The organism is Streptomyces sp. NPDC045899, from assembly GCF_056431485.1.
The window spans coordinates 260960-372853 of sequence record NZ_JBWKKP010000002.1; the positions used below are offsets into that span (position 1 = coordinate 260960).

The following is a 111894-nucleotide window of genomic DNA, read 5'->3' on the forward strand; positions in this document are numbered from 1 at the left end:
CCGCGTCGCGTGCAACGACGTCACCGCCCTGAAGGCGGCCATCAACAGCGCGAACACCAGCGGCAGCGGCAGCGGCAGCATCCTTCTCGCCCCCCGGTGCGTCTACACCCTGAGGTCCGCCGACAACCCGGGTGACGGCCTGCCCGAGATCACCGGCAATGTGCGGATCACCGGGGACGACACCACGGTCGAGCGCAATTCCGGTGACCTCTTCCGCATCTTCCACGTACGGCAGGGCGGCAGCCTCAGCCTGAAGTCGATCACCGCGCGCTACGGCGAGCTGGGCACGACGGACTCCGACGGCGGCGGGATCCTCAACGCCGGCGGCACCCTCACCCTGACCGACTCGACGGTCCGGAGCAACAAGGCCAGCACCGGCGGCGGGATCTGGAACCAGCTGGGCACGCTCGTCCTGAAGAACAGCACGGTCAGCTACAACCGGGCCACCTTCGGCGGCGGAGTGGCCACCAACGGCACGATGACGATGGACGGCGGCAGCCTCCACGACAACAGCGGCGCGTTCTGGGGCGGCGGTCTCGCCAACGCGGGGGACACCAAGCTCAACAACGTCGCGGTCGAGCACAACGACTCCGGTGACCTCGGGGGCGGCATCGTCACCCTGGCCATCAACTTCGAGACCGGGCCGCTGCGTCTGAACTCCACCAAGGTCACGGGCAACATCGCCCGGAACGACGGCGGCGGCATCCGCACCGGCGCGGACGAGCCGCTGTCGCTCTACCGCAGCACCGTCGCCCACAACACCTCCAACGGTGGCCCCACCACCGGCGGCGGTATCTCGAACCCCGGAAGCGCGCTGGGCCTGCACATCGGCACCAGCACGCGCAAGGAGGTCAAGGGGAACTCGACCAAGGTGACGCCCTTCGAGGTGACCCTCATCCGCAGCGCCGTCGTCAAGAACCACCCGACCAACTGCGCCCCGCCCAACAGCGTTCCCGGCTGCGACAACGGCGCCCCCAGCGGGAGCTGACCACTCCGTCCGATCGGGAACGGGCGTCTCGCCCCCGGCCGACGACATCGGCCGGGGGCCGCAGCACATGGCCGGCCACCCGGGAGTACGCTCGACGGGCAAGGTGAACTCGTCCTACGGGGGGACAGGCCATGCCCGCATCGACCGTGAGCGACCGGACCGACCCGACCGACACACCCGCCGTCGCGCTCGGCCCCTCCGCGCTGGTTCTCGGCGCCCTCTCCACCCTCGGCGCGTGGGTGCCCGCTCTCTTCTTCCTCGCCTTCCCCTGGACGGCCCTCACCGGTGGCCTCGCGATCTGCCTCGGGGCGATGGGTGTGCATCACGCCCGCCGGGGCGCCGGCCGGCTGTGGACTTCCGTCGCCGGGACGGCGCTCGGCGCCGCCGGGCTCGGCGGGGTCGTCTTCTTCCTCTGCGCGTACGGCGGTTGAGCCCGGGGGTCACACCTCCGCGTAGACGACCAGGGTCTGGTCCGGCCGCTCCGCCAGGTGGAACGCGGTGTACGCGTACTCGACCACGCCGCGCTCCGGCCGTCGCAGCCGTTTGCGGCCGCCGTGGCGCACCTGGACGTCGTACCGCGGCCACCAGGACCGCACCTCCGGGCTCGCCGCCGTCAACTCCTCGATCAGACGGGTGTACCGGGGCTCGCCGGGATGGCGTCCGGCCAGGGTGCGCAGGCGGGCCAGGAGACCGCGGGCCTCGGGCTCCCAGTCGACGAGGACGTCGCGGGCCGCGGGTTCGAGGAACACCCAGCGCAGGAAGTTGGGCGGGCGGTCCGCGGTGTCGATGAGGTGGGGGAAGAGGTCTTCGGCCGCCTGGTTGTGGCTGAGCACGTCATAGGTGCCGCCGATGACGTACGCCGGGTGCGGCTGGAGCAGCAGGGGTACGGCCGCCGCCTCGGGGGCGAGCGGTTCGGGTTCCCCGGGGGCGTCCACGAGCGGCTGCCCGGCGAGCCGGAAGAGGTGGCCGCGCTCCTGGGGGTCCAGCCGCAGCGCGGTGGCGAGGGCGCCGAGCACCTGGTCCGAGGCGCGGATGTCCCGGCCCTGTTCGAGGTAGGTGTACCAGGTGGCGCTGATCCCGGCGAGCAGCGCCAGCTCCTCGCGGCGCAGGCCCGGGGTCCGGCGCCGGGCGGACAGCGGCAGGCCGACCTGGTCGGGGGTGATCCGCTCTCTGCGGCTGCGGAGGAAGGCGCCCAGCTCACGGCGCTGGGCCCGTTGCTCGGACCGGGGGTCGGGCGTGGGGTCGGACATGGGCGCTGGCACCTCTGGTTCCAGGATAAGAGGATTCTGTATACCAGCTTCAGCTCCTCACAGACTGATGTCCGACAGGCACGAGGAGGACATCATGACGGGAATCGACGGCAAGGTCGTGGCGATCACGGGCGCGGGCAGCGGGATCGGCGAGGCGACCGCCCTGCTGCTCGCCGAGCGGGGCGCGCGCCTCGTCCTGGGCGGGCGGCGGACCGAACGCCTCACGGAGCTGGTGGCACGGATCGAGGAGGCGGGCGGCACGGCCGTACGGCTGCGCACCGATGTCACCCGGCGGGACGATGTGCGGGCCCTGGTCGCCCTGGCCGGTGAGCGGTACGGGCGGCTGGACGTTCTGGTGAGCAACGCGGGCGTCGGGACGATCTCGCCGCTGGACGATCTGCGCGTCGACGAGTGGGACACCATGGTCGACGTCAACATCAAGGGCGTACTGCACGGCATCGGTGCCGCGCTGCCGGTGTTCCGGGCGCAGGGCTCGGGCCACTTCATCACCACCGCCTCCACGGCCGCGTTCCGCGTCGTGCCGACGATGGCGGTCTACGCCGGTACCAAGTTCGCGGTGCGCGCCCTCTGCGAAGGACTGCGCCAGGAGGCCGGTGACGCCCTGCGCGTGACCACCGTCTCGCCGGGCATGGTGGCCACCGGCTTCGTCGACGCGTCCACGAACGAGCGCGCCAGACGGCGGGTCGCGGAGGTCCGCGACCGCATTGCGATCCCGCCGGAGGCGATCGCCGAGGCCATCGCGTACGCGATCGCGCAGCCCGCCACGGTCGATGTGAACGAGATCGTCATCCGGCCGACGGCACAGGACTGACGCCGCTCCGGGGGCTGTCCGGCTTCAGCCGGTGAGCGGTGCCGTCACCGTCACGGTCGTGTAGGGCATCGTGAAGCCGCCGCCCAGGGTGTCGAGGGCGGTGGCGACGCCGGAGAGGATCTCCTGGAGCTGTTCCGGGCGGAGTTGGGTGAAGAGACCCTGGGTGGGGAGCTGGTCGAGCCAGGCGTCGCGGGTGTAGGTCCACTCCCAGGTGTCGGCCCACTGCTCGGGGTCGCCGAAGCCGCCCACCGCCCGGATCCCCTCGGCGACCTTGGTGAGCAGGGGCTGGTAGGCGTCCCGTCCCTGGCTCTGGCCCGCCGTGAGGCGGGCGGTGAGCGGGGAGTCGGGCAGTACACGGCGGTAGACCGCGGTGAAGGCGTCCGCCACCTCGGGCGGGAGCCGGAAGACGTTCCAGAACGCGGCCAGCCGTCCGCCGGGGCGGAGGACACGGGCGGCCTTGGCGGCGCCCGCGACGGGGTCGATCCAGTGCCAGGACTGGCCCGCGACGACCGCGTCGAAGGTGCGTCCGGCGGGGTCCCAGGACTCGAAGGCGGCCACATCGGCGTCGATACCGCCGCGGCGGGTCAGGCCGGCCATGCGGGCGTCGGGTTCGACCCCGAGCACCGTGCATCCGGCGGCCCGGAACTGCCGGGCGTCGATTCCGGTGCCGCAGCCGACGCAGAGGACGTCGGGGCCGGGGGCGGCGGCGGTGATGCGGTGGATCAGATCCTGGGGGTAGCGGGGGCGGGCCCGGTCGTAGCGTTCGGCGTCCGCGCCGAACGACTCGGCCATACGCCGGTGTCGGTGAGGTTCGTCCACGGTGGGCCGGTGCTCCGGCGAGGGTACAGTGGGCATGCGCCCACTATGAGTGGGCACACGCCCACTCGTCAACCGGACGGAGGAGGAACACACGGTGCCGACCGGTGTGGCCCTACGTGATGTGCGCGAGCAGTTGTTCGGCGCGGCCGAGCGGATCCTGCTCCGGGACGGGCCGAGCGCGCTGACCAGCCGCGCGGTCACCACGGAGGCGGGATGCGCCAAGGGTGTACTGCACCGGCACTTCGCCGACTTCGACGCCTTCCTGGCCGAACTCGTCCGGGACCGCGTCGCCCGGCTGGACCGCCGGGGGGCCGCCCTGCACGACTCCGCCGGGACCGGCACGGTGGCGGACAACCTCACCGGCGCGCTGACGGATCTCTTCGAGTCGGTCGCCGTGGCCGTCGTCGGACTCGTCACCTCACGGGACGAACTCCGCGCCCGGCTGCGGGAGTCCACACCGACGGGTGTCCCGCTGCTGACCGAGGCCACGGCCGTGCTCGCCGCCTACCTCACCGCCGAACGCGGCCTCGGCCGTCTCGCGGCGGACGCCGACGTCGCCACGCTCGCCCCCACGCTGATCGGCGCCGGGCATCTGCTCTTCGCCGACCGCGAGGCCGCCCCGCCGGACGCGGAAGCGGTCCGCAAGGTCGTGACCACGGTCATCGGCGGTGCCGTGCGGTAGCCGCGGGGGCGGGCGGTCAGCCCCCGGCCGCCTCCGCGCGGGTGAGGGCGACGTCGAGGACGACCAGGAGGGCGTCGCGGACGGAACCGGTCTCGCGTGCGTCGAAGACGACGAGGGGCGTGTGCCCGGAGATGTCGAGGGCCCAGCGGACCTCGTCCAGGGTGTGCTGGACCTCGCCGTCGAAGGCGTTCACCGCGACGGCGAACGGGATGTCCTTGTGCTCGAAGTAGTCGACCGCCGCGTAGCAGTCGTCCAGACGGCGGGTGTCCACGATCACCAGGCCGCCGAGGGCGCCCTCGACCACGTCGTCCCACATGAAGCCGAACCGCTCCTGGCCCGGGGTGCCGAACAGGTACAGCTTCAGGGTCGGGTCGATGGTGATGCAGCCGAAGTCCATCGCGACCGTGGTGGTGGTCTTGTCGGGGGTGTGGGTGAGGTCGTCCACGCCCGCCGCGACCTCCGTGATGGCCGCCTCGGTGGTCAGCGGACGGATCTCGGAGATCGAGGCCACGGCCGTGGTCTTGCCGACCCCGAACCCCCCGGCGATCACCAACTTGACCGGCAGGGGCGGTTGTTCAGCCGCTGTCACGGAGTGCGCCCCGTGAGTCGGGGACGGCACGGAGACCATCGATCACCCTTCGCAGTACGGAGATGTCCTGGACTGTCCTGGCGTTCGGCACATGGACCGCCAGCTGGCCGGCGGCGCACAGGTCCTCCGCCAGGACCCGGACCACGTTGAGGTGGAGACGCAGCCGGGCGGCCAGCTCCGCCACCGACTGCGGCCGGCGGCAGGCCGCGACGATGGCGTGGCGTTCGAAGGTGAGCGACGGCAGGGCCGTCAGCCCGTCCGGTGTCGCCACGATCTGGGTCTCGACCGGGAGGGGTGTCGCGGAGCCGCTCCCCGCCACCCTCCCCGCGGTCAGCAGGAAAGGACGGATCGCGGACGCCCGGCCCACCGGATCCGTCACCCGGCCCACCGGGTTCTCCGGCCCGTCCGGTGGTGGATGCGCCGGTCCCGCCTTCTCCGCCTCATGCGGTGCCGGTTCACCGACGGCCATCTCCGCCCCCTCCTCGAATGCCTCTGCCGCTGCCGCCGCGCCCGGCGGGTCAGCCGCCGGCGCCCGCGCTCTTCTTGAGCTCCAGGACGAGCTGGGGGGTGAGCGCGGCACCCGCCCGGTTGGCGAACAGGGTCATCTCGTAGGCGATGTTGCCCAGCTTCGCCTCCTTCGAGGTCACCACGCCGAGCACGGCACCGCAGCCGATGGAAGACACCAGTACGTGGCCGCCCTCCAGATCGATGATGACCTTGTTGAGGCCACCCAGGCCGTAGTTGCCGGACGCACCGGCGGCGAGGCTCGTCACACCGGACACGATCGCGGCGAGCCGCTCGGAGTCGGCCTGTTCGCGCAGCCGGGAGACGGCGATCAGCAGACCGTCGGAGGACACCGCGATGGCGTCGACCACTCCCGCGGTCTCCGTCGCGAACCGGTCGAGCAGCCAGGTGAAGTCGGCCGCGGCGGCACGCAGATCGGTGGGTTCGTCCGTCGTGGACCCGACCGGACCGCTGTTATCAGTCGGCGTGTTCACTGCCCGACTCCTTACGGGATCGCTGATGTGTCGAGGGGGTGAGGGCGGGGGCGGACCGGTCCGCCGGGCGGCCGTCCTCTTCCGCGTCCCGCTCCGCCCGGCGGACGGCCGCCTCGAACTCGTCGAGTTCGGAGCGGACCGCGTCGGCGTCGGCGGCCGGGCGGACGGCCGGGGCGGCCCGGCCGTCCGGGGCGGCGGTGGTCCGGTCGAGGGTCGCGCCCCTCACCCGCCGTCGCAGCGGACGGGAGCCGGGGGCCCGGGACTCCCCGGACGAGGATTCCGCTTCCCTTTCCGGTTCTGGTTCCGTCTCCGGTACGGACTCCCGGTCCGGCTGCTCGGTACGCGCCGCCGGGACCCGCTTCGGCAGCCCCGCCCCGGTCGTCGCCGTGGGAGCCGCCGAGGCCGGGGACGGCACCGGGGCGCGCCGCGGCACGGGCTCCGGCGTCCGCTCCGGCGCCGTCCCCTCCCCCGGCGCTTCCCGCAGCAGCAGCGCGGACGGCACCCACACCGTGCCCGTCACCCCGCCGCCGGGTGTACGGCTCAGGGTGACCCGGATACCCGAGCGGCGGGCCAGGCCGCCGACCACGAACAGGCCGAGCACCTTGGTCGGTACGAGGTCCAGCCGCTCCCGGCGCACCAGCCGGGCGTTCTCCTCGGCGAGCCGTTCCGCGCTCATCCCGAGGCCGTGGTCGATCACCTCGACCAGCGCCCCGCCGTCGGACGTCACATCGGTGCCGGGCCGGACGGCCACCTCGATGGGGGTGTCCGAGGGGGAGAACGCGACCGCGTTCTCCAGCAGTTCGGCGAGCATCAGCGTCAGGTCGCCGATGATGTCGGGGACGACGGTGACCTCGGTCTCGGACCGCAGGGACACCCGCTGGTAGCCCTCGATCCGGCCGAGCGAGGCGCGGATGACATCGGCCAGCGCGGTCGGCCGGGCGTCCAGTTCGGATTCGCGGATGCCCGCGAGCAGCATCAGGCTGTCGGCGTTGCGCTGGAGGCGTACGGCGATGTGGTCGATGCGGTAGAGCCGCTCCAGGACCTCGGGGGCGGTCTCCTCGCGTTCGACGGCGTCGATCAGCGTCAGCTGGCGGGTGGTGAGGTTGCTGACCCGGCGGCCGACGTTGCCGAACATCTCGCCGACGTTGCGGCGGCTGACCACCTGGCGTTCCAGCAGCGCCGCCGCGGTGACCTGCACCTGGTTGAACGCCTCGGCCAGATCGCCGATCTCGTCGCGCACCGGGACCGGGATGGGCCGGGGGCGCAGCGGGGTGCTGTCCGCGGAGTCGTCGTCCTCGACCTTGGCGAGTTCCTCGCCCGCGACCTCGACCACCTGGTGAGCGGCGCCGGTCAGGGCCGCCAGGGGGCGGACCACCGAGCGGCGGACGAGGAAGGAGAAGCCCAGCCACGCGGCGAAGCCGAGGACGGCGAGGGCGAGAAGGGCCAGCGCCCGGTAGAGGGCGGCGTCGGAGAGGCCGTCCGCGCGGCCCGCGATATCGCCGATCAGCGTCCGGGTGACGGCGAGCCGGGCCTCGGCCTGCCGGGTCTCCGCGGCCATCGTGGTGCGCAGCTGGGCGGACGACTGGCCCTGGAGGGAGCCCGGGTCGATCTGGAGCTCGGCGAACCGGTCCTCGATCCCGTTCTGCTCGGCGTTCCGCTCGATGCCGTCGAGCCGCAGCACCTGGTACGGATCGGCGATCCTGGCGAAGCGCTCCGACTGCTCCTCGAAGATCCGGTGGGCGCCGACCGCCCGGGTGTACTCGGTGACGGCGTTGGCGTCCCGGGTCTGGGCGGAGAACACCCCGCCCTCGAAGGCCGCGTGGGCGGCGTCGGCGCGCAGCACCGCGTCCAGCAGCGCGATGACCGGGGCGGAGGAGGAGCCGGTGTAGCGGTCGAGGCCGAGGCCGTCGATCAGGTAGCCGACGGCCGCGGCGTACGCGGGGTCGATCCCGGCGGCCGGGACCGAGCCCCGCTCGACCTTGTCCCGCAGCACGCTGAGGCGCCGGACGTAGCCGAGGGCGCGCGACTCCTCCTCGGGCAGCCCCGAGCCGAAGGCCGAACGCACGGCGTCGGCCTGGTCGTCGGTGACCCGCTGGGCGCGGTCGTAGTCCGTGGTGGACGGCAGGGCGGTGCCGGGGCGGGCGGCCTCCTGCCGGACGGCCAGCAGCAGGGCCTGCCGGTGCTCGGCCTGGACGTCGTTGATCAGCCGGGTGACCTGGCCGCTGTCACGCACCAGTTGTGCGACCCGGTCGGCGTCCCGGGCCCGTTCCACCTGGCCGTAGACGCCCACCCCGAGGAGGACGCCGACGACGGTGACCGGTACGAGCACCAGGACGTTGAGCTTCCGGCGGAACGGCCACCGGTCGAGGAGGGCGCCCGTCCGCGGCCGGGACCGCGGTCCTTGTGCGTCGCCTCCGGGCCGGTCCGGGGCGGACGGATGAGGGGCCGACGAGCCGGGGGCCGGTGTGTCCGGCGCCGACGGGTCCGGTGCGGGTGGGTGATCCGGTGTGTCCACAGACACCCAGGTCCTCCTTCGATGTGCTCCTGAGCGGTGACCGAGGTGTTGCTGCGCTGCCGAGGTGTGGTGTGAGGGGGTGGTGCATGAGGTGTGGTGTCGACCGCCGAGGGCCGGGAACATAACGCGCCGACACGGTGCGCGGCATGGACCACGACCGTCGGAATCACGCCAGATGCCCGACCGGCCGTGAACACTACCGTCTGCGCGTGACCGTGCAAGACGGCCCGGGCCAACCGCTACCGAATGTCCCTGGATTATTGGGTTTGACCTGGCCTCCTGTTCATTCCTGTCTCAAGGGCCGGCCCACCGGCAACGGCCGGGTGTCCGTAGGGTGGCGGTCGGACGGCGCCCGAGGACACCCTGTGGACTGGCTTGTTCGTTACCATGCGCGGGCCCTCCGTCCTTCCGTGCCCTGCGAGGAGATCCGTGCACCCCACCCGCAAGGCGGCCCTGATGTCCGTCGTGTTCCTGGCCGTGGTCGCCACCGGCTGTGAACCCGGTGGCTCCGGCTCGTCCCACCGGACTTCCGCCGAGCCCGGCTGCCCCACCGCGCTGGCACGGGCCGAGCGGGCGGTCCAGAAGGCGCAGGACGTCGACGCCCCCTGGAAGGGCCCCACCACCGGGCCCTCGGCGGTGCGCGGCAAGAGCGTGGTCTACCTGGCCCAGACGCTGAGCAACCCCGGTGCCGCGGGTGTCGCGCAGGGCGTCCAGGAGGCCGCGTCGATCCTCGGCTGGCATGCGCGCACCATCAACGGCGAGGGCACGCCCGCCGGGATCCGCACCGCCTTCGAGCGGGCCCTCGACCTCGAGCCGGACGGCATCGTCATCGGCGGCTTCGACCCCGGGAGCGTGGCGGACGAGGTGGCGCGGGCCGAGGCGGCGGGCATCGAGGTGATCGGCTGGCACGCCACCGCCGCCCCCGGGCCCAGCGCGAAGCCCGAGCTGTTCACCAACGTCACCTCCCGGGTGGAGGACGTGGCGAGGATCAGCGCCGACTGGATCATCGCGCGGTCCCATGGCCGGGCCGGGGTGGTGCTGTTCACCGACGCCACCGTCCCGTTCGCCGAGCACAAGTCCGACCTCATCAAGAAGCGGCTCGCCACCTGCCCGGACGTGAAGCTGCTGAGCTACCGCAACGTCCCGATCCCCGAGGCGGGCAAGCGCACCATCGGGGAGGTCCGCGCCCTGCTCTCACGCTTCGGCGACAAGTGGACCGACTCGGCCGCCATCAACGACCTGTACTTCCGGCACAGCGCCGCCGCGCTGCGCGCCGCGGGCAAGGACGGCGCGGGCGCCCCGTACAACATCGGCGCGGGGGACGGCGATCCCTCGGCCTTCCAGCGCGTCAACGGTCAGCGGTACCAGGCCGCCACCGTGCCCGAACCGCTCTCCGAGCAGGGCTGGCAGATCGTGGACGAGTTCAACCGGGCCTTCGCGGGCCGGTCGCCCAGCGGCTATGTGGCCCCGGTCCACGTCACCACGGCCGCCAACAGCGGTGGTGCGCTGTCCTGGGACTCCGAGGGCTATCGTCAGGCATACCGCAAGATCTGGAACAAGTAACCCTTCGTCGGGGCGAGTTGAGCGCCAAGGGGAGGGTGATGGCGACGCGTACGACGAGGTACCGGATGGTCAGGGCCGCCCGCGGCATCGCCATCGACCTCACGGCCGACGCCGTGCTCACCAGCGGACCCCCGCCGCGGGGCGAGGGGGTCACGCCGCGGGTGTGGCTGGACACGTCGCCGGTGCGCACCCACCCGCCGGGAGACCGTTCGAGGCTGCGGCTTTCGGCGGAGGAGGCGGCCTGGCTCCGGCCGGGACTCGCCCTCGCCGCACCAGCGATCGAGGCGCGGACCGCCGGGCGGTACGCCCTGGTCACGGTGGAGCGGGTGTGGTTCCCCGAGGCCGACTTCCAGCCGGAGGGGCTGGCGGCGGCCCTTCTCGGCTGGGCGGAGGAAGAGTTCGGGCTGCCCGCCCGGCCGGTCGGGGCCTCCTTCGACCGCGCCGCCAACCGCTTCGTCTTCCACTGGCCCGAGCCCCGCGACCGCCTCTGACACGGCGGGCGGCACGGGCCTACAGTCGCTGCCATGGACTGGGTCGAGCGGGTGCGCTCCTTGCGGCAGTGGTCGGGCAACGGGACACGGGCGCCGCACAAGCCGCTGCTGATGCTGTACGCCCTGGGGCGGTTCCAGCGGGCGCCCGGACAGGACCTTCCGTACACGGAGGTCGAGGGGGACCTCAAGGAACTGCTCCGCGACTTCGGACCACCACGGCAGACCTCGCCCTCCTACCCGTTCCACCACCTGGAGAGCGACGGGGTGTGGGAGGTACGCACCGACGAGGGCCGGGGCAGCCCGGGTTCAGGCGTCACGGTGCTGCGGGAGAGCGGGGCGCGCGGCCGGCTGGCACCGGGTCTGCGGTCCGCTCTGGACACCGATCCGGCGCTGCTGGAACGGCTGGCGCAACTGCTGCTGGACACGCACTTCGCGCCCTCGCTGCACGCCGACATCACTGCCGCCGTGGGCCTGGACCTGGACGCCGTGGACGAGGCGAGGCGGGTGATGGTCCCGGTACGCGACCGGCGGCGGGCGGCGGAGCTGCGGCGCGAGGTGCTGAGCGCCTACGCCTTCCGGTGCGCCTTCTGCGGGTTCGACGGGGCGGTCGGCCGGGTGCCGGTCGGCCTGGAAGCCGCCCATGTGCGCTGGTGGGCGTTCCGCGGCGCGGACGCACTGCACAACGCGCTGTGTCTGTGCTCATTGCACCACCGGCTCTTCGACCGCGGGGTGCTGGGCCTGGCCCCCGGCCGGCGGATCACGGTCTCCGACGCCTTCACCGGGCACGGCTCGGCCGCGCGCGACCAGGTGTTCGCACTGGCCGACCGCAGGGTGGAGGATCCGCCGGACGGCGGTGAGCCGGTCGCCCCGGAGAACATCGCCTGGCACACCGGGCAGGTCTTCCGCGGCACGTCCCTGCCGGCCGGGGCGGCGGAGCCCGTCACTGCCCGCTGAGGGCCCGGGTGGCCCCGGCGTCACCGCGGTGGCGAGGCCACCCGCAACGCACGGTCGTCGAGGAGCAGTTCACGGAGCCGGGCGCCCTGGAGCAGGGGCGGGTACTGGAAGCGGCAGCCGGTGAACAGCAGCGGTGCCATCGGTTCCGTGAAGCGGAGGCCGGGCGTGCCGGTGATCCGCGCGCCGGTCAGCCGGAGTCCTGGGCGGTCGCCCGGCGACCGATCCGCGGCTCCGAGCAGCAGCGCGCGATTCACTCGCGGCCCGGGGTGCTCAGCCGTCGAAGGCGTAACTGCGCACCGGGTCGACCCGCAGTTCGTACGGGCCGAGGCAGTCGGCCGCGAGGGTGGCCAGGCGGACGCCGCAGGGGCAGGCACGGTTGGGGCCCTCGCGGCCGGTGGGGCCGCGGGCGTCCCCGTCCCCGGGGGCGACGGCGTAGTGGCCCCGCGGCACCGTGGACGGCGCCCGCCAGGTCTTCCGGTCCCGGTCGCGGTCATCCGTCGACGCCTCACCCGCACGGGCTCGGGCACGGACATCCGAACGAACGCGCTGGTCGCGGGCGGCTCTGCCGTGGGCGAATCTGCTCGGGGCCGAGAACGCTGTCCGGGGGCCGCCCGGCGGCCGACAGTGGTGACACCGCGGCACGCTCCGCCGCGGCCGACCACGGGAGGTCCGATGTCACCACTGATCACCGGCTGGGATCCGGCCCTGAGCCCCCGGGCCACGGAGGGCGAGACGCCCCCGTCACGGTTCGACGACCACCTGGCCGCGCAACTCCTCACCCAGCGCATCGTCGTTCTCAGCACCCAGGTGGACGATGTCTCCGCGCACCGGGTCTGCGCCCAGCTGCTGCTGCTCTCGGCGGAGGACCCGCGGACCGACATCAGCCTGTACATCAACAGTCCGGGCGGTTCGGTGACGGCCGGGCTGGCCATCTACGACACCATGCAGCTGATCCCCAACGATGTGTCGACGCTCGCCATGGGATTCGCCGCGAGCATGGGGCAGTTCCTGCTCTGTGTCGGGACGGCGGGCAAGCGCTTCGCACTGCCGAACGCGCGGATCATGATGCACCAGCCGTCGGCCGGGATCGGCGGGACGGCCGCCGACATCGCGATCCAGGCCGAGAACCTGGAGTTCACCAAGAAGGCCATCGAGCGGATCACCGCGGCGCACACCGGTCAGACCGAGGAGACCATCTCCCGCGACGGCGACCGCGACCGGTGGTTCACGGCCGGACAGGCCAAGGAGTACGGCATGGTCGACCGGATCGTCGAGTCGCTCGACGACGTGCGTCCGGGCGGATCGCGACGGCGGACGGGGATCTGAGATGAGCCAGTACACGATTCCGACAGTGGTCGAGCGCACCACCCAGGGCGAGCGGGCGTACGACATCTACAGCCGGCTGCTGTCCGAGCGGATCATCTTCCTCGGCACCGAGATCGACGACGGGGTGGCCAACGTCGTCATCGCGCAACTGCTCCATCTGGAGTCCAGCAGCCCGGAGCAGGAGATCGCGATCTACATCAACTCCCCCGGCGGCTCGTACACCTCGCTCATGGCGATCTACGACACGATGACCTTCATCTCGGCGCCGATCTCGACGTTCTGTGTCGGCCAGGCGGCCTCGACCGCGGCGGTGCTGCTGGCCGGAGGGGATCCCGGACGGCGGTTCATCCTGGAGCATGCACGGGTGCTGCTGGGGCAGCCCGCGAGCGGTGGCCGGCAGGGCACCGTCTCCGATCTCAGCCTCCAGGCCAAGGAGATGCTCCGGATCCGCGCGCAGGTGGAGGAGGTGCTGGCCCGGCACACCCCGCACGACATCGCCACCCTGCGCGAGGACATGGACCGCGACAAGGTGTTCACGGCGCAGGAGGCGGTGACGTACGGGCTGGCCGACCAGGTGCTCAGCCGCCGGAGGGCGGGCGCGGCGTTCGCCGCCTGACGGTGCGGTCGCCCTCTGCTTCAGGCGGCGAGGCGCACCTCGCCCCGGTAGGAGGAAGTGCGCGTGGTGGTGCTGGTGGTGGTGTGCGGGTGGCGCGGTCCGGCCAGGGCCGTCGTACCGGTCGCCGCGCCCCCGTCGCGCCGCGTGTGCTCCTCCGCCGCCCCCAGGGAGCGCCTGCGGGTGCGCGGGGCGAGGGCGCGGGCCAGCTCCTCGTGGGAGAGCGCGAGCAGATCGGCGAGACCGAGGCCGAGGGCGTGCGCGGCGGCGGCGAGCACCTCGGACGACGCCTCCTTGCGGCCCCGCTCCAGCTCCGAGAGGTACGGCATCGAGATCCGGGCCGCGTCGGCCACGTCCTTGAGCGTGCGCTGCTGGGCCCGGCGCTCGCGGCGCAGCACCCCGCCGACCACATGGCGCCACAGGGGTTCCCTGGGCGCGGAGTCGGGGGGCGCGGCCTCCCGCGGCGGGGCGGCCGGCGGCGCGACGGCCGGACGCAGCGGGATGACGCGGGCTGGGTTCGTCGCGTGGCTGCTCACCCCTTCAGGGTAGGAGCGTCCGGCCCGGGAGGAAGGGCATGGCGTTCCGCCCCCCGCGAAATCGGCGGGGCCGGGCCGGCCTCACGGCGCTCGGAAGCGGTACGGGGTGAGGTAATCGGGCACCAGGACGCGGGTCCGGGGCGCGGCCGCCTCGATCCGCCGGACGAACGCGTCCAGGTCCACGTTCGGATCGCGCTGGACGCCCTCGTCCAGGGGGAGTTCGAAGTTGTCCCAGTGGACGGGGACCACGGTGCCGGGGTGGCCGAGGGCCTTCATCAGCCGTGGCACATAGGCGTGGGTGGCGGTGCTGGACGTGGCCGCCACCATGGCGACGTCCGGGCGCAGTCCGGCCGCGTCACGCTCGCTGAAGTCGCTGGCACCCATCAGGAACGCCGACGGGCCTCCGTCCGGTGTGAGTTGGAAGGCCAGGGTGTCGCCCTCCGGCAGATCGGAGATGGTCCGCGGTCTCCCGGCGGGCGGGCGGCCGTGGAGGGTTCCGGGGGCGAAGTAGCCGAAGGAGGCGTTGCGGCTGTGCCGGCTGGAGACCACCTCGACCACCAGGCCGTCGAAGTCCAGCACCTCACCGCCCTTGACCACCGAGATCCGGCCCTTGTCCACCCCGAACGCCTGGAGCAGGTGGTACGAGGTCTCGGTGGCGACGATCCGCGCTTCCGGGGCGATATGGGCGATGTACGGGACGTCGGCGATGTGGTCCCAGTGGCTGTGGCTGACCAGGATCAGCTCCGGGTCGCCGATATGCCGCCGGACCACCTGCTCATCGGTCGTCAGCGCGGTCCCGGGGTCGAAGTCACCGGTGAACAGGCCGGTGGGGAAGCGGGTGAGGTACGGGTCGAACAGGACCGTGCGGCCACCGGTGTCGATCCGCCAGCCGCAGGTGCCCAGCCACCGGAAGGTGGCGTCCGAGGTGCGGGACGCGGCCCGGGGCACGGTCGCCTCGGCGGAGGCGTGGGCGGCGGCCGGGAGGACGGGTACGGCCGCCCCGGCGGCGGCTCCCCGCATCAGCACACGGCGGTCGAACCGCCGCGCTCGTATGTCGCTCATGGCCACAGCAGAGCAGCAGCAGCGCACCGGCGTCCAAGACCGGATGGACGGGTGAGTCATATCCGATCGGGTATGACCGCGGCTCAGACCGGGTGGACCGGTGGTGTGGACGGGCTGTTCACGAGGCTGTCCACGGCCAGCCGCGCGGCCCGTCCGATGGCCCGGTCCACCGCCGAGCTCCGCCACGCCGGTCCGGCCGTCCGCGCGAAGACGGCCACCGCGTACCGCCGGCCGTCGGGCCGGTGCACGACCCCGGCCTCGTTGTGCAGACCGGGCAGGGTGCCGGTCTTCGCGGCGATCAGCACCTCGTCGGGGAAGCCGCGGGCCAGCCGCTGCCGGAAGATCTGCTGGGACATCAGCTCGCGCACCCGGGCGCAGGCGGCCGGGGAACCCGCCCGGTCCTGCCAGATCAGCCGCAGCAGGGTGGTGATGTCACGGGCGGTGGCCGAGGTGGTGTGTCGCGGGTCCAGGGCACGGAAGCGGCTGAGCCGTCCGGCGTCCAGCGCCGGGTAACGGGCCGCGAACTCCGCCGCGTCCGCCGCGCCCGCGTCCTCGATCATCGTCTCCAGCTGCCACCGGGGGCCGCCGGTGATCCGGGTGCGTTCCAGGCCCAGTTCGGCGGCGAGCAGCCGCACGGTGTCCAGGCCCATACGGCGCAGCAGCGCCTCGGCGGCCGCGTTGTCGCTCACCGTCATGGTGAAGTACGCCAGGTCGCGCAGGGACATCTCGACATCGTCGGAACAGCCCGCTGTGCCCCATCCGCCGAGCTGGTCGGCGGCGGTGACCCGGACGCGTTCCCGGGGGTCGAGCTGGCCCGCGTCGGCCTGCCGGGTGAACTCCAGGACGAGCAGGATCTTGAACACCGAGGCGAGGACGACCTGTTCATCCGCGCCGACGGTCAACTCCCGCCGGGTGTCGTCCAGGTCGACCGCGTGCAGCCGGACCTCGGCGTCCACCGCCGCGAAGAGCTCGGTGATCCGCCGCTCGGCCGGTGTGCCCACCGTCGTACCCATAGGTGTTCCTCCGCTCCCCGGCGGCCGTCGCATAAGGTCGGCCGGTGGATCTCATACGCCACCTGCGTCTGTTCATTGTCGTCGCCGAGGAGCTGCACTTCAGCCGCGCCGCCGATCTCCTCGGCATGGCGCAGCCGCCCCTGAGCCAGGCCGTCCGGCGGCTGGAGCGTGAGGTGGGGGTGGAGCTGTTCGACCGCTCGGCGCGTCAGGTGCGGCTCACCGCCGCGGGGGCGCTGCTGGTGGAGGAGGCCCGTGAACTGCTGGCCCGCGAGGAGCGGTTGCGGGCGGTGATGGGCCGGGTCCGGGACGGGGAGCTGGGCACCCTGCGGGCAGGGGTGCCGCCGCAGACCCCGGCCCGTACGCTGCACGCTCTGTTGTCGGCATGCGCGGAGGAGTTCCCGGGACTGCGGATCGACCTCCACGAGGTGGACCCGGCGGAACAGGTGCGGCTGCTGGGGTCCGGCGGACTGGACGTCGGACTGGTGCACCATCCGGTGGACGACGCCGACGGGCTGGTTCTCGGGCCGTCCGCCGACACCGCGTTGGGCGTGGTGCTGCCGCGTGCCTCCCGGCTCGCCCGGCTGCCCGAGGTCGCGCTCCACGACCTCGCGGGCCACGACCTGTTCCTCTTCCCGCGGGCGACGGCGCCGGGCTGGTACGACCGGACGCTGGAGATCTGCCGGGCCGGCGGATTCGTCCCGGCCTCCGTGCGGCACGCCCGCAATCCGGAATTCCTGCTGGGGCTGGTGGCGTCCGGCCGGGGCGTCGCCTTCGACGACGGCCGGGTGGCGGGAAAGGAACCGCGCGCCGCATGGCGACCGCTGACCGGTCGCCCGCTCATTCTCCGGATATCAGCGGTATGGCCGGACCATTCGACCCACCCGGCCGTGCACCATTTCGCCCGGATAGCGGTCCGGGCCATCATGGACGACCTTCCGGACCGCTCCGGCGGGCCCGGCGCGCCGGCCGTGGATGACCGGACCAGGCCGTGGTCGGTGGTCTACCCGCCGGGCGGCCCCACCGCGCCGTAGCCGGGCCGCGGCGCCGAACCCCTTTCCCGGCGCGGAAAGCGGGGAAAACATCCGCGGTACAGCGGCAATGTTCTGGAGATTCATTCCGGAAACGATGGAATACCGGTGAACGGGACTGCCAGGATCACTTCCTCATCCCTCTTTCCCGGCATCACAGGAATTCTCCGTGCAGAAGAAGAACGCGTTCGCCGCAACCGCTGTCGCGGTGCTGGCATTCACCCTGACCGGCTGCGGCGACGGCGAGGACTCGGCGTCACCGGCCCGCAAGGGCGGGGCGTCCGCCACCCGGACCGCGGGCGGGGACCGCACCGGTTCCTCACCCTCCGCCGGGTCGTCGCCCACGGCGCGCGAGGACGCGGGCGGCGGACGGCACCGCGGGGCCGGCAAGAGCCCCGCCACCAGCGCCGCGCCACGTCCCACCCGTACCTCCGCCGCCCCGGCGCCCGCACCGAGCCGCACCCGGACCGCGACGGCCGCGCCGACCCGGCCGGCGTCCCCCTCCGGCGTCCAGGGCATGTGGTACGTCCCCGTGCGCGGCGGCAGGGGCCTGGCGACCCTGAACGTCAGCGGGACGTCATTCACCCTCGCGTACGGCGGCAAGTCCTGCTCCGGGGCCATCAGTTCAGGGATGGCCATCTCCAGCACCTGCGCCGGGGAGACCTCGAACGGCACCGCCGTGGTGAGCAACGGCGGTGAGAACCTGACCTTCAACTGGACCACCGGCGAACCCGACCGCTTCGTCCGCACGAAGCCCGCGGGCTGACCGCACACCCCTCCCGAGGCTCCGCTCCATGGACCGGTGATCGGTGGCTGCGTCATGCTGGCCGGGCACGGCGGCACCGCACCACCGCGTGCCGCACCCGGACCAGGGAGCCCCATGTTCACCACCCGGCCCACCCTCCAGGGCACCCACGGCATGGTGTCCTCCACCCACTGGCTGGCCTCGCAGTCCGCCATGGCCGTCCTGGAGGACGGCGGCAACGCCTTCGACGCCGCCGTGGCCGCCGGTTTCGTCCTGCACGTGGTGGAGCCGCACCTCAACGGGCCCGCCGGAGAGGTGCCGATCCTGCTCGCCCCGGCGGGCGGCGAACCCATCGTGCTGTGCGGCCAGGGCCCGGCGCCCGCCGGGGCCACCATCGGCCACTACACCGCGCTCGGCCTCGACCTGGTGCCCGGCACCGGACCGCTCGCGGCCGCCGTCCCCGGCGCGTTCGACGCGTGGATGGTGCTGCTGCGCGACCACGGCACCCGGCACCTCGCCGAGGTGCTGCGGTACGCGATCGGCTACGCCGAGCACGGCCACCCCGCGGTCGAGCGGATCGGCGAGACCGTGGAGACGGTGCGGGAACTGTTCACCCGGGAGTGGACCGACTCGGCCGCGCTCTACCTGCCCGGCGGCCGGTCCCCCGCCGCCGGGCGGCTGCTCACCAACCCGGCGCTGGCCGCCACCTGGCGGCGGCTGGTCGCCGAGGCGGAGGCGGCGGGGCCGGGCCGGGAGAGCCAGATCGAGGCGGCGCGGCGGGTCTGGCGGGAGGGGTTCATCGCCGGGGAGCTGGCCGCCGCCGCGGCCCGGCCCGCCATGGACTCCTCCGGAGAGCGCCACGCGGGGACGCTCACCGGTGACGACCTGGCCGCCTTCGAGGCCGGCTACGAGCCCCCGGTCCGGTACACCTGGAACGGCTGGACGGTGTGCAAGGCGGGTCCCTGGAGCCAGGGTCCGGTGCTGCTCCAGCAACTCGCCCTGCTGCCCGACGGGTTGACCGGGGAGGATCTGGGCACCCCCGAACTGCTGCACACCCTGGTCGAGGGCGGCAAGCTGGCCATGGCGGACCGTGAGGCCTGGTACGGGGACGCCGCCGAGGTACCGCTCCCGGAGCTGCTCTCCGCCCCGTACAACGACGAGCGGCGCAAGCTGATCGGCGAGCGCGCCTCGTACGACCTGCGTCCGGGCCGGCCCGGCGGCCGCACCCCGCGGCTGAGCGCGCAGGCGCTGGCCGCCGTCGCCCGCGCGGCGGACCGCGACGCCGGTCCGGTGGCCGGACCGGGCGGCGGTGAGCCCACGGTCGGCGGGCCCGGGGCGCGGGCGGACGGCGGTACCCGGGGCGACACCTGCCACCTCGATGTGGTGGACCGCTGGGGCAACATGGTCGCCGCCACCCCCAGCGGCGGCTGGCTCCAGTCCAACCCGGTCATCCCCGCGCTCGGCTTCCCGCTGGGCACCCGGCTCCAGATGGCCTGGCTGGACCCCGGACTGCCCAACTCCCTGACCCCCGGCCGCCGTCCCCGCACCACGCTGACCCCCTCGCTCGTGCTGCGCGGCCACACCCCCGTGATGGCCTTCGGCACGCCTGGCGGCGATCAGCAGGACCAGTGGTCCCTGCACTTCCTGCTCGGAGTCGCACTGCGCTCCCCGGTGCGTGCGGGGCTGGACCTCCAGGGCGCGATCGACGCGCCCAACTGGCACCAGGAGAGCTTCCCCGGCTCCTTCCACCCGCGCACGATGGCCGCGGGGAAGGTGGTGGTCGAATCGCGGATCGGTGAGCACGCGATCCGCGGACTGCGGCGCCGGGGGCACGACGTCACGGTCGGACCCGCCTGGTCGGAGGGGCGGCTGTGCGCGGTGGCCCGTGACCCGGAGACGGGTGTCCTGCTGGCGGCGGCCAATCCGCGGGGCGCACAGGGCTACGCGGTGGGCCGCTGACCCGCGGCGGACACCACCGGATCAGCCGCTGACGGCCCGCTCCCGCATCGCCGCGGCGGTCCCCGCCGCGTCGTAGTCCGGGCCGACCCCGTCCACGAGGATCACGTCCCCGGGGATGTGGTCGGTCCGCAGCGGCAGGATCTCCTGGTACGCGGGCGACGCGTACCAGGCGCGCGCCGCGGCCAGGTCGGGGAAGCCGATCATCACCACATGCCCCGGCCAGCTGCCCTCCAGGACCTGCACCTCGGCCCCGTGGGTCAGAAAGCGACCGCCGAAGGGAGCCATGGTGCCCTGGATCCGCTCGATGTACGCGAAGACATCGGGGTGCGAACTGCCGCTGCGCAGATGCGCGATGGCGTAGGCGGTCATGGCTCCTCCAGGGGCGTCGGCCGGGCCCCGGGGCATCCCCGGGCTGATGTGCACCACCCTGCCGCGCCCCCGGGAGCCGGTCGATTACCCGTGACGTAAAGGCGCGACCGCCCTCAGTCGGCGACCCCCAGGTCCTCCCGCATGATCCGGCGCATCTCCGCGAGCCGGGGCTCGGCGTCCTTCAGCGTGAGCAGCGCCGTGGCGGCGGTCTCGCCCTCCCGCGCCAGTCCCCGGTCGATCCTCTTGGCCGTGGCGTCGACACCGGCGAGCACCGTGTTGAGCGCGCGGGAGGCGGCCAGCACCCGTTCGGGGACGATCATCTGCGCCTCGGCGTAGCGGTCCCGGTAGTCGCGCCGGACCTCCTCGACCCGGACCCGGTCCTCGTCGGTGTAGACACCGTCCCGGATCCGGTGCAGCGCGTCCTTGAGGAGGGTGTGGAACTGCCGGGAGGCCCGGTTCATCCCCGTGTACGCGACCCGTCGCTCCTCGTACCGCCGCCGCTCCTCCCCGGCCCGCGCCTCCTCCGCGCGCTGACGCGCGGTGAGGCGCTGGTGGAGCAGGGGGGCGAAGAGGGTGCCGAGCACACCCACCATGGCGGTGATCATCGCTGCTATGACGGCTGACATCCGCCGGATCCTAGCCCCTGTCCTGCCGGTCGTCGTGGGCCCGCGACGCCTGGCACCGCGCCTCGCCGCGTTGTCGGGATCGTCCGAGTACGCCCGGTACGAGGACGACCCTCCGCCGTGCGACCCGCCCCCGGCTACCGCTGGGAGGTGCCCCCTGCACCAGACGCCGCGGCCTGATCCACGAAGACCGACAGGACAGGGCCTGGCCGTTGCCCCACCATCGGCCCCCGGTACTACTCTGCGCCTCATGCCGCTCTCGCCGTCCGCCGCGCGCGCCGATCGCGCCGACGACGTCCTCGCCCTCGCCCGGCTCTCCGCCAAGCGCGGTGCGGTCCGGGCGATCCTGGTGTGGCTCACCCGGCGCACCGGGGGTCTCGCCGTGCTGGTCGGGGCCGACGGGGCGGTGCTGGCCACACCCGAGCCCGGCACCCCGCCGCCCGAGGCCGGAGCCGCGGCCACCGCCGCCGTCGAACTGCACCGGCGGGGTGCGCCGTCCGCCGTGCTGGGCGGGGACGGGACGGCTCCGGTCCATCTGGTGACGCTCGGCCCCGGGGCGGCGGAGGCGGGGCCGGACCCGGCGGCGGGGACGGTGTACCTGGCCGTCGTCCGGCCCGGCGACCCGCGCTGCGGGGTGCTGCTGGCCGACGCCTCGCGCACCCTCGCCCTGTGCTGGCGGCTGGAGGAGGCGGAGCGGATACGCCGCCGGGTGGAGTCGGCCGAGGTGCACAGCCGGGAGGCGGTGCTGCATCTGCTGATGGTCGGCAGCGTGCCCGCGGCGCAGCGGATCGCCGGGGCGCTGCGCCCGGCGCTGCCCGCCGTGACGCGGGTGTACGTGATCGAGTGCCCCAGCGAACGGCGGCGCGAGATAGCCGTCCGGATCGACCGCACGGCGCGGGGGCGGGCCTGGATCGTGCCGTGTCCGGTGCGCCCCAACCACCTGATCGCGCTGGTGCCCGGCGGGGAATGCGCCGGGCCGCGGCCGGAGGCGGAGCCCGGCACCGGCCCCGAGCGGCTGGACCGGCGGATCGCCCGGGAGGTACCGGAGTGCCGGGTCGGGGTGAGCGCGGAGGTCGCGCTGCGCGACACCCCGGTCGGCTACGAGCAGGCGTTCCACGCCCTGGCGGTGGCGCGGGACGCACCCGAGCGGTGCGCCGGTTTCGGCGGCCACACCGATGTCACGGTGCTGGCCGGTCCCGAAGGCCGTGTCTGGGCGGGTGAGCTGCTGGGGCCATGTCTGCGGTACGCGCCCACCCGGCGGGCCGACCCGGGGCCGCGGGAACTGCTGGACACCCTCGGCTCCTGGCTGAGCTTCGGCGGAGCCGCCACCCGCCATCTGAAGATCCACCGCAATACGCTCGCCGCCCGGGTGCGCCATCTCGACGGGCTGCTCGGACTGGACGTCAGCCGCTGTCTGGCCGGCCAGTCGGCGGCCTGGCTGGCCCTGCGGCTGCACACCGCGCCGTGGACGGCGGGCGCGGTGACCGCGGGCACCGCGGACCGCGCCGCCACCCTGGACGCGCTGCTGGCCACACCCGCCGCGGAGATCTGGGCGCGGTCCCAGCTGAGCCCGTTGGAGCAGGCCCGGATGACGGCCGGACCGGAGACCGTACGGGCGTGGCTGCGGGCCGACGCCCGGCTGCCCGCCACCGCCTCCGCGCTCGGGATCTCACTCCCCGGTACGCGCAAGAGGCTGACGAAGGCCGAGGACGCGCTGGGCCGGTCGCTGCTGCGCGCGCCGAGCGCGAAGTACGAACTGTGGTTGGCGATGCGGGCGTTGGGCACACTGTGAGGGGCGGCCGGCCGGACCCGGCGCGCGGTCACCGTTCGATGCGGAACCGGCCGCCGCGATCACTGTGCAGTTCGTTCCTCGCCGCCCGCTCCGCCCGCCCCTAGTGTCCTGACCACGACCCGGCGGGCCGCTCCGAGGCCACCTCGAACCTCCCTGAGGGTCGTACGGACGAGCCCCCCTCGTCCGTACGGCGCCGCGACTCGGTACGGACCGCCGGGCGCCACCGGACCCACTTCCGCCGCGCACCGCGCGGCCCGGGGCCCCTTCCGGGCGTCCCGACCGGACCGGGGCGGCCGACGGCGCGGCCACGGGGGTGTCGCGCGGCGGCGGTCCCTGTCCGTCCGGGCCCAGGGCACGGCACATCGTCATCCGCCCCCGCCGGCCCGGGTCCGGACGGCTTCCCCGGCGCCGCCGCACCACGGTGTGGTGCGGCGGCCGGTGCTCAGCGACCCACGACGGCGCTCAGGAACCCAGGATCGTCGTCAGGAACTCTCCGGTCCACGCCAGCAACTCCCGCCCCACCAGCGGCTTTCCACCGATCCTCGCCGTGGCGGGCCGGGGCACCAGCACCTGCTTGGTGGCGGGCTTGATCACCGTGCGCGGATGCAGCCGCTTGAGCCGCAGCTCCTGCGACTCGCGCAGCTCCACCGGACCGAAGCGGATGTTGGAGCCCTGGAGCGTGATGTCGGAGACCCCGCAGGCGCGCGCCAGCAGTCGCAGCCCGGCGACCAGCAGCAGGTTCTCCACCGGTTCCGGCAGCTTGCCGTAGCGGTCGGTGAGCTCCTCGCGCACCGCGCGGATGTCGTCCTCGCTGGAGGCGGCGGCGATGGCGCGGTACGCCTGGAGCCGCAGCCGCTCGCCGGGTGCGTAGTCGTGCGGGACGTGGGCGTCCACCGGCAGCTCGATCTTGACCTCGAGCGGGGCCTCCTCGACCTCGCCGCCGCCCGCCTCCAGCGCCGCGCGGTAGTCGGCGACGGCCTCGCCGACCATCCGTACGTACAGGTCGAAGCCGACGCCCGCGATATGGCCGGACTGCTCACCGCCGAGCAGATTGCCCGCGCCGCGGATCTCCAGGTCCTTCATCGCCACGTACATACCGGCGCCCATCTCGGTGTGCTGGGCGATGGTGGCCAGCCGCTCGTGGGCGGTCTCGGTGAGCGGCTTCTCCGGCGGGTAGAGGAAGTAGGCGTAGCCGCGCTCCCGGCCACGGCCGACCCGGCCGCGCAGCTGGTGCAGCTGGGAGAGGCCGAAGTTGTCACCGCGCTCGACGATGAGGGTGTTGGCGTTGGAGATGTCGATACCGGACTCGACGATGGTGGTGGAGACCAGGACGTCGAACTTCTTCTCCCAGAAGTCGACGACCACCTGCTCCAGCACGTTCTCCGACATCTGGCCGTGGGCGGTGGCGATCCGCGCCTCGGGGACGATCTCGCGGAGCCTGGCCGCGGCCCGGTCGATGGACTCCACCCGGTTGTGGATATAGAAGACCTGGCCCTCGCGCAGCAGTTCACGGCGGATGGCCGCGCCGATCTGCTTCTGCTCGTAGGGGCCGACGAAGGTCAGCACCGGGTGGCGCTCCTCCGGCGGAGTGGTGATCGTGGACATCTCGCGGATGCCGGTGACCGCCATCTCCAGGGTGCGCGGGATGGGGGTGGCGGACATGGTCAGCACGTCCACGTTGGCCCGCAGCTTCTTCAGCTGCTCCTTGTGCTCGACGCCGAAGCGCTGCTCCTCGTCGACGATGACCAGGCCCAGGTCCTTGAACTTGGTTTCGGAGGAGAAGAGCCGGTGCGTGCCGATGACGAGGTCGACCGAGCCCTCCCGCAGCCCCTCCAGGACCGCCTTGGCCTCGGTGTCGGTCTGGAAGCGGGAGAGCGCCTTGACGGCCACCGGGAACTGGCCGTAGCGCTCGCTGAAGGTGCCGAAGTGCTGCTGGACGAGGAGGGTGGTGGGCACCAGCACGGCGACCTGCTTGCCGTCCTGCACCGCCTTGAACGCCGCGCGCACCGCGATCTCGGTCTTGCCGTAGCCGACGTCGCCGCAGATCAGCCGGTCCATCGGAACCGACTTCTCCATGTCCTCCTTGACCTCGCCGATGGTGGTCAGCTGGTCGGGGGTCTCGGCGTACGGGAAGGCGTCCTCCAGCTCCCGCTGCCAGGGGGTGTCCGCGCCGAACGCGTGGCCGGGGGCGGCCATCCGCGCCGAGTAGAGCTTGATGAGGTCGGCGGCGATCTCCTTGACCGCCTTCTTGGCGCGCGCCTTGGTCTTGGTCCAGTCGGCGCCGCCGAGCCGGTGCAGGGTGGGGGCCTCGCCGCCCACGTACTTGGTGATCTGCTCCAGCTGGTCGGTGGGGATGTAGAGCCGGTCGCCGGGCTGGCCGCGCTTGGCCGGGGCGTACTCAACGACCAGGTACTCCCGGGTGGCGCCCTGGACGGTGCGCTGCACCATCTCGATGTAGCGGCCGACGCCGTGCTGTTCGTGGACGATGAAGTCGCCCGCCTCGAGGGTGAGCGGGTCGATGGTCTTGCGCCGCCGGGCGGGCATCCGGGCGCCGTCCTTGCCCGCGGCCTTCTGCCCGGACAGATCGGTCTCGGTGAGCACCGCCAGCTTCAGCCCGGGGTCGACGAAGCCGTAGTCGATCGAACCGCAGGCCACATGGACCACGGATGGGGAGATCCCGTCGAGGTCCGCCTCCAGCCGGGCCGCGATGCCCTCCCCGCCGAGCACCTCGACGGTGCGGGAGGCCGGGCCGTGGCCCTCGGTGACGTACACCGCGCGCCAGCCCTCGGCGAGCCAGCCCTTGGTGTCGGCGAGCGCGCGGGCGGTGTCGCCGCGGTAGGTCTCGGGGGCGTGCATGCCCAGTTTGAGGGTGTCATCGTCCAGTTCGTCGTCGGCCGCGAAGGGGCTGACCGACCACCACATCATGCCCAGTTCACGGGCCCGGTCCCGGACGTCCGCGAGCCCCCACAGGGAGGCGGCGCCGACGTCGATCGGGGCCTCACCGCCACCGGCGGTCGCCGCCCAGGACGCCTGGAGGAACTCCTGGCTGGTGGCGACCAGGTCGGCCGCGCGGGTGCGCACCCGCTCCGGGTCGCAGACGACGGTCATGCTGCCCGCCGGGAGGACGTCCAGCAGCAGCTCCATCTCGTCCACCAGGACCGGGGCCAGCGACTCCATGCCCTCGACCGCGATCCCCTCGGCGATCTTGCCGAGCAGTTCGCCCAGCTCGGGGTGGTCCTCGGCGAGCGCCGCGGCCCGCCGCCGCACCTCGTCGGTGAGCAGCAGCTCACGGCAGGGCGGGGCCCACAGTCCGTGCTCGGCGACCTCCAGGGACCGCTGGTCGGCCACCTTGAAGTAGCGGATCTCCTCGACGTCGTCGCCCCAGAACTCCACCCGGAGCGGATGCTCCTCGGTGGGCGGGAAGACATCCAGGATGCCGCCGCGCACGGCGAACTCACCACGCTTCTCGACCAGTTCGACCCGGGAGTAGGCGGCGGCCGCGAGCCCGTCCACCGCCTCCCCCAGATCGGCGGTCCGGCCGGCCCGCAGACTGACCGGCTCCAGCTCGCCGAGCCCCTGGACCTGCGGCTGGAGGACCGAGCGGACGGGGGCGACGACGACGGAGACCGGACCGGCCGCCGGATCGTCCTCGCTGGGGTGGGCGAGCCTGCGCAGCACGGCGAGGCGGCGGCCGACGGTGTCCGAGCGCGGGGAGAGCCGCTCATGCGGCAGCGTCTCCCAGGACGGGTACTCCGCCACGCGGTCCGGCGGCAGCAGGGAGCGCAGCGCGGCCGCGAGGTCCTCGGCCTCGCGGCCGGTGGCGGTCACCGCCAGCACCGGGCGGCCGGTCTCGCGCGCCAGCGCGGCGACGGCGAAGGGCCGGGCGGCGGGCGGGCCGACCAGATCGACATGGGGCCGGTTCCCGTCGGTGGCACCGCGGACCGCCTCGGCGAGCGCGGGGTCCCGTACGACGGCGTCGAGCAGACCGGTGAGGCTCATAAAGGGGTATTCCATCCCGGAGACGGACAACGCGAATCACCCGACACGTGACACGGGCCGGGGGTCTTCCAGAGTACGGCCACCCACGGACACCGGGAGCCGGGACCGGCCCGGCCCCGGCCCGGCGGGTCCCGGTGCGCGCGTACGGCCCAGTCCAGCGCGCGCCCGGGCACGGTGTGTGACCAGACTGTTGCCCATGGCAGAGCGAGAGCGCCGGACGTCCACCAAAGAGCCGGACCGACGGGCGTCGACCCACCGCCGCTCCCGGGAGACGGGCCCGGAGCAGGCGGCGGAGAACGCCTGCGAACGGCTGGCCTCGTTGATCTCCCACCCGACCGAGGGGGTCTCCGCCGTGTGCCGGGAGGAGGACGGCTGGCGGGTGAGCGTGGACGTCCTGGAGGTACCGCGGATCCCCGACACCACCAGCCTGCTGGCCACCTACGAGGTGAACCTCGACGGCCACGGGGAGCTCCGCGAGTACCGGAGGGTCCGCCGCTACCGGCGCGGCGCGGCCGACGACTGACCGCAGCGCGCAGGGCAACCGAAGGGACGTTCCGATCATGGTCGCCACCTACACCGACGAGGTCGTCTGCGTCCCGCGGGCGGGTTCGCTCTACGACGTCCTGGAACTGATCCTCGACCGCGGCATGGTGATCGACGTCTTCGTCCGGGTCTCCCTGGTCGGTATCGAGATCCTGAAGGTCGACGTCCGGATCGTGGTCGCGAGCGTGGACACCTATCTGCGCTTCGCCGAGGCGTGCAACCGGCTGGACCTGGAGAACGACCGCAGCAAGACGGTGCCCGAGCTGTTCGGCGGCGGAGGGGGCGGCGGGAGCATGGCTGCGGGCATCGGCAAGCGGAAGGCCAAGAAGGCGGTCGGGTCGGTGGGCGAGAAGGTCAAGCGGGCCGTCGGCGCCGGTGATGACGACGATGACGATGACGATGATCACGAGGAGGAGTACGCGGAGTCCCGTCCCCGCAAGCGCTCCCCGAGCCGTACCCGCCGCCGTTCCGAGGAGGACTGACCGATGGCCGCCGCACCGCAGCCCACGTCCACGGCCGCGCCGGGAGGTGTGTACGTCTACGGCGTCGTCCGCGCGGGTCATCCGGTGCCGCCGGGCCGCGCCGGAGTCGGTGAGCGGCCCGGCCCGGTCCGTACGCTGCCCGCCGGGGAGCTGGCCGCCGTCGTCGGCGACGCCCCGGGGCGGCTGCGCGCCAGGCGCCGTGACCTGCTGGCCCACCAGGACCTGGCGCTGGCCCTGGGGAAGGACGGCCCGGTGCTGCCGATGCGCTTCGGGATGGTCGCCCCCGACGAGGAGTCGGTGCTGCGGCAGCTCCGGTCCTCCCAGGACGACTGTCTGGCCGCGCTGGAGCGGGTCGAGGGCCGGGTCGAGATGAACGTCAAGGTGATTCCGGCCCAGGGGGATCTGGAGTCGCTGGTGCGCGAGGACCCGGAGGTGGGCCGGGCCCGCGCCGCGGCCCGCGCCACCCCCGGCTACGAGGCCAGCGTCCGGCTCGGCGAGGCCGTGGCGCATGGGCTGACCCGGCGGGCCGCGGCCGTGGCGACCACGGTGGCGGCCGAACTGTCCGCGCTGGCGGAGGCGCGGGTGGCCGGGCCCGAGGTGCCCGGCTGTGTGCTCAACGCCTCCTTCCTCCTCGCCCGCGGCGCCACCGGGCATTTCGGCACGGCCGTGGAGCGGCTGGCGGCCCGGTACGGCACCCGCGTCGAACTGCGGCTGACCGGCCCGCTGCCCTGCTACAGCTTCGTGGAGGACGTATGGGGCTCCTGACCGAGGTCGCGCTGCTGCCGCTGGCGCCGGTACGGGGTGTGGTGTGGGTCGCCGGGCAGCTGCGGGACGCCGCGGAGCGCCAGATCAACGACCCGGCGGTGGTGCGGGCCCGGCTCGCGGCGCTCAACGAGGCGCTGGAGGACGGCGAGATCGGCCCCGAGGAGTTCGAACGCGAGGAGGACCGGCTGCTGGATCTGCTGGAGCCGCCGGAGTCCGCCGGTCCGTCGGCGGGGAGGCGGCCGTGACCGAGCTCGACACCCGGTGGGACCGCCCCGAGCCGGCCGGCCCGGCCACCTCCAACCTCGCCGACATCCTGGAACGCGTCCTGGACAAGGGCATCGTGATCGCCGGGGACATCAAGATCGACCTGCTGGACATCGAACTCCTCACCATCCGGCTGCGGTTGTTCGTCTCCTCCGTCGACACCGCCCGCAAGGCGGGGATCGACTGGTGGGAGACCGACCCCGCGCTCTCCTCCCGCGCCGCGCACAACGCGCTCGCCGCGGAGAACGCCGAACTGCGCGAACAGCTGCGGGCGATCGGGTCCGGTAGCGAAGAGGCCGACGGCGGGAGAGGCGGGGCCGGGACATGACGGCACATCAGTCCACCCTCACCTATGTCTTCGCCGTCTGCGGACCTCCCGGACCGGAAGCGGAGGCGCTCGGCGGACGGGCCGGGGTCGCCCCGCCCGCCCCCGTCCGCACCCTCGCGGCGGGTCCGCTGACCGCCGTGGTCCAGGACGTCCCGGCCGCCGACTACGCCGAAGAGGCCCTGCGGGAGCGGCTGTCCGACCGCGCCGAACTGGAACGCTGCGCCCGCGCCCACCATGAGGTGATCACCGCGGCCATGGCCGCGGCCCCGACCGTTCCGCTGCCGCTGGCCACCCTCTACCGCGGGGAGGAACGGGCCCGGGAGGCCCTGCGCGCACGGGAGGAATCCCTGCTCACCGCACTCGACCGGATCACCGGCCGGGTCGAATGGGGCGTGAAGGTCTACGCCCTGGCCGGGCAGCCCGCCACCGCCGCGTCCTCCCCGGACGCCGCGGCGGCCAGTGGCCGCGACTATCTGGAGCAGCTCCGCAGCCGGCAGCGCGGCCGCGAGGAGCGCCAGGGCGCGGCGCTCCGGGCCGCCGACCGGGTGGACACCGTCGTCCGCGGACTGGCCGTGGCCGGGCGGCGGCTGCGCCCGCACGGCGCCGAGGTGACCGGCCCGCGCCGCACCCATGTGCTCAACGCGGCGTATCTCGTGGACCGCGGCCGGGAGCGGCAGTTGCGCGCCGCCCTCGCCTCGCTGCGCCGGGACGACGCGTCCGTGGAGATCGAGCTGTCCGGGCCCTGGGCCCCGTACTCCTTCGCCGACGGAGGTACCGCGCCATGACCGTCGCCGCCTGGGGATCGGCCCCCGCGGAGGCCCACGGCCCCATCGGGGTGCCGCTGGTGGATCTGCTCGACCGGGTGCTCGCCACCGGGGTGGTGGTCAGCGGGGACCTGGTCATCGCGATCGCCGAAGTGCCCCTGGTGAGGCTCTCCCTGCACGCCCTGCTGTCCTCGGTCAACGAGCGCGTGGCCGCGCCGTGGACCGATTCGGGCCCGCTGTGACCGGCACCCGGGTCGATATCGACCGGGAGGCGATGGGCCGTGATCTGGTGGCCCTCGTCCTCACCATCGTGGAACTGCTGCGCCAGCTGATGGAACGCCAGGCGCTGCGCCGGATCGACGCGGGCGGTCTCACCGATGAGCAGGTGGAGCGGATCGGCACCACGCTGATGATGCTGGACCGGCGGATGGCGGAACTGCGCGACCAGCACGGTCTGACGCCGGAGGACCTCAATCTCGACCTGGGCCCGCTCGGCACCCTGCTCCCCCGGGACTGACGTCCGGCCCCCGGCGCCCGCGCCGGTCCGCTCCCCCGTCGGCGGACCGGCACGGGCCGGTCAGGGTCGGTTCCCGCCGGTCAGCTCGGTTTCCCCGCGCTCACTCCCCCTCGCTGACGACCATGATCGCGTTCCCGTCGGGGTCGCGGAAGGAGAACATCGGCGGTACGGGAGCCCCGTACCGCATGACCTCCGGATCGGTGTCCACCCCGGCCCCGCGCAGCGTGGCGTGGTCGGCGTCGATGTCCTGGGACGTGAGGATGATGCCGGTCTCGGTGCCGGGCCCGGAGCCGGAACCGCCGGCGTCCTCGCAGTTCCGCGGGAGCACCAGCGCGATCCCGGCCCCGCCGCCGGACGGTCCGACCTCGATCCAGCGGTGTCCCTCCCCGAAGGGGATGTCGGCCCGCTTGTCGAAGCCGAGGGTGCCCACGTAGAAGTCCAGCGCCCGGTCCTGGTCGGTGACGGTGACGGCCACCCGGCCCACCTCGCTGAGCCGGGTGCCCTTGGTCGTCTCGGTCATGGGAAACCTCCCTGGTATCGGCCTTTCCCTGTAGACCGCGGGGCGCCGGAAAACTCATCGCCCGTTCGGGGGAATCCCTCAGCGGTCGACGAACCGCAGGGCGCTCTCGTCGTAGCGGTTCCCGGCGATCTCCCGGGCCGGTGCGGCGGCGTCGATCGCGGCGAGCTCCGCGGCGGACAGCTCGATGTCGAGCGCGCCCAGGTTCTCCCGCAGATTGCTCTCCCGGCGGGTCCCCGGGATCGGCACCACGTCGTCGCCGCGGTGCTGCACCCAGGCCAGGGCGAGCTGACCGGCGGTGACGCCCCTGTCGGCGGCCAGTTCCCGCAGCCGCTCGACGATGGCCAGGTTCCGGTCCAGATTGCCGTCGGCGAACCGGGGCTGGCTGCGCCGCATGTCGTCCTTCTCCAGCGTGTCCACCGAGGTGATCCGGCCGGTCAGGAAGCCGCGCCCGAGCGGTGAGAACGGCACCAGACCGATGCCCAGTTCACGGCAGACCGGGGCGATCTCCTCCTCCAGGTCCCGGGTCCACAGCGACCACTCGCTCTGGAGCGCGGAGACCGGGTGGACGGCGTGGGCGCGGCGGATGGTCGCCCCGCTCGCCTCGGAGAGCCCGAGGAAGCGCACCTTGCCCGCCGCCACCAGCTCGGCCATGGCGCCCACGGTCTCCTCGATGGGCACCTCGGGGTCGACGCGGTGCAGGTAGTAGAGGTCGATGTGGTCCACGCCGAGCCGGCGCAGCGAGGCGTCGCACGCCTGCCGTACGTAGGCCGCGTCGCCCCGGATCCGGGTCTGCTCGCCCAGCTGGTTGGCGAAGCCGAACTTGGTGGCGATCACCGCCTCGTCCCGGCGACCGCTCAGCGCCCGGCCGACCAGTTCCTCGTTGTGTCCGGCGCCGTAGAAGTCGGAGGTGTCCAGGAGGGTGACACCGAGGTCGAGGGCGCGGTGGATGGTGACGATCGACTCCTCGTCGTCGGTCGCGCCGTAGGCGTGGCTCATCCCCATGCAGCCGAGCCCCTGGGCGGAGACGGTGAGCTGGCCGAGCCTGCGGACGGGAAGCCGGGACATGGGAGTACCTCCTGGAAGCGGTGGATCTCGCGGTCGTGCCGTCCACGCTAGGAGCTGGAGCGCACTCCAGGTCAAAAGTCCGTCGCGGCGGGCCGGGAAAGGCCGCGGCCCGGCGCGGTGTGCACCCCCGAGAGCACACCGTGCCGGGCCGCCGTCGCCCCTCGGTCCCCGTATCGCCGAGGGGCGGGTCCTGGCCTTCCGTGATGCCGCGTCCTACTCCGTGGCGATGGCGTTCAGGACGTTCATCCGGGCCGCGCGGAAGGCCGGGATCAGCGCCGCGACCAGACCCACCACGGCGGAGCCGATGAAGACGGTGGTGATGGTCGGCCACGGGATCTCCAGGGTCTTCAGACCCTCGAGCGCCAGCAGCTTCTGCGCCGTCGCGCCCCAGCACATACCGAGCCCGAGGCCCAGCAGGGCGCCGAAGAGCGCGATGACCACGGACTCCAGCCGGATCATCCGGCGCATCTGGCGGCGGGAGAGGCCGATGGCGCGCATCAGACCGATCTCGCGGGTCCGTTCGACGACCGACAGCGCCAGGGTGTTCACCACACCGAGGATGGCGACGATGATCGCCAGGGCGAGCAGACCGTAGACCAGGTTGAGCAGCTGGCCGATCTGGTCCTTCATCATCTTCTTGTAGTCGGTCTGGTCACGGACCTGGATCTGCGGGTAGTCCACCAGCTGCTTCTTCAGCGAGGCGTACGCCTGCTCCTCCTGACCGTCCTTGGCCGTGCCAAGGACCATCAGATCCGTCGGGATCCGGTCGGCGGGCACATGGGCCTGGACGGTCGCGATGCTGGTGTACAGCGCCCCCTTGTCCAGCGAGGTGTCGTCGGAGGTGATCGCGGCCACGGTGAGCTTCGCCGTACGGCCCTGCGGGAAGGCGACGGTCACGGTGTCGCCCTTCTTCACCTTGTGGTCCTCGGCGAAGCCCTCGGGCAGCGAGATCGCGTCCTTGCGGTAGGCGTCGGCGAGCGAGCCCTGGACCACCGGGGTCCGCAGATCGCCCGCGTAGCTCGGGGTGGCGGCGGACAGGTCCTTGCTGACCGTCTTGCCGTCCGGGAGCGTCAGCCGGACATCGGTGAGCTGCTTGTAGTGGCTGATGTGGTCCAGGCCCCTGGCCTGCGCGATCTTCTTCTCGATGTCCTGGGTGACGAGCTTGCCCGGCTTGGGCTGCATGATGAAGTCCGCGCCGACGGACTTGTCCAGCTCATCGCTGGCCGAGGCGACCATCGAGGAGCCGACCACCGACAGACAGGCCACCAGGGCCAGACCGATCATCAGGGCCGCGCCGGTGGCGCCGGTGCGCCGCGGGTTGCGCAGCGCGTTGCGCTCGGCCATCCGGCCGACCGGGCCGAAGATCCGCAGGATCACGGCGGCGAGCACCCGGATCACCACACCGGCCAGCAGCGGGCCGATCACGATGAAGCCGATGAGGGTCAGCAGTACGCCCAGGCCCAGGAACATCGAGCCGTCGGTCGCGCTGTCCGCGTTCGCCGCGGCGAACAGCCCTGCCGCACCGGCCGCGGTGAGCACGGTGCCGATCACCGCGCGGATGCGTCCGGCCTTGGCGTCCGCCGGAGTACCGGCGTCGCGCAGCGCCGCCATCGGGGAGATCCTCGACGCCCGGCGGGCCGGGATGTACGCGGCGATGACGGTGACGACGATGCCGATGGTGAGACCGATGATGGGCGTCGCGGGCTTGACCGTCAGCTGGTCGGTGCTCAGGTTCAGACCGGCGCTGCCCATGATCTTCATCAGCCCGACCGCGAGGCCGACACCGGCGAACACCCCGAGGATCGAGCCGATGATCCCCAGCAGCAGCGCCTCGATCAGCACCGAGCGGTTGATCTGCTTGCGGCTGGACCCGATGGCCCGCATCAGGCCGATCTCCCGGGTGCGCTGGGTGACCAGCATGGAGAAGGTGTTGACGATCAGGAAGATGCCCACCAGGACGGCGATCCCGGCGAAGCCGAGCATCGCGTACTTCATGATGTCCAGGAACGAGCCGATGTCGTCCTGGGCCTCATCGCTGGCCTCGGCCTTCGTCTGCACCTTGTAGTCCGGGCCGAGGTCGGCCAGCACGTTCTTCTTGAGCTGCTCGTTGCTGACGCCCGGCCGGGCGGTGAGCGCGAAGCTGGTGAACGCCTCGGAGCGGCCCAGCAGCAGCCGCTGGGCCGAGGGGGTGTCCATGTAGAGGACGGTGGAGCCGGGATTGGTCACCTGGAAGGTGGCGAGCCCGACGACCTTGGCGCGGAACTCACCGGGGACGGTGATCACCCGCAGCTCGTCGCCGATCTTCACCTTCTTGTTCTCGGCGGTGTCGGCGTCGAGCATCACCTCGGTGGGTCCGCGCGGCGCGCGTCCGGAGGTGAGCTTGACCGAGCGGTGCTCGGTCGGGTCCCAGTTGGTGCCGATGGTCGGGGCACCGGAGTCGGGGCCGATGTCCTTCTTCTTGCTGTTGACGACGGTGATCGACATGCTGGTGGCGTCGCCGGTCACCTTCTTGACGCCCTTGACGCCCTCGAGCTGCTGGGCCCGGGAGTCGGGCAGCGTCTCGATCCGGCGGCTGTTCTGCGCGTCGTCGCCGTTCTTCGCGTTCTTCGGGCTGACCGTCACATCGGAGGACGTGGCCGTGAAGAGCTTGTCGAACGTGGCGTTGGTGGTGTCCGTGAAGACGAGCGTGCCGGAGACGAAGGCCACCGACAGCAGGACCGCGATGGCGGAGAGCGCCATCCGCCCCTTGTGCGCCATGAAGTTGCGCAGCGAGGTCTTGAGGACGGTCATGACACCCGCCCGCGCGCGTCGAAGTGCTTCATGCGCTCCAGGACCAGTTCGGCGGTCGGGTTCTGCATCTCGTCCACGATCCGGCCGTCGGCCAGGTACAGCACCCGGTTGGCGTAGGAAGCGGCGACCGGGTCGTGCGTGACCATCACGATGGTCTGGCCCAGTTCGTCGACCGAGCGCCGCAGGAAGCCCAGCACCTCGGCCCCGGCCCGGGAGTCCAGGTTTCCGGTCGGCTCGTCACCGAAGATGATCTCGGGGCGGGCGGCGAGGGCACGGGCCACGGCGACACGCTGCTGCTGGCCGCCGGAGAGCTGGTTCGGCCGGTGCTTGAGCCGCCCGGCGAGGCCGACGGTCTCCACCACCTGGTCCAGCCAGGCGCGGTCCGGCTTACGGCCGGCTATGTCCATCGGCAGCGTGATGTTCTCGATCGCGTTGAGCGTCGGCAGCAGGTTGAACGCCTGGAAGATGAAGCCGATGCGGTCCCGGCGCAGCTTGGTGAGCTTCTTGTCCTTGAGCCCGGTGATCTCGGTCTCGTCGATGAAGATCTGCCCCGAGGAGACGGTGTCGAGACCGGCCAGGCAGTGCATCAGGGTGGACTTGCCGGAGCCCGAGGGACCCATGATCGCGGTGAACTGACCACGGGCGATGTCCACGTCCACGTGGTCCAGCGCGACGACCCGGGTCTCCCCCGAGCCGTACGCCTTGACCACCTGTCGTGCGCGGGCGGCGACGGCCGTATGTCCTCCGCTGCCCCCGGTCCTGGGAATCGATACAGCCGTTGTCACGGTGACTCTCCTCGATCGTGAAAGGCGATTCCGGTCCCGGTCCGCCCGCGGCATCCAGCCTGCCGGGGTCCGGGGACCGCCGCGATGGTGCCTGGCTCAGTCTTCGCGGTGGGGGCAGCCCCACCCCCTCGGTCGCGCTGCCCGTAGCAAGACTAAGAGAGGAGGTGCCCGCCCCTCCTCCTCCGCCGGAACGAACCACGGGTAGGAGGAACGGGTGGACATCCCCTAGGGGTCTAGGACCTGAGGGGGAGCCGCGCTCCGGGCCGATCCTGCACCCTCACCCTGGGTGAGGCTCAATGCCGGGGGCCCAGCAGCCCGTATGCCAGCTTCCCTCCTCCGGGTCCGGCAGGGAAGGGTGGGTCGTACAACAATTGCGGGTGTCCACCGGAGGCCGCATCTCGGCGGGACACGCGGCGCGCTGCTCCGGGCGCCGTCCGGACGTCCTCCGGACCTCATCCGGGCAGGGAACGCACGCGCGGCGGACGCGGCCGTCTGCCGCATCCGCCGCGCGTGGTTCCGCGTCCGTCCGGCCGGGCCGGAAGGCCCGCCGGGTCAGGACTCGGAGCTCAGCTCCGGGCGGGAGCCGGGGCCCGGGTCCTCCACCACCGGCTTGCCCGTCAGGGCCGTCAGGCTGCCGCGTACATGCTCCAGATGGGCCTTCAGCTCCTCGCGGCGCTCATGGTGGTCGCGCAGGGTGCGCTCCGTTTCCCGGCCGAGGCGCTCCTCCCGGGCGCGGGCCTGGGCGACGATCTCCGCCGCCTGCGCCTGGGCGTCCTCCTGGCGCAGCCGTGCGGCCTGCTCGGCCATCGCGTACTCACGCTTGGCGTCGGCCAGTCTGGCCTGGGTGAACTCCTCCAGCTGGGCCAGCCGGGCGGTCATCGCGCTGTCGCGCTCGGCCAGCTCGCGGCCCGCCGACTCCCAGCGCTCCCCGTGCTCGCGCTCCTGACCGGACAGCACATCGGCGGTGCGCTGCCGCATGTCCTTGAGGGCGGCCAGCGCCTCGCTCCGCCACTCCTTCACATCCTGGCGGGAGACCGTCCGCACCTCCTCGACCTCGGCCTGGGCCGCCTCCAGGGTGCTGCGCGCCGACGCCTCGGCGGCCTCGCGCACCCGCTCGGCCTCGTCCCGCGCCGCGTCGCGCACCCTGCGGGCGTCGGCCTGCGCGGCCTCCCACTGCTCCCGCCCCCAGGCTTCGGCCTGGGACCGGAGGTGGGTGTCCTCCTCCTCGGCCGCCATCAGGATCAGCTGGGCACGGTCGCCCAGCGATTCGTACGTCTGGGGGGCCAGCTGGGAGACCGTCTCGCGCAGCTGCTCCGCGTCGGCGGACAGCTCATTGGCGAGCACGGTGAGGCGCGCGGCTCGCTCCCACGCCGCGTCACGCGCCTGGGACAGCTCCGCCAGATAGCGGTCGACCTGCGCGGGACGATAGCCCCGGCCCCGTCCGACGGTGGTGAAGCCCTGTGGTGACACCGATGCGCCCATCCTTGGAACCCCTTTTGTCCGGCATGCAACGCGCTTCGGCGCACATCTTGATGGATCACCCCTAATCGCCCATAACGCGACACTCCGCCCATCCGCCCCCTCGGCCGGCGTCCGGATCCCGCCGGAAATCCGCTGACAACAACGACGAGGCGCCCGCCCCCGTCACGGGGGTCGGGCGCCTCGGCGCTCGCGCTCGGTCGGACCGGTCAGCTCAGAGCAGGCCGTCCCACATCTGCTCCAGCAGCACCGCCCACCAGTTGTCCGGTGCGGACAGCGCCGCCGGGTCCAGGGCGGCGAGCTGTGCCTGGAAGTCGACCGTCCAGCGGCCCGCCTGCTCGGGCGTCAGCCCGTACCGCAGCCGCCACATCCGGCCCAGCAGGGCCATACAGCGCACGAACTCCGGCAGACCGGTGTTCACGAACTGCGGCGGCACCGGCTGCGCCGCGGCCTCCAGCGGGATGGCCACGATATGCGCGGTGCCGTACTGCACACACAGCTGCCGGCCGAAGTCATTGCCCATGACCAGGTACGAACCCGCGTCGGCGGCGGGCTGCACCCCGCGCTCGGCGGCCAGCTCGGCCAGCGTCGGCACCGGACGGCCCGGCTGGGCCTGCGCCCAGAAGAACGGTCCGAAGTCCACCGGGAGGCCCGCCCAGACCAGCGTCTGCGCGACCACGTCCGGTACGCCCATCCGCGAGACCGCGCGCTGGTCGAAGCGGAAGATGCCGGGACCGAACGCCTGGCCCAGCTCATGTGCGAGACCCTCGGGCGGAACCGGCGGCACCGGCTGCACCTGGCTGGGGTGCGGAAGCGGTACCCGGTTCGGTGCCGGACGGGCCGGTCCGTCCGCCACCTGGTGCAGTTCGCCCTGGTGTTCCAGCAGGTGACGGACGCCCTGCTGACGAGTGGCGTGGTCACGGCCGTACGGGGCGGTGTGGCTGATCCGCACCTGCGGCCAGGTCTCGCGGATCATCCGGGCGCAGTAGCCGCCGGGCAGATCGCAGGACTCCAGCTCGGTGTGGAGCTCCAGCACCTGCTGCGGCGGGACGTTCATCGACCGCAGCTCGTGCAGGATCTGCCACTCCGGATGCGGGGTGCCCGGTGCGGAACGGCGGATGAGCTGCTGCTCGGAGCCGTCCTGGGCGCGGTAGCGCAGGACCGCCATATAGCCGGGGCCCACGGTCGGCTGACCGGGCGGCGGCTGCGGATACGCGTATCCGGGCGGGGCCATACCGGGCGCGGCGGCACCACCGGGCGGCGGCGCCATCCCGGGCGCCGGAGGACCGCTGGGCGGGGCCATACCGGGGCCGCCCGGGGCACCGGGTGCGCCGGGGCCACCGGCCAGCATCGTGGCGGCGGCGTGCATCCCGTCACCGGGAGCGCCGGGAGCACCGGGGAACGGAGCGGGCGGCGGCGTCGCGGAACCACCCACACCGGGGACCCCGGGTGGGCCGGGCGGGTGCGGGCCGGATGGGGCAGCCTGGCCGGGAGCGCCCGGAGCACCGGGCGGCGCCGGGAAACCCGGACCGCCGGGACCGGGCGGCTGGGTCTGACCGGGAGCGCCGGGCTGACCGGGGCCACCGGCGAGCATCGTCGCGGCGGCGTGCACACCACCGGGCGCGCCGGGGACACCGGGCGCACCGGGTGCCTGGGGCGGCTGCGGAGCGCCGGGCGGCGGGGTCTGCCCGGGGGCACCGGGCGCACCCGGCTGACCAGGCGCACCGGGCTGGCCGGGACCACCGGCGAGCATCGTGGCGGCGGCGTGCACGGGGCCGCCGCCGGGACCGCCCGGACCGCCGGGCGGCGGCGTCGGCCCGCCGGGCCCCGCGTCGGGGTCGAGCTGCGAGACCAGCTGGGTCGGTACGTAACCCCCGGCCGGAGCGCCCGGGGCACCCGGCCCGGACGGGGCGGGCGGCGGAGGCGGGGGCGGCGGGGTCTGCGCACCCGGCCCCGGCCGGGCGCCGGGCGCGCCCGGGGCACCGGGCGGCGGCGGAGGCGTCGGCCCGCCGGGGGACGCCTTGCGGGTGGCCTCGTTCGCGATGTCGGCCGCGCCGGGAGCGGCACCGGCGGCCGGTCCGGCACCGGGCACGGCGCCCGGACCCCCGGGGAGTTCGACCTGGGGGGCGATGGCCGTGGGCGGCAGCGCGCTGCCGGCGGACAGCAGCTCGGTCTTGGCGTCCGGCCGCACGCCCGGCACCGGGGTGTCCTCGTCGTCGGAACCCGCCAGCGCCGGGGCGAAGACCGTCGCGGGCGGCGCGACCGAACGGTCGCCGTCGTCGCCGCCGGAGTTGGTGTCGGCCCACGGCGTCCCGCCGGAGGGCGCCGACGCGGCGGAGGAGCCGGACGAGGCGGCAGCCGCTGCGGGCGGAGGGGGAGGAGCCGCCGGTGTGGACGGCGCGGACGGCGTACCCGGCACCGGCGGCGCGCCCCGCGACGGCTCCCCGGCCCCGGCCGTACCGGATCCCGGACCGGCCCCGGCGTCCGACCGCTGGTCGGGAATGTCCAGCCGCTGGTCCGGCAGGCTCATCGCGTCCGCCGCCTCCTGCAACCACTCCGGCGGAGTGAGCAGGAAGGACGTGGCGTTGAGGTCGATGCGCTGCTGGCGGCCGCCGGTGGTGTCCGCGGGGGCGGCCTCGGCCGTCGCCCCGTAGCACTCCTCGTACCGGCGGATGACCTCGCCGACCGGCAGTCCGGGCCACAGCGTGGTCTCCCCGCTGTCGCGGGCGATCACCATCCGCGCGCCGTCGGCGGCCGAGTCCGAGACCGGACCGTCGGCCCGGTCCTCGGCCCAGACCACGAAGCCGAGGTCGAACTCCCGGACCCGCGCCTCGCGCTGCTGGTACGCGGGCACATCACCGTTGATCCAGAGTTCCGCGCGCTCCTGCGCCTGTGCGAAGGTCACCATCGCGCTCACTCCTCCACCGGGACGGCGTACGCGAATCCGCCGTCCACCATCAGGTTCGCCACGGTCTCCAGCTCCGGCGGATTGCCCGCCAGCCGCAGCAGGAAGGCGTCGAAGTCATCGCCGCACGGCAGCATGAGCTCCGTCACCCGCTCCTGGACCGTCCAGCCGTCGCGGTCGCGCGCGTCGTCGTACGCGCAGAACCACACCGAGCCGATCGCGTCGCCCTTCACCTTCACGGCGATCACTCCGCCCTGGACGAGGCCGACGCCGAGGTAGTCCTTGGTGAAGTGGTCGCGCAGACACTTGTTCATATAGACGAGGTCGTTGACCGCGGCCTCGTCGCGCACCGTGAAGAAGGGCTGGTCTATCAGCAGCCCCAGCTCCGGGTCGAGGGCCGCGCCGATCGGGGCGCAGCCACCCGCCGCCTTGAGGAACGAGCGGTACGCGCCGGGCAGCCGGTAGCCGAGGTCCTCCTCGACGCCGAGCATCTGCTCCTCGGTGACCGACAGACCGCGGACCGGCAGCCCGAAGTGGATCGGCCGGGTCTCCTGGAGCGGCCGGGTGCCGCGCTTGTCCTGGTCGACCTGGGCGGTGGCCAGTCCGCCGTGGTGCCGCAGCAGCGCCTTCACCTCGGCCGGGATCAGCTCCATCCGGCGGGTGCCCGCGACGTGGTGCCAGGTCCAGCCGTGCGGGGTGGCGACCGGCGCGGAGTCCTTCCACAGCTCATGACCGGCGGCGAACTGTGCCGCGTTCGCCGAGACGTAGTCCGTCAGCCGCAGCTCGTCGACGCCGAAGCCCTCGGGGGGTTCGGCGATTTCGGCCGCCGCGCGGGCATAGGGCGAGAAGTCCGGAAAGCCGTTTTCATCCATCCGGACGCCCTTGGGGTGGCGAGCGGCCCGGACCGGGTCCGGGAAGTGCACGACCTGCCCGGCGTAGGCCGTGTTCGGTGGCGCGGCTTGCTGCCCGAGCCGACCTGTCGTCATGGCGGTTGCCCCCTGCTGATGCTGTCTACTGCACACAGCCTATGCGTTGGCGCAACGGGCGGAACCGGTCGGTGGCCCCGGCCGCCGCCACCCCGGGGCGGTCGCGCGGGGGGCGCCGCGCCGCGTCACCTGGCGGTACAAGCCCGGACTACCGCACCACCCGGCACATTTGGCAATCTGATCACTGCAACCGGGGGATTGCGGTAGGGAGGGAACCACCACATGCAGACCACGCGGAGCGACGGGAGCGGCATTGACGCCGCCCCCGCGGCCAGTGACCCCCGGCTGGGCTGGAGCAGCGTCGACCCCGATGCCGGACCGCCCGCGGTGCACCACCGGCGTGACGGCATCCTGCCCGCCGTGGCCGCCGCGCTCTCCGTCCGCGGCGAGACCCTCACCTGCACCGGCGTCAAGGGTGATCAGCCGCCCACACTGCACCCCCTGGTCCAGGAGTTCCTGGACGCGCTCCCGACCGGCCAGCGGGAACGCTTCACCGGGCGCTGCGCCGAGGCGATCCTGCTCTCCCGCCATCTGACGGCCTTCGAGGCGAACCGCTCCAAGCGCGCCTCCCGCAAACCGCTCGGGCAGGGCGAGGCCCGCCGCTCCTTGAAGCAGGCCAAGCTCACCACCCGCCGCATCCGCGAGGCCGGCGACCCGCGGCACGGCAGCTACGCCCCGCCCTGTCTGTCCTGCACGGCGCTGCTGGCCCACTTCGGCGTACGGGTCGTGGGTGAGACCGGGTGAAACAGGCATACGACCGCATGGACGTCACCCGCTTCCCGATCGCCGTGGACGCCGCGCTGCGCGAGGCGGGCTGGCAGCCCGGCCGCTGGGACATCCGGCGCGCCGAGGTCTGGGCCGACACCCTGCGCGCCCACACCTCCCCCGCCGGACACCAGCACGCGGTCTTCCCGGCGGCCGTCGAGGCGTGGGCGGAGTTCGGCGAACTGGAGGTGCGGCCGCCCGCGACGGGGCGGCAGATCGCCCCGACCCCGTTCCGGATCGACCCCCTGCCCGGCCTCCACCTGGCCCGCACCCTGAGCGACCTGGGCCGGGCACTGGAGACGGAGGTCTGCCCGCTGGGCGAAGAGGCGGACGGCCAGGCCCTGCTGACGATCGACGCGGAGGGGCGGGTGTACAGCATGGACCACTGCGGTGACTGGTACCTGGGGGCGAGCGTGGACGCGGCGCTGGCCACGCTGGTCTCCGGCACGCTCCCGCCACGGCTCCCCCGCGCCTGACCCCTCCCCGGGGCCTGAGCCCCGCCCCCGTCCCGGGGCAGGCGGCCCGCCCCCGGCACCGGCAGGCGCGGACGAACCGACCGGCGCCTGTCCGGCGGCCCACCCGAAGACCCGCCGGTCATCCGGTGCGCCGCCCCGCTCCCGGCCTCCGCCCCGGCCCGATGGTCCGGACGCGCGTCCGGACCGCTCCGGGCAGGGACACCGCCGTGCCGTGACCGAGCTGGTCGACCGCGGCGAAAGCCGCGCCCCGCTAGGCGCTCCTGGCGCGTTCCACGTCTTCGAACTCCTCGGCGGGAGCCTCCACAGGACCCGCCGCCTCCTCGCCCGTACGGTCCGGGATGACCGCCGAGACGCGGAAGCCGCCCGCCTCCGTCGGGCCCGAGACGAAGCCTCCGCCCAGTGTGGAGACCCGCTCGCGCATACCGACCAGACCGTTGCCCCCACTGGGCAGCCCGGCGTCCGCCGCACCGCGCTCACCCGGGCCGTTCTCCACCAGTACGGCGATCTCGTCCGGGCGGTGGGCGACCCGCACCCGGGCGCTGGCGCCCGGGGCGTGCTTGTGGACGTTGGTGAGCGCTTCCTGCACCACCCGGTACGCGGTCCGCTCGACCCGTGCGGCGTAGCGCCGCTCCTCGCCCTCCACCGAGAGCTCCACCGTCATCCCGGCCGTGCGCGACTGCCCGACCAGCGCCTCCAGCTCCGCCAGACAGGGCCCGCCCAGGTCATCCGACTCCCGCTCGGCCGCCGATGCCTGTGCGGCGGCCGTCGCGGCCACCGCCACCGCGGCCAGCGGCACCCGGCGCTCCTCGGGGGCGGCCGGAGCGGCCGCCGCGGTGCCGGGCCGCTGGCCGTCCTCGGAGCGCAGCACCCCCAGCATCTGCCGCAGCTCGGTGAGGGCCTGCCGTCCCATGTCGCCGACCAGCGCGGCGTTCTTCGACGCCTTCTCCGGGTCCTTCAGCGCCACCGCCTGGAGGGCTGCCGCGTGCACCACCATCAGGCTCACGCGGTGCGCCACCACGTCGTGCATCTCGCGGGCGATCCGGGTGCGCTCCTCGTTGCGGGCCCACTCGGCCCGTTCCTCCGCGCGGTCCGCGAGCAGCGACAGCTCCCGTTCGAGTCCGTCGGCCCGCTCCCGCAGGCTCTCCACCAGCCGCCGCCGGGCCCTGACGTAGAGGCCGAGCAGCACCGGCGGGGCGGTCATCCCCAGCGCCATCACCACCGAGACCAGCGGCACGACCCAGAGCCCGGGCTCCCAGCCGTCCTTCTTGATGTCCTCCTGGAACCGGATCATGGTGATGATGAGCGTCCCCGAGCCCGCCATCCCGGCGAGCACGGCCGTGATCCGCCGCGGCACCTCGGAGGCGGCCAGGGTGTAGAGACCGACCACACCGAGGAGCAGCCCCATCTCGGCCGGGGTGACCGCGATCGATATCAGGACGACGGCGATCGCCCACCGGCGGCGCAGCACCAGCGTCGAGCCGACGACGACCCCGAGCACCACCCCGAGCAGGGTGGGAATGCGGGCGTCCTGCGCGAAACCGACGCCCTCCGCGGCGCACTCCACCGACGACGCGACGGCGAGCCCCACGTCGAGCAGCATGCTCCGCCGCCGCGACCACCACCACGGACCAGCGGGCGCGCCCCGCGCACTCGCTGCCTCGACTACCCCCGTAGCACTCATAGCGACCAGACTACGGCCGGACCGCAAGGCTTTTCCCAGGGACACGACGGGGTGCGGGTCACTCGAACGGCGCACGGCGCCGCGCTCCGGAAACGGGGCAACGACGCTGATCCATACCGTCGCACGGAGGGCTGGTGGTACGGCATAGTGGTGGGGGCCGGATCGACACCCTGACAGGATGTCCGATTTGATGGCTTTTCTATCCCCTGTGGTGTAATAGGCAACACTACCGGTTTTGGTCCGGTTGTTCCGGGTTCGAGTCCTGGCAGGGGAGCTCTTCTTCTCCGTCCGCACGGGTCCTGATCACCCCGATCGGGACCCGCACACGTTTCCGTCCGGAAACCTCTCGGTATCCTGCGGGTGTCCACCCCCGAAGCCGAAGGGCACACCCGTGAGCGCCAACCGCCCGGCAGCCGTCGTCGTCCTCGCAGCGGGTGAGGGCACCCGTATGAAGTCGGCGACCCCCAAGGTCCTCCACGCGATCTGCGGCCGATCCCTCGTCGGACATGTCGTCGCCGCCTCCCGCGAGCTCTCCCCCGAGCACCTGGTGGTCGTCGTCGGACACGCCCGCGAACAGGTCACCGCACATCTCGCCGAGATCGACGCCGAGGTGCGCACCGCCGTCCAGCACGAGCAGAACGGCACCGGCCACGCCGTCCGCATGGGGCTGGAGGAGCTGTCCGGCAGCGGGGTCGCCCTCGACGGCACCGTGATCGTCGTCTGCGGGGACACACCGCTGCTGACCGGCGCCACCCTGGAGCGGCTGGCCTCGGCGCACACCGCCGACGGGAACGCGGTGACGGTGCTCACCGCCGAGGTGCCGGACTCCACCGGCTACGGCCGGATCGTGCGGGACGCGGCCAGCGGCGCCGTCACCGCGATCGTCGAGCACAAGGACGCCACCGACGCCCAGCGCGCGATCCGCGAGATCAACTCCGGTGTCTTCGCCTTCGACGCCCAGCTGCTCACCGACGCGCTGGGCAAGGTCCGCACCGACAACAGCCAGGGCGAGGAGTACCTCACCGATGTGCTCGGCATCCTGCGCGAGGCCGGCCACCGGGTGGGCGCCGCCGTGGCCGGTGACCACCGCGAGATCCTCGGCATCAACAACCGCGTCCAGCTGGCCGAGGCCCGCCGGCTGCTCAACGAGCGGCTGCTGGAGCGCGCCATGCTCAGCGGGGTGACCGTGGTCGACCCGGGCACCACCTGGATCGACGCGACCGTGACCTTCGAGCCGGACGCGCTGGTCCATCCCGGCACCCAGCTGCTGGGCGCCACCCACCTCGCCGCGCACAGCGAGGTCGGCCCGAACTCCCGGCTCACCGACACCACCGTGGGCGAGGGCGCCGTCGTCTCGTTCACCGTCGCCGACCGCGCCGAGGTCGGCGCCGGCGCCGGAGTGGGGCCCTACGCGTATCTGCGCCCCGGCTCCCGGCTGGGCGCCAAGTCCAAGGCCGGCACCTACGTGGAGATGAAGAACGCCTCGCTCGGCGAGGGCAGCAAGGTGCCGCATCTGTCCTACGTGGGCGACGCCACGATCGGCGACCACACCAACATCGGTGCCGCGAGCGTCTTCGTGAACTACGACGGCGTCAGCAAGCACCACACCACCATCGGCAGCCACTGCCGCACCGGAGCCGACAACATGCTTGTGGCTCCCGTCACGATCGGGGACGGCGCGTACACCGCCGCCGGCTCGGTCATCACCAAGGATGTGCCCCCCGGCTCGCTGGCCGTCGCCCGCGGACAGCAGCGGAATATCGAGGGCTGGGTGGCCCGCAAGCGCCCCGGAAGCGCCGCGGCGCGGGCCGCGGAAAACGCTCATCAGGACAACCAGAGCGATCAGTGACCCATGCACGGGTATGCCGTGCGGGGCGTACCGTGTGAAGCGCACCAAAGTGACATCCAAGGAGACTTGCTGTGACCGGGATCAAGACGACCGGCGAGAAGAAGCTGATGCTCTTCTCCGGCCGCGCCCACCCCGAGCTGGCCGAGGAGGTCGCCCACGAGCTGGGCGTCAGCTTGGTCCCGACCAAGGCTTTCGACTTCGCCAATGGCGAGATCTACGTCCGTTTCCAGGAGTCCGCGCGGGGCGCCGACTGCTTCCTGATCCAGAGCCACACCGCTCCGATCAATAAGTGGATCATGGAGCAGCTCATCATGATCGACGCGCTGAAGCGGGCTTCCGCGCGGTCCATCACGGTGATCGTCCCCTTCTACGGCTATGCCCGCCAGGACAAGAAGCACCGCGGCCGCGAGCCCATCTCGGCCCGTCTGATCGCGGATCTGCTGAAGACCTCCGGCGCCGACCGCATCCTCACCGTCGATCTGCACACCGACCAGATCCAGGGCTTCTTCGACGGTCCGGTGGACCACCTCTTCGCCCTTCCGGTGCTCGCCGACTACGTGGGCGCCAAGGTGGACCGCACCAAGCTCACCGTGGTCTCCCCGGACGCCGGCCGGGTGCGCGTCGCCGACCGCTGGTGCGACCGGCTGGGCGCCCCGCTGGCGATCGTGCACAAGCGGCGCGACCCGGACGTGGCCAACCGGGTCACCGTGCACGAGGTCGTCGGTGATGTACAGGGCCGGGTCTGCGTCCTGGTCGACGACATGATCGACACCGGTGGCACCATCTGCGCCGCGGCCGACGCGCTGTTCGCCAACGGCGCCGAGGACGTGATCGTGACCGCCACCCACGGTGTGCTGTCCGGTCCGGCCGCCGACCGGCTGAAGAACTCGAAGGTCAGCGAGTTCATCTTCACCAACACGCTGCCCACCCCGAGCGAGGTCGAGCTCGACAAGGTCACCGTGCTGTCGATGGCGCCCACCATCGCCCGCGCGGTCCAGGAGGTCTTCGAGGACGGCTCGGTGACCAGCCTCTTCGAGGAGCAGGGCTGATGGGCTTAGCCGCTGAGCGCACCGGTTGAGGCCACCCCGCCACGGGGTGGCCTCAGCCATGTTCCGGCCCTTGGTAGACTCCCAGGGTTGCTCGGCGAGGGAGGCTGTGCTCGGCACAGCTGTCCGTTATCGACGCGCTCTTCGTAGCAGGTCTGTCGTGGGCCGGGTGACGCCCACATATCAGGACCCGATCTACGAGGAGTGCCCCATGGCCGAGGTCAAGATCTCCGCTCAGCCCCGTACCGAGTTCGGCAAGGGTGCGGCCCGCCGTACCCGCGTTGCCGGCCGCGTCCCCGGTGTCATCTACGGCCACGGCGCCGAGCCGGTGCACGTGACCCTCCCGGGCCACGACCTGCTGATGGCGCTGAAGACCGCGAACGTGCTGATCCGCCTGGACATCGAGGGCGGCAAGAGCGAGCTGGTCATCCCCAAGGCCGTGCAGCGCCACCCCATCAAGATCGGTGTCCTTGAGCACATCGACCTGCTGCTGGTGAAGAAGGGCGAGAAGGTCACCGTCGAGGTGCCGATCAACACCGAGGGCGAGCTCGCCCCCGGCGGCAACCTGCTCGAGCACGTGCTGAACGCCCTGCCGGTCGAGACCGAGGCCACCCACATCCCCGAGGGTGTCACCATCTCCATCGAGGGCCTGGACGCGGGTGCCACCATCCACGCCAAGGACATCAAGCTGCCCTCCGGCACCACCCTCGCCGTCGAGGACGACGCCCCGGTGCTGCACGTGGTCGCCGCCCAGGCCGAGGCTCCGGCCGAGGAGGCCGCCGAGGGCGAGGAAGAGGCCGAGGAGGCGTAAGCTCCGGCTCCCTTCTTCCCTTTCTCCGGCCGCCGTTCCGTCCCGCCGCCCCCGCTCACGGGTGTGGCGGGGCGGGGCGGCGGCCGTCCCTCCAGGAGAGACACAGGCATGACGACGGACGACACGAGCCCCTGGCTGGTGGTGGGTCTCGGCAACCCCGGGGGCGAGTACGCCGCCAACCGCCACAACGTCGGCTTCATGGTGGCCGATCTGCTGGCCGAACGGATGGGCGCCCGGTTCAAGGCGCACAAGTCGCGGGCCCAGGTCGTCGAGGGGCGGATCGGCCCGCCCGGCCCGGGAAGCCGCCGGGTCGTCATCGCCAAGCCGATGTCGTTCATGAACCTCTCGGGCGGACCGACCACCGCGCTGCGCGACTTCTACAAGGTGCCGGTGGGCCATGTCGTGGCGGTCCATGACGAATTGGACATCGACTACGGGGCGCTCCGGCTGAAGGTCGGCGGTGGTGACAATGGCCACAACGGACTGAAGTCGATCACCAAGTCGCTGGGGCCGGACTACGCCCGGGTGCGCTTCGGGATCGGCCGTCCGCCCGGCCGGATGGATGTCGCGGCGTTCGTCCTGAAGGACTTCTCCTCTGCTGAGCGGCGGGAGTTGGACTACTTCGTGGACCGCGCGGCCGATGCGGTGGAGACACTGATCGTGGACGGTCTGGAGCGCGCGCAGACCACGTACAACTCCTGACAAACGCCTGTTCGCCCGTTTCTTCACCCGAGGTTGACCCCGGGTCCCGTCATGGCCAGTATCCCGCCATGGCTTCCCCCGGTGTGACCACTGTGACCTCCAAGCGCAGCCGCACCCGGCGTGCGAGCGAGAGCGCGTACGGACTGCTGCTGCTCGCGAAGAACGCGGTGGTGGCGCTGATCGCGCTGTTCCTGCTGGCCGCCGGTGTGTGGTCGTCCTGGAGCGACGCCCGTCCGGCCATGCTCACCAAGGGACTTGACCGGGGTGTGGTCACGGTCCGCGCATGCGGTGACGACTGGTGCACCGGCTCCTTCACCCCGGCCCGCGAAGGCGGGGAGGACCCCGAACGGGTCCGGATCGACAAGGCCGTCACCGACGGGACCGGCGACCGGCTGGCGGTGGCGCTCAAACCGGGGACCGACGAGGGCGTCCGCACCGGCCCGGCCGGAGTGCTGCACGCCTGGGTGCCGTTGGGCGGCTCGCTGCTGCTGGCCGCGCTGCTGGTGGCGGGCGGTCTGCGGATGCGGCGGACGGCCTGGGTGACCGGGCTGCTGGGCGCGGCCCTGCTCGGCGCCTCGTTCGCCGCGCTCACCTTCTGACGCGCCTCCCGGCGCGGCCCTCCTGACGACGACACCGGGCGGTGGCCCTCTGGATGAGGGGGCCACCGCCCGGTGTCATGGGGTGCGTGACCGGGGTCAGCCGGTGTTGCGCAGACCCGCCGCGACCCCGTTGACGGTGAGCAGCAGGGCGCGGGCGAGCACCGGATCGGCCTCCTCGCCGTTCTCCCGGGCGGTGCGCTGCCGGTGCAGCAGCGAGACCTGGAGGTAGGAGATCGGGTCGAGATAGGCGTCCCGGACATGGAAGGTCTGCTTCAGCACCGGGTTGGAGTCCAGCAGCTCGGTCCCGCCGGTGATCCGCAGCACCTCGCGGACGGTCAGCTCGTGTTCGGCCACGATGGTGTCGAAGACGTGCCTCAGCTCATCGGGCACCAGGGTGTCGACGTAGTGGCGGGCGATCCGCAGATCCGTCTTGGCGAGCGTCATCTCCACGTTGGACAGGAAGTTGCGGAAGAAGTGCCAGTGCTGGTGCATCTCGTCCAGCACACCGTCGAGACCGGCCTCCCGGGCGGCCTTCAGACCGGAGCCCACTCCGAACCAGCCGGGCACGATCTGCCGGGACTGGGTCCAGCCGAACACCCACGGGATGGCCCGCAGCCCGTCCAGTCCGGCACCCGAGTCGGGACGGCGGGAGGGCCGGGAGCCCAGGTGGAGTTCGGCGAGCTGGTCGACCGGGGTGGAGGCGAAGAAGTAGGCGGGCAGATCGGGGTCCTCGACCAGCCTGCGGTACGCGGAGTGGGCGGCTTCGGAGACGGTCTCCATCGCCGAGTCCCAGCGGGTGAGCGCCTCGTCCGACTGGCGGGGCGCGGTGTGCAGGGCGGACGCCTGGAGGGTGGCCGCCACGGTCAGCTCCAGGTTCTCCCGGGCGAGCGCCGGGACGAGGTACTTGTCGGAGATGACCTCGCCCTGTTCGGTCACCTTGATCTCGCCCTCCAGGGTGCCCCAGGGCTGGGCGAGGATCGCGTCGTGGGTGGGGCCGCCACCGCGGCCGACGGTGCCGCCGCGGCCGTGGAAGAGCCGCAGCCGTACACCGTGCCGGTGGGCGACGTCGCGCAGCAGCCGCTGGGCGCGGTGGATCTCCCACTGGGAGGTGGTGATACCGCCGAACTTGGAGGAGTCGGAGTAGCCGAGCATGACCTCCTGGACATCGCCGCGGAGGGCGACGAGCCGCCGGTAGGAGGGGTCGGCCAGCATCTCGTCGAGCAGCTTGTCGGCGATCTTCAGCTCATCGGTGGTCTCCAGCAGCGGCACGATGCCGATCTTGGCCCAGCCCGCGTGCAGATCGATCAGCCCGGCCTCACGGGCGAGGACGGCCGCGGCGAACACGTCGTCGGAGCCCTGGCACATGGAGATGATGTAGGACTCGACGATCTCCGGGCCGAACCGCTCGAAGGAGTCCCGGATGGTGCGGAAGACACCGAGGGTCTTGGTCCCGGCGGCGTCCAGCGGGGCCGGGGACGGAGCGAGCGGACGGCGTGAGCGCAGCTCCTTGGCCAGCAGCTTGCGGCGGTAGTCGCGCGGCATGTCGGCGTAGCGCCAGGACTCCTCGCCGAGCCGGTCGAAGAGCTGGCCGAGCGCGTGGTGGTGGGCGTCGGCGTGTTCCCGGACGTCCATGGTGGCGAGCTGGAGGCCGAACGCGGCCAGGGTGCGCAGGGCGCGCTCCAGCCGGCCGTCGGCGATCAGCCGTCCGCGGTGGGCGCGCAGCGAGTCCTGGATGAGGTGCAGGTCGGCGAGGAGCTCAGCGGTGCCGAGGTAGTCGCGGCCGGGCTGGTGGGGGGTGTCCGAGGCGAGCCGCTCCCGGGTGTTGATCAGCTTCTGCCGCATACAGGTGGCCTTGAGCCGGTAGGGCTCCTCGGCGTTGAGCCGCTTGTAGCGGGGGCTGATCTCCGGGAGGAGTTCCAGGTCGCGCTGGAGGGAGTCGAGCAGTTCCTCGGACGCCTCGGAGTTGCGGATGGAGCTGGAGAGGGCCGCGCGCAGATCGTCGATGATCTCCAGCGCGTCGGTGATGCCGTGCTCGTGCTGGAGGATCAGCACCTCACGGGTGACCTCGGGGGTGACGTTGGGGTTGCCGTCGCGGTCGCCGCCGATCCAGGTGCCGAAGGTGAGCGGGCGGGTGGTGGCGGGCAGCTCCAGGCCGACCCGGTCGAGCTCGGCGGAGAGGTCCTCCAGGACGTCCCCGACGGCGTGGGCGTGTAGCTCGTCCAGGTAGTAGATGGCGTTACGGGCCTCGTCGGCGGGCTCGGGGCGGGCCACCCGCAGTTCATCGGTCTGCCAGAGCAGGTCGATGTTCTCGGCGAGGCGCAGATCGGTGCGGCGCTCCTCGCCCCCGGCGGCGAGTGCGTCGAGCAGCTCGGCGATCCGGCGGAGCTTGTTGAGGACGGTGCGGCGGGCGGCCTCGGTGGGGTGCGCGGTGAAGACCGGGCGCACATTGAGCCGCTCGACGGTCTGCCGGACGTGCTCGGGGTCGGCGTCCTTGAGCTGGTCGGCGGTGCGGGTGAGGATGCTGCCCTCGGCGTCCCGGCGGGCGCGCAGCTCACGGCCGCGGTGCACCTGCTCGGTGACATTCGCCAGATGGAAGTAGGTGGAGAACGCCCGCACCAGCTTGGCAGCGGTCGCGAGGTCGGTCGAGCCCAGCAGCTCCGCCGCGGCCTCGCCGTCACTGCGGGTGAGGGCGCGCACGCGCTCGACGAGGTCGAGGAGGTCGGGGCCCTCCTGGCGGACGAGTGTCTCGCCGAGCAGATCGCCCAGACGGCGGATATCGGCGCGCAGGGCGGCATTGGTGTGGTCGGCACTGCTCACAGGTGCGGGCTCCTTGCAGTGAACGGGGTTCGTCAAGCGGGGCGAAGCGCCTGCGCGGCGGGTACCGCGCGCCATGGCCCCCATGCTTTCGGCCAGGTGCGGACCGCGCTGTCCGACGCACCCAGGATAGGCGGCGCGTCCCTGAGAGGGACCAGAGCCCTCTTGCCCCGCTTCGAGGCCCTGCCATACTTACGTCGCCGTAGGTTACGGATCCGTAGCCCAGCCCCCGAGCCCCACGAGGGATCCCATGACTGCAAGCCCCGACGTGGTAGACGACGCGCCGAAGGCCCAGGAAAACCCCATTCCCTCCGCCACGCTCGGCGGGGACAGCAAGCGTTCCATCGAGCAGCTCACCCTGCTGCTGTTCATCACCGTCCCGTTCCTCGCCCTGCTCGCCGCCATCCCCCTGGCCTGGGGCTGGGGGGTGAGCTGGCTGGACCTGGGACTGATGGTGGCCATGTACTACATCGGCTGCCACGGCATCACCATCGGCTTCCACCGCTACTTCACCCATGGCTCCTTCAAGGCCAAGCGCCCGCTGCGGATCGCGCTGGCCATCGCCGGGTCACTGGCGGTGGAGGGCCCGCTGGTGCGCTGGGTGGCCGACCACCGCAAGCACCACAAGTTCTCCGACGCCGAAGGCGACCCTCACTCTCCGTGGCGGTACGGGGAGACCGTCCCGGCTCTGCTGAAGGGGTTGTGGTGGGCACATATCGCATGGATGTTCGACGAGGAGCAGACCTCGCAGCAGAAGTACGCACCGGACCTGGTCAAGGACAGCGCCCTGCGCGCGATCTCCCGGCAGTTCGCGCTGTGGACCGTGGTCTCGCTGATGCTGCCCGCGCTGATCGGCGGTCTGGTGACCTGGTCGTGGCAGGGCGCGGCGACCGCGTTCTTCTGGGGGTCGCTCGTCCGGGTGGCATTGCTGCACCACGTCACCTGGTCGATCAACTCGATCTGCCACGCGGTGGGCAAGCGCCCCTTCAAATCGCGTGACCGCTCCGGCAACGTCTGGTGGCTCGCCGTGCTCTCGTGCGGTGAGTCGTGGCACAACCTGCACCACGCGGACCCGACCTCGGCCCGGCACGGTGTGATGCGGGGACAGCTGGACTCCAGCGCCCGGATCATCCGCTGGTTCGAGAAGGCGGGCTGGGCCTATGACGTCCGGTGGCCGAACGAGGCCCGTATCGACGCCCGGCGTAAAGAGGAGTCCGTCGGAGCGGCATGATGGAGCCTGTGGCGACCGATAGTAATACCAGCGGCAACAGGGACCGGCCCGCCAGGGCCGCCCGGCACTCAGGTTCCGGGACCCGGCGTACCCGCCGGGTCCGGATGACGGGCAAGGAACGCCGGGAGCAGTTGCTGGACATCGGTCGCACGCTCTTCGCCGAGCGGGGCTTCGGGGGCACCTCGGTGGAGGAGATCGCGGCCAAGGCCGGGGTCTCCAAGCCGGTGGTCTACGAGCACTTCGGCGGCAAGGAGGGTCTCTACGCGGTCGTGGTGGACCGCGAGATGCGCCAGCTGCTGGACATGGTGACCGGAGCTCTGACCGCGGGCCACCCCCGCGAACTGCTGGAGCAGGCCGCGTTCGCACTCCTCGACTACATCGAGGCGTACACCGACGGCTTCCGGATCCTGGTCCGTGACTCGCCGGTGGCCCAGTCGACGGGCACCTTCGCCTCGCTGATCAGCGATATCGCCACCCAGGTGGAGGACATCCTCGGCCTGGAGTTCAAGGCGCGCGGATTCGACGCCAAGCTGGCCCCGCTCTACGCCCAGGCGCTGGTGGGCATGGTGGCGCTGACCGGCCAGTGGTGGCTGGATGTCCGCAAGCCCAAGAAGGCCGAGGTCGCGGCCCATCTGGTGAATCTGGCCTGGCACGGTCTGGACGGCCTGGAGCCCAAGCCGCGGCTGATCGGCCACCGCAAGAACTAGGCCCTGTCCCGGCCGTGTCGTCGGGATCTCCGCTGGTGCGCGGAGATCCCGACGGCACGGCGTCACCCCTTCGGCCAGACCCCCGTCCCGGCCGAAGGGGTCATCCGAGGGGCTCCAGGAACTCCAGCCGGTTGCCCACCGGGTCCTCGGAGGTGAAGCGACGGTGGCCGGGGAGGTCACCATCCCAGGTGACCGGGGCGCCCCGCTCGGTGAGCCGGGCCGCGAACTCCTCGATACCGGTGACCCGCAGCCCCGGATGGGCCTTGCGGGCGGGCCGGAAGTCCTGCTCGATGCCCAGGTGGAGCTGGACCGGACCGGTCTGGAACCACACCCCGCCGCGCGCGGCGAGCACGGGCGGCTTGGGGATCTCGGTCATACCGAGCACCTCGCCGTAGTAGGCGCGCAGCGCGGCTTCGCTGCCCGGCGGGGCCGCGAGCTGGACGTGGTCGAGGGCGGCGATCACTTCGTCCCCTTCCGGGCGACCACGAAGATGCGGCGGAACGGGAAGGGCGTGCCGTACGGCCGGGGCGGGTACGCCTCGCGCAGCAGCTCGCGGTACTCGGCGGTGAACCCCTCGGCCGCCTGCGGATCGTCCGCGAGGGCGGTCAGCACCGGGCGCAGCCCGGTCCCCTTGACCCAGTCGAGCACGGGATCGGGGCCGCTGAGGACCTGTACATAGGTGGTCTCCCAGACGTCGGCCTCGCAGCCGAGCGCGGCCAGCCGGTCCTGGTAGCCGACCGGGTCCAGTACCGCGCCGCGGTGCCGGAGCGTTTCACCGAGCCGGTCGCGCCAGCGGGGTGACGCGCACAGCTCGCGCAGCAGGCGGTGGCTGGGGGCGCCGAAGTTGCCGGGGATCTGGAAGGCGAGGGAGCCGCCGGGGCGCAGCGCGTCCAGCCAGGTGGGGAAGGCCTCGACATGGCCGGGCACCCATTGCAGGGCCGCGTTGGAGGCGATCAGGTCGTAGGTCTCATCGGGGGCCCAGCGCAGGATGTCGGCGGAGCGGAAGTCCAGATGGCCGCCGCCGGTGGTCGGGCCCGCCAGCGGCTTGGCGGACTCCAGCATCTCGGCCGAGTTGTCCAGACCGGTGACCCGGGCGTCGGGCCAGCGGTCGAAGAGCAGCGTGGTGACATTGCCGGGGCCGCAGCCGAGGTCGGCGATCCGGGGGCCGTGGCCGGCCTCGGCGGGCAGCCGGGGGACCCGGGCCAGCAGGTCGAGGAAGGGCCGGGTGCGGTAGCCGGAGTGACGCAGGTACTGCTGTGGATCCCAGTGCGGTGCGGTGGTCATGGTCGTCAAGCCCCCTGCGGGTACGGTCGGGACGTCGTGATCGCGTTTCCAGGCTCCCTCACGGTGCTCCACGATATCTCTTGATGTCAAGAGACTTCATGTCGACAGACCTATTACACTGATCGCCATGGAGGACGAGGTCGATCGGCTGGTCGCGGCGTGGCGGCGGGAGCGCCCCGATCTCGATGTGGAACCGCTCGAAGTGCTCAGCCGGGTCAGCCGGCTCGCCCGCCATCTGGACCGGGCGCGGCGGATCGCCTTCTCCGAGCACCAGCTGGAGCCCTGGGAGTTCGACGTCCTGACCTCACTGCGCCGGGCCGGGCCTCCGTACCAGCTCTCCCCCGGGCAGCTGCTCACCCAGACCCTGGTGACCTCCGGCACCATGACCAACCGGATCGACCGGCTCGCCAAGAAGGGCCTGGTGCAGCGGGAGCCCGACCCCAGCGACCGGCGCGGGGTGCTGGTCCGGCTGACCACCGAGGGACGGGACCGCGCGGACCAGGCACTGGCCGGACTGCTGGATCAGGAGCACGCGATCCTCGCCGAGCTCTCGCAGGCCCAGCGCGCGCAACTGGCGGCGCTGCTACGCCAGCTGACCGCCCCGTTCGACAATTTCCCCGGCTAGGTCGACCGGACCGACCCCGGCCCGCCGGGCCAGCGCCACGGCCGCCAGGGTGGAGTGCACCCCCAGCTTGCCCAGCACGTTCTGCATATGGGTGCGGACGGTGTGCGGGGAGAGGAACAGCCGCTCGGCCACCGCCTTGCGGCCGAGCCCGGCCACCATGCAGCGCAGCACCTCACGCTCCCTCGGGGTCAGCGACTCCACCAGCCGCTCGCTCTCGGTGCGGTGCTTGCGCGCGGCGGTCAACTCCCGCAGGACGCCGGTGAGCAGAGCGGGCGGCAGATGCGTCTCGTCCCGCAGCACCCCCCGGATCACCGCGAGCAGCCGGACCAGTGAGCAGTCCTTGGCGACCCAGCCGCAGGCTCCGGCCTGGAGGGCCGCGGCCGCCCGGCGCGGATCGTCCCGCTCGGCCAGCACCACGGTACGCACCCCCGGCTGGGCGGTGCGGACCCCGCCGACCAGTGATATCCCGTCCGCCACACGGCCGTTGACCGGGCGGGCGGGCACGGCGGACCCCGGCGGGCGGGCCCCACCGTAGGCCGCGTCCGGCTGGGTGGGCAGCGGTACCGGCGCGTTGTCACCGGCCGCGGTACCCAGATCGGCGTCGACCAACAGGACGTCGAACCGGCGCCCCTCGGCGGCGCCCCGCTCCAGACAGCGCAGCGCCGCCGGACCGCTCCCCGCCGCCGCCACGTCCACGTCCTGCTCCGCCGCGAGGGCGGCTGCCAGTGACTCGGCGAAAATGCGATGGTCGTCGACCACGAGAACCCGAATACGTGCCACGGACACCCCCCACGTCACCGGAACTTCCCGGACTGCTCCGAGCATCAGTGCGGGTACGGCGCCCGGCAAGAGGTCAGCACGATCCGCGCGGCCGCCGCCGCGCCGTCATCGCTACCCCGCCCCGGGCGTCGTACCTGACTGTCTCGCCCCCTGATGAAGCACCGGCCCCCACCGGTGCTGTACTCAGCGTAAGGCCGGGACCCACAATCCGGAGCCGTTTCGCGAAACTGTCCGTCCTCACCCGTTTACTGTGAGTTTTGTGTTCGGTCTTGGGGAGTATGTCGGCCCAGAACGGCGAAAACCGATCGCGGAGTGGCCGAGGGTCCGGGGCTAGAGCCGCCGTGCCCCCGCACTCGGCACCGCGGTGAAGATCCGCGGCGCCCGGTACCCCGCCCCGGCGAACGCCTCAGTGACCGCCTTGCCCACCGCGTCCGCGGCGGCCTCCTCGACCAGGACGATGGCCGAGCCGCCGAAGCCGCCACCGGTCATCCGCGCCCCCAGCGCGCCCGCGGCGTTCGCGGACTCCACGACCAGGTCCAGTTCCGGGCAGGAGATCTCGAAATCGTCGCGGCAGGAAGCGTGTCCGTCGGTCAGCACCGGTCCGATCGCCCGGACATCGCCCGCGTCGAGCCGTGCGACGACCTTCTCCACCCGGCGGTTCTCGGTCACCACATGCCGGACCCGCCGCAGCACGGTAGCGTCCTGGCCCGCCGTCGTGAGCCGCGCCAGCGCCGCGTCCAGCCCCTCGGGGGACACCTCGCGCAGCGCCCGCACCCCGAGCTCCCGCGCCGCGGCCTCGCACGCGGCCCGCCGCTCGGCGTAGGCGCCGTCGCCCAGCTCATGGGTGACCCGGGTGTCCACCACCAGCAGGCGCAGCCCCTCCGCCGCCAGGTCGAACGGCACCTGACGGCCGGCCAGGTCCCGGGCGTCGAGGAAGAGCGCGTGGCCCTCGGTACAGCAGGCGGACGCGGTCTGGTCCATGATCCCGCAGGGCACGCCCACGAACTCGTTCTCCGCGCGCTGGCACAGCCGGGCGATCTCCCCGGGCGTGAGGCCCAGTCGGTAGAGGTCGTTCAGCGCGGTCGCGGTGACCACCTCCAGCGCCGCGGAGGAGGAGAGCCCGGCACCGGTGGGCACGGTGGACGTGAAGTACAGGTCCGCGCCGGCCGGGCCCGCGGCGTCGTCCGGAAGCAGCCCGGCCGCCCTCATCGCCCAGACCACACCCGCCGGATAGGCCGCCCAGCCGCCCTGGTCGCCGCCCGCCCCGCCGGTCCCGGCCGGGGCCAGATCGGCGACGCGCAGGGCGACGGTGCCGCCCGGCGCCTCCCCGGAGTGCACCCGCAGCACACCGTCACGGCGCGGGGCCGCGGCCGCCAGACAGGTGTGCGGCAGGGCGAGCGGCATGACGAAACCGTCGTTGTAGTCGGTGTGCTCACCGATCAGATTGACCCGCCCGGGGGCCGCCCACACCCCGGCCGGATCGGTTCCGTGGACCTCGCGGAACCGGTCCGCCGCCCGCCGCGCCCGGTCGCCGTCGCTGTCGGTCACTCGCTCTCCCTCCGCCGTGCGAACTCCCATGCGTCCGCCACGATTCCGGCCAGGTCGGCACGGCTCGGGCGCCAGCCCAGCCGCTCCTTGGCGCGCTCGGCCGAGGCCACCAGCACGGCCGGGTCACCGCCGCGGCGGGGGGCCGCGGTCTCCGGGACGGGATGGCCGGTGACCCGGCGCACGGTCTCGATGACCTCACGGACGGAGAAGCCGTTCCCGTTGCCGAGGTTGCAGATCAGGTGTTCGCCGGAGACGGCCGCGTCCAGCGCCAGCAGATGCGCCTCGGCCAGGTCGGCGACATGGATGTAGTCACGCACGCACGTGCCGTCGGGGGTCGGATAGTCATCGCCGTAGACGGAGATCGTCTCGCGGCGGCCCTGGGCGACCTGGAGCACCAGCGGGATCAGATGGGACTCGGGCTCATGGCGCTCGCCGTACGCCCCGTACGCGCCCGCGACGTTGAAGTACCGCAGGGAGACGGCGGCCAGGCCGTGGGCCGCGCACTCGTCGCCGATCATGTGGTCGACGGCCAGCTTGGTGGCGCCGTAGGGGTTGGTGGGCGCGGTGGCGGCGTCCTCGGTGATCGGGACCTCGTCGGGTTCGCCGTAGGTGGCGGCGGTGGAGGAGAAGACCAGGGTGCGCACCCCCGCGTCGCGCATCGCGGCGAGCAGGTCGGTGGTGCCGCCGACGTTGTTGTCCCAGTACTTCTCCGGGCGCACCACGGACTCGCCGACCTGTGAGGAGGCGGCGAAGTGCAGCACCGCGTCGAAGGAGGGGTCGAGCCACTTGCCCGCGTCCTGGACGCGGCCCTCGATGAACTCCGCGCCCGCGGGGACGCCCGCGCGGTGCCCGGTGGACAGGTCGTCCAGGACGGTCACCTGGTGACCGGCCTCCAGCAGATGCGCCGCGACCACGCTGCCGACATAGCCCGCACCGCCGGTGACCAGGTACTTCTTCTGCTGCGCATTGCTCACTTGCTCGCTACCTCTCGCAGTCGCTCGGCCGCGGCCTCAGGCGGCACATCATTGATGAACACGTTCATGCCGGATTCGGAACCCGCGAGAAACTTCAGCTTGCCGGAAGTGCGGCGAATGGTGAAAAGCTCGAGGTGCAGAGCGAAATCCCGCCGGTTCACCACGGTGAACGGCGCCTGGTGCCAGGCGGCGATGTACGGCGTGGGCGACTCCCCCTCCCCGAAGATCCGGTCGAAGCGCTGCAAGAGTTCCAGATAGACCTGTGGGAATTCTTTGCGTGCGGCGTCCTCCAGCTCGGTGAGGTCCGCGACCCGCCGCTTCGGGTAGAGGTGGACCTCGTACGGCCAGTGGGCGGCGTAGGGGACGAAAGCGGTCCAGTGCTCTCCGTCGATCACCACCCGCTCTCCGCCGGCCAGCTCCCCGGCCACCACATCGTCGAACAGATTCCGACCGGTCCGCTCATGGTGGGCGGCGACCGAGTCCAGCATCCGGCGCGTCCGCGGGGTCACGAAGGGATAGCCGTAGATCTGGCCGTGCGGATGGCCGAGGGTGACGCCGATCTCCCGGCCGCGGTTCTCGAAGCAGAAGACCTGTTCGACGGCGGGGAGCCGGGACAGCTCCGCGGTGCGGTCCGCCCACACGTCGAGCACCAGACCGGCGCGCTCGAGGGACAGCTCGGCGAACGAGGCGTCGTGGTCCGAGGTGAAGCAGACCACCTCGCACCGGCCCGACTCCCCCGCGAGCGACGGAAAGCGGTTCTCGAAGACGGCGACGTCGTAGTCGGCCGCGGGGATCTCGGTGTGCCGCCCGTCCCGGGAGGGGCACAGCGGGCATTCGTCGGCGGGCGGGTGGTAGGTACGCCCCTGACGGTGTGAGGCGACGGCCACGTCATCACCGAGCAGCGGGTCGTGACGGATACCGGAGCGGGTGGTGATGGGGTCGAGCGGCCGCTGGTCGACGGCGTCGCGCACCGCGTCACCGTGCGCGTCGTAGTAGATGAGCTCGCGTCCGTCCGCGAGCCGCGTCGCCGTCTTCTTCACTCCGCCGGCTCCTTACTTGCCATCCTCACTCAACACAACTAAACATAATGAACCACAAGCGCACAGCGCCGTCAATGGACAGTGAAGGGACCGGACAAAGATGGAGAATTCGGATACCTTCACCGCACGTTTGTGGTGCATTCCGTTCACGCAATGAAGCGAGTCACCTATGCACTATCTGGCCGAAGGGCTACGGCTCCCCACCAACGCGCTCGACTACTCGATCCTGATCCTCTACTTCGCCGTGGTGCTCGGCGTCGGGTTCGCCGCCAGACGGAGCGTGCAGACCAGCCTCGACTTCTTCCTCTCCGGGCGGTCGCTGCCCGCGTGGGTCACCGGACTCGCCTTCGTCGCGGCCAACCTCGGCGCCCTGGAGATCCTGGGCATGGCGGCCAACGGCGCGCAGTACGGGGTGTACACCGTGCACTGGTACTGGGTGGGCGCGATCCCGGCCATGGTCTTCCTCGGCCTGGTGATGATGCCCTTCTACTACGGGTCGAAGGTGCGGTCCGTGCCCGAGTTCCTGCTGCACCGCTACGGGCCGTCCTCGCATCTGCTCAGCTCGGTGATCTTCTCCGTGGCGTCCGTGCTGATCGCGGGCGTCAACCTGTACGCGATGGCGATCGTGGTGGAGGCGCTGCTCGGCTGGCCGCAGTGGGTGGCCATCGTGGTCGCGGGCTTCTTCGTGCTGGCATACATCACCCTGGGCGGTCTGTCCTCGGCGATCTACAACGAGGTGCTCCAGTTCTTCGTCATCCTCGCCGCCCTGATCCCGCTGACCGTCGTCGGCCTCAAGCGGGTCGGCGGCTTCGGCGGGCTGAAGGACTCCCTCGAGAGCTCCCACGGCGCCGACTTCACCTCGGCGTGGGGCGGCACCGGTATCGGCTCCGGCAACCCGCTGGGCGCCAACTGGCTGACCATCGTGCTGGGCCTGGGCTTCTGTCTGAGCTTCGGCTACTGGACGACCAACTTCGCCGAGGTGCAGCGCGCCCTGTCGGCCAAGAACCTCTCGGCCGCCCAGCGCACCCCGCTGATCGCGGCCTTCCCCAAGATGTTCATCCCGCTGATCGTGGTGGTCCCCGGGCTGATCGCGCTGGTCCTCGAACCGGGTATCGGCACCGAGAAGAGCGGTACGCAGTACAACGACGCGATCCCGCTGCTCATGCGGGACCTGCTGCCCAACGGGGTGCTGGGACTGGCGGTGACGGGTCTGCTGGCCGCCTTCATGGCGGGCATGGCGGCCAATGTCTCCTCGTTCAACACGGTGTTCACCAACGACATCTGGGGCGCCTACATCCGCAAGGGCCGCCCGGATGAGTACTACCTGCTCACCGGGCGGGTGGTCACCGCCGTCGGGGTGGTGTGCGGTATGGGGACGGCGTTCATCGCCTCCTCGTTCAGCAACATCATGAACTACCTCCAGACCCTGTTCTCCTTCTTCAACGTGCCGCTGTTCTGCGTCTTCATCATCGGGATGTTCTGGAAGCGCGCCACCGCCGCGGCCGGGTTCTGGGGACTGCTCAGCGGCACCGTGGCCGCGATGATCAACTACTTCTGGTTCTACCAGGAGGGCGTGATCTCGATCCCCAGCGACCAGGGCGCCAACTTCGTCTCCGCGATCGTGGCGTTCGTCGTCGGCGGTGTGGTGATGGTGGGCGTCTCGCTGTTCACCCGGCCCAAGCCGGTGGAGTCGCTGGCCGGGCTGGTCTACGGCACCACCTCGCCCGGGATGGCCGAACCCCCGGCCGCGGGCGACGAGGCGTGGTACCGCAAGCCCGCCCTGCTGGGCTGGGGCGCGATCATCCTCGCCGCCCTGTGCTACGTCCCGTTCTCCCTGTGACCCCGGCCGGAAAGGAGATCGCGCCATGAGTGACGAGTACGAGTACCAGCACCAGGTCGAGGAACTCGCGGAGAAGTCGGCGACCGCGGCCCGGCTGTTCGACGTCCGGCGGCTCATCGGCGGACTGTTCGTGGTCTACGGGATCATCGTGACGATCGCCGGGATCACCGCCTCCGACGCGGACCTGAAGAAGGCCCAGAACATCAACATCAACCTGTGGACGGGGCTGGCGATGCTCATCGTCGGGGTGCTGTTCCTGGTCTGGATGTGGCTGCGGCCCGCGACCACCCCGGAGCCCGCCCCCGGACCGTCGTCGGGTCCGGCCCGGCCCGGGGACGAGACGGTCTGACGGACAGGGCCTAGGCGGGCGGCGACGCGCGGTGCGCCGCCGCCCGCTCCAGCAGTCCGGTGCGCGCCGCGAGCGCGGCGGCCTCCAGCCGCGACCCGACGCCCAGCTTCATCAGCACCCGCTGCACATGGGTGCGGGCGGTGCTGGGCGCGATCCCCATGCCGGCCGCGATCAGCCGGGTGTCCTCGCCCTCCGCGACCCGCACCAGCACCTCCACCTCGCGCGGGGTGAGCATCCGCAGCAGCCGGGCGCCCTCGTCGTCGGGCTGGGCCGCGGGGTTGAGCAGCTCCGCGAAGGCTCCCTGGAGCAACTGCGGTGCCACGGCGGCCTCTCCGGCCCGCGCCTTCATCATGGCGCGCTCCACGCCCTCGACCCGCTCGTCGTGGCGCACATAGCCGGACGCCCCGGCCGCGAACGCGGCCGCTATGCCGCGCGGACTCGGCACCGGGCCGAGCACCACCACCGCGATCTGCGGCCGTTCCTTCTTGATCCGCACGACCGGATCGAAGACCCCCGGCTCGGCCGGTGTCGCGGTGCCCAGCAGACACACCTCCGGTGCCCGGCTCACCACCAGATCGGCCGCCCCCGCGCTCGGCGCGGCCGCGGCGAGCACCCGGTGCCCGCGCAGCTTCAACGCCGAGGCGAGCGCCTCCGCGAGCAGACGGTGATCGTCGACCACCATGAGTCGCACGCCCATGAGCTCCCCCCATTTCGCCCACGGGGGAAGCTACACGCTTGTTCGACGTCGCGCGCCCCCTACCGGGAAGAAGCCCCCCGGAATGCCGAAATCCAGGCCATTCGCGCCTACTTGACATCCGATCGACGTCCGAAACCGACCGATGCGAGCGGTCCGGCCGATCGAAGACGACGGTTCATGAGCCGGAGCGCACAACGGCGGCCCCGCCCGTACCGGGGTACGGGCGGGGCCGCCGGAGGTGTGGGCGGGGCCGGGGTCAGCTCGCGCCGAAGATGACCGCCAGCGGGTCGTCCTTGTCGTACTGGCCCGACGGCTTGCTGGCGTAGCGGTCGGCCATGAAGAGCCGCTTGCCGTCGAAGAGGAGCTCCGAGAACTCGGCGCTGAAGTCCGACTCGGCCTCGGCGGTCGAGTTGTCGTTCTGGAGCAGCTTGCTCTTCTCGTACGACTTCGGGTCGATCCGCCACACGGCGCCGCCGCGGGAGTAACCGCCGTCCTGGTAGGCGATCACATAGCCGTCCTTGTCGGTGCCGAGCGGCGTCAGGGTGGCGGCGGTGACGCCCTCGGTCTTCCCGATCGGCTTGCCCGTCTTCAGGCTGAAGGCGACGATCTCGTTACGGGGACCTTCGGAGCTGAAACTGCGGTCCTCCGTCGCCATGAAGAGGCTGTTCGTCGCCTTGCTGATGCCGATCCGCTTGCAGCCCTCGACGTTGGTCGACTCGCACTTGGGTTCGTACTTGCCGTTCTCGGTGCTGGTCTTGCTCACGACCTTGCCGGTCTTGCCGCTGTCGTCGATCGTCAGGAAGTCGGAGACGCTGCTGCCGGTGTCGCCGCCCGCGTCCAGCCCGATCACCAGCGGGTCGGTGGAGGCGATGTGCACGTAGTCCAGGCCCCGGGAGACCTTGTAGCTCGACTTCACCGCGCCCGACTTCGGGTTCAGCGTCTGGACCGTGATCTGCTCGTTGCCGTAGTCACCGCACTTGCGCACCGCGACCAGCTTGTCCCCGCCGCCCGCGTAGCCGTTGTCGCGGCACTCGTCGTCCTCCTTGGGCTTCCACAGCTGCTTGCCGTCGAGGGACCAGGCGGCACCACCCCTGCTGCCGCCCGCGGCCACGGTGCCGCCGCCGATGGTCACCTCGTCGAAGCGCATCTTGGAGTAGTCGCCGTCGAGCTGCTTGTGCCAGCGCAGCTTGCCCTGCTTGAGGTCGACCAGTCCGACCTGGGTGCAGTCGCCGCCGTACTTCCGCTCCTTGGAGGGCTTGGCGTCCTTGTAGACCACCGAGGTCAGTCCGTCCTCGGTGACATGGGCGGAGGCCCAGCAGATCTCACCGGAGAGCGGTATCTCCCACTTCGGGCTGCCGCCGTCCAGCGGATAACCGGCGATCTTGTAGACGCCGACCTTCGCGTAGACATCGTCGGTCACCCAGCTGCCGTAGACCGTGACCTGGTCCTTGACCTTGGGCATCGGGATCTTGTCGAGCAGCTTGCCCGAGGCCGTCTCCGGGGCGGGCTTCTTCTCGAAGCCGCCGGAGGAGCCGCCGTCATTGCCGCTCGAACTGCCCTGGCTGCTCTTCTTGTCGTCGTCCTTGGCCTCGCTGCCGCCCTTGTCCTTGGTGGCGAACCAGATGCCGCCGCCGATGACCAGCGCGACCGCGACCACGGCCGCCACGATGATCATCATGCGCTGCTTGGACTGGGGGGAACCGCCGCCACCGGGGCCCGGCGCCGCGGCGCCGGGGTACTGGTACTGCCCCTGGGGCGGGTAGCCGTACTGCTGCTGACCGGACGGGAACGGCGAGGGCATGCCCACCTGGGTCGGCTGGGCGTGCACCGACTGCCCCGGGTAGCCGTAGCCACCGGCGCCCTGCGGGGGCGTCTGCGGCGCGGCCGGCGGGGTCACCGGCGGAGGCGGAGGCGGACCCTGCGGCGGCTGGCCCGGCCCCTGCTGGGGCGGGGCGGGCGGCTGCTGCGGATAGCCGTAACCAGGATCCTGCGGCGCGCCAAAGCCGCCCTGCGGCGGCTGGTTCGGCGGCGGAGGCGGCTGTGACATGCGGATTCCTTCTTGCGCGGGGACCCATCGTCCGATCGGCCTCCCCCGCGATCCTGGAGGTCGAAGTCCCCCAGGAAGGAGCGAATCGGACATGAGATCCGCCAGTGAACGGCAGGCAGGCGGGAGTTCTTTGTATCACCCGGCGCCGACACGCTCCGGTCCGGTCTCCGCCTCATCGAACAGCTGAGACCGGCCTGTGACGCGACTGTTGCCGGCAAGCGTCACACGGCGGGCGCCGTGTCAGGTAACGGACGGCCCGCCGGATCAGCTGTCGTCGGCCAGCTCCAGCCAGCGGGTCTCCAGGTCCTCGCGCTCCCTGGCCAGCTCCCGCAACTGGGCGTCGAGTTCCGCCACCTTGGTGAAGTCCGTGGCGTTCTGGGCGATCTGGTCGTGGAGGGCGGACTCCTGCTCGCTGACCCGGTCCAGCCGCCGCTCGATCCGCTGGAGCTCCTTCTTGGCGGCGCGCTGCTCGGCGGCGGACGGACGGCCGTCCGCGGGCTGTTCGGCGGCCTTCTGCCGGGCGGGAGCGGCCGCGGCCGCCTCGGCCTGGACGCGCTGCCGCCGCTCCAGGTACTCGTCCACACCGCGCGGCAGCATCCGCAGGGCGGCGTCGCCGAGCAGTGCCAGCACCCGGTCGGTGGTGCGCTCGATGAAGTACCGGTCGTGGCTGATGACCACCAGCGAACCGGGCCAGCCGTCGAGCAGGTCCTCCAGCTGGGTCAGGGTCTCGATGTCCAGGTCGTTGGTGGGCTCGTCGAGGAAGAGCACATTGGGCTCGTCCATCAGCAGCCGCAGGATCTGGAGGCGGCGGCGCTCACCGCCGGACAGATCGCCGACCGGGGTCCACTGCTTCTCCTTGGTGAACCCGAACTTCTCGCACAGCTGGGAGGCGGTCATCTCCCGGCCCTTGCCGAGGTCCACCCGCTGCCGGATCTGCTCGACGGCCTCCAGGACCCGCCAGTCCGGGTCCAGTTCCGCCACTTCCTGGGACAGATAGGCCAGTTTGACGGTCTTGCCGACGCTGATCCGGCCCGCCTCGGGCTGGGACTCGCCCTCGGTACGCGCCGCCTCGGCCAGGGCGCGCAGCAGCGAGGTCTTGCCCGCGCCGTTCACGCCCACCAGACCGATCCGGTCGCCCGGCCCCAACTGCCAGGTGAGATGGCGCAGCAGCGTCTTGGGCCCGGCGGTGACGGTCACGTCCTCCAGCTCGAAAACGGTCTTGCCGAGACGGGAGTTGGCGAACTTCATCAGCTCGGCGCTGTCGCGCGGCGGCGGCACGTCGGCGATCAGCGCGTTGGCCGCCTCGATCCGGAAGCGCGGTTTGCTGGTGCGGGCCGGGGCGCCGCGGCGCAGCCAGGCCAGCTCCTTGCGCATCAGGTTCTGCCGCTTGGCCTCCTCGGTCGCGGCGATGCGCTCCCGCTCGGCGCGGGCGAAGACGTAGTCGCTGTAGCCGCCCTCGTACTCGTGGACCACACCGCGCTGGACGTCCCACATCCGGGTGCAGACCTGGTCGAGGAACCAGCGGTCGTGGGTGACGACCACCAACGCCGAGCGGCGCGCCCGCAGATGGGCGGCCAGCCAGGAGATGCCCTCGACGTCGAGGTGGTTGGTGGGCTCGTCCAGGACGATCAGGTCCTGTTCGGCGATGAGGAGTTTGGCCAGCGCGATCCTGCGGCGCTCACCGCCGGAGAGCGGAGCGATGACGGTGTCGAGCCCCTGCGGGAAGGCGGGCAGGTCCAGCCCGCCGAAGAGCCCGGTGAGCACGTCCCGGATCCGGGCGTCGCCCGCCCACTCGTGATCGGCGAGATCGCCGATCACCTCGTGGCGGACGGTGGCCGCGGGGTCGAGCGAGTCGTGCTGGGTGAGCACCCCCAGCCGCAGGCCCCCGGAGTGGGTGACCCGGCCGGTGTCGGCGGACTCCAGCTTGGCGAGGATCCGGATGAGAGTGGTCTTGCCGTCGCCGTTGCGGCCGACGACGCCGATCCGGTCGCCCTCGTTGACTCCGAGGGAGATGCCGTCGAGCAGTGCACGGGTGCCGTACACCTTGCCGACGGCTTCGACGTTGACCAGGTTGGTGGCCATCACACTCCTGTTGCGCGGATCGATCGACGTCCCAGCCTAGTCGCCGCGGCCGACCGCCCGCTCAGCCGGTCAGCAGCGTCGCACCGGGCGCCGGACCGGAGGCCGTCCGCACCGCGCGGCAGGTGCCGGAGGCGGCCAGCGCGGCGGCCACGGTCCGGGCGGCCTCGGCGTCCTTGGCCAGGAAGGCGCAGGTCGGGCCGGAGCCGGAGACCAGCGGGGCGAGCGCTCCGGCATCCGCCCCGGCGCGCAGCGTCCCGGCGAGCGAGGGGCGCAGGGAGAGGGCTGCGGGCTGGAGGTCGTTGGTGACCGCGGCGGCGAGCGCCGCCGGGTCCCCGGTGCGCAGGGCCTCCAGGAGCGCCGGGGAGGGCTCGGGGTCGGGGATGTCCGCGACGGTGGCGCCGGTGCCGGACGCCTCGCGGAGCCGGTCGCACTCGCGGTAGACGGCGGGGGTGGACAGACCGCCGTCGGCGACCGCGAACACCCAGTGGAAGGCAGCGCCGGTCTCCAGGGGTTCGAGCAGCTCACCCCGGCCCCGGCCCAGCGCCGCGCCGCCGACCAGGCTGAACGGGACGTCGCTGCCCAGCTCGGCGCAGATCTCCAGCAGCTCCTCACGGGTGGCGCCGGTGCCCCACAACGCGTCACACGCGACCAGCGCCCCGGCCGCGTCCGCGCTGCCGCCCGCCATGCCACCGGCGACCGGGATGTCCTTGGCGATGTGGAGGTGGACGGCGGGGTCGACGCCGTGCCGCGCGGCGAGGGCGAGCGCCGCGCGGGCGGCCAGGTTGTCGTGGTTTTGGGGCACCTGGTGGGCGTCGGCGCCCGCGACGGTGATCCGCAGCGTGTCCGCGGGGGTGGCGGTGACCTCGTCGTAGAGGCCCACCGCGAGGAAGACGTTGGCCAGGTCGTGGAAGCCGTCGGGGCGCAGGCCGCCGACCGCGAGCTGGACATTGACCTTCGCGGGGACGCGGGCGGTCACGGGGCGGATCACGGGTGCGGGGCTCCTCGGGGCGCTGCGGTGCGGGGCTGTGCTGTGTGGTGCGGTGGTACCGGTGGCCATTGTCCCGCGGCCGCGGGGCGGCCCTCGCCGGGGCCCGGCGAGGAGACGGTCAGCCGCCGGCCGGTCCGTGCTCGGCGATGGCCGCGAAGTCCTCCACGGTGAGCGCCTCCCCGCGGGCCTGGGGCGAGATCCCGGCGGCCGTGAGCGCAGCCTCGGCCGCGGCGGCCGAACCGGCCCAGCCCGCGAGTGCCGCCCGCAGCGTCTTGCGGCGCTGTGCGAAGGCGGCGTCCACGACCGCGAAGACCTGTTCCCGGGAGGCGGTGGTGCGGACCGGTTCGGTACGCCGCTCCAGGGAGACCAGTCCGGAGTCCACGTTGGGCGCGGGCCAGAACACAGTGCGCCCGATCGCGCCCGCGCGCTTGACCCGGGCGTACCAGGCGGCCTTCACCGAGGGCACGCCGTAGACCTTGGACCCCGGGGCCGCGGCGAGCCGGTCGGCGACCTCGGACTGCACCATGACGAGCGTCCGCTCGATGCTCGGGAAACCGGCGAGCATATGGAGCAGCACCGGCACGGCGACGTTGTACGGGAGGTTGGCGACCAGCGCGGTCGGGGCGGGCCCGGGGAGCTCGGTGACCCGCAGCGCGTCCTGGTGCACCAGCTCGAACCGGTCGGCACGGCCGGGCAGCCGGGCCTCGACGGTGGCGGGCAGGGCCGCGGCCAGTACGTCGTCGATCTCCACGGCGGTGACCCGGTCGGCGGCCTCCAGCAGGGCGAGGGTCAGCGAGCCCAGTCCGGGGCCGATCTCGACGACCACGTCGTCGGGCCGGACACCGGCGGTGCGCACGATCCGGCGGACTGTGTTGGCGTCGATGACGAAGTTCTGGCCGCGCTGCTTGGTGGGGCGTACGCCGAGCCGGGCCGCGAGCGCGCGGACGTCGGCGGGGCCGAGCAGGACATCGGGGTCGGTGGAGCTCACCGGGGAAGTCTAGGCCGACTTTGCGGCGGGCCGGTCCGGGCTCCGGCGGGAGGGGCCGGGGGCACCCCGGGCGGGCGGGGTGCCCCCGGGTGGCTCACCGGTGCAGGTTGCTGCCGCAGTTCGGCCAGGGGCTGGCACCGCGCTGCACATACAGCTTCTTGGCCCGCTGGGTCTGTTCGGAGGCGGGCGCGTCCTGCGGATTGCCGCTGCCGCCGACCGAGCGCCAGGTCTGCCGGTCCATCTGGTAGAGCCCGCCGTAGCGGCCGCTGGGGTCCACCGCGTCGGCCCGGCCGCCGGACTCGCAGCGCGCCACCGCGTTCCAGTTGAGCCCGTCGCCGCCACCACCGCCACCGGCACCGCCACCACCGGGGGGCGTCGCCGGGGGCGGAGCCGCCCGGGTGCCCACCCGCACGACCTTGGGCACCGGCTCCTTGACCACCTCCGAGCTCAGCTTGTGCGGCCGCTCGCGGACACCGTCGACCGTGAGCACCCGGTAGGTGGTGCGCACCGAGCCCGGCCGTCCCTGGCGTTCGACGATCTCGGTGCCCCTGGGCACCGTGGGGTCCGCGCGCCGGACGGTGGTGAAGGCCAGCGGCTTGTGACGGACCTCCTTGTCGCGGGTGATCCGCGTCACCTTCACGGTCTGGCCGTCGCGCGGGAAGCTGCCCTCGGGCGCAGAGGTGGTGTCGTGGCGGCGCAGGGTGATCCCGGCGTCGTCGAGCGCCTCGCCCACCGTCGCGACGTTGGTGCGCACGGTGTGCTCGCGTCCGTCGGCCGTGAAAGTGACGGTGCGCTCGGTGCGGACGTCCAGGGCCAGTCCGCGCCGGGAGATCCCGGCGGAGCGCGAGGCGGAGAGGAAGGCGCCGTCGGCGCGCACCCCGAGCTGGTTCAGCGCGCCGTCGACGGTACCGGCGGTGGTCCACACCTCGCGGCGTCGGCCGTCGAGGGTGAGGGCGACCGGGCGGCCGTAGCGCACGGCCACCTCGTCACCGTCCTTGAGGCTCTGGCCGGGGGCGGGGGCCACGATGTCGTGACGGCCCACCCGCACCTTCTCCTCGGCCAGCAGTTCGCCGACGTCGTCGGCGAAGGTGTGCAGGGTGCGCTGCTCACCGTCCACGGTGAGGTGCACCGCCTTGTCATGGGCCACGAAGGCGGAGGTGCCTCCGGCCAGAGCGGCGACGACGAGTGCCTGGGGCAGCAGCCGTCGCATGGGATCGGTCCGGGCGGCTGTGCGTTTGCGCCGGGCGGCACGGCGCGCGACGGCGCGTCCGCCCGGGACGGGGTGGCTGTCCTGCGTTCGGCTCACGACCACACTCCACACGTCCGGGGATGGGGCGTATGGGTCCGGGACTGTAGCGGGTGATCGTCACTCTCCAAAGTCACGGCGTCACGCTGTGTCGTGACGCCGTGCGTCCGGCGTCCGGCGTCAGTAACCGAAGGCGCGGGCCGTATTGGCTGCTACGGCGGCCGCGAGCTCGTCCTCGGGGACTCCCTTGACCTCGGCCATGGCCCGCAGGGTGATCGGAATCAAATACGGAGCGTTGGGCCGTCCGCGGTACGGGGCGGGGGTCAGGAAGGGCGCGTCCGTCTCGACCAGGACCCGGTCGAGGGGCGCGACGGCGAGGGCGTCGCGGAGCGGCTGGGCGTTCTTGAACGTCATGTTGCCCGCGAAGGACAGGTAATAGCCCCGTTCGGCGCACACCTCGGCCATGGCGGCGTCACCCGAGTAGCAGTGGAAGACGACGTTCTCGGGCGTACCCTCCTCCGCCAGGATCCGCAACACGTCGTCATGGGCGTCGCGGTCATGGATGACCAGCGCCTTGCCGTGGTCCTTGGCGATGCCGATGTGGCGTCGGAAGGAGTACTCCTGGGCGGCCATGCCCTCGGGGCCGGTGCGGAAGTGGTCCAGGCCGGTCTCGCCGACCCCGCGCACCTGGTCCAGTGCGGCCAGCGTGTCTATCTCGGCGAGGGCGGCGTCCAGCGCCGCCTGGCCGCCGGGCTGCCGCGCGCCCTGGCGGGACCAGCCGTCCGGGTCGCCCAGCACGATCCGGGGCGCCTCGTTGGGGTGCAGGGCGACGGTCGCCCACACGCTCTCGTGGGCGGCGGCGGTCTCCGCCGCCCAGCGGGACCCGGCGACATCACAGCCCACCTGGACGACGGTGGTCACCCCGACGGACGCCGCCTTGGCGAGCGCCTCCTCGACCGTGCCGGTCTGCATGTCCAGATGGGTGTGGGAGTCGGCCACCGGCACCCGCAGCGGTTCGGGCAGCGGCGGGGGCGCGTCCTTTTCCTTTCGCGCTCCGTTCGCCTTCTCGCTGCCGCCGGGTGCCGGTCCTGTTTTCGCCATGACGGCGATTCTATGAATGCCGGTGAATGCGCGGTGAATCGCGTCCGGCCGCTCAGGTGTTCCGCATCGGGCTCATCGGTGCCGGACGGCCCGGTTCTCAGGTGCGGTGGTGCTGAAACGGGTGCAGCAGATCCGAGAGGTGCCAGTGATGCCTGCGGCGCCTGGCGCCGTCCTCGTCCCCCGCCGTGTCCCCCGTCATGCCGCTGCCCTGCGCCGCCGACGCCCCCAGGACGGTGCGCCGCCGCCCGCGCCGCGCACCCTCCAGCGCCGACGCGACCTGGCCCGCCCGCATGATGCGCACCAGATGGCCACCGCAGTTGACGCAGTCGGGGCTCGTGAGCGGGGACCGGACGCGCGTCCCGTCCGTGAAGTACACGACGAAGGCGCGGCCCTCACCGTCCACATGGTGCTCGATGTCGTACGACCGCTCCCAGCCGTGCCCGCACTTCATACAGGCGAAGGCATACGCCTCGTGGGCCACTTCGCCGACCGCCGGGCCGAGAGGGAGACGGGCCGTCGGCCGGACACCGCTCGGGGTTCCCGCTATATCGCTCATGGCAGCTCCTCTTGTCGCGCGGGACAAGGGATCCGGGATGGCCCCGCCCGCGCCGTCCCCACCAGTGGACGCCTTTCCGCGCGATACCGCAGCAGCTGTTCCCCGAGTTTGAGGCAGTTTTGGCGACCGCCTTTGCGAAAGGCCCCGGCGGCTGACCCCGCCTTTGCCTATCCCTACCGCCCTTTACCTTCGCGTGGCCCGTTTCCTGCCGCGTTCTTTGCCGCCACGACGGCGTCGAAGACCTCCCGTTTGGGCACACCCGCCGCCTGGGCGACCGCCGCGATGGCCTCCTTGCGGCGCTCCCCCGCCTCCTCGCGCACCGCGACCCGCCGGGCCAGCTCCTCGGGACCGGCGTCCTCCGGCCCGGGTTCGGCGGCCCCTTCCACCACCACGGTGATCTCGCCGCGCACCCCTTCGGCCGCCCAGGCGGCCAGCTCCCCGAGCGGGCCGCGCCGGACCTCCTCATAGGTCTTGGTCAGCTCCCGGCAGACCGCGGCACGCCGGTCGGCGCCGAACACCTCGGCCATGGCGGCCAGAGTGTCGTCCAGCCGGTGCGGGGCCTCGAAGTACACCAGCGTGCGGCGCTCGGCCTCGACCTCGCGCAGCCGCCCCAGCCGCTCCCCCGCCTTGCGCGGCAGGAAGCCCTCGAAGCAGAAGCGGTCCACCGGCAGCCCGGAGAGCGCCAGCGCGGTGAGCACCGCGGACGGCCCGGGCACCGCGGTGACCTTGATGCCGTGCTCCACGGCGGCGGCGACCAGCCGGTAGCCGGGGTCGGAGACCGAGGGCATCCCGGCGTCGGTGACCAGCAGCACCCGGGCGCCGCCCATGAGCGCCTCGACCAGCTCGGGCGTACGGGCCGACTCATTGCCCTCGAAATAGGACACCACCCGGCCGCCGGGCGTGACCTCCAGCGCCTGGGTGAGACGGCGCAGCCGCCGGGTGTCCTCGGCGGCCACCACATCGGCCGCGGCGAGCTCGGCCGCCAGCCGCGGCGGCGCGTCCGCGGTGTCGCCGATGGGGGTCCCTGCCAGTACGAGCGTTCCAGTCACGCCCACCATCCTCGCAGCCGCGCCGCGCCGCCGTGACGGTGACGACAGCCCGGCCCACCGCAAGTGGACGCCAGTCACAGTCCGCTTCCTTACGATGGCCCGGTGAGCAGTGACACCGCGACCCACGCGCAGCCGGGCCACGCCGCCGGCCAGCACCCCCCGGCCTGGCAGCGCCGGCTGCGCCGCTTCGGCTACGCGGGCCGGCCCCGGTCCGACGTACGCGAGCGGCTGGTCCCGCCGTACCCGCAGCAGGGCGCCCGGCTGTGGGAGACGCTCGGTGCGACCCCCACCGCGGCGGCCCGGATCGCCCGCTGGTCGGGCTGGGCCGGACCGCTGCTCGTCGCGCTCTGCGCCGGGCTGGTCCGCTTCTGGCGGCTGGGCAGCCCGGACAACGTCATATTCGACGAGACGTACTACGCCAAGGACGCCTGGTCACTCTGGGAGTTCGGCTACGAGGGCACCTGGCCGAAGAACGCCAACGAGCAGATCCTCGGCACCCCGCAGCACATCCCGCTCGGCGACGCCGCCGCGTACGTGGTCCACCCGCCGGTCGGCAAGTGGGTCATCGGCATCGGCGAGCAGATCTTCGGGCTGAACCCGTACGGCTGGCGGTTCGTGGTCGCGCTGCTCGGCACGCTGTCGGTGCTGATGCTGTGCCGGATCGGACGGCGGCTGTTCCGCTCGACGTTCCTCGGCTGTCTGGCGGGCGCGCTGCTCGCGGTGGACGGACTGCACTACGTGATGAGCCGCACCGCCCTGCTCGACCTGGTGCTGATGTTCTTCGTGCTGGCCGCCTTCGGCTGTCTGCTGGTGGACCGGGACCATGCGCGGGCCCGGCTCGCCGCGGCGCTGCCGACCCGTGAGGACGGTACGGCCCGGCCGGACCCGGCGGTCGCCTGGAGCCTGAAGCTGGGCCCGCGGCCCTGGCGGATCGCGGCCGCGGTGATGGTGGGCCTGGCCATCGGCACCAAGTGGAGCGGGCTCTACGTGCTGGCCGCCTTCGGGCTGATGACCGTCCTGTGGGACGTGGGCGCACGCCGTCTGGCGGGGGTCAGCAGCCCCTACCGGGCGGTGCTCCGGCGCGATCTGGGCTGGGCGTTCCTGTCCACGGTGCCGGTCGCGCTGGTCACCTACATCGTCTCCTGGTCCGGCTGGTTCGCGACCGCCGGTTCGTACAGCAAGCGCACCGGCTGGCGGGACAGCGGCTACTTCCGCCACTGGGCCGAGACCGACGGCGGCTACAGCAGCGGCGGGGCGTTCTCCTGGCTGCTCAACCCGCTGCGCAGCCTGTGGCACTACGAGACCGAGGTCTACCAGTTCCACGTGGACCTGGACTCGAAGCACGTCTACCAGTCCCAGCCCTGGAGCTGGCTGGTCCAGGGCCGTCCGGTCTCCTACTTCTACGAGTCGCCCAAACCGGGCGAGGCGGGCTGCCCCTCCGGCACCACCGAGAAGTGCGCCCGCGAGGTCCTGGCCATCGGCACCCCGCTGCTGTGGTGGGCGGCCTGCTTCGCGCTGGTGTACCTGCTGTACCGCTGGGCGCTGCGGCGCGACTGGCGGGCGGGCGCGATCCTGTGCGGGGTGGCGGCGGGCTATCTGCCGTGGTTCCTCTACCCGGACCGCACGATCTTCTCCTTCTACGCCGTGGTCTTCGTGCCGTTCCTGTGCCTGGCGGTGGCGATGATGATCGGCGCGATGCTGGGGCCGCCGGGGGCCTCGGAGACCCGGCGGGTGGTGGGCACCGTCGGCTCCGGAGCGCTGATCCTGCTCATCATCTGGAACTTCATCTACTTCTTCCCGCTCTACACCGGCCAGACCCTTCCGATCGACGCCTGGCGGGCGCGGATGTGGCTGGACTCCTGGATCTGAACCGGGCCCCGGAACCCGCCGTCCGCCGGGCTTCCGGGCCCCCGGACGGGGGCTCCGGCGGTGGCGGCGGACCCCGTCGGGGATGCCGGTAGAGTGCCTCCACCACGGCCTCCATCGGACTGGTGGGGGAATTCGAGGACTGTGGGGGTCTGCAATGCGGAGTGGCGCGAGAGCCGCGATCGCCGGTGCGCTGTTCGCCGCCATGATCGGTACGGCCGGTTGCGGCGGGGGTGGGGACGACACGTCGGGAGGGAAGAACGGCGCGAACGCCGGGGGCGACAACAACTCCCTGAAGAGCGCGAAGACCGGCCCGCCCAGCGCGGCCGAGGTCAGGACCACCGCCAGGGAGTTCCTCGCGGCGTGGTCGTCCGGATCGGCGGCGAAGGCCGCGGCGCTCACCGATGACACCGAGGCGGCCACCACGGCACTCACCGGGTACCGGAAGAAGGCCCATGTCGGCAAGGTGGCGCTGGAGCCGGGGAAGCCGAGCGGCCGGACCGTGCCGTTCTCGGTGAACGCCCGGATCTCCTACGGCGGCCGCCAGGTCCCGCTGACCTACGCCTCCTCGCTCACGGTCACCCGCGACACCGGCTCGGGCAAGGCCGTCGTCGACTGGAAGCCGTCGGTGGTGCACCCCAAGCTGCGCGCCGGTGACACCCTGAGGACCGGTGAGGCCGACGCCCCGCCGATCAAGGCCGTGGACCGCGACGGCGCGGAGCTGAGCGCCGAGGACCACCCGACGCTGAAGACCGTCCTCGCCGGACTGCGCGAGCGCTACGGCAAGAAGGCGGGCGGCACGGCCGGGGTCGAGACCTGGATCGCCCGCGCCAAGGGGTCCAAGTCCCCCGACGAGACGCTGAAGGTGCTCTCCAAGGGCACCCCCGGCACCCTGCGCACCACGATCGACGCGGGGCTCCAGCGCACCGCCGAGCGGGCGGTGAGCAAGCGTGCCAAGGCGTCGGTGGTCGCCGTGAAGCCCAGCACCGGGGAGATACTGGCGGTGGCCAACTCCCCCGCGAACGGCTTCAACGCGGCCCTCCAGGGCTCCTACGCACCCGGCTCCACGATGAAGGTCATCACCTCGGCCACCCTGATCGACAAGGGTCTGGCCGCGTACGGCAAGGCGCACCCGTGCCCCAAGTACTCCTCGTACGGCGGCTGGAAGTTCCAGAACGACGACAAGTTCGAGATCAAGGGCGGCACCTTCGAGCAGAGCTTCGCCCGCTCCTGCAACACCGCCTTCATCAGCCAGGCCGCGAAGCTGAAGGACGACGACCTCACCAAGGAGGCCCGGGACGTCTTCGGCATCGGCCTCAACTGGCAGACGGGCGTGCCCTCCTTCGACGGCGCGGTGCCGGTGCAGTCCGCGGCCTCCAAGGCCGCCTCGCTGATCGGCCAGGGCGGGGTGCGGATGAACCCGCTCAACATGGCGTCGGTCTCGGCCACCGCCTCCACCGGTGTCTTCCGCCAGCCGTACCTGGTCGCGCCGTCGCTGGACGACCGGACGCTGGCCAAGGCCCCGCGCACCATGAAGCCGGGCACCCGCGAGCAGCTGCGCAAGCTGATGCACCTGACCGCCACCTCCGGCACCGCCGCGGAGGCCATGTCCGGGATGAGCGGCGACTTCGGCGCCAAGACCGGTTCGGCCGAGGTCGACGGCCAGAAGCAGCCCAACGGCTGGTTCACCGCCTACCGCGGTGACCTGGCCGCGGCCGGTGTGGTCCCCGAGGGCGGCCACGGCGGTGACACCGCGGGCCCGATCGTGGCCTCGGTGCTGCGCGCGGGCTGACGGCGGACCCGGACGGGCAAAGGGGGCCGGGCGGGCGCGGGAACTCCGCGTCCGCCCGGCCCTTCTGGCTGCCGGTCAGCTGAGCGGGTGGCCCGTGGTGCTGTCCACATGGGTCGGGATCCCGCCCTCGTGGCGGTCCCCGGTCGTCCGCGTGCCGGAGGGCTCGACCATGAGGATCGAGGCCCCGGGAGAGGACGGCTTGTGCTCGGTGCCCCGGGGGACGGTGAAGGTGTCGCCGCGCCGCAGGACGACGGTGGTCTCGGTGCCGTCGGCGTCCCTCAGCGCGATGTCGAAGCGGCCGTCGAGGACGAGGAAGAACTCGTCGGTGTCGTCGTGGACGTGCCAGATGTGTTCGCCCCGGGTGTGGGCGATCCGGATGTCGTAGTCGTTGATCCGGCCCACGACGCGGGGGCTGTAGACGTCGTCGAAGGAGGCCAGCGCCTCGGTGAGGTTGACGGGTGCAAGGTCCATGCCCCGATCCTCCGCGGCGGGTCCGGACGCCGTCTTGAACGCCGGTGCGCGTCCCGGACGGGGCCTAGCGGCTCCCGGCGGACAGTTCGCCCAGCAGCCGCCAGGTGCGCCGCCGGTCCTCCGCGGTGCCCATACCGGTCTGGGAGACGATCAGCTCGGTGGCGCCCGCCTCGATGTGGCGGCGGAGCTCGGCCGCCACGGTCTCCTCGTCGCCGATCGCCATGACGTCCCCGGCCCGTTCCACCCCCGCGCGGTCCAGGATCTCGCGGTAGGACGGGATGCCCTCGTAGAAGGCGAACTGTTCGCGGGCCCGCCGCCGTACCGCGTCCGTATCGACCGTGACCAGCGCGGGGACCATGGCGACCACCCGCGGGGCGGGCCTCCCGGCCGCCCGTGCCGCGGCGCCGATGGTGGGCATGACGTAGTCCGCCAGCGCCCGGGGCGCGGCGAGGAAGGGCACCGTACCGTCGGCCAGTTCCCCGGTGGCGCGCAGCGCCTGCGGGCCCATCGCGGCGACCAGGACCGGGGGCGCCTCCGCTCCCGCCACGGAGACCGGGCCGTAGACGGTGCGGGCGCGCAGGGTCTCGCCGACGAAGTCGGCCGCGCCCTCGCGCAGCAGACCGCCCAGCACCGTGAGGTACTCGCGCAGGTGCCGGATGGGCCGGTCGAAGGGGACCCCGAAGCTCTCCTCCACGAAGCTCTTGCCGGAGAGCCCCAGGCCGAGCTGGAACCGTCCGGCGGAGGCCGCCTGGGCGGTGCGCGCCTGCGCGGCGAGGGTGATCGGATGCCGGGGGTAGACCGGCACCACACTGGTGCCGGTCCGGATCCCGGGGACGGCCTGACCGGCGAGCGCGGCCAGCGTCACCGCGTCGACGTCCTGGCGCTGGGCGAACCACACCGCGCCGATCCCGGCCGCGGCGGCCTCCTGGACCTGACCGAGCAGTTCGGTGACCAGATTGCCGGTGTGGTCGTCACCGGCGGGCAGGGCGATACCCAGCAACATCCGCATATCTCCTCTTCAGGGCGTTATCGGTCTTTCAGGGTGATGTAGAGCTTCCGGGTCTTGTGACATTGCTGACGTCCCGCTGGTGCGCGGCGTACGGACGAGCCGCCTCCAAGCGCGTGAAACCGCTAACCCGGCGGGTCCGGACCTCATTCCGGTACCGGGGAAATGCCCTCGCGTGGCTCAGCGGCGCCCCGATAGCGTCAAGGCCATGGCCATTCCGGATTCCGCAGCTCATCCACGGTTCGCCGACGCCTTGCGCGAACTCGGCCTGGAGGTGGAGGTGCGGGCCTTCCCCGACGCGGTCCGCACCGCGGCCCAGGCCGCCGCGGCGCTCGGCTGCGAACTCAGCCAGATCGTGAAGTCCCTGGTCTTCGAGGCCGACGGCACACCGGTGCTGGTGCTGGTGGACGGCGCCTCACGGGTCGACGTCGAGCGGGTGCGCGAGGAGCTCGGCGCCGGATCCGTCCGGCGCGCCGACCCGTCGGTGGTCCGGGAGACCACGGGCTACGCCATCGGCGGGGTGCCGCCCTTCGGCCACCGGGTGCGCACCCGGGTGCTGGCCGACCGCGGACTGCTCGGCCACCCGGTGGTGTGGGCCGCCGCGGGCACCCCGCACACGGTGTTCCCGCTGCCCCCGGCCGAGTTGGTCACCCACGCCGGAGCCACCGTGGCGGACGTGCGCGAGCGCACCGCGTGACCCCGCTCGTCGCGGTCGCGGTGCTCATCGCGGCCATCACCCACGCCAGTTGGAACGCCATCGCGCACGGCATACGCGACCAGCTGCTCGCCTTCACCCTGGTCGGCGGCGGCGGGGCGGTGTGCGGCCTTGCGATGGCCGCCTTCACCCCGGTGCCGGACGCCGCCGCCTGGCCGTATCTGCTGGCCTCCGCGGTGGTGCACGTCATCTACTACGTCCTGCTGATGCGGTCGTTCCACCTCGGTGACTTCGGCCAGATGTATCCCATCGCACGTGGCACCGCGCCCCTGGTGGTGACCGTGCTGGCCGCGGTCTTCGTCGGCGAGACCCCGGACGCCTGGCAGGCGACGGGGATCGCGCTCGCCTCGGCGGGGCTGCTGGGCGTGGCGCTGTGGGGCGTCCGGGGCGGCCGTCGGGCCGCTGCCGACGCCACGGCGAACGGCTCCACGGCGAACGGCGGACGGCCCTGGCTGGCGCTCACCGCGGCGGTCGCCACCGGTCTGTCCATCGCCGCGTACACGGTGATCGACGGCCTCGGTGTGCGCGCCTCCGGCAGCTCGATGGGCTATATCGCCTGGCTGATGATCCTGGAGGGCTTCGCCGTCCCGGTGTACGCCCTGGCGGTCCGCCGCCGCGCGCTGATCGGGCAGCTGCGCCCGGTCGCGCTGCGCGGGCTGCTCGGCGGGGTGCTGTCGGTCTTCGCGTACGGCCTGGTGCTGTGGGCGCAGACACGGGCGCCGCTGGCCCCGATCGCGGCGCTCCGCGAGTCGTCGATCATCGTGGGCGCGGCGATCGGCGCGCTCTTCTTCAAGGAGCGGTTCGGCGCCCCGAGGATCGTGGCGGCCGGGCTGATGGTGGCGGGCATCGGCCTGATGCTGCACGCCGGTTGACCCCTCGCGACGGCCCGCGACACACCGCGGCGCCCGGGTGGAGCCGGTCCAGCCGGTGCCCGCACCGGGGCATATGGGAGCGGTCGCCGAGATGCTCCTGCTGATCAGCGACAACGCGTGGAGCACGGCGATCGTCAAAGCGCTGGTCGACGACGCCGCCTACGTACCGCTCCTCTTCCAGCGGGGCTACAGCTGGCGCGGCACCCGGCTCACCAATGTGCACACCAGTGACGCGTACTCCGGCGGCTATGACGTGGCGACCCTGGGGGTCAAGGGCTGACGCCGTACGCGGAAGGGCCCCCGCCCGGGGGCACGGCCGGGCGGGGACGGCTGGGGCGGGTCACCCCTCGCGGGGTGACGGCACGGCGTTCGCGACGGCTTCGGCGACACCGGGTGGCGCGGGTACCGGGGTGGGTGCCGGAGCGGATGGCGCGGTGGGTTCCCCACGGCGGGGCCGTCCCGCCTTGATGCGCTCCACGGCGTCGAGCAGATCCCGCTGCCCGACCCGGTTCCGCCCGGTGCGCAGCACCTCCGCCGCCGCGTCGATCACCGCGCGGCAGATGTCCCGCCCGGTGACGTCGTCGACCTCGGCCAGGGCCTCGGGTGAGACGGTGTCGTCCCGGGGCAGGGCCTCGGGGAGGTGGCGCCGCCAGATCTCGGTGCGGGCCGCCCGATCCGGGTTGGGGAACCGGACATGCCACACCCTGCTGTCGAACGCGGTGTCATACGCGGTCACCAGGTTGGTGGCGAACACCACCAGCCCCTCATGGCTGTCCAGCGCGGTGAGCATCTCGCTGCGCATGGCGTTCACCGCGGTCTCCGAGCCGTGGCTCGTGGTCTCGAACCGCGCGGACATCAGTGAGTCCGCCTCGTCGAGGAAGAGCACCGCGCCCTGCTCACGGGCGGCGTGGAAGAGCGCCGCGAGGTTCTTCGGACCCTCCCCGTGGAACTTGCTCTCCAACTGCGAGCCCCGGGCCGCGATCACGGGGCGGCCCAGCCGGTCGGCGATGGCGTGCGCGGCGAGGGTCTTACCGGTGCCTGGCCCGCCTTCGAGGTTCACCGCCGAGCTGGGGTGCGGCTGGATGCTCCGCAGCCCCCAGTCGTCGAACAGCACCCCGCGCCGCTCCACGGTGTGCACCGCGCGCAGCAACTGGTCCAGGGTCCCTTCGGGCAGCACCAGGCGTTCGAAGGTGTACAGCGGGGCGGTCGCGGTGAACCACCGGGCCCGTTCGGCCGTCGACGGTTCGTCCGGGCCGGGCACCGGGTCCGCCGCGTCCGGTATCCGCTCGTCCGCCGGCCGGGGGCGGTTGGTGAGGGTCACGGTGAGCGGGCGCGGCCCGTGGCTGACGCTGAACGCCTTGGCGGCGGCGATCAGCCGGGTTCGCAGCAGCCCCGCCTCGACGGCGTCGGCGCTCCGGGGGATACCGCTGACCGCGAAGGAGTGGCGGACGGCCCCCGCCGTGTGTGCCCCGGGGTGTTCGGTGGCCGCGGTGGCGCGGGCCCCGGTCCGTCCATGGCTCTTCACCGGGCTCTCTCCTCCCTGGGTGGCGGCGCGGATGGCGGCTCGGCGGGTCATCCCCATACGGCGACCTGGTGGGCGGCGTGGGCGCGGCGTACCCGCTCGTCGGCCTGTTTGCCCTCGACGCGGCGGCTGTCGACGAACTTCTCCAGGGAGGTGTCGAACAGGCCCTGGATATAGGTGACGTTGCCGTTGCGGATGTCCTCGGCGACGGTGATGGCGCGCAGGTCGGGGTCGGTCTGGAGCCGCTCGCCACGGGCGCGGAACCAGTCGGTGAGGAATTCGATGGTCACCATGACGACGTAGACCACCGCGACGGCGCCCAGGCCGCCGAGCGCGACGAGGACCATGGCCAGCAGACTCAGCATGACGGTGCAGCCTCTCCGAAGACGATGAGATCGGTGTCCCCGAAGGCGTCGGACAGTTCGTCGTCCAGCCTCCGGGCCCGGCAGATCCAGACCGGGGCGGGCGTGCCGGTCCCGCCGTCGCCACCGCCGTCGCGGCTCCGGCCCCGCCGGTGCTCGCGGTTCCGCCGGTCCTCGCGGTGGCCGTCGCTCTCGCCGCGGCCGTCGCCCAGCGGGGTGCCCTCCGCGTCCAGGAAGAAGGTCTGGACGAGGAACTCATCGCCCGTGCGGCGGCGGAGGACCGCGCCGGCCGTCGCGCCGGGCGCCTGGGAATGGTTGGTGACCAGGAAGTCGACCACGTCGGCGTAGCCGAGGACATCACGCAGCGGCGGGCGCTTGGCGTTGAGTTCGTCCCTGGCCTCGCTGATGCGGTCGCCCCATTTGATGAGGGATTCGATCCGGCGGAGCATGGTGTCGGCGGTGCCCAGCAGACGGTCGGACGTCGCCCCGTCCCGCGCTGCGCGGTGTTCGGACATGGCTTCTCCGTTTCTCGGATGGCGGGCCCTCGCTCTCCCCTCGAGGGCCCGCCTCCGATCCTCCGCGCCGGGGGTGTCACTCCGCGTCCCACGCCGGTGCGGGGAATTCCGGCGGCCGGTGTCGTCTCCCGTGACGACAGAATCCGACAGCGGCCTCCCAGGGCGTGTCCGCGAAGTCCCGCCGGGCCCGCGACCTCGTGGATGGGGCCTAGACCCCGCGCCGCGGCGGATGGGCGCCCAGCGCGCTGAGCCTGCGCAGCAGCAGATCCGGCTTGCTGTGCCGGGAGCAGACGTACATCGCGAACATCATGCGGACGTCGGCGGGCTTGGAGCGGATGCCGCAGACCGTCATGGCCCGTTCGATCTGGGTGCGGACGGTCGAGACCTTCACATCGAGCTGGGCGGCGGTCTCCTCGTAGGAGTAGCCGTCCGCGTACCACTCCAGCGCCCTGACCATTCCGTCGCTCAGCCCGGCCGCCCAGCTGGAGAACACCACCGGCTCATGGGCCATGGCCGGTTGGCCGGGTGCCGCCGGGTCCGGTACGTCCGGCAGGGTGAGCCGGCCGAGCCCGGCCGCGGCGCAGCGGGTGCGCAGCAGATGGAGGTCCTCGCGGTAGCGCTCCTCGGTGACGTCCAGTTCGTCCAGGATCCAGGCCACCCGCCCGCCGCGGGCGGTGCGGGCCAGCACATCGGCGAGATAGGGCTCCACGGTGAGGCCGCACTCGCGCACGGCCGCCTCCAGCGCGGAGGCCAGATGCGGTTTGAGCCAGTGCGGATGGTGGCGGGCATCCCATACGGCATTGGCCAGCACGACCGCGCTCACCGTCTTGCCGAACACCGCGCGCGCCCCGCACACCCACGGCGCGACCCGCTGCCGCCACTGCTCGGAGGCGGTGCACACCACCACGTCCGAGCGCCGCACCAGTTCGGTGAACCGCTCGGCGGTGCCGACGCCCCGCAGATCGGCCACGCACACGTCGTACTCGGCGCCGCTGACGGTCAGCCGCTCCACCGAGGGAACGTCGCTCACCACCGTCAGCCGTGGGTCCGCGTCGAGCGCGGCGACCAGACCCCGCCGGGTCATCTCGTGGTCCTCGACCACCGCCACCTGGAGCGGCGGTCCGCCACCGTGCTCCGCAGTGCCGTCCCTCATGCCGATCCCCCCTGTTCCGGCACATGGGTGTGCCGTGTTCCGTGCCCGCGCCGCGCGGGACAGGGATCGGCACGGTGCGCGGGCGGAAGTCCGCCGTGCCACGGGGGGTGGTGGAGCGCGCGCCGCTCGTCCGCGCACGGCCGCCGGCCGTCTCCGTACGCTCCACCTGGTTCCCCCGTCGTCCCCCGGCCTCCGGCAGGGCGGCGCCGTTGCCCACGGCGTCCGTTCTCATGCCAGGGGCATTGCCCTGCCGGAAGACCTCCCAGTCTGGGCAGACCGGGGAAGGCGCAATAGGGACCCTTGGCCCTTGATCAGGTGACCGGCGCGGATATCTGAGGGCGCATGGAGGCATTCAAGGGGCGTGCGAACGAACGGAGTTCACGCCGGGGGCCGTGCGTGCGGACACGCCCTACCCCTCCCGGGCCGCCAGGGACGTCCGCACCGCGCGTACCAGCGCCTGCGCCCGCGGATCCGCGGTGACCCCGCGCTGCATCCCGTTGGTGACGTAGCCGAAGCCGATCCGGGCCCCGGGGTCGGCGAAGGCGAGCGAGCCACCGCGGCCCGGATGGCCGAAGGAACCGGGCCCGAGCAGCGGGGACGCCGGTCCGTGCAGCATGTAGCCGAGCCCGAAGCGGGTACCGACCACCAGCACCCGGTCCGGCCCCGCCGACTCCTCGGTACGGGCCAGGGTCAGGGTCGCCGGGGCGAAGAGCCGTCCCCCCGCGCGGGCGGTGCGGGCCGAGGGCAGCGGCCCGATCAGCGCCGCGTAGAAGCGGGCCAGCGCGTCGGCGGTGGCCACCCCGCCCGAGGCGGGCAGTTCGGCGGCGAGGTACGCCGGGTCGTTCTCGTCCGGCAGCGGGGTGATCGCGGCGAACGCCCGCCGCGTCAGCGACTCCGGGTCCTGGTACGCCTCGGTCACCGACCTCTTGGGACGCAGCCGCAGCCCCTGGGCGGCGGGACCCGCGGGCGCCTCGACGGACGCGATCCGGCCGACGCGGGCGCGCTGCTCCGCGGGGAGTCCGAGCCACAGGTCGAGGCCGAGGGGACCGCTGATCTCCTCGGCGATCCAGCGTCCGATGGTCCGTCCGGTCACCCGGCGCACCAGCTCGCTCATCAGCCAGCTGTAGGTCTGGGCGTGGTAGCCGTGGTCGGTGCCGGGTTCCCACACGGGACGCTGGGCGGCGACGGCCCGCGGACCGGATGTCCCGTCCACCGCCTCGTCCGGGGTCAGCGGGGTGTCGAGCACCGGTATCCCGGTCCGGTGGCCCAGCAGATGCCGTACCAGCACCCGCTCCTTGCCGTTCACCTTGAACTCCGGCCAGTAGGTGCCGACCCGCCCGTCCAGGTCGAGCTGACCGCGCTGGTGGAGCAGCAGCGGCACCGCGGCGGCGACGCCCTTGGTGACGGACCGGACGACCTGCGCGGTGTGCCGGGTCCACGGCTCCGCGGTGCCGTCCTCCCCGGTGCCGTCGGCCGGGTCGTCCGCGTACCGGACACCGCCCCACAGGTCGACGACCTTCTCGCCCTCCCGGTAGAGCACCACGGCCGCGCCGCGCTCACCGCGGCGGGCGAAGTTCTCGGCGAAAGCGTCCCGGACCGGTTCGAAACCGTCGGCCACCGTGCCCTGGACGTCCACCACTGATCCGACTCCTGCCCTGCCGACCCGACCGAGTGCGCTGTGTCTTCCGCTGTGCCCCCCTTATGGTGCAACGGACCCCGGCGCAGGTCCGGACCGGGCCCCCTTCCGCGGACACCACCGGACGGCCCGCGGCAGGAGTCCGCTCAGCCGCCGGATCCGCTCACCCGCCGGGGACCGTCACCGAGCCGGGGTCGAAGCCGAACGGCAGCTCCAGCCGGTGGGCGCGCATCAGCTCCTCGTCGCACAGCAGCCGCTGGGTGGTGCCGTCGGCGGTGATCACCCCGCCGGAGAGCACCACGGAGCGCGGGCACAGCTCCAGCGCGTACGGCAGGTCGTGGGTGACCATCAGCACCGTGACGTCCAGCGAGCGCAGGATGTCGGCCAGTTCACGGCGCGAGGCCGGGTCGAGGTTGGACGACGGCTCGTCCAGGACGAGGATCTCCGGCTCCATCGCGAGCACCGTGGCGACGGCGACCCGCCGCCGCTGGCCGAAGGAGAGGTGGTGCGGCGGCCGGTCGGCGAAGTCCGCCATCCCGACCCGCTCCAGCGCGGTGCGCACCCGCTCCTCCAACTCCGCGCCGCGCAGCCCGGCCGCGGCCGGGCCGAACGCCACGTCCTCCCGCACGGTCGGCATGAACAGCTGGTCGTCGGGGTCCTGGAAGACGATCCCCACCCGGCGGCGGATCTCCGGCAGGTTCCGCTTGGCCACCGGCAGTCCGGCGACGGTGACCGTCCCCGCGCCCGCGTTCAGGATCCCGTTGAGGTGCAGCACCAGGGTGGTCTTGCCCGCCCCGTTGGGACCGAGCAGGGCCACCCGCTCCCCGCGGGCGACGGTGAGGTCCACTCCGAAGAGGGCCTGGTGGCCGTCGGGATAGGCGTAGGCGAGACCGGACACCTGGAGCGAGGGCGGCGCCTCGGGCCCGGTGGCCGGTGTCTTCGGGGTCTCGGCTGCGGTCACGTGAGCATCCATCCGGTCAGGCAGACCGCCAGCGCGGTCAGCGGGAGTGCGGCGGCGTACGTCCACTGGGCCCGGGACGCCGTCACCTCGTCGATCACCGGCATGGTGCCCGTGTAACCGCGGCTGACCATCGCCAGATGGACCCGCTCGCCCCGCTCGTAGGAGCGGATGAACAGCGCACCGGCCGATTTCGCGAGCACCCCCCAGTGCTGGATCCCCCGCGCCTCGAAACCGCGTGAGCGGCGGGCGATCCGCATCCGGCGCATCTCGTCGGTGATCACGTCCCCGTAGCGGATCATGAACGAGGCGATCTGCACCATCAGCGGGGGCATCCGCAGCCGCTGGAGCCCGAGCAGCAGAGAACGCAGTTCGGTCGTGGACGCCAGCAGCACCGAGGCGGCGACGCCCAGGGTGCCCTTGGCCAGGATGTTCCAGGCGCTCCACAGCCCGGACTGGCTGAGCGACATCCCCAGCACCGTGGTCCGCTCGCCCTCCGCGACGAACGGCATCAGCAGGGCGAAGGCCACGAACGGGATCTCGATCAGCAGCCGCCGCAGCAGGAAGCCCGCCGGGATCCGGGCCACCGCCGCCACTCCCGCCAGCAGCAGCGCGTACGCCCCGAAGGCCCAGACCGCCTCGCGCGGGGTGGAGACCACCACCACGACGAAGCAGAACACCGCGGCGATCTTGCAGTGCGGGGCCAGCGTGTGCACGGGAGAGCGGCCCTCCCGGTAGAGCTGGTGGGCGTGGCCCGCGCCCATGTCAGGACGTCTCGGCGGGCTCGGCCGACCTGCGCCTGCGCACCACCACGAAGACCCCGGTCCCCACGGCGAGGGTGGCGCCGACACCGATGACCCCGGCGAGACCGCCGGACAGCCGGGTGTCGGTGATGTCCTTCACGCCGTAGTCGGCGAGCGGGGAGTCCTTGGTGGCGTGGTCCTCGGTCTTCTTGTCGATGCCCTTGTCGGCGGCGACCTTCTCCAGCCCGTCCGGGCTGGCGGAGGCGTAGAAGCTGACCACACCCGCGCAGAGCAGGGCGGCGGCCAGACCGGCCAGCCAGACCCGGCGCGCGGAGCGGCGCGGGGTGGCGGCGGCCGGGGCCGGGGCGGTGCCGGCCGCGGGCTCCGGCGCCGCCGCGGCCCCGGGCTCGTCCGCCGTCCGCGCGGCGGCGGGGGCCGCGGCGGGCGCGCCGGGGGTGGCCACCGGACCGGTGTTGCGCAGCTCCAGGGGGCGGGCGGCCACTCCGCGGGCGCCGTGGACCAGGTCCGGGCGGACGGCCATGACCGCGCCGACGGTCAGGGCGGTGATCGCCGCCTCGCCGATGCCGATCAGTACGTGCACCCCGAACATGGCCGTGAAGACCTTGCCGATGGGGACGTCGGTGGTGCCGCCCAGCGCGTAGAGCCCGGTGAAGGCGGCCGCCGCGGCCGGGACGGAGACGAGCGCCGCCACGAAGGAGGCGACGGTGACGGTGCGGCGGCGGCCCGGGGCCAGCTTCAGCAGCCCGCGGAAGATCGCGTAGGCCACGACCGTGGCGACCACCGCCATGTCCGTGATGTTCACACCGAGCGCGGTGAGGCCGCCGTCGGCGAACAGCACCCCCTGCATCAGCAGGACCACGGAGACGCAGAGCACCCCCGTGCAGGGGCCGACGAGTATCGCCGCCAGCGCTCCGCCCAGCAGATGTCCGCTGGTCCCGGCGGCCACCGGGAAGTTCAGCATCTGCACGGCGAAGATGAAGGCGGCGACCAGGCCCGCCAGGGGCGCGGTGCGCTCCCCGCCGCCCGTACCGGCGTCGCCGGCGGGCCCGCCCGCCGTGTCCAGCAGCTCCCGGCGGGCACCGCGGAGACTGACCGCGACGGCGGCAGCGGCGACCACACCGGTCGCCGCGGACACCGGGGCGTTGATGAATCCGTCGGGGACATGCATCCGGGGGCTCCACTCCTGAGCTGCGCGTTTCGGCTCGATGGTAGCGCCTGTCTGCGAATGGTTCGCAAGAGCGGAGACATCGCAAAAAACGCCGATGGCGGCCTTCCTTGTGTGGGAAGGCCGCCATCGGCGCCGTGGGCGCCCCCATGGACACCCGTGGATCAGGCGTGGATCAGACGCGGGTCAGCTCCGCGTCCTTCTCCGGTGACGTGGTGCCGGTGCCGAGCTGCTTCTGCAGCTGCTCACCCTCCACGTCCACGTTCGGCAGCGCCTTGTCCAGCCAGCGCGGCAGCCACCACGCGGACTTGCCGAGCAGGGCGAGCACCGCCGGGACGATGGCCATGCGGACGATGAACGCGTCGAAGAGGACCGCGATGGCGAGACCGAAGCCGATCATCTTCACCATCGAGTCGGTGGAGCCGATGAACCCGGAGAAGACGCTGATCATGATGACCGCGGCGGCGGTGACCACCCGGGCACCGTGCCGGAAGCCGGTGACGATGGCCTGGCCGGGACGCTCGCCGTGGACGAACGCCTCTCGCATCCGGGTCACGAGGAAGACCTCGTAGTCCATCGCGAGACCGAACACCACACCGATCATGAAGATCGGCATCATGCTCATGATCGGGCCGGTCTCCTCCACATTGAGCAGACCCGCCAGCCAGCCCCACTGGAAGACCGCCACGACCGCGCCGAGCGCCGCGACCACGGAGAGCAGGAAGCCGAGCGCCGCCTTGAGCGGGACCAGGACGGACCGGAAGACGACCATCAGCAGGAGGAAGGCCAGACCCACCACCAGTGCCAGATACGGCACCAGTGCGTCATTGAGCTTCTTCGAGATGTCGATGTTCATCGCGGTCTGCCCGGTGACCAGCATGTCGGCGCCGGTGTCGGACTTGATCGAATCCGCCTCGTCGCGGATGTCGGCGACCACGTGCTCGGTGTCGATGCTGCTGGGCTTGTACTTGGCCACCACCGACAGCATGGCGGTGTCACCGGCCTTGTTGAAGGTGGCCGGGCTGACCCCGGCGACACCGTCGATGCCCGCGATGGTCTTGCGGACCTGGTTGGCGGCGCCCTTGGCGTCGTCGCTGTTCTTGGTGTCGACGGTGATCATCAACGGCCCGTTGAACCCGGGGCCGAAGCCCTCGGACACCATGTCGTACGCCTTGCGCTTGGTGGTGCTGGTCGGCTGCGAACCGTCGTCGGGCAGGCCGAGCTCCAGGCTCGCCACCGGGGCGGCGGCGACACCCAGGCCGAGGACGGCCACCACCAGCACCATCACCGGGCGGCGCAGCACGAACCGGGCCCAGCGGGTACCGGCGTTCTCCTTCTTCTCGCCCGTGTCAGCGCCCGCCTCGGCCGCCTTGCGGGCCTTGCGGCTGACGATCCGCTTGCCGGCGAACCCGAGCAGCGCCGGGATGAGGCTGATCGCGATCAGGACGGCGATCACCACGGTGCCCGCGGCGGCGAAGCCCATCTTGGACAGCATCGGGATGTTGACCACGGCGAGACCGACCAGGGCGATGACCACCGTGAGCCCGGCGAAGACCACCGCGGAGCCCGCGGTGCCCACGGCCCGTCCGGCCGCTTCCTCGTGGTCCCGTCCCTCGGCCAGCTCCGCCCGGTAGCGGGAGACGATGAACAGCGCGTAGTCGATACCGACCGCGAGGCCGATCATCATCGCCAGCGTCGACGTGGTGCTGGAGAGTCCGAGGGTGGAGGCCAGCGCGGTGATCGAGGAGATACCGATACCGACACCGATCAGCGCGGTCAGCAGCGGCATTCCGGCCGCGATCAGCGAGCCGAAGGTGATGGCGAGGACCACGGCGGAGACCGCGATACCGATCACCTCGGTGGCGCCGGTCTCGGGCATCTCCTGGAGCGCGTCACCGCCGATCTCCACGGTCATCCCGGAGTCACGGGCGTGTTCGCCGGTGTCCTCCAGCGCGTCCCGCGTCTTGTCCTCCAGCTCCATGGAGTTGACCTTGTAGGTGGTCAGGATGTACGCCGTGGAGCCGTCCTTGCTGACCCCCTTCGAGACATAGGGGTCGGCGACCGAAGCGACCTGGTCGGAGCTGGACTTGAGCTCGGCGATGACCTTCTTGACGGCCTTCTTGTTCGCCGGGTCGGTCATCTTCTCGCCGTCCGGCGCGTGGAAGACCACACGGGCCGTGGCGCCATCGGCGCTGCTGCCCGGGAAGCGCTCCTCCAGCAGGTCGAACGCCTTCTGCGCCTCCGTACCCGGGACGGAGAAGTTTTCATTGGCGGGCGGAGAGGCGGTGGCCGCGCCGACACCGGCGACCACCAGCAACGCCACCCATATCAGGGAGACCAAACCGCGTCGCCGGAAGGCGAAGCGACCGAGTTTATAGAGGAACGTGGCCACGAGAAGAGATGCTCCCGTCGAATAGATGACACGAACAGGTGGGGATGACCAGTCGGCGACGAGAGCGGCGCGCCGGCTGGCGACTATGGGGTTATGTGGGGAAGTTCGGGGAGTGTGGGGAGGTCAGGCGCCGAGAGCGGGGAGGATCACGGCATCGATGAAGTCCTCGAGGTACTCGAGATCAGGCTCTTTCGCCTCGATGAACGGGCGGGCGACATAGGCGCCGCACACGATGTGCGGGATGTAGCGCAGGGCGGGCGATTCGGCGGCGATCTCCCCCCGGTCGACGGCACGTCCCAGCAGGGCGTTGAGTGCCTCGAGCTCGGGGTAGATCAACAATTCGCGCAGGGCCTCCTGGAGGTCCTCGTTCTGATGAACGGCCTGGGCGAGCCCTCTCATCAGCGCCGCGTCCCGCTCCCGGGCGGGCTCGGAGCACCTGACGATCTCATGGAGGTCGCCGCGCAGCGATCCGGTGTCGATGTCCTCGAGCAGAATCGGCTTGGTACATCGCAGGGCGGTGGCGACCAGCTGCGGCTTGCTCTTCCACTGGCGGTAGAGCGTGGCCTTGCTGGAGTGGGTGCGGGCCGCGACGGCGTCCATCGTCAGGGCGTCGTACCCGACCTCCTGGAGCATGTCGACCACGGCTTCGCAGAGCTCGCGCTCACGCTCGGGGGACAACCGACTGCGGCGCACCCGGGCGGTGGGCTGGTCTTCTGTCTGCTGGTCCGTCGCCTGCATGGGGCGCCTCCCTCCGAACGAAACGGTTTCGTACTCGACCAGCATAAGCCCCTCACTAGCGAAACCGAGCCGTTTCGCTGGTGGTGTCCGTCACAGAACCGAGTTGCTCCCGGTCGCCGGGCCCGAAAACATGGGTGGAGTGAGCGACGCACACCGCGAACCACCGCGCCCCGGCAGCGATCATGCCTCCGCCTATCTGCGATTCCCGCATCTCCACGGCGAGTTGATCTGCTTCTCCGCCGAAGACGATCTGTGGGTGGCGCCGCTGGCCGCCCCGGGAGAGGCCCCGGGGCGTGCCTGGCGGCTGACCGCGGACCGTACCCGGGTGGGCCATCCCCGGTTCTCCCCGGACGGCTCGCAGATCGCCTTCACCACCTGGCGCAGCCTGGATCCCGAGATCCATCTCGTCCCGGTGGACGGCGGGCCGACCCGCCGGCTGACCTACTGGGGCAGTACGGATGCCCGGGTCTGCGGCTGGACGCCCCCCGACGCCGACGGCCGCTCCCAGATCCTCGCCGTCTCCTCCCACGGCCAGCCCTTCTCCTACTTCTCCTGGGCCTACGGCCTGGCCACCGACGGCGGCCCCGGGGGACGGCTGCCGTGGGGGCCGGTGTCCGACATCGCCGTGGCCGACCGGGACGGTGAGCACCGCACCCTCCTGCTCACCGGCAAACCGCCGCATGAACCCGCCTCCTGGAAGCGCTACCGGGGCGGTGCCACCGGACGGCTGTGGCTGCACGGCACCCGGCTGCTGCCCGACATCGGCGGCCATCTGGACTCGGTGATGTTCGTCGGCGACCGGATCGCCTTCCTCTCCGACCACGAGGGCATCGGCAACCTCTACTCCTGTCTGCCCGACGGCTCCGATCTGCGCCGCCACACCGACCACGCGGACTTCTACGCCCGGCACGCCTCGACCGACGGCTCCCGCGTGGTCTACCAGTGCGCGGGCGACCTGTGGCTGGTGGACGACCTGGCCCCGGAGTCCGTACCGCGCCGGCTGGCCGTACGGCTGGGCGGACCGCGCACCGGGCGGCGGCCCTACCAGATCCCGGCCGCCTCGCACGTCGACTCACTGGCGGTGGACACCACCGGCCGGGCCAGCGCGGTGTGCGTACGCGGCAGCCTGTACTGGCTGACCCACCGCGACGGCCCCGCCCGTACCCTCGCCGACACCCCCGGGGTCCGGGTCCGGCTCCCCTCGGTCCTGGGCGCCACGGGCCGGGTGGCGTATGTGACGGACGCCGAGGGCGAGGACGCGATCGAGATCGGCTACCTGCCGCGGGCCACCGAGGCGGGCGAACCGCGGCGGCTGGCCGCCGGGAAGCTGGGCCGGGTGCACGAGGTGGAGCCCGCCCCGGACGGGGATCTGCTGGCGGTGGCCTCCCATGACGGGCGGCTGCTGCTGGTGGACACCTCCCCCGACGGAAACGGCGAGGTCACCGAGCTGGTGCGGTCGCTCAACGGCCCGGTGGGCGATCTCGCCTTCTCGCCCGACTCCGCCTGGCTGGCCTGGTCCCACCCGGGCATCGGGCGTTCACTGCGCTCGATCAAGATCGCCCGGCTGTCGGACCGGACGACGGTGGATGTGACCAACGGCCGGTTCGAGGACGAGGAGCCGGTCTTCACCAGCGACGGCCGCTATCTCGCCTTCCTCTCCTGGCGCGGTTTCGACCCCGTCTACGACGTGCACACCGGCGATCTCTCCTTCCCCCTGGGCTGCCGCCCCTATCTGGTGCCGCTGTCCTCCGCGACCCCCTCCCCCTTCGCGCTGTCCCCCGAGGGGCGGCCGGCGGCGGGCGGGCTGGACCCGGACGACGGCGCGGCCGAAGGCGACGGCACCGTCACGGTCGAGGTGGAGGGGCTGCCCAGCCGGGTCACCGTCTTCCCGGTGCCCGCCTCCAAGTACTCCTCGCTCTATCCGGTCAGCGGCGGCGGACTGGTGTGGCTGCGCTGGCCGATCTCCGGCGCGCTCGGCGAGACCTTCGCCAACCCGGCCGACACCTCCGCCCGTCCCACCCTGGAACACTTCGACCTGGCGAAGGCCAAGCGCAGTGAACTCAGCGCCGAACTGGACTGGTTCGCGGTCAGCGGCGACGGCTCCCGGCTGGTGGTCAACGACGAGGGCGATCTGCGGGCGGTGCCCGCCACCGAGTCCGGCGACGGCGACTCCACCGTCCACATCGACATGCGCCGGATCCAGCACACCGTCGATCCGGCCGCCGAGTGGCGGCAGGCCTATGAGGAGGCGGGCCGGATCACCCGGGCCTACTTCTGGGAACCGGATATGTGCGGTATCGACTGGGGCGGGGTGCTCGACCAGTACCGGCCGCTGGTCGAACGGGTTGCCTCCCCCGATGAGTTCGCCGATCTGCTGCGCGAGGTGATGGGCGAACTGGGCACCTCCCACGCCTATGTCAGCCCCGCGCGCCGCAACGAGGGCCCGGCCCACTACCAGCGCCCCATCGGGCTGCTGGGCGCCAACTTCGCCCGCACCAAGGACGGCGCCTGGATCGTCTCCCGCATCCTGCCCGGGGAGTCCTCCGACTCCCGGGCGCGATCGCCGCTGGCGGGGGCGGGCATCCGGGAGGGCGCCACCCTCACCCATGTCGACGGGCGCCCGGTGGACCCGCTGTCCGGGCCCTATCCGCTGCTGACCGCCGCGGGCGGCACCACGGTGGAGCTCACCTTCGCCCCGTCCGAGGGGGACGGGCCGCCGCGCCGGGTCGCCGTGGTCCCGCTGATCGACGACCGGCCGCTGCGCTACCAGGACTGGGTGGCCAAACGCCGGGCGGTGGTGCGGGAGTTGAGCGACGGACGGTGCGGCTATCTGCACATCCCCGATATGGGCGGCTCCGGCTGGGCCCAGTTCAACCGGGATGTGCGCCGGGAGATGTCGCTGCCCGCCCTGATCGTGGACGTCCGGGGCAACGCGGGCGGCAACATCAGCGAGCTGGTGGTCGAGAAGCTCACCCGCACGGTGATGGGCTGGGACCTCACCCGCAACGCCCAGCCCGTGTCGTACACCAGCAACGCGCCGCGCGGGCCGGTCGTCGCCGTCGCCGACGAGATGACCTCCTCCGACGGGGACATGATCGCCGCGGCGATCAAGGTGCAGGGCATCGGCCCGGTGGTGGGGCTGCGCACCTGGGGCGGGGTGGTCGGGATGACCGGCCGTCATCTGCTGGGCGACGGTACGGCGATCACCGTGCCGATGAACGCCGCCTGGTTCGACGCCTACGGCTGGGGCGTGGAGAACCACGGGGTGGAGCCGGACATCGAGGCGCCGCGCTCCCCGGTGGACTGGGCCGAGGGACGCCATCCGCAGCTCGGGGTGGCGGTCCGTACGGCGCTGGAACTGCTGGAGCGCCATCCGGCGGCGAGCCCGCCCGGCTACGCGGACGTCCCGGATCTGCGGCGCCCCGAACTCCCGCCGCGCAACGGGAACTGAGCCCGGCTCCGGGCACGGCGAAGGGGCGCGCCCGGAGCTGGAGCGCGCCCCTTGACCGTGCCCTCGTGGCTGACGCCGGGCGGCGCCCGGCGTCAGCCACGGGAGATCACATCTCCTCGAAGGGCTCCTGCTCGCGCGTCTCCTTGCCCCGGCCCTCGCCCTGCTGACGGCGCTGCTCCTGGCCGGTGCGCTGGGCCCGTTCACGGTCCTGGGGCCGGCTGCGCGGCCGGTCCTGCGGGATGGCACCCATGTCCTGACGGGCACGTTCTTCCATGCGCTCACCGGACTCCACGCGCTCACCGGCCTTCTGGCCGCGCTGCTGCTGGCGGCCGCGCTCGCCCTGCGCTTGGCGCTTGCCCTGCTGAGCCTTCTCGTTGAACTCGTCCATCGTGCCCATGAGTGTCACTCCTCATCGGGTGAAAGGGGGTCGGGCCCGACAAGAGTTACACGCAGCGACACACTCCGCATTTCGGTTCCTGGATCATCAGGAAAGCCCAGGTCAGCGCGGGGCACAGAGCGTCACCGGTGACTCTGCGTGGCTGCCGTACGGGCCTGTTCATCGGCCGCGCCGCCCTGCCCCACCAGACCGCCGCGCTCCGCCCGGGTGGCCGCGAGCCGCGGTGCGGCCCGGCGCATCTCACGTCCGCCCACCATCCCGATGATCGCGGGCAGATAGCCGCGCACCGACTGCGTCCCGCGCAGCCACCACTGCGCGTACACATGCGCCGAGCGGCGCTCGATCCCGGCCACCAGCCGGTCCACCGCCGGGCCGAGCGGATAGGTGCGGTTCGCGGGCCAGGGCAGCCGCTGCCGCAGCTCCCGCATCACCTCGTCCTGGTCGGCGCCGCGCACCATATCGGTGTCGGTCCAGCTGAGATAGCCGACGCCGACCCGCACCCCGCGGTGGGCGACCTCGGCCCGCAGACAGTGGGCGAACGCCTCGACACCCGACTTGGACGCGCAGTATGCCGTCATCATCGGCGCCGGGGTGATCGCGGCGAGCGAGGCGATCTGGAGCAGATAGCCACGGCTGGCGATCAGGGCGGGCAGGAAGGCGCGCGCGGTGGTGGCGCTGCCCAGCAGATTGACCTCGATCACCCGCCGCCAGGACGTCTCGTCCGTGTCCAGGAACGGACCACCCTGCGCCACACCGGCGTTGGCGCACACGATGTCCACCGAGCCGAAGCGCTCCACGACCTCCCGCGCGACCTGCGCCATCGCCTCCGCGTCGGTGACATCGGCGCACCAGTGCTCGGACTCGGTCATCAGCCGCTCCGACACCGCCTTCAGCTCATCCGGCTCCAGGCCCACCAGCGCCACCCGGGCACCCCGCGCGGACAGCTTGCGGGCGAGCAGTTCACCGACGCCCCGCGCCGCACCCGTCACCACCGCGACCTTGCCGTCCAGGCTCCTGCGCGCACTCATGTCGTCTGCTCCTCCGCGTCGGTGACTGCTTCCGCAGCCGGTTCAACCGGCAGTCCATGGGCGGCCACAAGGCCGCGGATCACACCGCTGACCGCCGCCGGGTCCTCGACCGGGGTCATATGGCCGAGCCCCGGCAGCTCGGTGAGGCCCACGCACCGCGGCAGCCCGGCGACCAGCGCATGGGCGTGCTCGGGCGGGGTGAGCCGGTCGGCGGTGCCGACGATCACGGCCGTGGGCATGGTGAGCCCGGCGATCCGCGCGTCGAGGTCCAGTTCGGCGAGCACATGGGCCCATTCGGCGCGCACGGTGCGGGGACAGGCGTGCACGATCCGGGCGCACGCCTCCACCATCGCGGGCTCCGCGCCGCGCCCCATGGTCACGTACCGCAGCACCCGCTTGCCGAGCGGGGTGACCGGGCCGAGCGGGGCGCGCGAGCCCAGCACCGCACGCTGCACCCGGGTGCGCAGCCGCCCGGCGCGCAGCGGCACCACCCGCGCCCGCTCCACCAGCCGCGCGGCCCCGGTGCTGCACAGCAGCAGTGCGGCGGCGCGCTCGTGCAGCTGGGAACGTCCGGCGGCGGCCATCAGCGTCATCCCGCCCAGCGAATGACCCGCCACCACGGCCCGGCGGCCCCGCGGCAGCGCCTGGTCGAGCACGGCCACCAGGTCGTCGGCGAGCGCGCGGTGACTGTAACCACCGGGGCCTGGGGCCGGGCTGCGGCCGTGGCCGCGCTGGTCGTACACCACCACCCGGTGGTCGGCGGCGAGTTGGTGCAGCACCGGCGCCCAGAAGGCGGTGGAGCAGGTCCAGCCATGGGCGAGGACCACGGCGGGGGCATCCTCCGGACCGTGCACCTCGGCGTGGAGACGGCTGCCGTCCGCCGAGACCACGGTCAGCTCACGGGCCGGGACGAGCGGGGCGTACGGGCCCGTGACGAGGGCCGCGGACCGCCTCACCGCGCTCCCCGCCCCGCGTCGGCGGTGGAGACGGTGGCCTTGGCGGGCACGGCGGGGGGACGCACCACCGTGTACTCGGAGAGGTCCACCCGGCGGGTGACCTTCTTGAACTCACTGGTCGTGCCGGGCCACAGGGTGGTGTTGCGCCCGTTGTCCAGATACCAGCTGTCACAGCCGCCGGAGTTCCAGACGGTGCGCTCCATCCGCCGCTGGACCATGTCGTTGTAGGCGCGCACGGCGGACGGCTTGGCGTCCAGCGCGACCTTGCCGCCCAGGACATCCAACTGCCGTATGAAGTCGGCCATGTAGTTCAGCTGGGCCTCGATCATCAGGATCATCGAGCTGTTCCCGAGCCCGGTGTTGGGCCCGATGATGGTCAGGAAGTTCGGGAATCCGGCGGAGGTGCTGCCGCGCAGCGCCTCCATTCCGCCCTTCCACTCCTCCGCGAGCGTGGTGCCGCCCGCTCCGGTCACCCGCTGGGCGATGGGCACGTCGGTGACGTGGAAGCCGGTGCCGAAGATGATCGCGTCGGCCTCGGTCTCGGTGCCATCGGCGGCCACCAGGGTGGAGCCGCGCACCTCCTTCAGCCCGGAGGCGACCACATCCACATGCGGCCGGGTCAGTGCCGGGTAGTACTCGTTGGAGAGCAGGATGCGCTTGCAGCCGATGCGGTAGTCGGGGGTCAGCACGGTCCGCAGCCGCGGGTCCTTGACCGCGCGCCTCATATGCGCGGCGGCCATCCGCTCGATCAGCCCGAGCTCGTTCGGCCGCTTGGTGAAGGCGCCGACCTGGAGCTCACGCAGCCCCCACAGCACTCCGCGGCGCAGTGCGCGGGTGGCCGGGACCTTGCCGTGCAGCCAGCGCTCGACTCCGCTGATCCGGCGGTCCATCCGGGGCAGTACCCAGGGCGGGGTGCGCTGGAAGAGGGTGAGCCTGCCCACCTCCTCCTGGATGGCGGGGACGATCTGGATGGCCGAGGCACCGGTGCCGATCATCGCGACCCGCTTGCCGCGCAGCGAGAAGCCGTGGTCCCAGCGGGCGGAGTGGAAGACCTTGCCGGGGAAGCCATCGAGGCCGGGGATGTCCGGGATCTGCGGATCGGACAGCGGTCCGGTGGCGCTGACCACCACATCGGCGGTCAGGGTGCCGCGGACGGTCTCGACCTCCCAGTGCAGCGCGGCGGTGTCCCAGCGCAGGGACCGCACCTCGGCGCCGAAGCGCAGATGCGGGCGCAGTCCGAAGGTGTCGGTGACGCGCTCCAGATAGGCGCGGATATGCGGCTGCCCGGAGAAGTTGCGCGGCCAGTCCGGATTGGGCGCGAAGGAGAAGGAGTACAGATGGGACGGAACGTCACAGGCGCAGCCCGGATAGCTGTTGTCGCGCCAGGTCCCGCCTACGGCGTCCGCCCGCTCCAGGATCACGAAGTCGGTGATGCCCGCGCGGCGCAGCCGGACGGCCGCCCCCAGCCCGCCGAACCCGGATCCGATCACCGCCACCCGTACGTGCTCACGCGTCAGCCCAGCCATGCCGCCGCCTCCCGCAACGTTCGAAACCGCGCCAGCAATCACTGGCACGATGGGAGCGTAAGGCAGGGAGATATCGAGCGGTAGGGGCTGTGGACAACGAAGTTACCCACGGTCGCATTTCAACGGCGGCCGCATAGGCTGCCCCTGTGGCGACGAGCGGAGCGGACGAGGTGGCCGAGTACCGGATGGGCGAGCTGGCCGACAAGGCCGGTATCACCGTGCGCACCCTGCGCTTCTACCGGGAACGCAAGCTCATTCCGCCACCCCGCCGGGAAGGCCGTATCGGCTGGTACGGCGAGCACCACCTGGCCCGGCTGCGCACGATCGGGGCCCTGCTGGAGCGCGGTCACACCCTGGGCGGGATCGCGGAGTTGATAGCCGCCTTCGAGAGCGGCCGCCGGGACGTGGGCGAACTGCTCGGGCTGGACGGCATGCCGTCGTGGTCCGAGGAGACCCCGGTCCGGCTCACCCCCGAGGCGCTCGCCGACTACTTCGAGGGCGAGGTCACCCCGGAGAACCTGAGCACCTCCCTCGACATCGGCTACCTCCGGGTCGACGGCGATGAGATCGTGCACGTCAGCAGACGGCTGCTGGATGCCTCGCACACCCTCGTCGAACGGGGCGTACCGCTGGCCGCCGTACTCGCCGCCGGACGCGAACTGCGCGTCCATGTGGACGCGATCGCCGGGACCTTCACCGAACTGCTGCGCACCCACGTCCTGGCCGACGTCATGGCCGAGGCGGCGGACTGCCCGGGGCCGGACGCGGAGCACACAGCGGAGCACACCGCCCGGATCAGCGAGACGGTGGAGCGGCTGCGGCCGCTGGCCAAGGCCGTGGTGGACGCGGAGCTGTCGATGGCCATGGACCGCCGGATGCGGGAGGGGGTCGAGGCGTGGCTGCGCGAACGCGCCGGTGACGACGCCAGGGGCGGGACCGGAGCCGCCGGTCAGCGGGCGGAGCCGTAGGTCACGGTCACCGGCGCGTGGTCACTCCACCGCTGGTCGTACGCGGCGGCGCGCTCCACGACGGCCTTCAGCGCACGCCCGGCCAGCCCGGCCGTCGCGAGCTGGTAGTCGATCCGCCAGCCGGCGTCGTTGTCGAACGCCCGGCCCCGGTAGGACCACCAGGAGTACGGACCCGCGGCCTCCGGGTGCAGCGCGCGGACCACATCGGCGTACTCCGCCTCGTCCAGCACCCGGGACAGCCAGGCACGCTCCTCGGGCAGGAAGCCCGACTTCTTCCGGTTGGCCTTCCAGTTCTTCAGGTCGGCCTCCTGGTGGGCGATGTTCCAGTCGCCGCACACCAGCGCCTCCCGGCCACCGGCCGCCGCCCGCCCCCGCAGCTCCTTCAGATACGGCAGGAACTCGGCCATGAAGCGCGTCTTCTCGTCCTGCCGCTCGGTACCGACCTCGCCCGAGGGCAGATAGAGGCTGCCGACCGTGACGCCCGGCAGATCGACCTCGACATAGCGGCCGCTGCCGTCGAACTCGGCGGACCCGAACCCGACGCGCACCGCCTCCGGCTCGCGCCGCGCGTACACCGAGACCCCCGCCCGGCCCTTGGCCGCCGCCGGGGCGTGCACCACATGCCAGCCGTCGGGCTCCCGTACGGATTCGGGCAGCTCATGGGGTTCGGCGCGGACCTCCTGGAGGCAGACCACATCGGCCGCGGTGCCGTCGAGCCAGGGCATGAAGCCCTTCTTGGCCGCGGCGCGCAGCCCGTTCACATTCACGGTCGTCACGGTGAGCACCACGGCACGATACGACAGAAAAACCCCATGGCCGCCACGGCCGCATAGACGTACGATCCTCCGCATGTATATCCGGACCGTGGGGTACGGCCACCCCGATGCCGTCGCGCTCGACCGCGAGGTGCAGGCCGAGTACGCGGAGCGCTACGGCGAGGGGGACACGACCCCGGTGGACGCCGCCCAGTTCGACCCGCCGCACGGGATCTATCTCATCGCCTATGACCCGGACGGCACCCCGCTGGCCAGCGGAGGCTGGCGCGGCCGGGACAGCGGCGAGGAGGGCTACGCGGACGGCGCGCCGAGGTCAAGCGGATGCTCCGGCCTCGGGGAACAGCGGTACAGCGGTTAACGCTAAGCCGATGATCATGGGTTCGGTGCAGGTCGGGAGCGGATCTACCGCAGCTCGGCGTTCGGATGGGGCTGGGCCTGGAGCCGTTCGCGCAGGGCGATCTCCTCGGCGGTGAGCGGCTCTGCGGGCCGGCGGACGCGGACGGGCTTGGGCCGCGGTGGCAGGCTGGCGTCGGCCGTGGCTTCCTCGGCTTCCGCGAGGGCCCGGTAGAGCGAGGCGACCGACGGGGACTTGCCCGCGTTCTTCCCGGTCTTGATGGTCAGCTTCTTCGCGATCTCGGGGACGGGGATGCCCTTGTCCTTGAGCGCGACGGCGAAGGTGAGCATGTCGTCGTCGATGACCTTCGGGCGTCCGCCGTGGTTACCCTTGGCTGCGGCGATGACCTGGCCTTCAAGGGTCTTCTCCCGGATGTAGTTGCGCTCGATCTGCCCGGCGACGGCGAGGACGGCGAAGAACATGGCGCCCATGCCGTTGGGGTCGTAGATGCCGGTGAGGGGGCCGGTGAGGAGTTCGAGCTGGATGCCGCCGGCCTGGAGTTCGGCGGACAGCGTCATCAGCTCGGCCGCGTTCCTGGCAAGGCGCTTGAGCTCGTGGACGGTGAGGATGACCGAAGTCTCGGGGGCGGCCTCCTTGAACTGGTGGGCCAGGGCGAGCGCCTTCTCCAGCTCGGGCCGGATCTTCACCCGGGTGCTGATCTGCTCCTGGAAGACCTTGCGGCACTCGGCCCGGTGGAGGGCTTCGAGCTGGCTCGCCAGCTCCTGCCGCGCGGTCGAGGTCCTGGCGTACCCGATGCGGACCGGGCGCTCGGTGCGGGGCGCGGGCACGACGGCGAGCGCCGGGCCCTGCTGCCACGCGCGGCCGGGGTGGCGGTCGGCGGGGATGAGGACTTCGAGTTCCTCGCGGAGCGCGGGGACGAGGACGAAGCGGGGGGTGTGGTACTTCGCGGCGGTCTTCCCGCCGCGGGTGCGGCAGGCGGAGCCGGCGGGCGCGGCACAGTTCGGGCAGTCGTGACGTTCTACCGCCAATGCGGCCCGATCGGGCGTGAGATCCATTCGGAAAGACTCTCAGAAGTGCCTCGCACAACATGCGGGTTTCGAGAGGACTTTTGCGAACGGCGACCTGCGAAAACGTGATCAGCGCGGGGGCTCTCGCAGAACTCTCACAGATGAACGTTTGTGAGGCGCCGAAGTTGACAACTCCTGGGCACGTGCAAATAATTACTTGCATGTGCCTAGGAGTTCTATGGAAACTGCTGATCTGACGGGCGACGGCCTGGTGAAAGTCTTGGCAACCCTCGCCAGTCCACATCGGATGCGTGTACTCGCTGCTCTGGCGACGGGCCCTACCTATGTCAGCCAACTGGCCCGAGACCTGGGCATCAGCAGGGCACTGCTCCAAGTGCACCTCAAGCGGCTGCAGACGGTTGGGCTGGTCTCTGACCGCATCGAAGTGTCAGACGACGGCAAGGCGATGAAGTTCTACGAAGTAGTGCCGTTCGCACTGTGCCTCACGCCGCAAACACTGGCGGCCGCATCCGAGTCGCTGACGGACAGCGCCGAATCCACAAAGAAGGGGACCTGAAACAAATGTCCGATTGGCTCATCGAAGAGATAGTCCTCTTCCTCGTTGTCGGCGCCGTGCTGGTGGCCACGATCTGGCTGATAGCGGTCAAGCAACGCTCGAAGGCAGAGCTGGCCAGGGATACCAGTTTCCGCACGATCGCGGAGCGGGCAGTCGCAACCCAGGAAGCCATGCAGCGCGATCTGGCCAACCTGGATGCACGGATGGCCAAGATCGAGCACGTCCTCAAGGATGTGGACTGAACACCCCTCTACCCGACGCCAACCGACGCCGTCCACCGCCTCAGCGGGGACGGCGCCTTCACGTCTTGTCGAACCCACCGATGGTCAGTTGTCCGAGCCGTCCTCGTCGTCGAGTGCAACCGCGTCCGGGTCGCGCAGCGGGCGCAGGGCGCCGGCGGCCGGTGTGGAGGCGGTGAAGCTGTAGCGGCCGAGCTCGTTGAGGTTCGCGTGCTTGAGCGGGGAGAGCCGGGCGATGTCCTCGTCCCGGATCTCGTGGCCCTCGGCGCGGAGCTGGGAGCTGCTCCAGCACGCACACCACGTACGCATCCCGGTCCACCGCCCCCTGCGGCAACTCGGCGTTCGCGTAGACCGCCTTGCGCCACGCTGGCGGCACCAGCTTCTCGTCCACCTCGCGCGGCAGCAGCGGCTTGTCCTTCACCCGCCGCCGCGCCAGCGCGGGCAGCCGCTTCACCCCGGCGAGCACCCGCGCACCGCCGGTCGACGCCGCCAGCGCCTTCGACTCGCCCAGCAGCGCCAGGAACGGGCGCACCGTGTTGTAGCGGGTGGTCAGCGCCGCTCGCATCGCGACGTCGGCGGAGTCCTCGTCCTCGGGCACCAGCGACGCCACGAGGGCGGCTGCGGTCATCACCGTCTCCCGCGGAGCGACCTCCTCGACCGCCGCCCACAGCGCCGCCGCGTCCAGGTCGGCACCGTGCGTCTCCACCAGCTCCAGTTCCTCGAACAGCACCTTCGCCGCCCGCGCGAGCGTCCTCGACGCCTTCTCCAACTGCGGCAGCGTCGACAGGCGCTCCTTCTCCGTCGCCCGCCTCGCGGTGCTGAGCAGCCGGGTCGCCATCAGCACCTGGAACAGGTCCAGAGCCTCGTCGATGGCCTTCGCCTCCAGGTGCCGCATCACCGCGGTGAGCATCGCCGTGCGCTTGGGCTCCTCGGCCCGCTCCAGGCTCGCCGCCTTCGACCCCAACCCGTACCGAGCCAGCGCCGCCAGCCGGTTCGGCGGGACCTGCGAGAGCCGCACCCGGCCCAGACCGAACGCGCCAATCTCATCGACCCGCTCCAGCGACCGGGCGAACGCCGTCCCGGTCGTCCGCGTCGGCGGGCGACGCAGCCGTTCCAGCTCCGAGAACCGGGCGCCCTCCCGCACCGCCAGCGTGGCCACCAGGTCCCCGGGCAGCGCCGCGTCCGCCCGGTGCGTGGCTCTGGCGACCGTGGTGTGCAGCCGCTTCTCCGCGACCACCCGGACCTCCGACACCTTCCGGGCCAGCACCGACACCCCCGGCAGCAGCACCCGGTGACGGCGCAGCCAGCCCACCGCCTGGTTGAACAGCGCCACCGGCCCCTCCGCGTGCGTCCACGCCCGGCCGTGCAGGAACGTACGGAACTTCCGCCCCCACTGGGCATCGTCGTACTCGTGATACTCGTACGCGTCCCGGATCTCCCACGCGTGCTCGTACGCCGTCGGCTTACGCTCGGTGTACTGCTTCACGCAGCTGACGTCCTCGATGCCGAGCTGTTCCCCGAGGTACTCCACCACCGCCCACGGAACATCCAGCGGGTCGTCCGGGAGGAACCGGCCGATATAGCGCACGGTGCACATCTGGAGAGCGAACCCGAGCCGGTTGTGATCACCCCGCCGCTTCGCGACCAGCTTGCGGTCCTCGTCGTCGAGGAAGAAGAACCGCTCCAGCTCCGGCCGGGTCGGCTCCTCGTTGAACTTCCCGTACGAAGCCGCCTGCTCATCAGTCAGAAACTCCACTGGCATGGACCTGACGCTAACGACGCCCGCCGCCACTCAACGATCTTCCGCCGAACCCCGGCGCCAGACCGATCGGCTGTGCTAGAAGTCCATGATCACCGGCTTAGCGTTAACCGCTGTACCGCTGTTCCTACCGACGCCAATTGCATCGGATGCGAATAGGTGACACCCGTCCTGGAGATTGGCCATGGAGCGCATGGACCTGGTCTCACCAGGGACACTGACCTCGGAACCACGGTAGCGGTCTCCTCGGTGGACAGCTGGAGGTCTCACTCCATCGAGCGATTGAACTGCGAAGACGCCCCCGGGTCGCATCTGATGCGAAATTCTCGCGTCAGATGCGATGGACGGAGGGTGATGGCGGATGGGTGGGGACGGTCTCGTTCCAGGTTCTGCTCGGCTGCACTTGGTGGATGGCCTGCCGTTGCTGCGGCCGGACGAGCAGGTCTTCGAGGCGATGATCAAGGGCTGGCGTAACCAGCAGCTCGCCCGGAATCTCTCGCTGGGGTACGTCAATGACCAAGAACGCACGGTCCGGGCCTTCACCCGGCACGCCGATGTGATGCCGTGGCAGTGGACGCCGCAGCACGTGGACGAATGGTCGGCCGATCTTCGGGCCGTGCACGGCTGCGTCCGCTCCACCCTGCGCAACTACCAGGGCTCCGTGCGCCAGTTCTGCGACTTCCTGACCAACCCGGCCTACGGCTGGAGCGACGAGTGCCTGCGGTACTTCGGTACTCACCCAGTCCAAGTGGTCTACGACTGGAATGCTGCAACGCACGCCGACGAAGCCGAGGGCGAGCCGGAACGACGGGCGTTCACCAAGCCCGAGCTGGAGCAGGTCTTCGATCACGCCGTGGGGGGTGCTGCGCGTTCGCGGCAAGGGCCGCAAGGGCTGGCTGCCGGCCTTCCGGGACGCCGCCTTGTTCAAGGTCGCGTACGCCTACGGGCTGCGACGCAATGAGACCCGGATGCTGGATCTCACCGACTTCGGTCGAAATCCGGAGGGCCGGGAGTTCGGTGAGTTCGGCACCCTGCTGGTCCGCTACGGCAAGGCCAAGAGGGGGTCTCCGCCCAAGCGCCGCAGCGTTCTGACCGTCTGGCACTGGACGCCCGGCACGATCGAGGAGTGGATCAGCGAGGTCCGGCCCGGGATGCGGCATTCGACCGGCCGAGCCCTTTGGCCGTCCGAGCGCGGCCCGCGGGTCGGGGTCCAGCGGCTGGACTCCCGCTTCGCCGCCTACCGGGATGCTGTCGGCCTGGATCCCGCCCTGGAGTTTCACTCGCTGCGCAGGTCGTACATCACCCACCTGATTGAGGACGGCCACGACCCGCTGTTCGTCCAGCAGCAGGTCGGTCATGACCACGCCTCCACCACCGCGATCTACACCTGCGTCTCCTCCGACTTCCGCACACGCTCTCTCCGTCGCGTCCTGGACGCCACCGTCGAGGCCGCTCTGCGGCCGGGAAGGACTTCCTGATGCCACGCCAGATCAGCTACCGGTGGCGCCTGCGCGAGCTGATGGCCGCCCGCGGCATGTTCACCGTCGCCGAGCTCATGCCGCACCTGACCGAACGCGGCATCACGCTGTCCTCCTCCCAGGTCCACCGCCTGGTCTCCGGCACCCCGGAACGGCTCTCCCTGCCGGTGCTGGCCACCCTCTGCGACATCCTCGACTGCACGCCCGCCGATCTGATCGCCACATCGGCCCAGAACCTCCCAGCCCGTCGCGCCGCTGGCGAGGAGGCACCGATCAACCTCGCTGCCCGACGACCCACGCGGGTCCGGCTGACTCCCGAGGGCTGAGCGATGACGCCGGAAGAGTACGAGCGGTGGCATGTCCGGAACTGCGCACGCTGCGGCCGTCGGGCGGCGAAGTCGGCGGAGTGGTCAGACGGCCCGATTTGCCGGACCTGCTACGACCGCGCAATGCGCGTCCGGGGCTTCTGCCCCTACTGCCGAGCCGACCGGCTACTACCCGGCCGCGACATCGCTGGCGATCCGATCTGCCGCGACTGCTCGGGCATCACCCGCGACTTCTTCTGCGACCGTTGCGCCTTCGAAGGGCTCCTACTCGGCGGGCGTCTCTGCGAACGCTGCACCCTCGCCGACACTCTCACCCGCCTCCTCGACGGCGGCACCGGGCACGTCGCGCTTCCGCTCCAACCACTGGTCCCCACCCTGCTGGAGATGGACCGGCCCAAGAGCCGACTCATCTGGCTCCGCAACCCCAACGTCGTCCGGCTCCTCCGGGGCTTGGCCACCGGCACGATCCCGCTCACCCACGACGGGCTGCACCAGGAAGCACCCTGGCGAACCGTCGCTCACCTACGTGATCTGCTGATGGACAGCGGCGTCCTGCCACGCGTCGACCGGCAGCTCATGCTCTATCAGCGTTGGCTGACCGAACGGCTCGCCGTCATCGAAGACACCGAACACCGTCGGCGTCTACAGCACTTCGTCACCTGGCACCAGATGCGGCGCCTGCGGAGCAAGGCGGAGAAGGGGCCTCTGGGACGCTCCCAGATCAGCCAGGCGAAACAGGAGATCACCCAGGCCGGCGCCTTCCTCGCCTGGCTCGCCGACCGAGACCGCACCATCGAACACTGCCAGCAGGCTGACCTCGACGCCTGGCACACCGAGAAGCTGGCCACCCGGCGCCCGGCCCAGACGTTTCTGCGCTGGTGCATGAAGACGAGCCGGATGCCCCGCCTCACCCTGCCACCCCAGGTCATCAACCAGGACGAAGCGCCGCTGCACCAGCACCGCCGACTCGCCATTCTCCGGCGGATCCTCAACGACGACTCGCTGCCTCTGCGGGCCCGGATCGCCGCCGCGCTCGTTCTCCTCTACGCGCAATCCGTCACCCGCATCGTCCGCCTCACTGTCGACGACATCATCGACGACGGGGCCACCGTCACAGTCCGGCTGGGAGACCCGCCGTCCCCGCTTCCGGAGCCCGTCGCTGACCTCATGCGGGCCTACGTCCAGTCCTGCCAACACCTGCCCTACGCCAGCAGCAGAAGCTCACAGTGGCTCTTCCCCGGCCGCCAGCCCGGACAGTCGATGAACCCGGTCAGCCTCCAAGTCCACCTGCGGAAAATCGGCGTCCCGCCGCAGCGGGGCAGGACCTCCGCGATCCGTCAACTCGTCCTCCAGGCCCCGGCCCCCGTCATCGCGAAGGCGCTCGGGAAATGAGAACCCCAGTTCACGCAGGCGGGGCAGGCAGACTTCGAGGCACTGCTCCACCGACGCAGCATCGGTACGCACGAGGATGTCGTCACGCAATGGGGCGCCACTGGCCACGAACGTCCAAGGCTTCCGCCTCTCTGCCATCCGCTCAGCATCAGCCTTGAACAGCACGGTTACGCCCTGTTCAGCCAGCGCTTCCATGATCGCGACAACGTCCACCGGTGACCCCTCCAGAAGTGCCTCGGACACAACACAGGAACCTATCCGCCCAAGGACGGACCACGAACACGGGCCTCGCCACCCAGAGTGACCACCGACGGCCGTCCAAGCTGGAATACGCGACCCCTCAACATGTGGGCCTACCAGTCCCAAGGCCGTGTTCGTGGTCCGGGCGGCGCGCGGGCGCGGGCTGGCCCGGCTGATGCTGGCCGCCCTGGAGAACAGCGCCCGCGAGGCGGGCCGACGGCGAATGATCATGGAGACCGGCACCCGGCAGCCGGAGGCCATCGGGCTGTACACCTCATCGGGGTACACACCGGTCCCGAAGTTCGGGGTCTACCGCTTCGACGAGGGCAGCCGCTGCTTCGGCAAGGCGCTTGCCGGGGACGGCGGGGACACGGTCGACGGCCGCGACGCGGACCGGGACCCCGGCCGGACGCGCGCCGTCGGCGCCCCCTGACGGACAGGACCCTCCCGGGGCGTCCCGAGCGGGTCCTGATCCGTGCGACGTCCGCGCGGCGTCCGCGCGGCATCTGTGCGGCATCTGTGCGGAGCGCCGTGGGCTAGCGCTTCCCTGCGTACTTGTCGCTGATGGCCTTGAACACACCCTTCGCCTCGGCGCCCAGATGCGGACCCGCGAGCCAGGTGTGCCCGTAGGAGCTGATGGAACTGTTGGACACCAGCGCCGTCTTGCCCTTGCGGTTCACGAACCAGCCGCCGCCGGAGGTGCCGCCGGTCATCGAGCAGCCGATCCGGTACATCGTCGGCGCGCTGGACGAGAACGACAGCCTGCCCGGACGGCTGGTGCAGTTGAACATCTTCGCCCCGTCGTACGGCGGCGCCGCCGGATAGCCGTACGCCCCGATCGAACTGACGCCGTTCGCCGAGGGCGCCCCGAACCACACCGGCACCGCGGCCCCGACCGTCTCCTCGAGCGACGTGCCGCCACCGTTCTCCGGCTTCACGTGCAGCACCGCGAAGTCATAGGAGGAGGAGACCCCGCCGGTCTCACCGCCGGTGTCGATCCACTGCGACGAGGTCTGCGACCAGTCCGCCCACCACACCCCGTACGGGCTGACGTCCCGCTGCGCGGCGGTCTGCGCCCGGCGCGCGCTGAGCCCCTTGTCGTTGTAGGACGGCACGAACACGATGTTGCGCATCCAGCCGCCCTTCTTGCCGGCGTGCACACAGTGGCCCGCGGTCCACACCATGTTGGACTTGCCCGGATGGGCCGGGTCCCGGACGACCGTGCCGGAGCACACCATGGGCCCCTTGGGGCTGTCGAAGTACACCTTCCCGACGGGCGCCATGTTCTGGTGGTACGGCCGCGAGACCTCCTTGGCCGGGACGGCCGGCGGCTCGGGGTCGGTGGCCGCCTCGTTCTGTCCGGTGGCCTGCGCGGAAGCGGTGTGCGGCGCGTCATCGGCCTTCGCCATCCGGGACGGCTGCCAGAAGTTCTGGATGACGGGATTGGCGAATTCGGATGCCTTGCGCGCCCAGTTGTCCCAGTCCTTCCAGCCGCCCTCCTTCCACTGCTTCAGGTCCTCCAGGCTGGTCGGGACGCCCTCGGGCAGCTTGATCCCGTCCTTGCCCTCCTGCTCACCGCTGGATTCCGGGGCGCTGGTCTCGGCACCGGCGTTGTCGTCACCCGGTCCACAGGCCGAGGCGGAGACCGCGAGCAACGCGGTCACGGCGGCGGCCGCCACGGCCGAGCGTCGTATGAGTGGCATGAAGCCTTTCCCCCTGTGTCGTGCTGTGTGGTGCTGTGCTGGTGGTGCGGTCCCGTGCGGGTGGTGCGGCGGTTTCGCGCCACGGTCCACTGACGGGAGCAGGCATCTACTATGCCTGGGCGCCCGCCAGGGACCCTCACCTGTGTCACGGCCCGCACACAACACGAACGCCCTCCGCACGGTTTCATGACATCGAACGGCTGAACGGTACGGTCCGGATCCTGTCACCGACCGGGGCGGTCGGTGACCCGGGGCAGGACTCGGGGTCGTTCCAGGGCCGGTTCAGGGTCAGCCCCTGAGGTGGGGCGCCATCCGGAACGCCACCGTGGACGGATGCCGAACCACCACGACAACAACGCCCACCCCGCGCACGGACGATCCCACCACCGCGTCCGGCGGACGGCCATCGCGCTGGGCACCCTGCTCACCGCGGCCGCCACCGCCCTCGCTCCCGCCGGCGGCGCACAGGCCGTCGCGGGCGGCGAGAAGGTCCACCGCGACCGCGAGGCACCCTGGATGGCCACCCTCGCGGTCAAGGGCGACACCCCCCTGCCACAACGCGCCTCGTGCGGCGGCACGTTGATCGCCCCCACCAAGGTGCTCACCGCCGCGCACTGCGTCACCGTCCGGGATCTGCCGCTGAGCGGCGAGTACCACATCGGCGCGCGGGTGCTCTCCGGCGATCCGGGCCGGGTGGCGGGGATCGAAAAGGTCGACACCCACCCCCGCTACCGGCTGCTGCCCTCCCCGCAGGACCCCGGGAACCCGGCGGCCTCCAGTGCGGCGTACGACATCGCGGTGGTCACCCTCGACCGCCCGGTGCGCGGCGTCCCCCCACTCCCCCTGGCCCGCACGGCACCGCCGCCCGGCACCACCGCAACCCTCTACGGCCACGGTCTGACCAGCCCCTCCACCCGGGGGGACGTCCTGCGCCGCGGCACCTACCGCGTCCGGCCGGACGCCCCCTGCGCCCCGGCCACCCCGGCCCCGGTGGACGGTGCCTCGGTCCTGTGCGCCCGCGGCCACGCCGTGGCCTGCACCGGGGACAGCGGCAGCCCCCTGGTGACCCGGCGGCACGGCAGGCGTGAGGTGGCGGGCGTCTTCAGCTTCGGCATGGAGACGGCGGGCAAGCCGTGCGGTTCGCCCGGTCCGAACTTCTTCACCGACGTGGCCGCCGTCCGCCCATGGCTCACGGCACAGGTGGCGGTTCCCCCGGCCGATGCATGACATCGGCCGGGATCCCATGAACTCTTCCTGAGCCAACCGTTGGACGCGTTCCTCAGCCGGGGTTGCCGGCCTTCCAGCCCACGTACCTGAACCCGGGAATCCTCTTGTAATTCGACTTGAAGTCGATCGCGCCCCCGGGACCGAAATTGGTGCCCCAGACGCCTCCCGAGCCATCCGAAAGCCCGACGTGCCAGTTCCTTCCCCCGTTGTCCCAGAAGACAAAGGATCCCGTGGGGGGCATACCAGATGTGTGCTTGGCACCGTCGGAGGAGGTCCAGTGCGTCTTGGCCGAATGGTGGACCCTGGAGCGCTTCCACGCCTTGGCAACCGCGAGCTCACAGTAGCCGTCGTAGGACTTGTCGCCCTTCCGGTGGAGGAACCAGTTCATGGCCTCCATCACCGGATGGCCGAACGCTGCCGCCGGAGCGGGCTTTTCGCGCTCCGGCGCATCGGCTATCGCGGTCCCGGCAAGAGGGAGGGTCAGTACAAGGCATGCGGCAGCGCTGATCCCCGTACGCAAGAACGTGGCCTGCTTGCGCTTGTCTGGCGTCATGTCGAGCTCTTTCGTCATGTGCTAGGGCCGGAACTCACTGCGACAGAGGTGGCAGCGAACCGGCGCGGTCGACCCGGAAGCTACAACAAGGACGACTCCGCGAGCACGCCATATTCCCTGCGCTCAGGGCGGGTTGCGGGCGCGTCATACAAGGGCGTGGGAAGCATTCGACACGGGATTCACGGGGGTGCGGTTGCGAACGGAGACGCGCCGAGAGATGCGACTCTCCACCGGCCCGCGGGAACACCGAAGGAGCCGGCGCGGCGGCCCACGGGCCGCCGACAGGCCCAAGCCTCACCATCCGCCGGATCCGGCCGCATGACACCCGTCACACCACTGAGGCACCGCGGAGGCTAGGCCAGCGCCCCGGGTGAGCCCGGGGCGCACGATCCGAAGCAGTTGCTGTACTTCACTGCGGTATGGCACCAGAAAGCCCCCGCCGGATTTCCCCGGCGGGGGCTTTGAGCTGCTGTGGACCTGAGGGGATTTGAACCCCTGACCCCCTCGATGCGAACGAGGTGCGCTACCAGTCTGCGCCACAGGCCCTTGCAACGAGTGAAACTCTAGCATCCCGCGCGGGGTGCTTGGAAATCCGTTCCGCGCTGGTCAGTGGAGTGCGGGTCACTCGTTGGCGGCACGGGGCCGGTCCTCGTCCGCGTACTGATCGAAGAGCGGGGTGCGGCCGGATTCGCGGGGGCGGCGGGCGGGCGATGCCGGGTGCCGGGCAGGATCCTGTTCCGCGGACCGCGCCGGGGTGGGCTCCTGGGTGGGCTCCTGGGTGGGCTCGACGGTGCTGGAGCGTGCGGAGCTCCAGGCGTCGGGGGCGGCGAGGTCGACCCTGCCGGTGGCACGCGGGGCGACCGGCGCCGTCACATAGGTCGGCAGCGGCACCGGGACCGGCTCCCAGCCGTCCCCGGCTGCCGGGCCGCGCTCACGCTCGCGCTCCTGGTCCACCCACTCGGCGTGATCGGTCTGCTCGACCAGCGCCCGGCGCCCCGCCGCGCGGGCGGAGACCGCCGGGGCGGGCTCGGGCTCGGCGGGCACGGGGGGGTCGGCGGGGGCACCGGCGTCGGACGCCGCGGCGTCCGAGGCGTGGGGCCGCGGACGGCGCTCGCGCAGGCGCTGCGCGGCCTGCTCGGCACGGCGCTGATCCATGGTGAAGGTGAAGCGGCGCCGCTCCTGGCTGCGCAGATAG

The 111894-nt window shown here is 72.1% G+C and carries 106 protein-coding genes, 2 tRNA genes and 2 pseudogenes (2 of these 110 only partly in view); 50 read left to right on the forward strand and 60 right to left on the reverse strand.

Translation table 11 applies throughout. The features are described 5' to 3' along the window. Nucleotides 1-988 carry the 3' portion of a hypothetical protein gene (locus tag AC07FT_RS03700; RefSeq protein WP_479173682.1) on the forward strand. Its footprint begins 101 nt before the window's first position, so 988 of the gene's 1089 nt are visible here — the last part of the coding sequence; its start codon lies off the left edge, out of view; its stop codon occupies nt 986-988. A 131-nt stretch (nt 989-1119) separates the two neighbouring features. Beyond that, nucleotides 1120-1419 (forward strand): hypothetical protein, encoded by a 300-nt coding sequence (locus AC07FT_RS03705; RefSeq protein ID WP_479173684.1) that lies wholly within the window; start codon nt 1120-1122, stop codon nt 1417-1419. Between the two features lie 9 nt (nt 1420-1428). Here AC07FT_RS03705 and AC07FT_RS03710 read toward each other — a convergent pair whose 3' ends face one another. Further along, nucleotides 1429-2238 (reverse strand): helix-turn-helix transcriptional regulator, encoded by an 810-nt coding sequence (locus AC07FT_RS03710; RefSeq protein ID WP_479173686.1) that lies wholly within the window; start codon nt 2236-2238, stop codon nt 1429-1431. A gap of 94 nt (nt 2239-2332) precedes the next feature. Between AC07FT_RS03710 and AC07FT_RS03715 the strand changes: the two genes are divergently transcribed. Next, on the forward strand, nt 2333-3070 hold the full coding sequence (locus AC07FT_RS03715; RefSeq protein WP_479173687.1) for an SDR family oxidoreductase: 738 nt from the start codon (nt 2333-2335) through the stop codon (nt 3068-3070). Nucleotides 3071-3094: 24 nt separating this feature from the next. On the opposite strand, the gene AC07FT_RS03720 is transcribed toward AC07FT_RS03715, so the two are convergent. Then, nucleotides 3095-3925, reverse strand: a complete 831-nt coding sequence (locus AC07FT_RS03720) for a class I SAM-dependent methyltransferase (RefSeq protein WP_479173689.1) — start codon at nt 3923-3925, stop codon at nt 3095-3097. Nucleotides 3926-3983: 58 nt separating this feature from the next. Here AC07FT_RS03720 and AC07FT_RS03725 point away from each other — a divergent pair, with 58 nt between their 5' ends. Next, a complete protein-coding gene (locus AC07FT_RS03725) occupies nt 3984-4571 on the forward strand; it encodes a TetR/AcrR family transcriptional regulator (protein ID WP_479173691.1) in 588 nt (195 codons plus the stop codon). Nucleotides 4572-4587: 16 nt separating this feature from the next. On the opposite strand, the gene AC07FT_RS03730 is transcribed toward AC07FT_RS03725, so the two are convergent. From AC07FT_RS03730 to AC07FT_RS03745, 4 genes are read right to left on the reverse strand one after another with little or no spacing between them, the layout of a single operon-like run. Further along, nucleotides 4588-5199, reverse strand: coding sequence for a GTP-binding protein (locus AC07FT_RS03730; RefSeq protein ID WP_254737934.1), 612 nt, complete (start codon nt 5197-5199; stop codon nt 4588-4590). Continuing rightward, nucleotides 5147-5629: a DUF742 domain-containing protein gene (locus AC07FT_RS03735; RefSeq protein WP_479173692.1), complete on the reverse strand. Its 483-nt coding sequence runs from the start codon at nt 5627-5629 to the stop codon at nt 5147-5149. Before AC07FT_RS03735 ends, AC07FT_RS03730 begins: the two co-directional genes overlap by 53 nt. 49 nt (nt 5630-5678) lie before the next feature. Beyond that, nucleotides 5679-6158: a roadblock/LC7 domain-containing protein gene (locus tag AC07FT_RS03740; protein ID WP_471194265.1), complete on the reverse strand. Its 480-nt coding sequence runs from the start codon at nt 6156-6158 to the stop codon at nt 5679-5681. Beyond that, complete coding sequence (locus AC07FT_RS03745; protein ID WP_479173694.1) at nt 6142-8679, reverse strand: sensor histidine kinase; 2538 nt, start codon at nt 8677-8679, stop codon at nt 6142-6144. The genes AC07FT_RS03740 and AC07FT_RS03745 overlap by 17 nt, the downstream gene beginning before the upstream one ends. Before the next feature lie 423 nt (nt 8680-9102). Here AC07FT_RS03745 and AC07FT_RS03750 point away from each other — a divergent pair, with 423 nt between their 5' ends. The 3 genes from AC07FT_RS03750 to AC07FT_RS03760 are packed head-to-tail and all read left to right on the forward strand — an operon-like array spanning nt 9103 to nt 11681. Next, nucleotides 9103-10236, forward strand: coding sequence for a substrate-binding domain-containing protein (locus tag AC07FT_RS03750; protein ID WP_479173696.1), 1134 nt, complete (start codon nt 9103-9105; stop codon nt 10234-10236). A gap of 38 nt (nt 10237-10274) precedes the next feature. After that, entirely contained in the window at nt 10275-10727 is a 453-nt protein-coding gene (locus tag AC07FT_RS03755) for a hypothetical protein (protein ID WP_479173698.1), read from the forward strand. A 33-nt stretch (nt 10728-10760) separates the two neighbouring features. After that, nucleotides 10761-11681 (forward strand): phosphorothioated DNA-binding restriction endonuclease, encoded by a 921-nt coding sequence (locus tag AC07FT_RS03760; RefSeq protein ID WP_479173700.1) that lies wholly within the window; start codon nt 10761-10763, stop codon nt 11679-11681. Nucleotides 11682-11951: 270 nt separating this feature from the next. On the opposite strand, the gene AC07FT_RS03765 is transcribed toward AC07FT_RS03760, so the two are convergent. Beyond that, nucleotides 11952-12131 carry a hypothetical protein gene (locus AC07FT_RS03765; protein ID WP_479173702.1) on the reverse strand — a complete coding sequence of 60 codons (180 nt, stop codon included), beginning with the start codon at nt 12129-12131 and terminating at the stop codon, nt 11952-11954. Between the two features lie 222 nt (nt 12132-12353). Here AC07FT_RS03765 and AC07FT_RS03770 point away from each other — a divergent pair, with 222 nt between their 5' ends. Together AC07FT_RS03770 and AC07FT_RS03775 are read left to right on the forward strand one after the other, a co-directional pair. Continuing rightward, nucleotides 12354-13007 (forward strand): ATP-dependent Clp protease proteolytic subunit, encoded by a 654-nt coding sequence (locus AC07FT_RS03770; protein WP_471194277.1) that lies wholly within the window; start codon nt 12354-12356, stop codon nt 13005-13007. 1 nt (nt 13008) lies between these two features. Beyond that, the gene (locus tag AC07FT_RS03775; RefSeq protein WP_471194279.1) at nt 13009-13623 is read left to right on the forward strand and encodes a ClpP family protease; all 615 of its coding nucleotides are present in this window, start codon (nt 13009-13011) and stop codon (nt 13621-13623) included. A 20-nt stretch (nt 13624-13643) separates the two neighbouring features. Here AC07FT_RS03775 and AC07FT_RS03780 read toward each other — a convergent pair whose 3' ends face one another. The 3 genes from AC07FT_RS03780 to AC07FT_RS03790 form a co-directional block, all read right to left on the reverse strand. Beyond that, nucleotides 13644-14156, reverse strand: coding sequence for a helix-turn-helix domain-containing protein (locus AC07FT_RS03780; RefSeq protein ID WP_471194281.1), 513 nt, complete (start codon nt 14154-14156; stop codon nt 13644-13646). An 81-nt stretch (nt 14157-14237) separates the two neighbouring features. Then, entirely contained in the window at nt 14238-15218 is a 981-nt protein-coding gene (locus AC07FT_RS03785; RefSeq protein WP_479173703.1) for an MBL fold metallo-hydrolase, read from the reverse strand. A gap of 83 nt (nt 15219-15301) precedes the next feature. After that, a complete protein-coding gene (locus AC07FT_RS03790) occupies nt 15302-16231 on the reverse strand; it encodes a serine hydrolase (protein WP_479173705.1) in 930 nt (309 codons plus the stop codon). A 44-nt stretch (nt 16232-16275) separates the two neighbouring features. On the opposite strand from AC07FT_RS03790, the gene AC07FT_RS03795 reads away from it, so the two are divergent. The 3 genes from AC07FT_RS03795 to AC07FT_RS03805 all read left to right on the forward strand — a co-directional run bounded on the left by AC07FT_RS03795 (nt 16276) and on the right by AC07FT_RS03805 (nt 19963). Further along, a complete protein-coding gene (locus AC07FT_RS03795; RefSeq protein WP_479173707.1) occupies nt 16276-17262 on the forward strand; it encodes a LysR family transcriptional regulator in 987 nt (328 codons plus the stop codon). Between the two features lie 166 nt (nt 17263-17428). Further along, a complete protein-coding gene (locus tag AC07FT_RS03800; protein ID WP_479173709.1) occupies nt 17429-18025 on the forward strand; it encodes a hypothetical protein in 597 nt (198 codons plus the stop codon). Nucleotides 18026-18139: 114 nt separating this feature from the next. Beyond that, entirely contained in the window at nt 18140-19963 is a 1824-nt protein-coding gene (locus AC07FT_RS03805; RefSeq protein ID WP_479173711.1) for a gamma-glutamyltransferase family protein, read from the forward strand. 21 nt (nt 19964-19984) lie between these two features. Here the strand turns inward: AC07FT_RS03805 and AC07FT_RS03810 are convergent, their stop codons facing one another. Both AC07FT_RS03810 and AC07FT_RS03815 read right to left on the reverse strand, forming a co-directional pair. Further along, on the reverse strand, nt 19985-20332 hold the full coding sequence (locus AC07FT_RS03810) for a DUF1330 domain-containing protein (RefSeq protein WP_471194293.1): 348 nt from the start codon (nt 20330-20332) through the stop codon (nt 19985-19987). A 113-nt stretch (nt 20333-20445) separates the two neighbouring features. Next, nucleotides 20446-20958 (reverse strand): hypothetical protein, encoded by a 513-nt coding sequence (locus AC07FT_RS03815; RefSeq protein ID WP_471194296.1) that lies wholly within the window; start codon nt 20956-20958, stop codon nt 20446-20448. Nucleotides 20959-21205: 247 nt separating this feature from the next. Between AC07FT_RS03815 and AC07FT_RS03820 the strand changes: the two genes are divergently transcribed. Then, entirely contained in the window at nt 21206-22747 is a 1542-nt protein-coding gene (locus tag AC07FT_RS03820; RefSeq protein ID WP_479173713.1) for a helix-turn-helix domain-containing protein, read from the forward strand. Between the two features lie 462 nt (nt 22748-23209). On the opposite strand, the gene mfd is transcribed toward AC07FT_RS03820, so the two are convergent. Next, complete coding sequence (mfd, locus tag AC07FT_RS03825; RefSeq protein ID WP_479173714.1) at nt 23210-26746, reverse strand: transcription-repair coupling factor; 3537 nt, start codon at nt 26744-26746, stop codon at nt 23210-23212. 196 nt (nt 26747-26942) lie between these two features. On the opposite strand from mfd, the gene AC07FT_RS03830 reads away from it, so the two are divergent. From AC07FT_RS03830 to AC07FT_RS03865, 8 genes are read left to right on the forward strand one after another with little or no spacing between them, the layout of a single operon-like run. After that, complete coding sequence (locus AC07FT_RS03830; protein WP_479173716.1) at nt 26943-27269, forward strand: gas vesicle protein GvpO; 327 nt, start codon at nt 26943-26945, stop codon at nt 27267-27269. 37 nt (nt 27270-27306) lie between these two features. Continuing rightward, nucleotides 27307-27771: a gas vesicle protein GvpJ gene (gene gvpJ / locus AC07FT_RS03835; RefSeq protein WP_479173718.1), complete on the forward strand. Its 465-nt coding sequence runs from the start codon at nt 27307-27309 to the stop codon at nt 27769-27771. Nucleotides 27772-27774: 3 nt separating this feature from the next. After that, nucleotides 27775-28536 (forward strand): GvpL/GvpF family gas vesicle protein, encoded by a 762-nt coding sequence (locus AC07FT_RS03840; RefSeq protein ID WP_479173719.1) that lies wholly within the window; start codon nt 27775-27777, stop codon nt 28534-28536. After that, nucleotides 28524-28781 (forward strand): gas vesicle protein GvpG, encoded by a 258-nt coding sequence (locus AC07FT_RS03845; protein ID WP_479173721.1) that lies wholly within the window; start codon nt 28524-28526, stop codon nt 28779-28781. Before AC07FT_RS03840 ends, AC07FT_RS03845 begins: the two co-directional genes overlap by 13 nt. After that, nucleotides 28778-29128, forward strand: coding sequence for a gas vesicle protein (locus AC07FT_RS03850; RefSeq protein WP_479173722.1), 351 nt, complete (start codon nt 28778-28780; stop codon nt 29126-29128). Before AC07FT_RS03845 ends, AC07FT_RS03850 begins: the two co-directional genes overlap by 4 nt. Then, entirely contained in the window at nt 29125-29913 is a 789-nt protein-coding gene (locus AC07FT_RS03855; RefSeq protein ID WP_479173724.1) for a GvpL/GvpF family gas vesicle protein, read from the forward strand. The genes AC07FT_RS03850 and AC07FT_RS03855 overlap by 4 nt, the downstream gene beginning before the upstream one ends. Further along, nucleotides 29910-30134 carry a gas vesicle protein gene (locus tag AC07FT_RS03860; protein WP_201876446.1) on the forward strand — a complete coding sequence of 75 codons (225 nt, stop codon included), beginning with the start codon at nt 29910-29912 and terminating at the stop codon, nt 30132-30134. Before AC07FT_RS03855 ends, AC07FT_RS03860 begins: the two co-directional genes overlap by 4 nt. Next, nucleotides 30131-30409 carry a gas vesicle protein K gene (locus tag AC07FT_RS03865; RefSeq protein WP_479173726.1) on the forward strand — a complete coding sequence of 93 codons (279 nt, stop codon included), beginning with the start codon at nt 30131-30133 and terminating at the stop codon, nt 30407-30409. Before AC07FT_RS03860 ends, AC07FT_RS03865 begins: the two co-directional genes overlap by 4 nt. 100 nt (nt 30410-30509) lie before the next feature. Here AC07FT_RS03865 and AC07FT_RS03870 read toward each other — a convergent pair whose 3' ends face one another. From AC07FT_RS03870 to AC07FT_RS03900, 7 genes are all read right to left on the reverse strand, one after another. Continuing rightward, nucleotides 30510-30929 (reverse strand): VOC family protein, encoded by a 420-nt coding sequence (locus AC07FT_RS03870; protein ID WP_471194327.1) that lies wholly within the window; start codon nt 30927-30929, stop codon nt 30510-30512. A 78-nt stretch (nt 30930-31007) separates the two neighbouring features. Then, nucleotides 31008-31994, reverse strand: coding sequence for an aldo/keto reductase (locus tag AC07FT_RS03875; protein ID WP_479173728.1), 987 nt, complete (start codon nt 31992-31994; stop codon nt 31008-31010). Between the two features lie 213 nt (nt 31995-32207). Beyond that, nucleotides 32208-34784: an ABC transporter permease gene (locus AC07FT_RS03880; RefSeq protein ID WP_479173730.1), complete on the reverse strand. Its 2577-nt coding sequence runs from the start codon at nt 34782-34784 to the stop codon at nt 32208-32210. Further along, nucleotides 34781-35569, reverse strand: a complete 789-nt coding sequence (locus AC07FT_RS03885) for an ABC transporter ATP-binding protein (protein WP_471194336.1) — start codon at nt 35567-35569, stop codon at nt 34781-34783. The genes AC07FT_RS03880 and AC07FT_RS03885 overlap by 4 nt, the downstream gene beginning before the upstream one ends. A 552-nt stretch (nt 35570-36121) precedes the next feature. Beyond that, a complete protein-coding gene (locus tag AC07FT_RS03890; RefSeq protein WP_479173732.1) occupies nt 36122-37051 on the reverse strand; it encodes a DivIVA domain-containing protein in 930 nt (309 codons plus the stop codon). 211 nt (nt 37052-37262) lie between these two features. Next, a complete protein-coding gene (locus tag AC07FT_RS03895) occupies nt 37263-39956 on the reverse strand; it encodes an SUKH-4 family immunity protein (protein ID WP_479173734.1) in 2694 nt (897 codons plus the stop codon). Nucleotides 39957-39961: 5 nt separating this feature from the next. Next, nucleotides 39962-40939 (reverse strand): SMI1/KNR4 family protein, encoded by a 978-nt coding sequence (locus AC07FT_RS03900; RefSeq protein ID WP_479173736.1) that lies wholly within the window; start codon nt 40937-40939, stop codon nt 39962-39964. A 222-nt stretch (nt 40940-41161) separates the two neighbouring features. Between AC07FT_RS03900 and AC07FT_RS03905 the strand changes: the two genes are divergently transcribed. Continuing rightward, nucleotides 41162-41683 (forward strand): YwqJ-related putative deaminase, encoded by a 522-nt coding sequence (locus AC07FT_RS03905; RefSeq protein WP_479173737.1) that lies wholly within the window; start codon nt 41162-41164, stop codon nt 41681-41683. Between the two features lie 17 nt (nt 41684-41700). Next, on the forward strand, nt 41701-42180 hold the full coding sequence (locus AC07FT_RS03910) for an SUKH-3 domain-containing protein (protein WP_471194694.1): 480 nt from the start codon (nt 41701-41703) through the stop codon (nt 42178-42180). A gap of 250 nt (nt 42181-42430) precedes the next feature. Here AC07FT_RS03910 and AC07FT_RS03915 read toward each other — a convergent pair whose 3' ends face one another. After that, complete coding sequence (locus AC07FT_RS03915; RefSeq protein ID WP_479173738.1) at nt 42431-43861, reverse strand: sensor histidine kinase; 1431 nt, start codon at nt 43859-43861, stop codon at nt 42431-42433. A gap of 202 nt (nt 43862-44063) precedes the next feature. On the opposite strand from AC07FT_RS03915, the gene AC07FT_RS03920 reads away from it, so the two are divergent. The 6 genes from AC07FT_RS03920 to AC07FT_RS03945 all read left to right on the forward strand — a co-directional run bounded on the left by AC07FT_RS03920 (nt 44064) and on the right by AC07FT_RS03945 (nt 48868). Next, nucleotides 44064-44135 (forward strand) — tRNA-Gln (locus AC07FT_RS03920). Nucleotides 44136-44252: 117 nt separating this feature from the next. Beyond that, on the forward strand, nt 44253-45710 hold the full coding sequence (glmU, locus tag AC07FT_RS03925; protein ID WP_479173740.1) for a bifunctional UDP-N-acetylglucosamine diphosphorylase/glucosamine-1-phosphate N-acetyltransferase GlmU: 1458 nt from the start codon (nt 44253-44255) through the stop codon (nt 45708-45710). Nucleotides 45711-45781: 71 nt separating this feature from the next. Next, nucleotides 45782-46759 carry a ribose-phosphate diphosphokinase gene (locus AC07FT_RS03930; RefSeq protein ID WP_479173742.1) on the forward strand — a complete coding sequence of 326 codons (978 nt, stop codon included), beginning with the start codon at nt 45782-45784 and terminating at the stop codon, nt 46757-46759. A 208-nt stretch (nt 46760-46967) separates the two neighbouring features. After that, a complete protein-coding gene (locus tag AC07FT_RS03935) occupies nt 46968-47567 on the forward strand; it encodes a 50S ribosomal protein L25/general stress protein Ctc (RefSeq protein ID WP_479173964.1) in 600 nt (199 codons plus the stop codon). A 108-nt stretch (nt 47568-47675) separates the two neighbouring features. Continuing rightward, nucleotides 47676-48269 carry an aminoacyl-tRNA hydrolase gene (pth, locus tag AC07FT_RS03940; RefSeq protein ID WP_471194359.1) on the forward strand — a complete coding sequence of 198 codons (594 nt, stop codon included), beginning with the start codon at nt 47676-47678 and terminating at the stop codon, nt 48267-48269. A gap of 68 nt (nt 48270-48337) precedes the next feature. After that, a complete protein-coding gene (locus tag AC07FT_RS03945; RefSeq protein ID WP_479173744.1) occupies nt 48338-48868 on the forward strand; it encodes a hypothetical protein in 531 nt (176 codons plus the stop codon). A 96-nt stretch (nt 48869-48964) separates the two neighbouring features. Here the strand turns inward: AC07FT_RS03945 and ppc are convergent, their stop codons facing one another. After that, nucleotides 48965-51685 carry a phosphoenolpyruvate carboxylase gene (gene ppc, locus AC07FT_RS03950; protein ID WP_479173745.1) on the reverse strand — a complete coding sequence of 907 codons (2721 nt, stop codon included), beginning with the start codon at nt 51683-51685 and terminating at the stop codon, nt 48965-48967. A 247-nt stretch (nt 51686-51932) separates the two neighbouring features. On the opposite strand from ppc, the gene AC07FT_RS03955 reads away from it, so the two are divergent. Further along, nucleotides 51933-52913, forward strand: a complete 981-nt coding sequence (locus tag AC07FT_RS03955) for an acyl-CoA desaturase (RefSeq protein WP_479173747.1) — start codon at nt 51933-51935, stop codon at nt 52911-52913. Next, nucleotides 52913-53620 carry a TetR/AcrR family transcriptional regulator gene (locus AC07FT_RS03960; protein ID WP_479173966.1) on the forward strand — a complete coding sequence of 236 codons (708 nt, stop codon included), beginning with the start codon at nt 52913-52915 and terminating at the stop codon, nt 53618-53620. The genes AC07FT_RS03955 and AC07FT_RS03960 overlap by 1 nt, the downstream gene beginning before the upstream one ends. Before the next feature lie 100 nt (nt 53621-53720). On the opposite strand, the gene AC07FT_RS03965 is transcribed toward AC07FT_RS03960, so the two are convergent. Further along, the gene (locus AC07FT_RS03965) at nt 53721-54083 is read right to left on the reverse strand and encodes a VOC family protein (RefSeq protein ID WP_432039324.1); all 363 of its coding nucleotides are present in this window, start codon (nt 54081-54083) and stop codon (nt 53721-53723) included. Then, nucleotides 54080-54904 (reverse strand): trans-aconitate 2-methyltransferase, encoded by an 825-nt coding sequence (locus AC07FT_RS03970; RefSeq protein ID WP_479173749.1) that lies wholly within the window; start codon nt 54902-54904, stop codon nt 54080-54082. The genes AC07FT_RS03965 and AC07FT_RS03970 overlap by 4 nt, the downstream gene beginning before the upstream one ends. A gap of 127 nt (nt 54905-55031) precedes the next feature. Here AC07FT_RS03970 and AC07FT_RS03975 point away from each other — a divergent pair, with 127 nt between their 5' ends. Next, nucleotides 55032-55529 (forward strand): MarR family winged helix-turn-helix transcriptional regulator, encoded by a 498-nt coding sequence (locus AC07FT_RS03975; RefSeq protein ID WP_254743434.1) that lies wholly within the window; start codon nt 55032-55034, stop codon nt 55527-55529. On the opposite strand, the gene AC07FT_RS03980 is transcribed toward AC07FT_RS03975, so the two are convergent. The 4 genes from AC07FT_RS03980 to galT all read right to left on the reverse strand — a co-directional run bounded on the left by AC07FT_RS03980 (nt 55488) and on the right by galT (nt 59871). Further along, complete coding sequence (locus tag AC07FT_RS03980) at nt 55488-56309, reverse strand: LuxR C-terminal-related transcriptional regulator (protein WP_479173751.1); 822 nt, start codon at nt 56307-56309, stop codon at nt 55488-55490. The genes AC07FT_RS03975 and AC07FT_RS03980 overlap by 42 nt on opposite strands. A 330-nt stretch (nt 56310-56639) precedes the next feature. Beyond that, nucleotides 56640-57887: a galactokinase gene (galK, locus tag AC07FT_RS03985; RefSeq protein WP_479173753.1), complete on the reverse strand. Its 1248-nt coding sequence runs from the start codon at nt 57885-57887 to the stop codon at nt 56640-56642. Then, a complete protein-coding gene (galE, locus tag AC07FT_RS03990) occupies nt 57854-58831 on the reverse strand; it encodes a UDP-glucose 4-epimerase GalE (protein ID WP_479173755.1) in 978 nt (325 codons plus the stop codon). Before galE ends, galK begins: the two co-directional genes overlap by 34 nt. After that, nucleotides 58828-59871, reverse strand: a complete 1044-nt coding sequence (gene galT, locus AC07FT_RS03995; protein ID WP_479173757.1) for a galactose-1-phosphate uridylyltransferase — start codon at nt 59869-59871, stop codon at nt 58828-58830. The genes galE and galT overlap by 4 nt, the downstream gene beginning before the upstream one ends. Nucleotides 59872-60040: 169 nt before the next feature. On the opposite strand from galT, the gene AC07FT_RS04000 reads away from it, so the two are divergent. Beyond that, nucleotides 60041-61711 carry a sodium:solute symporter family protein gene (locus tag AC07FT_RS04000; RefSeq protein ID WP_471194388.1) on the forward strand — a complete coding sequence of 557 codons (1671 nt, stop codon included), beginning with the start codon at nt 60041-60043 and terminating at the stop codon, nt 61709-61711. Between the two features lie 25 nt (nt 61712-61736). Then, nucleotides 61737-62060, forward strand: coding sequence for a hypothetical protein (locus AC07FT_RS04005; RefSeq protein ID WP_479173759.1), 324 nt, complete (start codon nt 61737-61739; stop codon nt 62058-62060). A gap of 10 nt (nt 62061-62070) precedes the next feature. Here AC07FT_RS04005 and AC07FT_RS04010 read toward each other — a convergent pair whose 3' ends face one another. The 9 genes from AC07FT_RS04010 to rsmI all read right to left on the reverse strand — a co-directional run bounded on the left by AC07FT_RS04010 (nt 62071) and on the right by rsmI (nt 72814). After that, complete coding sequence (locus tag AC07FT_RS04010; protein WP_479173760.1) at nt 62071-62757, reverse strand: response regulator transcription factor; 687 nt, start codon at nt 62755-62757, stop codon at nt 62071-62073. A 256-nt stretch (nt 62758-63013) separates the two neighbouring features. Next, complete coding sequence (locus AC07FT_RS04015; RefSeq protein WP_479173762.1) at nt 63014-64804, reverse strand: hypothetical protein; 1791 nt, start codon at nt 64802-64804, stop codon at nt 63014-63016. 264 nt (nt 64805-65068) lie between these two features. Then, nucleotides 65069-66886: an ABC-F family ATP-binding cassette domain-containing protein gene (locus AC07FT_RS04020; RefSeq protein ID WP_479173764.1), complete on the reverse strand. Its 1818-nt coding sequence runs from the start codon at nt 66884-66886 to the stop codon at nt 65069-65071. Between the two features lie 61 nt (nt 66887-66947). Beyond that, nucleotides 66948-67874: a 4-(cytidine 5'-diphospho)-2-C-methyl-D-erythritol kinase gene (locus tag AC07FT_RS04025; protein WP_479173765.1), complete on the reverse strand. Its 927-nt coding sequence runs from the start codon at nt 67872-67874 to the stop codon at nt 66948-66950. 118 nt (nt 67875-67992) lie between these two features. Then, nucleotides 67993-68862 (reverse strand): 16S rRNA (adenine(1518)-N(6)/adenine(1519)-N(6))-dimethyltransferase RsmA, encoded by an 870-nt coding sequence (rsmA, locus tag AC07FT_RS04030; protein WP_479173767.1) that lies wholly within the window; start codon nt 68860-68862, stop codon nt 67993-67995. Between the two features lie 94 nt (nt 68863-68956). Continuing rightward, nucleotides 68957-70168 carry a ubiquitin-like domain-containing protein gene (locus AC07FT_RS04035; RefSeq protein WP_479173769.1) on the reverse strand — a complete coding sequence of 404 codons (1212 nt, stop codon included), beginning with the start codon at nt 70166-70168 and terminating at the stop codon, nt 68957-68959. A 120-nt stretch (nt 70169-70288) separates the two neighbouring features. Continuing rightward, nucleotides 70289-71209 carry a TatD family hydrolase gene (locus AC07FT_RS04040; protein WP_479173771.1) on the reverse strand — a complete coding sequence of 307 codons (921 nt, stop codon included), beginning with the start codon at nt 71207-71209 and terminating at the stop codon, nt 70289-70291. Nucleotides 71210-71306: 97 nt separating this feature from the next. After that, entirely contained in the window at nt 71307-71765 is a 459-nt protein-coding gene (locus AC07FT_RS04045; protein ID WP_479173772.1) for a hypothetical protein, read from the reverse strand. Between the two features lie 173 nt (nt 71766-71938). Further along, nucleotides 71939-72814, reverse strand: coding sequence for a 16S rRNA (cytidine(1402)-2'-O)-methyltransferase (gene rsmI / locus AC07FT_RS04050; protein ID WP_471194418.1), 876 nt, complete (start codon nt 72812-72814; stop codon nt 71939-71941). A 102-nt stretch (nt 72815-72916) separates the two neighbouring features. Here rsmI and AC07FT_RS04055 point away from each other — a divergent pair, with 102 nt between their 5' ends. Beyond that, the gene (locus tag AC07FT_RS04055; protein ID WP_479173773.1) at nt 72917-74683 is read left to right on the forward strand and encodes a dolichyl-phosphate-mannose--protein mannosyltransferase; all 1767 of its coding nucleotides are present in this window, start codon (nt 72917-72919) and stop codon (nt 74681-74683) included. Between the two features lie 154 nt (nt 74684-74837). Then, nucleotides 74838-76472 (forward strand): penicillin-binding transpeptidase domain-containing protein, encoded by a 1635-nt coding sequence (locus AC07FT_RS04060; RefSeq protein ID WP_479173775.1) that lies wholly within the window; start codon nt 74838-74840, stop codon nt 76470-76472. A 75-nt stretch (nt 76473-76547) separates the two neighbouring features. Here AC07FT_RS04060 and AC07FT_RS04065 read toward each other — a convergent pair whose 3' ends face one another. Together AC07FT_RS04065 and AC07FT_RS04070 are read right to left on the reverse strand one after the other, a co-directional pair. Beyond that, the gene (locus tag AC07FT_RS04065) at nt 76548-76943 is read right to left on the reverse strand and encodes a cupin domain-containing protein (protein ID WP_479173777.1); all 396 of its coding nucleotides are present in this window, start codon (nt 76941-76943) and stop codon (nt 76548-76550) included. A gap of 64 nt (nt 76944-77007) precedes the next feature. Beyond that, on the reverse strand, nt 77008-77946 hold the full coding sequence (locus AC07FT_RS04070; RefSeq protein WP_479173968.1) for a TIGR03564 family F420-dependent LLM class oxidoreductase: 939 nt from the start codon (nt 77944-77946) through the stop codon (nt 77008-77010). A 211-nt stretch (nt 77947-78157) separates the two neighbouring features. Between AC07FT_RS04070 and AC07FT_RS04075 the strand changes: the two genes are divergently transcribed. From AC07FT_RS04075 to AC07FT_RS04085, 3 genes are read left to right on the forward strand one after another with little or no spacing between them, the layout of a single operon-like run. Then, on the forward strand, nt 78158-78646 hold the full coding sequence (locus tag AC07FT_RS04075; RefSeq protein WP_479173778.1) for a YbaK/EbsC family protein: 489 nt from the start codon (nt 78158-78160) through the stop codon (nt 78644-78646). Continuing rightward, on the forward strand, nt 78643-79536 hold the full coding sequence (locus tag AC07FT_RS04080; protein ID WP_479173780.1) for an EamA family transporter: 894 nt from the start codon (nt 78643-78645) through the stop codon (nt 79534-79536). The genes AC07FT_RS04075 and AC07FT_RS04080 overlap by 4 nt, the downstream gene beginning before the upstream one ends. 55 nt (nt 79537-79591) lie before the next feature. Next, complete coding sequence (locus AC07FT_RS04085) at nt 79592-79816, forward strand: hypothetical protein (protein WP_479173781.1); 225 nt, start codon at nt 79592-79594, stop codon at nt 79814-79816. 60 nt (nt 79817-79876) lie between these two features. Here the strand turns inward: AC07FT_RS04085 and AC07FT_RS04090 are convergent, their stop codons facing one another. The 10 genes from AC07FT_RS04090 to AC07FT_RS04135 form a co-directional block, all read right to left on the reverse strand. Beyond that, nucleotides 79877-81061 (reverse strand): ATP-binding protein, encoded by a 1185-nt coding sequence (locus AC07FT_RS04090; RefSeq protein ID WP_479173782.1) that lies wholly within the window; start codon nt 81059-81061, stop codon nt 79877-79879. A 47-nt stretch (nt 81062-81108) separates the two neighbouring features. Then, nucleotides 81109-81423 carry a hypothetical protein gene (locus AC07FT_RS04095; protein ID WP_471194448.1) on the reverse strand — a complete coding sequence of 105 codons (315 nt, stop codon included), beginning with the start codon at nt 81421-81423 and terminating at the stop codon, nt 81109-81111. Beyond that, on the reverse strand, nt 81417-81935 hold the full coding sequence (locus AC07FT_RS04100; protein WP_479173784.1) for a hypothetical protein: 519 nt from the start codon (nt 81933-81935) through the stop codon (nt 81417-81419). Before AC07FT_RS04100 ends, AC07FT_RS04095 begins: the two co-directional genes overlap by 7 nt. A gap of 208 nt (nt 81936-82143) precedes the next feature. Continuing rightward, the gene (locus tag AC07FT_RS04105; RefSeq protein ID WP_471194454.1) at nt 82144-83088 is read right to left on the reverse strand and encodes a sigma factor-like helix-turn-helix DNA-binding protein; all 945 of its coding nucleotides are present in this window, start codon (nt 83086-83088) and stop codon (nt 82144-82146) included. A 409-nt stretch (nt 83089-83497) separates the two neighbouring features. Then, on the reverse strand, nt 83498-84727 hold the full coding sequence (locus AC07FT_RS04110; protein WP_479173785.1) for a serine hydrolase domain-containing protein: 1230 nt from the start codon (nt 84725-84727) through the stop codon (nt 83498-83500). 160 nt (nt 84728-84887) lie between these two features. Further along, complete coding sequence (locus AC07FT_RS04115) at nt 84888-85697, reverse strand: energy-coupling factor ABC transporter ATP-binding protein (protein ID WP_479173787.1); 810 nt, start codon at nt 85695-85697, stop codon at nt 84888-84890. Beyond that, nucleotides 85682-86446 carry a cobalt ECF transporter T component CbiQ gene (gene cbiQ, locus AC07FT_RS04120; protein ID WP_471194463.1) on the reverse strand — a complete coding sequence of 255 codons (765 nt, stop codon included), beginning with the start codon at nt 86444-86446 and terminating at the stop codon, nt 85682-85684. Before cbiQ ends, AC07FT_RS04115 begins: the two co-directional genes overlap by 16 nt. Before the next feature lies 1 nt (nt 86447). Then, nucleotides 86448-87614, reverse strand: a complete 1167-nt coding sequence (locus AC07FT_RS04125) for an energy-coupling factor ABC transporter permease (RefSeq protein WP_479173789.1) — start codon at nt 87612-87614, stop codon at nt 86448-86450. A 172-nt stretch (nt 87615-87786) separates the two neighbouring features. Then, nucleotides 87787-90003 carry an MMPL family transporter gene (locus AC07FT_RS04130; protein WP_479173791.1) on the reverse strand — a complete coding sequence of 739 codons (2217 nt, stop codon included), beginning with the start codon at nt 90001-90003 and terminating at the stop codon, nt 87787-87789. A 123-nt stretch (nt 90004-90126) separates the two neighbouring features. Then, nucleotides 90127-90741, reverse strand: coding sequence for a TetR/AcrR family transcriptional regulator (locus AC07FT_RS04135; protein ID WP_479173792.1), 615 nt, complete (start codon nt 90739-90741; stop codon nt 90127-90129). 130 nt (nt 90742-90871) lie between these two features. Here AC07FT_RS04135 and AC07FT_RS04140 point away from each other — a divergent pair, with 130 nt between their 5' ends. Continuing rightward, on the forward strand, nt 90872-94192 hold the full coding sequence (locus tag AC07FT_RS04140; protein ID WP_479173794.1) for a S41 family peptidase: 3321 nt from the start codon (nt 90872-90874) through the stop codon (nt 94190-94192). Nucleotides 94193-94298: 106 nt separating this feature from the next. Here the strand turns inward: AC07FT_RS04140 and AC07FT_RS04145 are convergent, their stop codons facing one another. The 4 genes from AC07FT_RS04145 to AC07FT_RS04160 all read right to left on the reverse strand — a co-directional run bounded on the left by AC07FT_RS04145 (nt 94299) and on the right by AC07FT_RS04160 (nt 98099). Next, nucleotides 94299-94589, reverse strand: coding sequence for a hypothetical protein (locus AC07FT_RS04145; RefSeq protein WP_479173795.1), 291 nt, complete (start codon nt 94587-94589; stop codon nt 94299-94301). A 122-nt stretch (nt 94590-94711) separates the two neighbouring features. Continuing rightward, complete coding sequence (locus AC07FT_RS04150; RefSeq protein ID WP_479173796.1) at nt 94712-95617, reverse strand: SDR family oxidoreductase; 906 nt, start codon at nt 95615-95617, stop codon at nt 94712-94714. Next, nucleotides 95614-96573: an alpha/beta fold hydrolase gene (locus AC07FT_RS04155; protein ID WP_479173797.1), complete on the reverse strand. Its 960-nt coding sequence runs from the start codon at nt 96571-96573 to the stop codon at nt 95614-95616. Before AC07FT_RS04155 ends, AC07FT_RS04150 begins: the two co-directional genes overlap by 4 nt. After that, complete coding sequence (locus AC07FT_RS04160) at nt 96570-98099, reverse strand: flavin-containing monooxygenase (RefSeq protein ID WP_479173799.1); 1530 nt, start codon at nt 98097-98099, stop codon at nt 96570-96572. Before AC07FT_RS04160 ends, AC07FT_RS04155 begins: the two co-directional genes overlap by 4 nt. Nucleotides 98100-98284: 185 nt before the next feature. Here AC07FT_RS04160 and AC07FT_RS04165 point away from each other — a divergent pair, with 185 nt between their 5' ends. Continuing rightward, on the forward strand, nt 98285-99067 hold the full coding sequence (locus AC07FT_RS04165) for a MerR family transcriptional regulator (RefSeq protein WP_479173969.1): 783 nt from the start codon (nt 98285-98287) through the stop codon (nt 99065-99067). Here AC07FT_RS04165 and AC07FT_RS04170 read toward each other — a convergent pair. Beyond that, nucleotides 99049-99852: an exodeoxyribonuclease III gene (locus AC07FT_RS04170; protein WP_479173800.1), complete on the reverse strand. Its 804-nt coding sequence runs from the start codon at nt 99850-99852 to the stop codon at nt 99049-99051. The two genes, AC07FT_RS04165 and AC07FT_RS04170, sit on opposite strands and share 19 nt — an antisense overlap. A gap of 64 nt (nt 99853-99916) precedes the next feature. Between AC07FT_RS04170 and AC07FT_RS04175 the strand changes: the two genes are divergently transcribed. Beyond that, nucleotides 99917-100201: a hypothetical protein gene (locus tag AC07FT_RS04175; protein ID WP_479173801.1), complete on the forward strand. Its 285-nt coding sequence runs from the start codon at nt 99917-99919 to the stop codon at nt 100199-100201. Between the two features lie 44 nt (nt 100202-100245). Here AC07FT_RS04175 and AC07FT_RS04180 read toward each other — a convergent pair whose 3' ends face one another. Then, a complete protein-coding gene (locus AC07FT_RS04180; protein ID WP_479173802.1) occupies nt 100246-101226 on the reverse strand; it encodes a recombinase family protein in 981 nt (326 codons plus the stop codon). A gap of 217 nt (nt 101227-101443) precedes the next feature. Between AC07FT_RS04180 and AC07FT_RS04185 the strand changes: the two genes are divergently transcribed. Together AC07FT_RS04185 and AC07FT_RS04190 are read left to right on the forward strand one after the other, a co-directional pair. Further along, the gene (locus tag AC07FT_RS04185) at nt 101444-101782 is read left to right on the forward strand and encodes an ArsR/SmtB family transcription factor (RefSeq protein ID WP_479173804.1); all 339 of its coding nucleotides are present in this window, start codon (nt 101444-101446) and stop codon (nt 101780-101782) included. 5 nt (nt 101783-101787) lie between these two features. Then, nucleotides 101788-102024, forward strand: a complete 237-nt coding sequence (locus tag AC07FT_RS04190) for a hypothetical protein (RefSeq protein WP_479173806.1) — start codon at nt 101788-101790, stop codon at nt 102022-102024. Nucleotides 102025-102298: 274 nt separating this feature from the next. Here the strand turns inward: AC07FT_RS04190 and AC07FT_RS04195 are convergent. Further along, nucleotides 102299-103783: pseudogene (locus AC07FT_RS04195) on the reverse strand (DUF4158 domain-containing protein); the annotation flags it as partial. Between the two features lie 403 nt (nt 103784-104186). Between AC07FT_RS04195 and AC07FT_RS04200 the strand changes: the two are divergent. The 5 genes and pseudogenes from AC07FT_RS04200 to AC07FT_RS04220 form a co-directional block, all read left to right on the forward strand. Beyond that, nucleotides 104187-104741: a hypothetical protein gene (locus tag AC07FT_RS04200; RefSeq protein WP_479173808.1), complete on the forward strand. Its 555-nt coding sequence runs from the start codon at nt 104187-104189 to the stop codon at nt 104739-104741. Continuing rightward, a complete protein-coding gene (locus AC07FT_RS04205) occupies nt 104641-105258 on the forward strand; it encodes a tyrosine-type recombinase/integrase (protein WP_479173809.1) in 618 nt (205 codons plus the stop codon). Before AC07FT_RS04200 ends, AC07FT_RS04205 begins: the two co-directional genes overlap by 101 nt. Then, on the forward strand, nt 105258-105584 hold the full coding sequence (locus AC07FT_RS04210) for a helix-turn-helix domain-containing protein (RefSeq protein ID WP_115069554.1): 327 nt from the start codon (nt 105258-105260) through the stop codon (nt 105582-105584). Before AC07FT_RS04205 ends, AC07FT_RS04210 begins: the two co-directional genes overlap by 1 nt. 123 nt (nt 105585-105707) lie before the next feature. Then, on the forward strand, nt 105708-106976 hold the full coding sequence (locus tag AC07FT_RS04215) for a hypothetical protein (RefSeq protein WP_479173811.1): 1269 nt from the start codon (nt 105708-105710) through the stop codon (nt 106974-106976). Nucleotides 106977-107340: 364 nt separating this feature from the next. Continuing rightward, nucleotides 107341-107649, forward strand: a pseudogene (locus tag AC07FT_RS04220) (GNAT family N-acetyltransferase); the annotation flags it as partial. Between the two features lie 103 nt (nt 107650-107752). Here the strand turns inward: AC07FT_RS04220 and AC07FT_RS04225 are convergent. Continuing rightward, nucleotides 107753-108919, reverse strand: a complete 1167-nt coding sequence (locus tag AC07FT_RS04225; protein WP_479173813.1) for a trypsin-like serine peptidase — start codon at nt 108917-108919, stop codon at nt 107753-107755. A 333-nt stretch (nt 108920-109252) separates the two neighbouring features. Here AC07FT_RS04225 and AC07FT_RS04230 point away from each other — a divergent pair, with 333 nt between their 5' ends. Beyond that, the gene (locus AC07FT_RS04230) at nt 109253-110146 is read left to right on the forward strand and encodes a S1 family peptidase (protein ID WP_479173814.1); all 894 of its coding nucleotides are present in this window, start codon (nt 109253-109255) and stop codon (nt 110144-110146) included. Between the two features lie 52 nt (nt 110147-110198). Here AC07FT_RS04230 and AC07FT_RS04235 read toward each other — a convergent pair whose 3' ends face one another. The 3 genes from AC07FT_RS04235 to sepX all read right to left on the reverse strand — a co-directional run. Beyond that, nucleotides 110199-110699, reverse strand: a complete 501-nt coding sequence (locus AC07FT_RS04235) for a hypothetical protein (RefSeq protein WP_479173816.1) — start codon at nt 110697-110699, stop codon at nt 110199-110201. Nucleotides 110700-111171: 472 nt separating this feature from the next. Beyond that, nucleotides 111172-111245, reverse strand: a tRNA-Ala gene (locus AC07FT_RS04240). A gap of 75 nt (nt 111246-111320) precedes the next feature. Next, nucleotides 111321-111894, reverse strand: the 3' end of a protein-coding gene (gene sepX, locus AC07FT_RS04245) for a divisome protein SepX/GlpR (protein WP_479173817.1). Its footprint extends 596 nt past the window's final position; the window shows 574 of its 1170 coding nt (coding positions 597-1170); its start codon lies beyond the right edge, outside the window; it ends in the stop codon at nt 111321-111323.

Coding starts and splice junctions, on each gene's coding strand:
- AC07FT_RS03705 (WP_479173684.1), top strand. CDS start 1,120: ATGCCCGCATCGACCGTGAGCGACCGGACCGACCCGACCGACACACCC.
- AC07FT_RS03710 (WP_479173686.1), bottom strand. CDS start 2,238: ATGTCCGACCCCACGCCCGACCCCCGGTCCGAGCAACGGGCCCAGCGC.
- AC07FT_RS03715 (WP_479173687.1), top strand. CDS start 2,333: ATGACGGGAATCGACGGCAAGGTCGTGGCGATCACGGGCGCGGGCAGC.
- AC07FT_RS03720 (WP_479173689.1), bottom strand. CDS start 3,925: ATGCCCACTGTACCCTCGCCGGAGCACCGGCCCACCGTGGACGAACCT.
- AC07FT_RS03730 (WP_254737934.1), bottom strand. CDS start 5,199: ATGGTCTCCGTGCCGTCCCCGACTCACGGGGCGCACTCCGTGACAGCG.
- AC07FT_RS03735 (WP_479173692.1), bottom strand. CDS start 5,629: ATGGCCGTCGGTGAACCGGCACCGCATGAGGCGGAGAAGGCGGGACCG.
- AC07FT_RS03755 (WP_479173698.1), top strand. CDS start 10,275: ATGGCGACGCGTACGACGAGGTACCGGATGGTCAGGGCCGCCCGCGGC.
- AC07FT_RS03760 (WP_479173700.1), top strand. CDS start 10,761: ATGGACTGGGTCGAGCGGGTGCGCTCCTTGCGGCAGTGGTCGGGCAAC.
- AC07FT_RS03770 (WP_471194277.1), top strand. CDS start 12,354: ATGTCACCACTGATCACCGGCTGGGATCCGGCCCTGAGCCCCCGGGCC.
- AC07FT_RS03775 (WP_471194279.1), top strand. CDS start 13,009: ATGAGCCAGTACACGATTCCGACAGTGGTCGAGCGCACCACCCAGGGC.
- AC07FT_RS03785 (WP_479173703.1), bottom strand. CDS start 15,218: ATGAGCGACATACGAGCGCGGCGGTTCGACCGCCGTGTGCTGATGCGG.
- AC07FT_RS03790 (WP_479173705.1), bottom strand. CDS start 16,231: ATGGGTACGACGGTGGGCACACCGGCCGAGCGGCGGATCACCGAGCTC.
- AC07FT_RS03805 (WP_479173711.1), top strand. CDS start 18,140: ATGTTCACCACCCGGCCCACCCTCCAGGGCACCCACGGCATGGTGTCC.
- AC07FT_RS03810 (WP_471194293.1), bottom strand. CDS start 20,332: ATGACCGCCTACGCCATCGCGCATCTGCGCAGCGGCAGTTCGCACCCC.
- AC07FT_RS03815 (WP_471194296.1), bottom strand. CDS start 20,958: ATGTCAGCCGTCATAGCAGCGATGATCACCGCCATGGTGGGTGTGCTC.
- AC07FT_RS03820 (WP_479173713.1), top strand. CDS start 21,206: ATGCCGCTCTCGCCGTCCGCCGCGCGCGCCGATCGCGCCGACGACGTC.
- mfd (WP_479173714.1), bottom strand. CDS start 26,746: ATGAGCCTCACCGGTCTGCTCGACGCCGTCGTACGGGACCCCGCGCTC.
- AC07FT_RS03830 (WP_479173716.1), top strand. CDS start 26,943: ATGGCAGAGCGAGAGCGCCGGACGTCCACCAAAGAGCCGGACCGACGG.
- gvpJ (WP_479173718.1), top strand. CDS start 27,307: ATGGTCGCCACCTACACCGACGAGGTCGTCTGCGTCCCGCGGGCGGGT.
- AC07FT_RS03840 (WP_479173719.1), top strand. CDS start 27,775: ATGGCCGCCGCACCGCAGCCCACGTCCACGGCCGCGCCGGGAGGTGTG.
- AC07FT_RS03845 (WP_479173721.1), top strand. CDS start 28,524: ATGGGGCTCCTGACCGAGGTCGCGCTGCTGCCGCTGGCGCCGGTACGG.
- AC07FT_RS03855 (WP_479173724.1), top strand. CDS start 29,125: ATGACGGCACATCAGTCCACCCTCACCTATGTCTTCGCCGTCTGCGGA.
- AC07FT_RS03860 (WP_201876446.1), top strand. CDS start 29,910: ATGACCGTCGCCGCCTGGGGATCGGCCCCCGCGGAGGCCCACGGCCCC.
- AC07FT_RS03870 (WP_471194327.1), bottom strand. CDS start 30,929: ATGACCGAGACGACCAAGGGCACCCGGCTCAGCGAGGTGGGCCGGGTG.
- AC07FT_RS03875 (WP_479173728.1), bottom strand. CDS start 31,994: ATGTCCCGGCTTCCCGTCCGCAGGCTCGGCCAGCTCACCGTCTCCGCC.
- AC07FT_RS03880 (WP_479173730.1), bottom strand. CDS start 34,784: ATGACCGTCCTCAAGACCTCGCTGCGCAACTTCATGGCGCACAAGGGG.
- AC07FT_RS03890 (WP_479173732.1), bottom strand. CDS start 37,051: ATGGGCGCATCGGTGTCACCACAGGGCTTCACCACCGTCGGACGGGGC.
- AC07FT_RS03895 (WP_479173734.1), bottom strand. CDS start 39,956: ATGGTGACCTTCGCACAGGCGCAGGAGCGCGCGGAACTCTGGATCAAC.
- AC07FT_RS03900 (WP_479173736.1), bottom strand. CDS start 40,939: ATGACGACAGGTCGGCTCGGGCAGCAAGCCGCGCCACCGAACACGGCC.
- AC07FT_RS03905 (WP_479173737.1), top strand. CDS start 41,162: ATGCAGACCACGCGGAGCGACGGGAGCGGCATTGACGCCGCCCCCGCG.
- AC07FT_RS03910 (WP_471194694.1), top strand. CDS start 41,701: ATGGACGTCACCCGCTTCCCGATCGCCGTGGACGCCGCGCTGCGCGAG.
- AC07FT_RS03915 (WP_479173738.1), bottom strand. CDS start 43,861: ATGAGTGCTACGGGGGTAGTCGAGGCAGCGAGTGCGCGGGGCGCGCCC.
- AC07FT_RS03935 (WP_479173964.1), top strand. CDS start 46,968: ATGGCCGAGGTCAAGATCTCCGCTCAGCCCCGTACCGAGTTCGGCAAG.
- pth (WP_471194359.1), top strand. CDS start 47,676: ATGACGACGGACGACACGAGCCCCTGGCTGGTGGTGGGTCTCGGCAAC.
- AC07FT_RS03945 (WP_479173744.1), top strand. CDS start 48,338: ATGGCTTCCCCCGGTGTGACCACTGTGACCTCCAAGCGCAGCCGCACC.
- AC07FT_RS03955 (WP_479173747.1), top strand. CDS start 51,933: ATGACTGCAAGCCCCGACGTGGTAGACGACGCGCCGAAGGCCCAGGAA.
- AC07FT_RS03960 (WP_479173966.1), top strand. CDS start 52,913: ATGGAGCCTGTGGCGACCGATAGTAATACCAGCGGCAACAGGGACCGG.
- AC07FT_RS03970 (WP_479173749.1), bottom strand. CDS start 54,904: ATGACCACCGCACCGCACTGGGATCCACAGCAGTACCTGCGTCACTCC.
- AC07FT_RS03975 (WP_254743434.1), top strand. CDS start 55,032: ATGGAGGACGAGGTCGATCGGCTGGTCGCGGCGTGGCGGCGGGAGCGC.
- galK (WP_479173753.1), bottom strand. CDS start 57,887: ATGGGAGTTCGCACGGCGGAGGGAGAGCGAGTGACCGACAGCGACGGC.
- AC07FT_RS04000 (WP_471194388.1), top strand. CDS start 60,041: ATGCACTATCTGGCCGAAGGGCTACGGCTCCCCACCAACGCGCTCGAC.
- AC07FT_RS04005 (WP_479173759.1), top strand. CDS start 61,737: ATGAGTGACGAGTACGAGTACCAGCACCAGGTCGAGGAACTCGCGGAG.
- AC07FT_RS04010 (WP_479173760.1), bottom strand. CDS start 62,757: ATGGGCGTGCGACTCATGGTGGTCGACGATCACCGTCTGCTCGCGGAG.
- AC07FT_RS04015 (WP_479173762.1), bottom strand. CDS start 64,804: ATGTCACAGCCGCCTCCGCCGCCGAACCAGCCGCCGCAGGGCGGCTTT.
- AC07FT_RS04020 (WP_479173764.1), bottom strand. CDS start 66,886: ATGGCCACCAACCTGGTCAACGTCGAAGCCGTCGGCAAGGTGTACGGC.
- AC07FT_RS04040 (WP_479173771.1), bottom strand. CDS start 71,209: ATGGCGAAAACAGGACCGGCACCCGGCGGCAGCGAGAAGGCGAACGGA.
- AC07FT_RS04045 (WP_479173772.1), bottom strand. CDS start 71,765: ATGAGCGATATAGCGGGAACCCCGAGCGGTGTCCGGCCGACGGCCCGT.
- AC07FT_RS04060 (WP_479173775.1), top strand. CDS start 74,838: ATGCGGAGTGGCGCGAGAGCCGCGATCGCCGGTGCGCTGTTCGCCGCC.
- AC07FT_RS04065 (WP_479173777.1), bottom strand. CDS start 76,943: ATGGACCTTGCACCCGTCAACCTCACCGAGGCGCTGGCCTCCTTCGAC.
- AC07FT_RS04070 (WP_479173968.1), bottom strand. CDS start 77,946: ATGTTGCTGGGTATCGCCCTGCCCGCCGGTGACGACCACACCGGCAAT.
- AC07FT_RS04075 (WP_479173778.1), top strand. CDS start 78,158: ATGGCCATTCCGGATTCCGCAGCTCATCCACGGTTCGCCGACGCCTTG.
- AC07FT_RS04095 (WP_471194448.1), bottom strand. CDS start 81,423: ATGCTGAGTCTGCTGGCCATGGTCCTCGTCGCGCTCGGCGGCCTGGGC.
- AC07FT_RS04100 (WP_479173784.1), bottom strand. CDS start 81,935: ATGTCCGAACACCGCGCAGCGCGGGACGGGGCGACGTCCGACCGTCTG.
- AC07FT_RS04105 (WP_471194454.1), bottom strand. CDS start 83,088: ATGAGGGACGGCACTGCGGAGCACGGTGGCGGACCGCCGCTCCAGGTG.
- AC07FT_RS04115 (WP_479173787.1), bottom strand. CDS start 85,697: ATGGATGCTCACGTGACCGCAGCCGAGACCCCGAAGACACCGGCCACC.
- cbiQ (WP_471194463.1), bottom strand. CDS start 86,446: ATGGGCGCGGGCCACGCCCACCAGCTCTACCGGGAGGGCCGCTCTCCC.
- AC07FT_RS04125 (WP_479173789.1), bottom strand. CDS start 87,614: ATGCATGTCCCCGACGGATTCATCAACGCCCCGGTGTCCGCGGCGACC.
- AC07FT_RS04135 (WP_479173792.1), bottom strand. CDS start 90,741: ATGCAGGCGACGGACCAGCAGACAGAAGACCAGCCCACCGCCCGGGTG.
- AC07FT_RS04140 (WP_479173794.1), top strand. CDS start 90,872: ATGGGTGGAGTGAGCGACGCACACCGCGAACCACCGCGCCCCGGCAGC.
- AC07FT_RS04145 (WP_479173795.1), bottom strand. CDS start 94,589: ATGGGCACGATGGACGAGTTCAACGAGAAGGCTCAGCAGGGCAAGCGC.
- AC07FT_RS04150 (WP_479173796.1), bottom strand. CDS start 95,617: ATGAGTGCGCGCAGGAGCCTGGACGGCAAGGTCGCGGTGGTGACGGGT.
- AC07FT_RS04160 (WP_479173799.1), bottom strand. CDS start 98,099: ATGGCTGGGCTGACGCGTGAGCACGTACGGGTGGCGGTGATCGGATCC.
- AC07FT_RS04165 (WP_479173969.1), top strand. CDS start 98,285: ATGGGCGAGCTGGCCGACAAGGCCGGTATCACCGTGCGCACCCTGCGC.
- AC07FT_RS04175 (WP_479173801.1), top strand. CDS start 99,917: ATGTATATCCGGACCGTGGGGTACGGCCACCCCGATGCCGTCGCGCTC.
- AC07FT_RS04185 (WP_479173804.1), top strand. CDS start 101,444: ATGGAAACTGCTGATCTGACGGGCGACGGCCTGGTGAAAGTCTTGGCA.
- AC07FT_RS04190 (WP_479173806.1), top strand. CDS start 101,788: ATGTCCGATTGGCTCATCGAAGAGATAGTCCTCTTCCTCGTTGTCGGC.
- AC07FT_RS04210 (WP_115069554.1), top strand. CDS start 105,258: ATGCCACGCCAGATCAGCTACCGGTGGCGCCTGCGCGAGCTGATGGCC.
- AC07FT_RS04215 (WP_479173811.1), top strand. CDS start 105,708: ATGCGCGTCCGGGGCTTCTGCCCCTACTGCCGAGCCGACCGGCTACTA.
- AC07FT_RS04225 (WP_479173813.1), bottom strand. CDS start 108,919: ATGCCACTCATACGACGCTCGGCCGTGGCGGCCGCCGCCGTGACCGCG.
- AC07FT_RS04230 (WP_479173814.1), top strand. CDS start 109,253: ATGCCGAACCACCACGACAACAACGCCCACCCCGCGCACGGACGATCC.
- AC07FT_RS04235 (WP_479173816.1), bottom strand. CDS start 110,699: ATGACGCCAGACAAGCGCAAGCAGGCCACGTTCTTGCGTACGGGGATC.